General features: G+C 49.1%; 79 protein-coding genes and 1 tRNA gene. 36 read left to right on the top strand and 44 right to left on the bottom strand.

The genetic code is table 11. The features are described 5' to 3' along the window. Positions 1-163: 163 nt before the first annotated feature. Positions 164-1,834, bottom strand: coding sequence for an FAD-dependent oxidoreductase (locus tag AAC022_RS19380; protein ID WP_339733660.1), 1,671 nt, complete (start codon positions 1,832-1,834; stop codon positions 164-166). Positions 1,835-2,090: 256 nt separating this feature from the next. Between AAC022_RS19380 and AAC022_RS19385 the strand changes: the two genes are divergently transcribed. Beyond that, positions 2,091-3,959 (top strand): ATP-binding protein, encoded by a 1,869-nt coding sequence (locus AAC022_RS19385; protein ID WP_339733661.1) that lies wholly within the window; start codon positions 2,091-2,093, stop codon positions 3,957-3,959. A gap of 15 nt (positions 3,960-3,974) precedes the next feature. On the opposite strand, the gene AAC022_RS19390 is transcribed toward AAC022_RS19385, so the two are convergent. From AAC022_RS19390 to AAC022_RS19400, 3 genes are all read right to left on the bottom strand, one after another. Beyond that, positions 3,975-4,442, bottom strand: coding sequence for a DUF1569 domain-containing protein (locus AAC022_RS19390; protein WP_339733662.1), 468 nt, complete (start codon positions 4,440-4,442; stop codon positions 3,975-3,977). A 102-nt stretch (positions 4,443-4,544) separates the two neighbouring features. Further along, positions 4,545-4,925 (bottom strand): gamma-glutamylcyclotransferase family protein, encoded by a 381-nt coding sequence (locus AAC022_RS19395; RefSeq protein ID WP_339733663.1) that lies wholly within the window; start codon positions 4,923-4,925, stop codon positions 4,545-4,547. An 11-nt stretch (positions 4,926-4,936) separates the two neighbouring features. Further along, a complete protein-coding gene (locus AAC022_RS19400) occupies positions 4,937-5,260 on the bottom strand; it encodes a TfoX/Sxy family protein (protein WP_339733664.1) in 324 nt (107 codons plus the stop codon). A gap of 136 nt (positions 5,261-5,396) precedes the next feature. Here AAC022_RS19400 and AAC022_RS19405 point away from each other — a divergent pair, with 136 nt between their 5' ends. The 6 genes from AAC022_RS19405 (at position 5,397) to AAC022_RS19430 (ending at position 11,588) form a co-directional block, all read left to right on the top strand. Then, positions 5,397-5,855, top strand: coding sequence for a hypothetical protein (locus AAC022_RS19405; RefSeq protein WP_339733665.1), 459 nt, complete (start codon positions 5,397-5,399; stop codon positions 5,853-5,855). Further along, entirely contained in the window at positions 5,855-6,859 is a 1,005-nt protein-coding gene (locus tag AAC022_RS19410; RefSeq protein WP_339733666.1) for a hypothetical protein, read from the top strand. Before AAC022_RS19405 ends, AAC022_RS19410 begins: the two co-directional genes overlap by 1 nt. Before the next feature lie 33 nt (positions 6,860-6,892). Further along, complete coding sequence (locus tag AAC022_RS19415; protein ID WP_339733667.1) at positions 6,893-7,687, top strand: hypothetical protein; 795 nt, start codon at positions 6,893-6,895, stop codon at positions 7,685-7,687. A 2-nt stretch (positions 7,688-7,689) separates the two neighbouring features. After that, on the top strand, positions 7,690-8,022 hold the full coding sequence (locus tag AAC022_RS19420; protein WP_339733668.1) for an NADH-quinone oxidoreductase subunit K: 333 nt from the start codon (positions 7,690-7,692) through the stop codon (positions 8,020-8,022). Next, positions 8,015-9,901 carry a hypothetical protein gene (locus tag AAC022_RS19425; RefSeq protein WP_339733669.1) on the top strand — a complete coding sequence of 629 codons (1,887 nt, stop codon included), beginning with the start codon at positions 8,015-8,017 and terminating at the stop codon, positions 9,899-9,901. Before AAC022_RS19420 ends, AAC022_RS19425 begins: the two co-directional genes overlap by 8 nt. Before the next feature lie 61 nt (positions 9,902-9,962). Then, positions 9,963-11,588: a hypothetical protein gene (locus AAC022_RS19430; RefSeq protein WP_339733670.1), complete on the top strand. Its 1,626-nt coding sequence runs from the start codon at positions 9,963-9,965 to the stop codon at positions 11,586-11,588. Here AAC022_RS19430 and AAC022_RS19435 read toward each other — a convergent pair whose 3' ends face one another. After that, positions 11,589-14,183 carry an alpha/beta hydrolase-fold protein gene (locus AAC022_RS19435; RefSeq protein WP_339733671.1) on the bottom strand — a complete coding sequence of 865 codons (2,595 nt, stop codon included), beginning with the start codon at positions 14,181-14,183 and terminating at the stop codon, positions 11,589-11,591. It lies immediately after the preceding gene. A gap of 431 nt (positions 14,184-14,614) precedes the next feature. On the opposite strand from AAC022_RS19435, the gene AAC022_RS19440 reads away from it, so the two are divergent. Next, complete coding sequence (locus AAC022_RS19440) at positions 14,615-15,592, top strand: YHYH protein (protein ID WP_339733672.1); 978 nt, start codon at positions 14,615-14,617, stop codon at positions 15,590-15,592. Positions 15,593-15,709: 117 nt separating this feature from the next. Here AAC022_RS19440 and AAC022_RS19445 read toward each other — a convergent pair whose 3' ends face one another. Then, positions 15,710-16,294: a sigma-70 family RNA polymerase sigma factor gene (locus tag AAC022_RS19445; protein ID WP_339733673.1), complete on the bottom strand. Its 585-nt coding sequence runs from the start codon at positions 16,292-16,294 to the stop codon at positions 15,710-15,712. Between the two features lie 314 nt (positions 16,295-16,608). Next, a complete protein-coding gene (gene lgt / locus AAC022_RS19450; RefSeq protein ID WP_339733674.1) occupies positions 16,609-17,460 on the bottom strand; it encodes a prolipoprotein diacylglyceryl transferase in 852 nt (283 codons plus the stop codon). A gap of 201 nt (positions 17,461-17,661) precedes the next feature. Here lgt and AAC022_RS19455 point away from each other — a divergent pair, with 201 nt between their 5' ends. Together AAC022_RS19455 and AAC022_RS19460 are read left to right on the top strand one after the other, a co-directional pair. Further along, complete coding sequence (locus AAC022_RS19455) at positions 17,662-19,155, top strand: hypothetical protein (protein ID WP_339733675.1); 1,494 nt, start codon at positions 17,662-17,664, stop codon at positions 19,153-19,155. 248 nt (positions 19,156-19,403) lie between these two features. Next, positions 19,404-19,721, top strand: coding sequence for a hypothetical protein (locus tag AAC022_RS19460; RefSeq protein WP_339733676.1), 318 nt, complete (start codon positions 19,404-19,406; stop codon positions 19,719-19,721). A gap of 174 nt (positions 19,722-19,895) precedes the next feature. On the opposite strand, the gene AAC022_RS19465 is transcribed toward AAC022_RS19460, so the two are convergent. Further along, positions 19,896-21,434 carry a tripartite tricarboxylate transporter permease gene (locus tag AAC022_RS19465; protein ID WP_339733677.1) on the bottom strand — a complete coding sequence of 513 codons (1,539 nt, stop codon included), beginning with the start codon at positions 21,432-21,434 and terminating at the stop codon, positions 19,896-19,898. Between the two features lie 60 nt (positions 21,435-21,494). Continuing rightward, a complete protein-coding gene (locus AAC022_RS19470) occupies positions 21,495-22,871 on the bottom strand; it encodes a tripartite tricarboxylate transporter substrate-binding protein (RefSeq protein ID WP_339733678.1) in 1,377 nt (458 codons plus the stop codon). Between the two features lie 426 nt (positions 22,872-23,297). On the opposite strand from AAC022_RS19470, the gene AAC022_RS19475 reads away from it, so the two are divergent. The 3 genes from AAC022_RS19475 to AAC022_RS19485 all read left to right on the top strand — a co-directional run bounded on the left by AAC022_RS19475 (position 23,298) and on the right by AAC022_RS19485 (position 27,871). Then, positions 23,298-25,676, top strand: a complete 2,379-nt coding sequence (locus tag AAC022_RS19475; RefSeq protein WP_339733679.1) for a DUF1592 domain-containing protein — start codon at positions 23,298-23,300, stop codon at positions 25,674-25,676. Beyond that, positions 25,673-27,019 carry a DUF1552 domain-containing protein gene (locus AAC022_RS19480; RefSeq protein ID WP_339733680.1) on the top strand — a complete coding sequence of 449 codons (1,347 nt, stop codon included), beginning with the start codon at positions 25,673-25,675 and terminating at the stop codon, positions 27,017-27,019. The genes AAC022_RS19475 and AAC022_RS19480 overlap by 4 nt, the downstream gene beginning before the upstream one ends. A gap of 174 nt (positions 27,020-27,193) precedes the next feature. Next, on the top strand, positions 27,194-27,871 hold the full coding sequence (locus tag AAC022_RS19485) for a hypothetical protein (RefSeq protein ID WP_339733681.1): 678 nt from the start codon (positions 27,194-27,196) through the stop codon (positions 27,869-27,871). Positions 27,872-28,612: 741 nt separating this feature from the next. Here AAC022_RS19485 and hisB read toward each other — a convergent pair. The 3 genes from hisB to ychF all read right to left on the bottom strand — a co-directional run bounded on the left by hisB (position 28,613) and on the right by ychF (position 31,730). Next, positions 28,613-29,200 carry an imidazoleglycerol-phosphate dehydratase HisB gene (gene hisB, locus AAC022_RS19490; RefSeq protein WP_339733682.1) on the bottom strand — a complete coding sequence of 196 codons (588 nt, stop codon included), beginning with the start codon at positions 29,198-29,200 and terminating at the stop codon, positions 28,613-28,615. A 193-nt stretch (positions 29,201-29,393) separates the two neighbouring features. Next, on the bottom strand, positions 29,394-30,458 hold the full coding sequence (hisC, locus tag AAC022_RS19495) for a histidinol-phosphate transaminase (protein ID WP_339733683.1): 1,065 nt from the start codon (positions 30,456-30,458) through the stop codon (positions 29,394-29,396). Between the two features lie 180 nt (positions 30,459-30,638). Continuing rightward, complete coding sequence (gene ychF / locus AAC022_RS19500) at positions 30,639-31,730, bottom strand: redox-regulated ATPase YchF (RefSeq protein ID WP_339733684.1); 1,092 nt, start codon at positions 31,728-31,730, stop codon at positions 30,639-30,641. Between the two features lie 340 nt (positions 31,731-32,070). Between ychF and AAC022_RS19505 the strand changes: the two genes are divergently transcribed. Next, positions 32,071-33,864 carry an arylsulfatase gene (locus tag AAC022_RS19505; RefSeq protein ID WP_339733685.1) on the top strand — a complete coding sequence of 598 codons (1,794 nt, stop codon included), beginning with the start codon at positions 32,071-32,073 and terminating at the stop codon, positions 33,862-33,864. A 34-nt stretch (positions 33,865-33,898) separates the two neighbouring features. Here AAC022_RS19505 and AAC022_RS19510 read toward each other — a convergent pair whose 3' ends face one another. Then, entirely contained in the window at positions 33,899-34,720 is an 822-nt protein-coding gene (locus tag AAC022_RS19510) for a glycosyltransferase family 2 protein (RefSeq protein ID WP_339733686.1), read from the bottom strand. Between the two features lie 7 nt (positions 34,721-34,727). After that, a complete protein-coding gene (locus AAC022_RS19515; protein ID WP_339733687.1) occupies positions 34,728-35,486 on the bottom strand; it encodes a glycosyltransferase family 2 protein in 759 nt (252 codons plus the stop codon). Positions 35,487-35,703: 217 nt separating this feature from the next. Between AAC022_RS19515 and AAC022_RS19520 the strand changes: the two genes are divergently transcribed. Next, positions 35,704-36,456 (top strand): hypothetical protein, encoded by a 753-nt coding sequence (locus AAC022_RS19520; protein WP_339733688.1) that lies wholly within the window; start codon positions 35,704-35,706, stop codon positions 36,454-36,456. Positions 36,457-36,563: 107 nt separating this feature from the next. Beyond that, complete coding sequence (locus AAC022_RS19525) at positions 36,564-37,823, top strand: glycosyltransferase family 87 protein (RefSeq protein WP_339733689.1); 1,260 nt, start codon at positions 36,564-36,566, stop codon at positions 37,821-37,823. 7 nt (positions 37,824-37,830) lie between these two features. Here AAC022_RS19525 and waaF read toward each other — a convergent pair whose 3' ends face one another. The 3 genes from waaF to AAC022_RS19540 all read right to left on the bottom strand — a co-directional run bounded on the left by waaF (position 37,831) and on the right by AAC022_RS19540 (position 42,052). Beyond that, positions 37,831-38,895 carry a lipopolysaccharide heptosyltransferase II gene (gene waaF / locus AAC022_RS19530; RefSeq protein WP_339733690.1) on the bottom strand — a complete coding sequence of 355 codons (1,065 nt, stop codon included), beginning with the start codon at positions 38,893-38,895 and terminating at the stop codon, positions 37,831-37,833. Next, entirely contained in the window at positions 38,892-40,436 is a 1,545-nt protein-coding gene (locus AAC022_RS19535; RefSeq protein WP_339733691.1) for a bifunctional heptose 7-phosphate kinase/heptose 1-phosphate adenyltransferase, read from the bottom strand. Before AAC022_RS19535 ends, waaF begins: the two co-directional genes overlap by 4 nt. A 227-nt stretch (positions 40,437-40,663) precedes the next feature. Next, entirely contained in the window at positions 40,664-42,052 is a 1,389-nt protein-coding gene (locus AAC022_RS19540; RefSeq protein ID WP_339733692.1) for a nucleotide pyrophosphatase/phosphodiesterase family protein, read from the bottom strand. Between the two features lie 676 nt (positions 42,053-42,728). Here AAC022_RS19540 and AAC022_RS19545 point away from each other — a divergent pair. Then, entirely contained in the window at positions 42,729-58,013 is a 15,285-nt protein-coding gene (locus tag AAC022_RS19545) for a Calx-beta domain-containing protein (RefSeq protein WP_339733694.1), read from the top strand. Positions 58,014-58,081: 68 nt separating this feature from the next. Here AAC022_RS19545 and ald read toward each other — a convergent pair whose 3' ends face one another. Next, positions 58,082-59,191 (bottom strand): alanine dehydrogenase, encoded by a 1,110-nt coding sequence (gene ald, locus AAC022_RS19550; RefSeq protein WP_339733695.1) that lies wholly within the window; start codon positions 59,189-59,191, stop codon positions 58,082-58,084. Positions 59,192-59,359: 168 nt separating this feature from the next. Between ald and nadC the strand changes: the two genes are divergently transcribed. Both nadC and AAC022_RS19560 read left to right on the top strand, forming a co-directional pair. Then, positions 59,360-60,250, top strand: coding sequence for a carboxylating nicotinate-nucleotide diphosphorylase (nadC, locus tag AAC022_RS19555; protein WP_339733697.1), 891 nt, complete (start codon positions 59,360-59,362; stop codon positions 60,248-60,250). 57 nt (positions 60,251-60,307) lie between these two features. Further along, positions 60,308-62,635 carry a hypothetical protein gene (locus AAC022_RS19560; protein WP_339733698.1) on the top strand — a complete coding sequence of 776 codons (2,328 nt, stop codon included), beginning with the start codon at positions 60,308-60,310 and terminating at the stop codon, positions 62,633-62,635. Between the two features lie 22 nt (positions 62,636-62,657). Here AAC022_RS19560 and AAC022_RS19565 read toward each other — a convergent pair whose 3' ends face one another. Beyond that, entirely contained in the window at positions 62,658-62,861 is a 204-nt protein-coding gene (locus tag AAC022_RS19565) for a hypothetical protein (protein ID WP_339733699.1), read from the bottom strand. A gap of 313 nt (positions 62,862-63,174) precedes the next feature. Between AAC022_RS19565 and trpB the strand changes: the two genes are divergently transcribed. Both trpB and trpA read left to right on the top strand, forming a co-directional pair. After that, entirely contained in the window at positions 63,175-64,380 is a 1,206-nt protein-coding gene (gene trpB, locus AAC022_RS19570) for a tryptophan synthase subunit beta (RefSeq protein ID WP_339733700.1), read from the top strand. Positions 64,381-64,448: 68 nt separating this feature from the next. Beyond that, positions 64,449-65,270: a tryptophan synthase subunit alpha gene (gene trpA, locus AAC022_RS19575; RefSeq protein WP_339733701.1), complete on the top strand. Its 822-nt coding sequence runs from the start codon at positions 64,449-64,451 to the stop codon at positions 65,268-65,270. Positions 65,271-65,289: 19 nt separating this feature from the next. Here the strand turns inward: trpA and AAC022_RS19580 are convergent, their stop codons facing one another. From AAC022_RS19580 to AAC022_RS19605, 6 genes are all read right to left on the bottom strand, one after another. Further along, on the bottom strand, positions 65,290-65,736 hold the full coding sequence (locus AAC022_RS19580) for an ASCH domain-containing protein (RefSeq protein ID WP_339733703.1): 447 nt from the start codon (positions 65,734-65,736) through the stop codon (positions 65,290-65,292). A gap of 7 nt (positions 65,737-65,743) precedes the next feature. Beyond that, complete coding sequence (locus AAC022_RS19585; protein ID WP_339733704.1) at positions 65,744-67,138, bottom strand: MBL fold metallo-hydrolase; 1,395 nt, start codon at positions 67,136-67,138, stop codon at positions 65,744-65,746. Positions 67,139-67,236: 98 nt separating this feature from the next. After that, positions 67,237-68,214: a glycosyltransferase family 2 protein gene (locus tag AAC022_RS19590; RefSeq protein ID WP_339733705.1), complete on the bottom strand. Its 978-nt coding sequence runs from the start codon at positions 68,212-68,214 to the stop codon at positions 67,237-67,239. A gap of 39 nt (positions 68,215-68,253) precedes the next feature. Continuing rightward, a complete protein-coding gene (locus tag AAC022_RS19595) occupies positions 68,254-69,312 on the bottom strand; it encodes a lysylphosphatidylglycerol synthase transmembrane domain-containing protein (RefSeq protein WP_339733706.1) in 1,059 nt (352 codons plus the stop codon). 56 nt (positions 69,313-69,368) lie between these two features. After that, positions 69,369-69,782 (bottom strand): hypothetical protein, encoded by a 414-nt coding sequence (locus AAC022_RS19600; protein ID WP_339733707.1) that lies wholly within the window; start codon positions 69,780-69,782, stop codon positions 69,369-69,371. An 86-nt stretch (positions 69,783-69,868) separates the two neighbouring features. Beyond that, complete coding sequence (locus AAC022_RS19605; RefSeq protein WP_339733708.1) at positions 69,869-70,753, bottom strand: alpha/beta fold hydrolase; 885 nt, start codon at positions 70,751-70,753, stop codon at positions 69,869-69,871. Between the two features lie 432 nt (positions 70,754-71,185). On the opposite strand from AAC022_RS19605, the gene AAC022_RS19610 reads away from it, so the two are divergent. Together AAC022_RS19610 and AAC022_RS19615 are read left to right on the top strand one after the other, a co-directional pair. Next, positions 71,186-73,276 carry a M3 family metallopeptidase gene (locus tag AAC022_RS19610; RefSeq protein ID WP_339733709.1) on the top strand — a complete coding sequence of 697 codons (2,091 nt, stop codon included), beginning with the start codon at positions 71,186-71,188 and terminating at the stop codon, positions 73,274-73,276. A gap of 309 nt (positions 73,277-73,585) precedes the next feature. Next, on the top strand, positions 73,586-74,905 hold the full coding sequence (locus AAC022_RS19615) for a nucleotide sugar dehydrogenase (RefSeq protein ID WP_339733711.1): 1,320 nt from the start codon (positions 73,586-73,588) through the stop codon (positions 74,903-74,905). Between the two features lie 71 nt (positions 74,906-74,976). Here AAC022_RS19615 and AAC022_RS19620 read toward each other — a convergent pair whose 3' ends face one another. Together AAC022_RS19620 and AAC022_RS19625 are read right to left on the bottom strand one after the other, a co-directional pair. After that, on the bottom strand, positions 74,977-75,543 hold the full coding sequence (locus AAC022_RS19620; protein ID WP_339733713.1) for a DUF1802 family protein: 567 nt from the start codon (positions 75,541-75,543) through the stop codon (positions 74,977-74,979). 33 nt (positions 75,544-75,576) lie between these two features. Beyond that, positions 75,577-77,523 carry a VCBS repeat-containing protein gene (locus AAC022_RS19625; RefSeq protein ID WP_339733715.1) on the bottom strand — a complete coding sequence of 649 codons (1,947 nt, stop codon included), beginning with the start codon at positions 77,521-77,523 and terminating at the stop codon, positions 75,577-75,579. A 151-nt stretch (positions 77,524-77,674) separates the two neighbouring features. Between AAC022_RS19625 and AAC022_RS19630 the strand changes: the two genes are divergently transcribed. After that, positions 77,675-79,234 carry a TrkH family potassium uptake protein gene (locus AAC022_RS19630; protein WP_339733717.1) on the top strand — a complete coding sequence of 520 codons (1,560 nt, stop codon included), beginning with the start codon at positions 77,675-77,677 and terminating at the stop codon, positions 79,232-79,234. A gap of 68 nt (positions 79,235-79,302) precedes the next feature. Here AAC022_RS19630 and AAC022_RS19635 read toward each other — a convergent pair whose 3' ends face one another. Then, positions 79,303-80,280, bottom strand: a complete 978-nt coding sequence (locus AAC022_RS19635; protein WP_339733718.1) for a ThuA domain-containing protein — start codon at positions 80,278-80,280, stop codon at positions 79,303-79,305. Between the two features lie 218 nt (positions 80,281-80,498). Here AAC022_RS19635 and AAC022_RS19640 point away from each other — a divergent pair, with 218 nt between their 5' ends. After that, a complete protein-coding gene (locus AAC022_RS19640; protein ID WP_339733720.1) occupies positions 80,499-81,713 on the top strand; it encodes an SGNH/GDSL hydrolase family protein in 1,215 nt (404 codons plus the stop codon). Between the two features lie 17 nt (positions 81,714-81,730). On the opposite strand, the gene AAC022_RS19645 is transcribed toward AAC022_RS19640, so the two are convergent. The 3 genes from AAC022_RS19645 to AAC022_RS19655 all read right to left on the bottom strand — a co-directional run bounded on the left by AAC022_RS19645 (position 81,731) and on the right by AAC022_RS19655 (position 86,820). Further along, positions 81,731-84,139, bottom strand: a complete 2,409-nt coding sequence (locus tag AAC022_RS19645) for a hypothetical protein (protein WP_339733721.1) — start codon at positions 84,137-84,139, stop codon at positions 81,731-81,733. Between the two features lie 94 nt (positions 84,140-84,233). Then, positions 84,234-85,703: a serine/threonine-protein kinase gene (locus AAC022_RS19650; RefSeq protein WP_339733722.1), complete on the bottom strand. Its 1,470-nt coding sequence runs from the start codon at positions 85,701-85,703 to the stop codon at positions 84,234-84,236. Positions 85,704-85,926: 223 nt separating this feature from the next. Next, positions 85,927-86,820: a phosphoribosylaminoimidazolesuccinocarboxamide synthase gene (locus tag AAC022_RS19655; protein ID WP_339733723.1), complete on the bottom strand. Its 894-nt coding sequence runs from the start codon at positions 86,818-86,820 to the stop codon at positions 85,927-85,929. 274 nt (positions 86,821-87,094) lie between these two features. On the opposite strand from AAC022_RS19655, the gene AAC022_RS19660 reads away from it, so the two are divergent. Both AAC022_RS19660 and bcp read left to right on the top strand, forming a co-directional pair. Then, on the top strand, positions 87,095-88,600 hold the full coding sequence (locus tag AAC022_RS19660; RefSeq protein WP_339733725.1) for an endo-1,4-beta-xylanase: 1,506 nt from the start codon (positions 87,095-87,097) through the stop codon (positions 88,598-88,600). A gap of 181 nt (positions 88,601-88,781) precedes the next feature. Beyond that, positions 88,782-89,267 (top strand): thioredoxin-dependent thiol peroxidase, encoded by a 486-nt coding sequence (gene bcp / locus AAC022_RS19665; protein ID WP_339733727.1) that lies wholly within the window; start codon positions 88,782-88,784, stop codon positions 89,265-89,267. Positions 89,268-89,320: 53 nt separating this feature from the next. Here the strand turns inward: bcp and AAC022_RS19670 are convergent, their stop codons facing one another. From AAC022_RS19670 to AAC022_RS19685, 4 genes are all read right to left on the bottom strand, one after another. Continuing rightward, positions 89,321-90,397 carry a Gfo/Idh/MocA family oxidoreductase gene (locus AAC022_RS19670; RefSeq protein ID WP_339733728.1) on the bottom strand — a complete coding sequence of 359 codons (1,077 nt, stop codon included), beginning with the start codon at positions 90,395-90,397 and terminating at the stop codon, positions 89,321-89,323. Further along, positions 90,394-91,260 carry an acyl-ACP--UDP-N-acetylglucosamine O-acyltransferase gene (gene lpxA, locus AAC022_RS19675; protein ID WP_339733730.1) on the bottom strand — a complete coding sequence of 289 codons (867 nt, stop codon included), beginning with the start codon at positions 91,258-91,260 and terminating at the stop codon, positions 90,394-90,396. Before lpxA ends, AAC022_RS19670 begins: the two co-directional genes overlap by 4 nt. A gap of 84 nt (positions 91,261-91,344) precedes the next feature. Next, positions 91,345-92,226: a UDP-3-O-acyl-N-acetylglucosamine deacetylase gene (gene lpxC, locus AAC022_RS19680; RefSeq protein ID WP_339733731.1), complete on the bottom strand. Its 882-nt coding sequence runs from the start codon at positions 92,224-92,226 to the stop codon at positions 91,345-91,347. Positions 92,227-92,343: 117 nt separating this feature from the next. Further along, positions 92,344-93,021, bottom strand: coding sequence for an OmpH family outer membrane protein (locus AAC022_RS19685; RefSeq protein WP_339733732.1), 678 nt, complete (start codon positions 93,019-93,021; stop codon positions 92,344-92,346). 547 nt (positions 93,022-93,568) lie between these two features. Here AAC022_RS19685 and AAC022_RS19690 point away from each other — a divergent pair. Beyond that, positions 93,569-94,993, top strand: a complete 1,425-nt coding sequence (locus AAC022_RS19690) for a hypothetical protein (RefSeq protein ID WP_339733734.1) — start codon at positions 93,569-93,571, stop codon at positions 94,991-94,993. Positions 94,994-95,081: 88 nt separating this feature from the next. Here the strand turns inward: AAC022_RS19690 and AAC022_RS19695 are convergent, their stop codons facing one another. Next, a complete protein-coding gene (locus AAC022_RS19695) occupies positions 95,082-96,365 on the bottom strand; it encodes a nucleoside permease (RefSeq protein ID WP_339733735.1) in 1,284 nt (427 codons plus the stop codon). 616 nt (positions 96,366-96,981) lie between these two features. Here AAC022_RS19695 and AAC022_RS19700 point away from each other — a divergent pair. Next, positions 96,982-97,398, top strand: coding sequence for a hypothetical protein (locus AAC022_RS19700; protein WP_339733737.1), 417 nt, complete (start codon positions 96,982-96,984; stop codon positions 97,396-97,398). Positions 97,399-97,493: 95 nt separating this feature from the next. Here the strand turns inward: AAC022_RS19700 and AAC022_RS19705 are convergent, their stop codons facing one another. Next, positions 97,494-98,357, bottom strand: coding sequence for a hypothetical protein (locus AAC022_RS19705; RefSeq protein ID WP_339733738.1), 864 nt, complete (start codon positions 98,355-98,357; stop codon positions 97,494-97,496). A gap of 708 nt (positions 98,358-99,065) precedes the next feature. Here AAC022_RS19705 and AAC022_RS19710 point away from each other — a divergent pair. Both AAC022_RS19710 and AAC022_RS19715 read left to right on the top strand, forming a co-directional pair. Then, complete coding sequence (locus AAC022_RS19710) at positions 99,066-99,893, top strand: DUF1571 domain-containing protein (protein ID WP_339733739.1); 828 nt, start codon at positions 99,066-99,068, stop codon at positions 99,891-99,893. 334 nt (positions 99,894-100,227) lie between these two features. Beyond that, positions 100,228-101,601 carry a Gfo/Idh/MocA family oxidoreductase gene (locus tag AAC022_RS19715; protein ID WP_339733741.1) on the top strand — a complete coding sequence of 458 codons (1,374 nt, stop codon included), beginning with the start codon at positions 100,228-100,230 and terminating at the stop codon, positions 101,599-101,601. 176 nt (positions 101,602-101,777) lie between these two features. Here AAC022_RS19715 and AAC022_RS19720 read toward each other — a convergent pair whose 3' ends face one another. Next, on the bottom strand, positions 101,778-102,131 hold the full coding sequence (locus AAC022_RS19720; protein ID WP_339733742.1) for a hypothetical protein: 354 nt from the start codon (positions 102,129-102,131) through the stop codon (positions 101,778-101,780). Positions 102,132-102,528: 397 nt separating this feature from the next. On the opposite strand from AAC022_RS19720, the gene AAC022_RS19725 reads away from it, so the two are divergent. Continuing rightward, the gene (locus AAC022_RS19725; RefSeq protein WP_339733744.1) at positions 102,529-103,011 is read left to right on the top strand and encodes a division/cell wall cluster transcriptional repressor MraZ; all 483 of its coding nucleotides are present in this window, start codon (positions 102,529-102,531) and stop codon (positions 103,009-103,011) included. Positions 103,012-104,345: 1,334 nt separating this feature from the next. Here AAC022_RS19725 and mutY read toward each other — a convergent pair. Then, positions 104,346-105,626 (bottom strand): A/G-specific adenine glycosylase, encoded by a 1,281-nt coding sequence (gene mutY / locus AAC022_RS19730; protein WP_339733745.1) that lies wholly within the window; start codon positions 105,624-105,626, stop codon positions 104,346-104,348. A 53-nt stretch (positions 105,627-105,679) separates the two neighbouring features. Then, entirely contained in the window at positions 105,680-106,786 is a 1,107-nt protein-coding gene (locus tag AAC022_RS19735) for a GTP-binding protein (protein ID WP_339733746.1), read from the bottom strand. Between the two features lie 195 nt (positions 106,787-106,981). Between AAC022_RS19735 and AAC022_RS19740 the strand changes: the two genes are divergently transcribed. Then, on the top strand, positions 106,982-108,202 hold the full coding sequence (locus AAC022_RS19740) for an aminotransferase class V-fold PLP-dependent enzyme (RefSeq protein WP_339733748.1): 1,221 nt from the start codon (positions 106,982-106,984) through the stop codon (positions 108,200-108,202). Between the two features lie 14 nt (positions 108,203-108,216). Here the strand turns inward: AAC022_RS19740 and AAC022_RS19745 are convergent. The 3 genes from AAC022_RS19745 to AAC022_RS19755 all read right to left on the bottom strand — a co-directional run bounded on the left by AAC022_RS19745 (position 108,217) and on the right by AAC022_RS19755 (position 109,550). Further along, a tRNA-Glu gene (locus AAC022_RS19745) sits at positions 108,217-108,291 on the bottom strand. Positions 108,292-108,473: 182 nt separating this feature from the next. Next, the gene (gene csrA / locus AAC022_RS19750) at positions 108,474-108,686 is read right to left on the bottom strand and encodes a carbon storage regulator CsrA (protein WP_339733750.1); all 213 of its coding nucleotides are present in this window, start codon (positions 108,684-108,686) and stop codon (positions 108,474-108,476) included. Positions 108,687-109,220: 534 nt separating this feature from the next. Further along, entirely contained in the window at positions 109,221-109,550 is a 330-nt protein-coding gene (locus tag AAC022_RS19755; RefSeq protein WP_339733751.1) for an HU family DNA-binding protein, read from the bottom strand. A 406-nt stretch (positions 109,551-109,956) separates the two neighbouring features. On the opposite strand from AAC022_RS19755, the gene AAC022_RS19760 reads away from it, so the two are divergent. The 3 genes from AAC022_RS19760 to rsmD all read left to right on the top strand — a co-directional run bounded on the left by AAC022_RS19760 (position 109,957) and on the right by rsmD (position 111,970). Then, positions 109,957-110,520, top strand: coding sequence for a response regulator (locus AAC022_RS19760; protein ID WP_339733753.1), 564 nt, complete (start codon positions 109,957-109,959; stop codon positions 110,518-110,520). Between the two features lie 169 nt (positions 110,521-110,689). Further along, on the top strand, positions 110,690-111,259 hold the full coding sequence (locus AAC022_RS19765; RefSeq protein WP_339733755.1) for an FHA domain-containing protein: 570 nt from the start codon (positions 110,690-110,692) through the stop codon (positions 111,257-111,259). Between the two features lie 105 nt (positions 111,260-111,364). After that, entirely contained in the window at positions 111,365-111,970 is a 606-nt protein-coding gene (gene rsmD / locus AAC022_RS19770; RefSeq protein ID WP_339733756.1) for a 16S rRNA (guanine(966)-N(2))-methyltransferase RsmD, read from the top strand. Here the strand turns inward: rsmD and AAC022_RS19775 are convergent, their stop codons facing one another. Continuing rightward, positions 111,971-114,841, bottom strand: a complete 2,871-nt coding sequence (locus AAC022_RS19775; protein ID WP_339733757.1) for an MMPL family transporter — start codon at positions 114,839-114,841, stop codon at positions 111,971-111,973. Positions 114,842-115,343: the final 502 nt, after the last annotated feature.

Here is a 115,343-nt window from a genome sequence, read left to right on the forward strand (position 1 = left end):
CAGTCTGCCGTGGGTTACAATGATTTTCTAAAGTAAGTGCCATTAGGCTAGCGCCATTCCGCTCATTTTTTGGCAACGAGACTATAATTCGGAGGTTTCTCAAGCACTGTCGGGCCAGACGACAGTGACACACGGACGCTCTTTCTGGGTTATAAAAACTGGATTATGTGAAGAGTTCGGGGCGGGCGTGGCGTTGCATGAGCATGCCGCCGGTGAGGTTCTGGACGTTTTTGAAGCCGGACTGTTTCAGAATACGGGCGGCGATGTAAGCACGCAGTCCTGTGTGGCAGACGGTAATGATCGGCTGGGATGCATCCAGTTCGTGCAGGCGACTACGGAGTTCGTCGACGGGAATGTGTGTGATCTCCTGGAAGCGGAAGGTATCGACTTCTTTCTGTGAGCGGACATCGAGAATCTGATAGCCAGCAAAGTCGGCATCGACTTCAACAATCGAGGTCAGAGAATCCAGATCGTTACCCGCGACGAAAGCCGCCATATGGATTGGGTCTTTGGCGGAACCGAAGGGAGGCGCGTAAGCGAGATCGAGGCCGGCCAGATCGCGGATGGTGCCTTTGAATTTTAAGGTGGTCGCGATGACATCGATGCGTTTATCGACGCCTTCCCTGCCGACGGCTTGTGCACCTAAGATTCGTTCTGTTTCCGGATCATAAGTCAATTTAAAAAACAGTGATTCGGCGCCCGGAAAATAGCCGGCGTGATGTTTGGGAACAACAATCACCGAACGATTTTTGCGATGGGATTTCTCGGCGGATTTTTTACTGAGGCCCGTGACCGCTGCGGTGAGCCCGAAGACGCGAACGATGGCGGTTCCCATTGGTGCGATCATTGAATCGGCGTTTGCTGTGACCGCGTGCTGTCCGGCAATGCGGCCTGCACGATTCGCAGGACCGGCAAGAGGAACTCGCAGGGGATGTTCCAAAACGCCATGCATGTATTCAACAGCATCTCCGACGGCGTAGATATGAGGATGCGAAGTCTGCATGAATTCGTCAACGGCGATACCCCCAAAGTTACCGATCTCGATACCAGCGGCTTTCGCCAATTCGATGGCAGGGGCCACGCCGATGCCTAGAATCACGATGTCGGCTGCGAGGGAGGTTCCGTTATCGAGTTCGACGCCGACTGCTTTGGAATCTTCCACGTTCACGGCTTCGACGGCGGTGCCGAGGTGCACTTTGACGTCGTGCGCTGTCAGTTCATTCTGAATGAGTCGCGCCATTTCGGGGTCCAGCGGGGGAAGGACCTGCGGTTGCAGTTCAACCAGTTCGGTTTCGATCTTCAGGCGATGCAGTTGTTCGACCATTTCCAGGCCGATAAATCCCGCACCGACGACGACCGCGCGCTGGCAGTTGTGTTGTTTGATATATTCTTTGATCGCGTCGGCGTCATTCAGATTGCGGAGCGTGAAGACATTATCAGCATCAATGCCCGGCAGTGGGGGAACCAGCGGTGCGGCGCCCATCGAGAGGATCAGTCGATCCCAGGATTCTTCAGTCTGCGCGCCGGTTTCCTGATTGAGGACTGAGACGGTTTTCTGTTCCTGATCGATGGATTGCACCAGATGTCTGGTACGAACATCGATATTGAAGCGATTTTTAAAGAGTTCGGGAGTCGCGACGATCAGCTTGTTGCGTTCGGCAATTTCCTCGCCGATATAATAGGGCAAACCACAGTTGGCAAACGAGACGTATTCGTCTTTCTCGAACAGAATGATCTCAGCCGCTTCATGGCAGCGTCGGGCCCGCGCTGCGGCACTGGCGCCGCCGGCGACCCCGCCGACGATGATCACTTTGATTGCCTCTGTGTTTGACATTTCATACCTTTCCTGTTGATCACGAAACGATAAGCTCTAACATTTGCAGCGGCATTATAGGATGGATTGATTCCTTCGACCACTGACAGGCATTCATAATGGGAACAACCGTATCAAGCGAGTTGCTCTTCGTTGTTAAACAGGAGCTGTGTTCCCGATTGTGAGTCACTAAACTGATCTTGTCTGAATGGTGTAATTTTGTTAAGAGTCAAAAGGATATTACCCAGCAAGCGCTATCAATAGGGGATTGGTCGTCATGGAGCCTGAAGAGACGGGAGTTGCCAGCGAACTTGTAACAAGTAGTGCAAGCCCTGTAGATTTTGGATCAGAAGCTCAGTATAACCTGTCCGCGCTCACATTATCGGATGTGGTCCGTTGCGGTTATTTCATCCGTCAAACGGCGATTCACTCACACTCAATGGAAGAGGTGGTGAACGGCATTGTGAAGCATCTCTTCGATTCCTGCAGGAACCCTGAAACTGGTGAAAATGATATCGCGCTCGTGCGATTCTTCAAGACACATTCATTCGGTGACCTGAACCAGACGCTTCAAGAATCGGCGCGGGCGATGGCACCTGACAACCAACTGAAAGATAATACAAAATGCCTGATTCTGCTGGCGACGGCAGGTGAACGGCCGGAATGGAATGATCGTCATCAGTCACAAGGCCATCGTGTGATTCCCCTGCTTAGTGAATCTGCGGTATCGCAAATTCCGATGATTGCTCAGCTGGTATCGCAGTTTGGATTAGATTTGTCGGCTGTGATTAATCCGACGCCTGATTTGCTTGTAGAGCTTGATCAACGACACTACAACGTATTTCACGTGAAGCAAGCGGTTGGCAGCCCATTCATTCCTGCACAGGATGAGTTTGTCAAACCTTTTGGGGTGCGTTCCGTGCTTGGTTTTGGAGGCATGTTACCCACTGGGAATTTATTTTCGGTGATCATCTTCAGCAAGACCGATATTTCCCGGGCAATCGCGGAGGTATTTCGAACGATTGCGTTGAAGATCAAAACAACCATTCTTCCATTTGAAGAAATCGCGGTCTTTCAAGAAGATGATCTATCTAACCTGAATCAACTGGATTCTGACCACATGCTCTCTCTAATGCATTCCAAGGTTGCCGCTCTTGAAGAACTTGAGAGTGTTTATGATCGTATGGTGATTGAGCAATCAGGCCGACTCGAGCATGTTGTACGCGAGATAGAATCGACAAATCATGATTTACAACGCGAGATAGAGAATCGCAAGCTGGCTGAAACAGAACGCGAAGATTTACACAAACAGTTGCTGAAAGCATCGCGTCAGGCGGGCATGGCGGAAATGGCTGTCGGTGTACTGCATAATATTGGAAATGTATTGAATGGGATCAATGTGTCTGCCAAGCTGGTGCAGGAACGGACACGCTCCTCGAAGTTACCGCAACTACGGTCTGCTTCAGATCTGATTAATAAACACGCGGAAGATCTGGCTGAATTTATCACAGTCGATGAACGCGGCAAGCATGTTCCCAAATTTCTGTCGACACTGGCTGATGTGCTTGAAAACGAATCGATTCAGGTAGATGAAGAACTCAATTCTCTCTTAAGCCAAGTCGATCATGTGAATGCGATTGTCAGAGCACAACAATCTTTTGCCACATTATCTGGTGTCAGTGAAACGATCAGTATTGTGGATGCGATAGAAGATGCTCTGAAAATGGCAATGCCATCGCTGACGCGACATGGCATCAAAGTGGTACGCGAATTTGCGAAAATTCCTCAGGTAACCATTGATAAACAGAAACTGCTGCAAATTCTGGTCAACCTGATCAATAATGCCAAAGATGCCATCATGGAAACACAGGGAGGAGATCAATTCCTGACGTTAAGAACCTCACAGTCTGATCCCAACCACATTCTTGTGGATGTAGAGGATACGGGAATTGGCATAGCGCAGGAAAACCTGTCAAAAATATTTGCACATGGATTCACGACGAAGCAGGACCGTGGAGGACACGGGTTTGGGTTACACCACAGTGCCAATGCCGCCACAGAACTGGGGGGCCATCTGACCGCGTGTAGCAATGGAAAGAGACAGGGGGCGATTTTCCACCTGCAACTTCCATTGAGCCATGAATGAATAGATTTTGAGATTTCAGGGTTCGGCGATGAAACTCATGTGCAGTTCGGCGTGTCTGCGGTGCAGTAGGTTCCATTCGTCGCGGGTTAATTCGCCAAAAAAGGGGCTGGCGTGGCGTTGACTTTCCGTTTCGAGTCGGTGGATCGCGGTTTTCAAATGTTCTAGGCCTGCCTGATCCTCGACGGGATCGGGGGAAAGTGCTTTTTTAGGTGCCCCCGTTAATTGAAAACCGGCTTTCATGCCATGCTTAATGATACGGGGCTTGAAATAATAAATGCCGATCATGCGAATCGGCCAGGCCATCTTAAAGTCAAATCCATCGAGTGTTCGATCCATCAAGCGGGCCAGATGCTCGAAGATCTGCCCTTTGCTCCAATTGCCAGTTATGGGTGCCTCTGCCTCAGTCAGCCGCGTGGCGTCATCGACAATTTCCTGTAGCGACGCGTATGAAACGATTCTTCTGTCCGCAGTTTGAGTCGACATGTCTTGCTTTCTCATTCAATTCGAGTTTGCTTTGATTTTGTGAAAGAATGCTGGTCTATTTTTGGGACCCCCATCTCGATTAACAACCGCCTAAATTGGAATTTATGTTTCTTTAATCCAATTATCGCCGTAGACAGGCAAATGTGTGACATCGCCTTGAAAATAGTAAGCCTGAACCGTTTCTGAAACGGCGGGATGCTGCAGTTTGATCTGCTGGCGGATAAACCAGTTTTCGGAGACGCCTTCGACTTTATCAAGAATTTCGATACCTGGACCATCGACACTCCACAATTCCCCTTGAATGCTAACGCCTGCCTCAGCATCAATCACAAGGCCGGGATACGCGCCGCAATCGTACAGCGTATAGCCGGGAATCGTGCGTGCCGCTTCGAGAAAGATCTGGTCTGTTAGATAGTGAGAACGGCAGAAACCACGTTTTAAGGTTCCATAGACAAAAATCAGCGTGCGGTTTTCCGGATGCATCGTCTTTATTTCTACTCGCTACGGGTTTCTGCTCTGAGCTGTTGTCTGGTTTTCTCGGTCAGTTGATTCCAGTGAACGTCAGTTAGTACCCCGTGCATGGCCCCGTGCATGGCCCCGTGCATGGCCCCGGGCATGGCCCCGGGCATCGCATAGAGCAAATTCAGACTGCAGCGTGGCTGTTGCTGCTTCACCATCAGATAAGCGGCAACAGCACCTGTCTGCTTGAGATCACCGCGGGTTCGAATTCCAGCCTGTACCAACCAATGAGCACTCTTCGGCCCCAGATTTCGTAATTTTTCTATCGGAATGGAATCCTGTAAAGCATCAGCGGCCATTACTTTTCCTCATTTGAAAGATTTGCTGCAGCAAAGACACTTCGCAGCAGGAGCGAATTCACTTAAAATCCGCACTGATGCTGTTTGTCATCCCGTGAATAACGATTATACACAATGATTCCCTTGGAAGTCCGCCATGGAATGGTCTGCCTTTCTGATTTATCTTCTGACCGCTGCCTGCTGCTCGCTGGTGGTGTGGTTTGTGATCAAGGTCGGCTTTCGGACTGACACCGAACCGGAATCGGTGATCCCTGAGCCAGAGGAGACGCAAGCCGCTGATTCGGTTCCTGATGCAGAACGTCAAGTCTACTGGAATTTCACGGCGGCATTGATTGTGGTGCCGACGCTATTACTGGTTTTGGGAATCAGCATGCAAACGGCGTCCTTTCGCCATCCGGTCACTGGCACTCTGGCGGGAGCACTGGTTTTGATCTGGGGCATGGTAGTCTGCTCGGGGATGTTGTCGTTTTCCGGTCCGACTGTGGAAGCGGTCGATGTGCCGCTGACTGATTTTCCTATGTCTGATTTTCCTGGAGTTGATAGGACTAACCCCGGTTTGACGGAACGCGCCACAGAGACAGAGGAGCTGTCCTGATGATGATCCTGATGCCGTTGATTCTATTGGCTCTGCTGCTGTTCATTTCCCTGATCCTGTCAGAAGCAGCGTATCCGACCATTCAACGGAGTGTGAAAACACGTCTACTCGATTCCTTGCGGCGGATCGCATGGGGACAACGTCACATTCAAAAAACATCGCAGCGTGGACTGCTGTTTTTTTCGCTCGTCTGTTGTCTGCTGTCGATCGGCATCATTCCTCAGCTGGCAATCCTGCTTTCCCCCTTTCATTCCCGCTTGCCTGCAACGCCTCTGCTCGTGTCGGGGGCTTTTGCACCGTTGCTTATTCTGGGACTGATCACATTACTACAGATCGCCGGCGAGGTCAGCCTGGCGTTAACGGAGCGACGACCGAACTCTTCGGCGGCGTTGTTGCTCAACAGTTATTTCTGGCTGCCTCTGTTACTGGCGTGGGTTGCGGTTGCCGCGTATCTGCCCGTTGATTCCCCACAATCTGCCACTGGTGCAGTCACGCCGATGTGGCTCATTGTGCTGCAGCCGCTGGGTTGCCTGGCGTTTGCACTGGCTCTGTTCGGCCCTTACCTGTTGATCAATGCCTGCCCGGCTCATCGAGTGAGCCCCGTTCAGAACTGGATTCGTGAATTGAGAATGATGACCGGTTTGCTGACGCTCATCGTACTGATCAGTGGACGCAGTTGTTTTTCTTCAGCCGAGGCACCGAGTACGCCTGTGGAAATCGGATGGGTGGTGGCACAGGTGGTGCTGATCCCGGTTTTGATGGTGATGATATTCCGTCTGAAATCATTTTTGCGGCGACGCAGTGGATTCGATCCGATACGACTCTGGAAGATGATCCTGTGGCTGTCATTGATCGCAATGACGGCTGCGTTTGTTGCCTTTCATGTACTGGGAATGTCAGATCATTTAATGCATGTGTTGTTGAATTTCAGCCTGCTGGCGATCTGGGCTGGTTTTATTGTGCCGAAATATCCACTCAAATTGACGGCGACGGTTCGGGACTAATTCTTACAACTCTTTTCAGAAACCAAACGCGGAATGAATGACCTTTTATTTTATCTGCCGGGCACTGCTGACAACCTGCTGTTTCTGACGCTGGCGGTGCTGGTTCTGCTGATGATTACCGGCATCTATGGTTACTTAAATGTGGTCTCTCATGGGTCGATGGAGACTCCGCGCAAGTTTCGCTGGGGCTGGCCGACGTTATCACTGTTCGCGTTGGCGGTGATGTTTTTCTGGTTTGGGCGGCCGCTGTCTGAGGAAACCGACAGTCGTGCCCATGACTTGCTCGTTCTAATCAGTCCGTTTGTCACCGCATTCATTGTGCTCGGTGTTGGAGCGGCGGCGATTTTGTCTTCTGACTTAAAATGGGCTTTAACGTCGGCTTCTGTTTCGTTCCTCACCAGCGGGCTGTTATTGCTGCAGGCGGATTTACTACCGTTGATGCTGCTCTGCTGGATGATTCTGGGGGGGATGGTGCTGCTGTTTCTGTATCGCGGCATTTCCGCCCCGAACGCGCACGCTGATGACTCCGACAACGAAGGCCCGTTTCGTGAGCCGTTTCTGTCTTGCCTGGCTTGTGGTTTACTGCTCTGTGGCTGTCTGTGGGTGGTGCATCAACAGTGGGGAACAATAACGGGCGAGACGACATCGACGACCGAACCCGCAGCAAACGTCGAAGATCTGGTCCTGGTTCAACAGTTTTTAACAGCACATTGGACGACGTTTATATTACTCCTGATTTTTGTTGCTGTTGCCTATGTGGGCATCACACGTCTGGCGTCAGAACCGCGTGAAACGGAATTCACACATTCAGATGAATGGGGAGTGTGACGATGATTCTTTTGCAATCTCCCCCCCTGCTGCATAACTATTTGTTGATCGCGGTAACGCTGATCGTGCTCGGTTTTCTGGGCATGCTGCTGCAGCGCAATCGGCTGGCCACCGTGTTTTCCCTGTTGCTCTGGTTGCAGGGAGCCGGTCTGGTGTTTGCCGCCTATGGTCAGTATCAGGGTTCACGGGCGGGCAACTTCTATTTCCTGATCATTGCGTTAATTGTGATCACGCTACTGTGCACGCTGGCCGCTCTGATTTTTCATGCCCGTAAATATTTCCAGCGGGCGCAGGTCGAACCCGAACCGCGGGAAGGAACGAATCCGGGTGGATAAAACGATCACGCTGTTACTGCAACTGAGTCTAATCACTCCGTTCGTGATGGTGATTGTGGCTGCGCTGGTCGGCTTCCGAATTCTAAAAGGCAATCCACACTGGCCGGCACTGATTGGTGTATCGCTGACAACGATGATTGCTGTGACATCGGCGTTTTTTTTTCGTTCCACGATTCACAGTCAGTCTTATTCCCGAACATTGATTGACTGGCTCTCCCTGACAAGTGCCGCGGATGCTCGGCTGCAGATTGGCGTGCTGTTTGATCCGCTGAGTCTTTCATTTTTTCTGCTGATCTCACTGGCATCGCTGTTTTATCTGCTGTTGGACAATTCGTTCTCAACGCTGCCTGCTCCCGGTTCCCGCAGGCAGTTTTCCTCACTGCTGTATTTACTCTGCTTCTTCGCGACAGCGGGCATTGTACTGGCGACCAATTTCCTGCAGTTGTTCCTGTTCTGGTTGATGCTGTCGATGAGCATGAACCTGCTGCATGAAGTTAACAGGCCGGTCGATTCTTCGTCTGAATTAGAGAGCAGACATTGGTGGGGCTGGAATGCGTTCTCCGATGGAATGCTGCTGCTGGCGATTTTTTTAATCAGCGTCAACTTTAAATCATTGAATTTTCTGACCTGCCTGCAGCCAGAGGCCATTCAGGCGGCGTACGCTCAAAACCGGGTCGCTCTGCCCGGAATCGGGGCGGCGTTATTTCTGGCCGCCCTGCCTCGCTTGAATTTATTTCCGTCTTCCGCGCTGATCGTCTGTCGGCAAACGCCCTGGAATTCACAGTCTCTGGCGGCGGTCAGCCTGCTGTCGCTTCCCGCAGGACTGTTTTTGCTGCTCCGTACGGCTCCGTATTTTTTCGCGATTCAGGCAAATCAGCGTCTACTGCTGCAACTGGGAACCCTGTCTGCGATTCTTACGCTGTTTTCCGCGATCAGTCTCACGCGCGGTCAACAGGGAGACCGCGTTTTGTATTGGCTCTCTGCGACGATGGCGGGCATGGCGGTTGCCATTCTGGGCATGAGTGCCGGTCATTCTCTGCACCTGATTCTGGCACTGGTGCTGCTGCAGACTGGCCTGTTTGCTGTTTTGATTCCCATTCAGACTCGGCTGCAAGAGGGTAACCTACCGCCGCAATCGCTGGGTTCGATTAAAATCTGCGTGCTACTGTTACTGATTGCGGCAGTCGCCGGTCTGGGTACGATGTTGAATCCCCTGATCTCGGCCAGAGTCGCCGCTCAAAATTGGCGATCGGAGTTGATGGTCTGGTTGATGCTGCTTATTCTCGCCGGCTATGTTTTCGGCCTGGCCCGGTTTTATTTTTTCCTCAATGCCAGACCCATGTCAGCCGAAAGTCGAGATCCATTTTCTGTGCTCCCGCTGTGGGGAATCACGGTCTTGATTAGCTTAACGAGTGTTTCCGTATATGTTCCGCTGCCATTCTTTCCGCAACTCTGGACTGCATTGGTGACGGGCGACAGCGAAAACCCCTTTGATCGTGACTGGCTATTTTGCAGTCTGTTTTGTGTGATGCCGCTGGTGGCGCTGATCCTGGCCTGGATGGCTGCGTCGAAAACGGACCGCCGCAAATCAGCGGCAACGCCGGAGCCGACACTGATTCAATTAGGACAGTCACACTATTATGCATTCACCTTGTTGAATCGGGCGTTGATTCAGCCTCTGCAGTTTTTTGCGAAAACCGTCTCTCTATTTGATGAGTGGATTCTTGGATTTTGTAGTCGTTTTTCTCTGGAAACGATGCCTAAACACTGGGGACAGCTGTTAAAACAGATGCAGAACGGTCAGGTTGCCTTCCAGACGCTGGTGTTGCTGTTTACGCTTTCCATTTTAATTTTCGTGCTGATGGTGCTGCAGGTTTAAATACGGTTTCCTGTTTCCGATCTCTTGATTCTGTTCCCACAATGTCTGCTTCGAGCCACACATGAATTCATTCCTGAATGCCATCATTCCGCTGTCGCCTGTGTTACTGGTGATTATGCCAGTGATCGGTGCGTGCTTTGGCTGGGGCGCGTCGCGGCTGGGACTGGAGTTCAATCGCTGGACGGCATTTTCCAATTCGCTGGTTTCGTGTCTGATCCTGGGATCGGTGATGTTCGCCCCTTTCCTGCAGAATGACGAGGACGACCGACCGACCCGCGCGATTTCCGTGACATTGAAACTTCCTGCATCCGAAACTGCTTCAGCAGAGGAAACCTCCGCGCAGGTTTTCCGATGGGTCCTTGATTCGACGTCGGCCTGGTTCTTGCTGCTGCCCACCTGTATGTGGCCTGTGCTGACTCTGTTTATGAACCGGATCATTGCCGTCTCGCAAGGACATTATATATTGTTAATGCTGTTGCAGGCGCTGCTGGCGGGACTGTTTGTCGCTTCCGATTTGATCAGTTTCATCACGTTCCTGATGCTGACCACGTTTTGCCTGCTGTGCCTGATTCGACTGGCCAGTGGTCCCCGATCGCGGTCTGTTTTTGAGAGCACGATGTATCTGCAATTTCTGGGAGATGGTCTGATCATGGGAGGCCTGCTACTGGCGGCGACCGGCTATACCTGGATGCAGGGCGTGCTGCTGGAAGGGCCGCAACCTCTCACGCTTCAGTTTGAGCCGATACTGCAAGGCACTGCCAGCGATGTTGCGCTCTACCCTGTGGCAGAAATGTATTGGAGCACGATTTCGCCCTGGATATTCCTGCTGTTACTGACGGGTTTTGTAATCAAAGGGGCGCTGTTTCCGGCGCACTATCAATTGACCCAGTGGCTGAAATTACTGCCCGCGCATCCAGGCCCCACTCCCGAGGGGATCGGCTGGTATCTGGTGCTGCTGACATTGATTACCAAAGCCAGCATTTACGGGATGATCCGCTTCATGATTCCCTTAAACTTTACGGTGGGTGCCAGCCTGTTTTCTCTGCTGGCATTATGGGGAAGTTTCGGTTTTCTGATGGCGGCGCTGATTGCCTGTCTGAAAAAAGATCTGTTGCAGATAGTGGTCTGGTTTCTGATCGGGCAGTCTTCGTTAGCACTGACAATTTTATTTGCCACGGATTCAACAGCGGTTTCACAATATCTGTTATGGAACCTGGTTCAGGGACTGGCCTGCTGCCTGCTGTTTCTGGTGGTGCCATTAATCGCATTCGAAACACAGACACGCACTCACAAACTTTTCATGGGTATCGCCGGCTTGTCCATTTTGACTTTGATCGGTGTGCCGGGACTGGGAGGTTTTACGGCGGGATTCGCATTGCTGTGGAGTCTGGCCCATCAGAGTATCTGGCTCGCGTTAAGTTTTCTGCTGGGCAGTCTGCTATTCAACCTGGCGTTAATTCGCAGTTTCTGGCAATTAATGAAACGTGATCAACCAGCCGGACTTCCCGCTGCCAGTGAAACTCCGGTTCGCTCGCACGAACATATGAGTCTCGCCTGGCTCGCGTTCAGCCCTGTTGTGTTGCTGATTCTGGTCCTCGGCGTCTCGCCTGCGACTCTGTTGGAACAGACGTTACTTCCGCTGATCCCAATCAAGGCGAGTGCTACTGAAGCGCCCGCTGAAGATTGATCAATTATCGGCGGCTTCAAACAGGCTACCGCTCTGATCGCCGTTCTGTGGATCGAATTCGTAATGGGAACCGGCGGCTAAGGTGAAAACCTGCAGGCGGTTATTCACACTGCGTCGATAAGTCAACGGAGTCGCCGCATCGAAGGCGTGTGATTCACCTGGCTTCAACTTGTAAGGGCCGCCCCAATCGCTGTAGGGACTCTTGAGTTCGTATTCCATTTCGAGCTTCGTATTATTGGTCAGTTTCAGCTCGGGCACCGTAAACGTGGCCAGAAGCTGAGGCGTGGACCAGTTGACCTGATTAACGCGATAGAGGCCGAAGCCAAGTTCGATATCGGGAATTTCGGCGACGGATGCGGGGCCTTGTTTCGTCCAGCCATCCCAGGCCGCCTGCACCAGTTCCTGGAATTTTTTCTGGTTGATTTTGGCGTCCTGCCGTTTGTAGTCGGGGGCAAAACGGGCTGTGCCGCCAATGCGTGAGCCACCTTCCCAATTCAAACGCAAGGCTCGTTTGGAAAAGCTGCGATCGACAATTTGCGGCTCGACGTCTTGACTGACGGAGAGCGAATACTCGGCGTAAGGAATCCAATCTTTATCTGATGCCGATTTTTTGATCGCCATCGAGATCGCTGCCTGAGGCACGACAAACCGGAACGGATTGCCGTCTGATTTTTTCGGTTTACTGGCATCTTCGACCTGAATCGGTTTGGTCAAAACAAGTTCCGACCAGATTTTGACATTATCGCCGTACTGTTTCAGATCGGGAAAGACCTGCTGCAGCGTTTTCGAGTCCGCCAGTGGAGCGAAGGAATGGCCGGGGATATCCTGAACCGGGATGCGTGCGACGTCGGCTTCCACCAGCATCTCGGTTAATGGTTTGAGCATACTAGGGGCAACGCCCACCTGCAGATCGATGACTTTGGGAATGTCGTTGACCGATCTCCCGACCGATGACAGCCGTTTCACTTTACCGTTATGCTTGCCTGGCTCCAGGGCGGCGACGCTGAGGTCGAAGCTGATTGAGATCCCCTGCTTATCCGTGACGACTTCACTTGCGCCGAGCTTCATCCGCGGATGATACACGGGTAAAGGCCAGATCGCATTGACGACCTGACTGGCTTCATCGAAATTAAGCTGTTTTTCAAGTTCATCGACGAGCCCGGGCACGATGGCTTTGACTTCCTCTTCAATCCGTCCTTTGCTGCCATAGATTCCATCAATCAGGCCGCTGGAAACTTTTTCCGAAGTCATGCCGATGCCGCGTGTGGAAACACCGGCCGGGCCGGAGACGTACCAGTTATCCTGCGGAATGCTAAACCGCGTGCGTACGAGTTGCAGCTTGAGCTGGTTATTTTTGATATATGGTTTCACATCAAAACTGAGCCAGACCGGTTTCTGATGACCAACGCTGACGGAAATCGGTCCTGCGACGGCGGAATGCCGATTCCCGCTGACATAAGTGGTATTGATATAGAGATCGACATTCTTAATACCGAGTTGAATATTCAACGTATCCGCTGCATAAGCCTGGACTGCGGCACGAGCCAGTTCACCTCGATACGAGATTCCGGTAAATTGCACATCGAAGCCGCGACCTTGTGCGACGGTATAGTCATAGATGTCATTAATTCGGCCTTCCAGCATGTCTTTGGGAACCATGCTGGGAACCGCGTCGGCCAACGATTGCAGGAACCGATTTCCCAGGCGAACCGAAACAGCGTTATCGATGATCAAGGCAGGCACAAACGGAGATTCGGGGTCGAATTCAGCCGGCTGTTTCTGATCCGGTTTGACCAAGAGCTGCGCGGAGGAATCCATCGCGCGACCGGGATGCTGCATCCAATCGAACAGGGGCTCTGAATAAGCCACCTTCCAGACATCGTGACCGACGTCGGGGACTTCGGTATAACGGGGCGTGCCACCGGCCTGTTTGACGGCGTCTACCATCTTCTGTGATTCTACGGGGAGGATGGCACGATCCTTGGCACCATGAAAGGCCCAGAGTGGCACTTCTTTGAGCTTCGCCGCCCATTCGGTTTTTCCGCCACCCGCTACAGGAGCGACCGCCGACCAGCGGAGTGGATCTGCCGCCGCCAAACTCCACGCACCATAGCCCCCCATCGACCAGCCGGTTAAGATCTGCTGACCGGCATCGACGGAATAATCTTTCATCACGGTATCAAGAATTTTGAGTGCTCGTTTCGAGTCGTCGGTATTTGCCAGCCAACCGCCCAGCAGACTTTCTTTCATGTTTTCCGCCTGAGGGAAGACAACGAGAAATGGAAATGTCTCGGCCTGCTTTTTTACGATCGAACCTAAGCCGACTTGAGCCTGCTTGAGGCCGTCGTTACCCCGTTCCCCCGCGCCGTGCAGAAACAGGATCACCGGATACTTCTTTTCGGGTGAATAGTTTTTGGGGACAAAGACGACATAGCGATGTTCGCCGGCCGCGTCTTTATAAACGGCGTTCACAAATCCGGACTGGGTCGGCTTCGTTTGAGCCGGAAGGGTGGTCGCCGCTCCCAGAAACACCAGTGTGAGTAACAGCAAAGAAAACCGGTACGCAAACATCGATCGAATTCGTGTCGTTTGCATCAGTACAATCCGTTCCAGATTCCGTAGAATCGATTCAGGGGAGTGGTTCCATCCATAGAGTGAGAGAAACCTGTGTCGCTCATTTTGAGCTGACTGACTACTTCATTACGTTGATTTTTGTTCGACGAAGCCTGGCTGTCAACAGAACGCAGGTTTCCTGTGGCATTCACAGACGAACTCTGAACTCGACACCTGGGATCATTTTTTTGAAAAACGTCAAAAACCCAGTGGAATCACCGCTCTCGGGCTCGTTATGGATTTAGATGCATATGATTTGTGAATTTTTCCGACTAGTGCTTTGTCAAGCTAGGAATTGAGGGTTGGGGGTGTTGTTTACGTGCTCCGTTGTCGCACTCTCGTGATATCGATCAACCCAATATTTAAAAATGACGCTCCACTAGTTCAAATCAGAAACAGATTACGAGGTTGCTTTGAATATTCGACTGCTGATACTCAGTTCTCTCATTCTCTGGAGCGGCACGGCCCCGCTGTCGGCATTTCCGCCGCCGGGCTTTGGTCCTCCCTCTTCCGGTCCCCTGCCGAACAATCAGGTGCAGATTGTCGTGAAAAACGGTTATCGCTATATCACTTCGAATGGGATTCCCGATCATCAGCCGGGGCGGTTCCCGAATCGAAATAATCCGAATGTGATCAGGCCTCAGCAGCACCAGTTCCGCGTTCCCGCTGAACCGAAAGAAGCACGCAATATCACCGCCAATTCGCATTCACCATTTGGAATCGCGATTAACGGAGTCGTGTTCGATGCAGAGACGGCGGAGTTCTGGAATCGTGACCGTCGCTCCGGGTGGAACTACGAAGCCAAGTCCGGAAAGATCAATCTGGGACTCGATCAGAGTAACGCGCACGTACAGCCGACGGGCAGTTACCACTATCACGGCTTACCCAACGGTCTGGTTTCGAAACTGGGAAAATCCAATGAAGTAACGCTGATCGGTGTCGCCGCAGATGGGTTTCCGATCTATGGGCAATATGGTTACACGGATGCAAAAGAGGCTTCGAGTGAAGTGCGAAAAATGAAGTCCAGCTACCAGATCAAAACAGGAACTCGTCCGAATGGTCCTCGTGGAAAATACGATGGCACGTTTGTGGCGGACTACGAGTATGTTGCTGAGACAGGTGACCTGGATGAATGCAATGGCCGATTCGGCGTGACTCCCGACTATCCGGACGGCATTTATCATTATTACATCATCGAAGAATTTCCGTTTATTCCCCGCAGTTTTCGAGGAACCCCCGACAGCAGTTTCCAAAGACGTGGGCCGAGGCCGGGCGGTCGTGGTCCCGGTCGTGGTCCCGGTCGTGGTCCCGGACGTGGTTTTGGTCCACCAGGACAACCACCAGGACAACAACGGGGAGGTTCCGGGGGCGGTTTCGGCCGGGGTCAATAAAAAGGATGAGGATCTGACAGAACGGCGTATGTCATCCAAATCCCTCTCGGTCAGGAAGCGCCTGCGACTATTCTTCCTGGCCGAGATGAATTCAAATCGAAAGGAAACTGCAGATGTTTAGAGCGTGCGTGTTTTGGATTTGTTTTCACGCATGCGGTTTCGTGCCCGTGAGAGTGTCGGCCCGATCGAATTTTCAGGGATTTTCAAATCGCTGCTGATCTGCTGGTAAGACTTTCCCTGCAGATGGTATTGCTCGACAATCTGTGCATCTGCGGGAGGCAGCTGCTTGATCATATTCTGGATCTCTTCCTGAGCTTCAAGTGTCTGCTGATGCCGCGTTTCTTCAGAGATCGATTCCAGTTTGGATTTGGTGGAAACATGTCCCAAGGCTTCAGCCATCCGGCGTTCGACCATTTTTTTTACAACTACACGACGGGAGACCACAGTCAGATAGGTCGCCAGTGAACTATTACCCCGAAAGTTTCGCAGGACACGATAGTCATTGGCTAACAGAACCAGAAAGACTTCTGAGAGCAGATCCTCGACATCGTTGTCGGTGACACGAATACTGCGGGCATCGGCAGTGTGATGAATCACGTGCGTGAACAGGCCGATAAACCGGTCGACGAAATCCTTCCATGCGCCCGGCTCTTCCGCTAGACAGCGTTTGAGCAAATTTTTATCAATATCCGTGAGAGCCACAAATCGCCTCAATTCATTAAAACGGCTGCCATCTGGCAGCAAGCGAGTTAAGCCTGCATCTCATTATACACCTGAGTCAAAGATCCGTGTTGCAAAAAAACAACCGAATTCCAAAAGTGGAATTTGATCTGAGCACTAGTAGTAAAATCTGAGTATTTTGCTCGCGAACTTTACTAGGATCTACGATTTAAGGCAATACGACCCCAACAATAAACAAACGCACACATCATTGCCTGCTATTTGCCTATATACAAAGACGTCTGGAGCGGAGATTCCTAACCCGGAAAAGTGGACACAACCCCACTTAATGCCATTTATTTCTTTTTTTCGGGAGTCGCGACACCCTTTGTCGAAGCGACAGGTCTCCGATAAATCAGCAGGAAAATGCCGACGATGACCAGTGGAATGCTGAGCATCTGACCAACGCTGAGGGGTAGACTCTGTGCGAATTCGGCCTGACGGAGCTTGAAGAATTCGAGCACAAAGCGGGCGGTGAAGACCATGATAAAGAAGAGTCCTATCAGCAGGCCGCCGGGCGTTGCCGCTCGATACTTACGGTAGAGCAGAAACAAAATCAGAAATATGCAGCCATAGCAGAATGATTCATATAGCATGACCGGATGTCGGGGCGTCATCTGTTCCTCAACAGTCTTCAGCCCCTGACCATTCACAAAAATCACCGCCCAGGAGACATCTGAGGCGCGTCCCAGAATTTCGGAATTGAAAAAGTTGCCGATGCGGATAAAAAAGCCAGCGAGTGCCACGGGAATCGCTAAACGGTCCATGAGCCACAATAAGGACTGATCTTTGTGCTTACGTGAGTAGAGCCAGGCGGAAACCGTAATACCGATCGCGGCACCATGGCTGGCCAGACCCCCATTCCAGATCTGTAGAAACCGAATTGGGTTCTCAAAAAAGTAAGCTGGATTATAAAACAGGCAATGTCCCAGTCGGGCGCCCACAATCGTACCGATCACCATGTAGATCAGCAGCGAATCGACATCATCGACGTTTTTGTTTTCCGTGCGATACATCCAATGGAGCAGAAGATAGCCACAGATGAAACCGGCGGTGAAGAAGAGGCCGTAATAATGAATCCTAATCGGGCCAAGTTCAAACAGGACACGGTTAAGGTCCCACTGCAGATGGGCGATCACTGAATACACGTTACTCACTTCTCCCGTATTCAAAAATGGAGGATCTGATCATTTCTGTGATTTCAGAACGGCTCCAATATGCTATGCTTATCAAACCGAAAGATAGACCATTCCGCACTTTAAACCTAGTCCGAATTCGGTTTTATTGGTGTGTTATTAGAACGATCTCTGTTTTTTTCGCCTGTCAACTTCAGAAAGGTTGCTTGCCTGATGAACACCCTCTTTCCCAGACTGGTCTCAGGTGCCCTCGCCGGTCTTTCCGGGCTGGCGTTATGGGAGACCGTGCAACTCAAAGGGGTGGTGCTTGTTCAACGACCTTCACTGGCTTCGGCGGCGGCTGCCTGCTGTGTGGTAGCCGCGGCAATCGGAATCGCCGGTTGCCTGGTGCCAAACCGTTTCTGGGAAAAAATCCTGCACAAAGGGAAGAGCGTGTTCCGCGTTTTTTCTGAGTCGGCCAATCCAGCGGATCACTGGCTGGGAAGTCTGTTGCTCTCCTTTTCGATGATTGTTTATTTTGTGGTGATGATCAATCTGATCCCGCAGCAGCCGATGCCAGTGAACAATGATCAGGCCTCTTTTCTGTCACAAGCCAAAACGGTTCAGGAATCAGGGGGGGCTCTGGCATTGATGCCGCAGTTATTCGCCGGAGAATACCGGGAAGCGAATCAGCACCCGTTGTATGTCGCGCTGCTCTCGTTCTTTCCTGATTATGAAGCGGGCAAACGCCTGTCGGCAATGTTCGGATTATTGACCCTGTTGATTTTCTCTATCGGGATCGCGCGGCAGTATGGAAACCTGACAGGGGGACTGCTGGGATTCCTGATCAGCGTCAACGCCGCCTATTGTCAATTGACGGGGCGCGTGGTCTGTGAAGGACTGCTTTTATTTTTCATAGCCGCGCTGTGGCTGATTGTATTACGCCTGCCTGATCTTAGACAAACGCTTAAAATTCCTTACATGCTCCTGATCGGGTTGGGCCTGACGCTGGGGTTGGCGTGGCTGACGAAAGGGACCGCACTGCTGTTGCTGCTGGGGATCTTGCTCTGGTTCTGTTCGTATGCGGTGAACTGGAACGGACTCTTTTCCCGGTTCAAGCGTAGTACCACAAAGGATGCTGGTGCCGCGGAACCCATACAGACTGTCACGACAACGGCTTCTTTGAAAACGATTGTGATCAGTGTGTGTCTGGTACTGGCAAGCTTCGTGGTGAGCGCGTCGCCACTTCTTGTGCGGAATACCCGCGTGTATGGCAGCCCGACGTTTAATGCGAATTCGTATTTGATGTTTCAAGACGAATTCAGCGAACCGCATGCGCTGGCCAAGCAAGGTTCGCTCAGAGAAGCCGCCCAGAGTTATCTGCAGACGCACTCGGTTGTTGACATTGTCAAACGGGAAGTGAAAGGAATGCTGTGGCAGGTTTTCATTTTCCTGCGCAGTCTGGGGCCGCTTCCGTTTGAAGAAGGGCGACTGTTCTTCGGCTTGCTGGCCGTGCCATTTCTACTGGTGGGACTATTGTCGGAAACGGGACCGACACGCCGCTTGTATTTGATCTGGATGCTGCTGTTCTGGCTGGCGTTTGCCTGGTATCTACCAATCGCTGCCGGAGAACGATTCCTGATGCCGCTGCTGCTGCCGACGCTGGCGTTTGTGAGTCTGGGAATCGTGCGGGTCGGCCAGGTTGCATTCCAGCGTCGAACTGCCTGACAGTTATTTCATGCGGGTGCGTGATGTTCATCTCTGCGATCGCGCGTCTATTGAGTACGATTTCCCCTTCGCGTCTGGACAGAATGATCGCTGCAGGTTGGACCGGTCTGTGAGATCGACGTTGTTTGTGTATTAACACGCGACGTATATCTCTGGTTCCTTTCCAGGAGTGATTCAGGTTTGAACCTCGCCAGGCGGGCGGACACATGGGTCCGCACCCTATATTAAACTTACTTCATTGTGTTGTTATGAAAATGCTCTTGATCACGATTCACCGATTGCTGGCTATGTCAGTCCCGAAATACCTGCCTGTTTTCCGACTGCGAATGATCTTCGCGAATGGCGTGAGACAGTCAATCCGATTTGATGCCGAAATGTGGCAGATCATGGGCCATCCTGTGCGGGAATGTGTCCCCTGTGTGCGGAATGTGGTCCGATTTGTGACGATACGCATTAAAAATGGGGTGTTGATTCAGAACTACTTGTTCGCTGTGCAGTTAGCCCATTCCAAAAACGCCTTGTTTCTGATAGTGCGAAAACCGGCAGTAGAGCACAACGGGAACTGAACGAAGTGGTTCTCTCGCGCGCAACGCGCAAGAGCAGAGTTTCCAGAAGGGCGCCGCAGTGTCAAGATGGTTTCAACCGATGAAAATTGAGAAGTACAGCAAGATGGAACGCGCAGTACTTCACTGAAGAAATGGAAGAAGTAGAAAAAGGAACGGTGATCAGAATAAACTAACCTAGTTTGCAACCGGTTCTTTTTTCCTCAAGAGAGGCATCAGTAGTGGGTAGAGCCAGAGTACGATACAGAAAATGCCGAGGCCTGCGGAAATGGGACGATTGAAAAACGACAGGAAGCTGTCGTCCTTGGTCAGATTCTGTACGAAGGACTGCTCTAACTGACTGCCGAGGATGATGCCCAGTACCACGGGGCCGAGGGGGATCGCAAAGACTTCGAGGAAAAATCCTAAGATGCCCATACCGAGCATAACCCAGACATCGAAATAACTGCCATTAATGGAATAGGAGCCCACGACACAGAACATGAGAATCAAAGGCATCAAGATGCGGCGGGGAACGCGCACCAGTTGGGAACCACTGCGAATTGCCAGAAAGCCAAGCGGGATGAGCAAGAGATTCGCGACAATAAATGTGAGATAGATTCCATGAACGAGCACCAGTTGATCAGGGTTTTCAAAGATCGCGGGGCCGGGAGTAATGTTTTTCATGAGCAGCACACCAATCACAATCGCCGTAACCGAGTCGCCGGGAATCCCCAGCACGAGCGCCGGAATCCAGGCACCGGCGAGTGCGGAATTATTCGCGCTGGTGGCATCGCCGACGGCGTCGAGAGATCCTTTGCCGTATTCTTCCGGGGTCTTAGAGCATTTTTTCGAGACCGCGTATGAGATCCAGGCAGCGATATCGGCACCGGCACCGGGGATCATTCCAATGGTGGAGCCGATGCAGCTTGAGCGGAACCAGCTGAATTTGCGTTTCCAGAGTTGGGTCAGGACGCCACCAAAGACGGGTTTTAAATGTTTGAACAGGGAATGGTCGTCTTCCTTAATGACCGCTGATTCCAGTTTTTTGGCAACTTCGTCGGTTTTGGAGGTCAGGCAATTTCGAAAGACTTCGGAAAGGCCGAACAGACCAATCATCGCGGGAATGAAATTGATGCCGGTAAAGAGTTCGTCAAAGCCAAATGTGAAACGGGGAACGCTGTGGACTTCGCTCAAGCCGACCGTGGCGAACATCAACCCGATCATCAAAGCCAGCGCGCCTTTGAGTCGTGACCCGGTTGAAACGATGGCTGCACAGCTCAAGCCAAGCACATACAACCAGAAGTATTCGTAGGTCGTAAACTGAAATGCAATTTTAGCTAAGAGAGGCGCCGCCAGGATCAGCACGAGTGCACCGAACAAACCGCCCGCCACGCTGAAGACGAGCGAGACCCCCAGCGAGGTTTCATGCAGGCCTTGTCGGGTGAGGGAATACGCATCGTCGGTATACGCCGCCGAGGACGGGGTCCCCGGTATCCGAACCAGGGTTGTGGGGATATCGCCGGCAAAAATGCTGCAGGCTTCGAGCGTTACAATCGCAGCGATGGCAGAGAGATTATCCAGATAAAATGTTAACGGGATCAACAATGCGACCGCCATCGTCGCCGTCAATCCGGGAATGGAACCAACGAACAATCCGTAGACGGCTGACAGGAAAATCACCAGTAGTACTTCGGGTGATGCAAGATTCTGTAAGGCGGTAATGAATGATTCCATGTTGTTACTTCAATGCGCTTGACGACAGACGGAATAAGAAATGGAGACGTGTGTAGCAGCTTACCAACCCAAAATGCCTCGCGGCAGCGGGACGCGTAAGAGCTGGGCGAACAGAGTGTAAATTCCGGGAATGAAACAAAGCACGATCAACGCGCTCATCCACCAACGAGTTCCGAATTTCCACAATAGCACGAACAGAATGGTGCCGGCTGTCAGAATAAAACCGACTTTTTCTGCAAACAATAAGTAGGCCACAATTCCCAGGAGCACCAAAATGGTATTCACAATTCCTTGTGATGTGACGGTGTCACTGGAAACATCCGGCGCCAGAGCATGCACTTTTTTCTGGACCGCTAGACAGACTAAAATCAGACAAATGGCAGACGTGAGCATAGCTGGAAAGACCAGCGGCCCGGTGTCCTGGGAAGCCATCTGTGCGAAGGCGTCGCTCGTTAAGAGTTTCCCCAGCGTTTTGTCATTCGATTTCAGAAACCCGGCGAACTCGTCATCGGCGCGATATTTGGTACTCAACCCGGCTGCCTGCATGAATTCGGGAAACGTCTTCCCCTGCAGGACTGCCTCGCCGCTGGTGATCTTTTTCATTGCATTGGAAATTTTATCAACAATGGGTTGAGGTGTTCCCAGGGGAAGTGCCAAGCCATTCCAGCCGGAGATCGACCAGTCCATGCCTTGGGATTTGAAGGTAGGAACGTCTTTGAATTCGGGCAGTGGTTCTTCCGTCATCACGCCCAGGCACCGAACCTGTCCGGACTCATAGAGTGTTTTCGCTTCGGGTAGACTGCAGCAGACCAGATCGACGCCACCGCTGGCCAGTTCCTGCAAGGAAGGTCCCGCGCCATTCATGGGAATCCATTTGATGTCTTCTGCATTCAACCCGCTGAAATCGAGCCAGCCCGCCAGAGCCAGATGCCAGATGCCGCCGCTGGCAGTTCCGGTTGCCGTTAATTTTCCGGGGTTCTGTTTGACGTACTCCTGAAGTTCCTGCATGCTGTGAAAGGGAGAATCGTCTTTGACGAAAACGGCAGCGGCTCCATCAACGAGAGAAATAATCGGAATCGCATCTTGATATGTTAGTGAGGTCAGATCTTGCCAGTGCAGCATATTTAATTCGCCGGTGATCACCGCCAGCGTGTAGCCATCAGGGCGGGCATTCAAGCCGCGGCTGTGTCCGGTTACTCCACGTCCGCCTGTCGCATTGATGACATTGACGGGGACTCCGAGTTCCTGTTCGAGGAAGACGCCGACCTGCCTGGATGTCCGGTCGGTTGCCCCGCCGACAGACCAGGGACAGATGATGGTAATCGGACGATCTGGATAATCTTCCACCGATTCCGCGGCACAGCCGCTGAAGAACATCAGACAGAACAACAGTAGCCTGAATCGAACTGTCGTGTTTGCGAGCGAATTTTGATTCATCAGTTCAGTACCGAATATGCCTTCCTATGATTTTTTCTTAAAAAAACCGGCTATCACAGCTGGCTTCCGTATAAAGGATGCAGAGAGAGAAACAGCCTGTCAACGACCAGCCATGACACTGTAGAGGGATTCAGCAAGTTCAGTCTATTTAGTTAACAACCGAAAAAATCGAAACTCCCTACGTCAATATCGGGTAGAATTAAGGAGAGCGGATGCTTGCATCATAAATCTGCCTCTTCACAAGAGATCCGGTGAGGACTGATCTTGCAAAATGGTCAGAGAGGAGGTTAGGCTATATGTTAAAGAGTCCTGCCAAATAACTACCTGCCTCAGTTTGACCGTGTGCAATCGTCGCGCTCACTGCTTTCGAAATTAAAGACACTCGAAACAAATCAGCCTGAGTACCCACCCTAAGGTTTGACTAGAATGCGAATGATCAAAACCGTTTTCCATTTCTTGCCACTAAAGCATTCCGGGGGAATTTTCTATTCTCTCGGCTGTCTGCTGTTACTGACAAACTCTACTTTCGCGTTCGCAGAGCTGTCGAGTGTCGAAAAATCGGAAAAACAGTTTCAATCAAACGTCAAACAGTTTCTCACGAAATATTGCCTCGACTGCCATACCGGAGAAGAAGCGGAAGCGGGTCTGGGACTGGAGAAATACACCACCCGGTCCAGCATTCTGGAGCAGCGTGAAGCATGGGGTAAGATTGTTAAACGAATCCAGATTCAATCGATGCCTCCCAAAGATTCCGACCCTTTGCCAACGGACAAGGAACGAGAAGACGTCCTGGCGTGGTTTGACGATGCGTTATATGGAGTTGACTGTTCGGGTGATGTGAACCCCGGTCGTGTTACGATCAGGCGTTTGAATCGCAATGAATACAACAATACGATTCGCGATCTGGTTGGTATTGATTTTAAGCCTGCAGAAAACTTTCCTTCCGATGACGTCGGATATGGTTTCGATAACATTGGTGATGTACTGTCATTGCCACCACTGTTGATGGAAAAGTATCTAGATGCTGCGGAACAAATTTCCGAGAAAGCAATTTTCGCGAACACACCGGACAGCTACCCCTGGACTAAGATCCCCGAAAAAGACTTTAAGAAAGAGGGAGCCGTCAACCTGAGCAAGCGCAGCGCGAGTTTTCATTCGCGTGGCACGCTTCTGGGAACGATCAATCTGAAGCAGGCGGGCAAATATGAGTTCCAGATTGTCGCAGCGCAAACACCGGCTGGAAAAGATCCAGCGAAGATGGAAGTCAAGCTGGATGGAAAGTTACTGAAAAGCTTTGATGTCAAAGAAAACCGGAACGTTCCCAAAACCTTTACCTTCCCCAAGGCGATCTCGTTGCCAAAAGGGAAGCACGTGCTTTCGATTACTTTTTTGAACGACTTTTACGATCCCAAGGGACCGCCGAAAAAACGAGACCGCAACCTGTATGTGTTCGATGTGGCGTATAAAGGACCGTTAGGACAGCTTCCTTCGAATCTGCCTGAATCACACAATAAAATCATCACCTGTACTCCGGGCAGTGGACGGTCGGTTCGGTTTTGTGCAGAGAAAATTTTGCGACAATTTGGTACACAGGCATTTCGTCGACCGGTCAGTCGTGATGAAGTCAAGCCAGTGGTAGAGCTGGTTGAAGCCACCGTGAAATCGGGCAGAACATTCGAGGAGGGAATCCAGGTGGGTGTCCAGGCAATTCTGGTTTCCCCTCACTTCCTGTTCCGCATTGAAGGCATTCAGAATCCGGCTGGCAGGAGCAACGCGCAGAACGTCGCCCAGTACGAAATTGCGACGCGGCTGTCCTACTTTTTGTGGAGCAGTATGCCGGACGAAAAACTGTTCAGTCTGGCAGCACAAGGCCGGCTCAACGATCCGCGCACCTTGCAGGTTCAAGTTAAACGGATGCTGGAAGATCCCAAATCGGAAGCGTTCGTCAAAAACTTTGCCGGTCAATGGTTGAATCTGAGAAACCTGGAAGAGTTGACTCCGAATCCCCGTAAGTTCCGCGGTTTCAATACGCAGTTAAAAGAAGACATGCGACGTGAAACAGAAGAATTCTTTACCTACATCATGAAAGAAGATCGCAGCGTGATTGAATTTATCAACGCCGATTACACTTTTATGAATGAAAGTCTGGCAAAGTTCTACGGTAACAAGACTGTCAAAGGCGAAGCATTCCAGAAGGTCAAGCTTGATAAAACAAAACGGGCCGGCCTGATTACGCAGGCCAGTATCCTGACACTGACTTCGAACCCTGGGCGAACTTCTCCGGTAAAACGGGGAAAATGGATTATGGACAATATTCTGGGAACGCCTCCCCCTGCACCACCGCCGAACGTACCTGAGCTGGAAGCAGTAGCAGGTGCCAAGCCGAACGCGACACTACGAGAACAGCTAGCTTTACACCGTAACATTCCGGGTTGTGCGGCCTGTCACGATCAGATGGACCCACTCGGTTTGGGATTTGAAAATTTTGATGCTATCGGGCGCTGGAGAGATAAAGAGGGCCGGAACAAAATTGATTCTTCCGGCCTGTTACCCAGTGGCGAGTCTTTTAATGGCCCGATCGAATTAATTGCAATTCTGGAACAGCAGAAACAGGGTTTTAGCCGATCTTTAACAGAGAAGATGCTGACTTATGCCATTGGTCGTGGAGTTGAGTTCTACGACAAATGTGCCATAGATGAAATCACCGCGAACTTTACCACTAAGGGATATCGTTTTTCGGCGCTCGTCACCGAAATCGTACTTAGCGATCCCTTCCTAAAAACGTCAAAGAGGTCCTCAAAATGACACAGCTTCTGAAACGTCGTACATTCCTGCAAGGACTTGGAACCACAATGGCGCTGCCATTGCTGGAGATCATGCAGCCACATTCCAGCCTGGTCTCAGTTGCTGCTGCCGCCACGGGGAAACCTCCTGTGAGAACGGCTTTCATCTTTTTCCCCAATGGTGTCATCGGCCCCTCATGGATGCCGACCAGTGCGGGAAAAGGATATGAATTACCCAAATCTCTGAAGCCGCTTGAGAGTCTGAAATCGGACATCAACGTGATTTCCGGATTAGCTCAGATCAATGGACGTGCTCTAGGCGACGGTGCCGGCGATCATGCCCGCAGTGCCGGGGTGTATCTCACCAGTTCCCACCCAACCAAAACCAGTGGTGCCGACATCAAAGCCGGCATTTCGGTCGACCAGGTGGCTGCACAACAGGTCGGACATCAGACTCGACTTCCTTCTCTGGAGCTCGGACTGGTCCGCGGACGCAATGCAGGCCAATGCGACTCCGGTTACAGCTGTGCCTACTCATCCAATATTTCCTGGCGGACACCTTCGACTCCGACGGCGAAAGAAATTGTCCCCAAGCTGGCCTTCGAACGTCTGTTCGGCGGTGGTGCGGAACGAGAAAAGCAGCGTGCGCGGCATATGAAAGATCGCCAGAGTATTCTGGATCTGGTCAAGCATGACGCCGATCAGTTGAAAAAACAGCTTGGCAAAAGTGACAAACGAAAGATCGACGAATATTTTTCCAGTGTCCGTGAGATTGAGCAGCGAATCGAACGCAGTACGCAACACGAAATAATTAAGCCACCTGAAATGCAACTGCCCGCTGGTATTCCCAGCGATTTGCAGGAACACATCCATCTGATGTACGACCTGCTGGTTCTTGCATTCCAGACGGATACAACACGCATTGCAACATTCATGGTTGGCAATGCCGGCAGTAACCGCACCTACCCGATGGTGGGTGTGAATTCGGGACATCACGAATTGTCTCACCACCGCAACGATGAAAAGAAAATGGCCGATATTCAGAAGATTGATGAATATCTGACGAGCCAGTTTGCTTACTTCCTGAATCGCCTGCGATCAACGCCGGAAGGGAACAGTAATCTGCTGGACAATTCCATGATCTGTTACGGCAGTGCCCTCGGCGATGGAAATCGTCATACACACCATGATCTGCCGATCATACTGGCGGGTAAAGGTGGCGGTACGATTAAGACCGGCTACCACCATCAATTACCAACCGAAACACCACTGAGCAATCTGTTTGTCTCAATGCTCGATCGTGCGGGTGCTTCCGTGAATTCCTTTGGCGACAGTACCGGCCGCCTGACAGTCATCAACTCATAGTACGATTAACGCGATTCAACAGATTTATTTTGTTCAGGCTGCTTACCGGATCTGGTGAGCAGCCTGTTTGCGTTTTAGATTCATATAGACACATTTTTCGGTCTGTCTTAACATACAACTCAATTCGCACTTCCAACACAGACACCCCCACATTATCCAGAACTTGCACCTGGTATGGAAACCTCTCTGCATCGTCAATTGAAATCGTATTATGCACCGAATCCAGATTGTGAGGAAATCACGCTGGGTTCCTACCGCATTGATGCCGTCGACGGCGATCGCCTGATTGAAATTCAGCACGGCTCGTTGGGGGCGATTCGGGACAAGGTTAGATGTCTTCTCAAAAACCATGACGTGCATGTCGTCAAGCCGATTGCCATTCGCAAGTACCTGGTCAAGCGGAAGAAAAAAACCGGCGAACCAATATCGGCTCGATTCAGCCCTCGCCGCGGATCGGTGTTTGATCTGTTTGACGATCTGGTTCACTTCACGAATGTGTTTCCGCATCCACGCCTGACGCTGGAAGTAGCACTGACAATTCAGGAAGAGCATCGGGTCGTCCGTAAGCCACGTCGCTGGAAGGGAAAAGATTACCGCGTTCAGGATCGGGTACTGCGTTCGGTTGAAGAACAGATTGAACTCAACACCGCGGCGGACCTCTTGAACCTGATTCCGGGAAAACTTCCTTCTCCCTTTCATACACAGGATCTGGCCAAAGCAGCCGGAGTTCAACGCTGGCTGGCACAGAAGATCGCATACTGCCTGCGCAACACGGGTGCGATTACTTTGGTGGGAAAAGAAAAAAACGCACTGCTGTATGAGATCGCTGCCCAAGAGCAGGCAGCAGCGTAAAAAAAAGGAAACCCCCGAAATATTAATTGTGAGCTTCAATCACAATAGATTTGACTACCAACCAACTTTCTCAAAATCCGTATAGAGCCATCAAGTCCTAGGCTGCCGCTGACACTTATCGGCCATTATATTCGGCAGTCAAAACAACCCAAGTTGTCATCCGTATTGACACAAGCAGTTTTTTTCCGGGAGTTCCCTTATCTGACTTTATATAACCAGTCCGAAATGTAATCAGTCATCACCCATGACTTAGCAACTTAACCGCAAAAACAGATAGAAACTGATCGCAAATATATGACAAAATAGTCAAATACTAACAAGTCATTCAATCAAAGTGCGGTTCGAGGCTGAAGCATCTGTGTCTGCCTTAAAGTTGTTCTCGCAAGATCAATTTCGTCAGACTAAAAGATGCCGATTTAGGTTTTGACTGGAAACAGTCCGAGTCGGAAAGGTAGTGAAATAAGTTTACTCAGGTGGAATGTTTTTTGCGATCGAAATGTGTTTTCAATTAAAAACTGATTCGATCTCTGTGACAAACCAAACCTAATTCTCAGGTTAACTTTTCTTCCCAAAGAGTCAACATAGATGAGAGGAAAAAGCGCACGAAAATAAAATTCGTTTTTTTCGATCAGGACAGATTACCGAACGTTGACACTTGCGTTTATGAATGTGTTCTGAAAGTCGCGTGTAGCAGTGATTCCGTTTTTGATATTTATCAACAGCAAATCAGCGTGCAGTTGATTACAGAACACCTTTGGAAGAAGGGACTCCCTGTTGACGGGGATCAATCGAGACTGCTTGCCTGAGTGCACGCGCGGTGCCTTTGAATAAACCTTCTGCAATATGGTGACTGTTCGCTCCATGATGCAGTACTTGATGCAGGTTTAATAAGCCATTGGAAGCGAACGCCTGCCAGAATTCGCGAACCAGTTCTGTATCGAACTGCCCTACTTTTTCCGTCGGGAAATCGACCTTAAAAATGAACCAGGAACGACCGCTCAAATCGAGTGCAGTCGTCACGAGTGTTTCTTCCATGGGAATGGTCATCGAACCGTAGCGGGTAATTCCTTTTTTGTCTCCCAACGCCTCATGGAGGGTTTTCCCCAGGCAGATTCCAACATCTTCTACCGTGTGATGATAGTCAACATCCAGATCGCCGTTTGCTTTGATGGTCAAATCAAACAAGGCATGTCGCGCCAGCAACGTCAGCATATGATCGAAGAAACCAACGCCTGTTTGAATATCCGATTTGCCACTGCCATCCAGTTCCAACGTTAATTCGATCTGGGTTTCGGCGGTCTCACGTTTAATGGATGCTTTGCGACTCATCTCTGGGGACTCATATGTTAAAGGATCAAGATTTCAGTTCTCTAATCTTACAGCCCGGTTATTGATTCTCAAAAATGCATCAGCAGTGCCGAGGGACTTGGTTCGAATTCCTATGATGTTTGCCGGCCTGAATTGTATAACCGTCTTAACCGTACCTGAGCGGAAGGCAAGGTATTCCCGATTTAACAATGATTCAGCCGATCTCGCGTAAGGCATCGACGACCTGCTGGATCTCTTCGTCGGTCCCGACAGTGATTCTGAGTCCGTCCAAAGCTCCCTGTTCCAGAGAAAACTTCATATAACGCACCAGGATTTTACGACGTTTCAATTCCTGATAACGGCGTTCGTGCTCGCGGTCGGGATGTGTACACCAGACAAAATTAGTCTGGCTGTCGACAGCCTCAAAACCCAAACCTTTGAGTTGTGCGATGAGCTGATCGCGCGTCGTTCGAATTCGATTCGTGTTTGCCTGCATCCAGTCCTGATCTTTGAGCGCAGCAGTCGCAGCCGCCAGGGAAAGGGTGTTACAGTTATAACTGTCTTTTACCTTTCGCATGCCACGGATTAGCTCGGGATGGGCGACGGCAAAGCCGAATCGAATACCTGCCAGACTGTATGACTTACTCAGCGTTCGAGTGACCACAATCTTTTCGCCGAAGCCTGCTTTCAACAGTTCACACCGGTGAGGTCTGTCACAAAAATCGCCGTACGCTTCATCCAGCACCAGAATGCCCTCTGTGGGAATCAATGACAAAAGGTCTTCATCGGGCCAGCGGTTTCCGGAAGGTGCGTTTGGATTGGGGACAAACAGAATTTTACTCTTAGCTGCGACTTCCAGTGCATCGGCGACAGGCCAGTTCCAATCGGGTTGGAGTTGGATTTTTTGAAAACGGGCTCCCTGAATTTCTGCCAATGTTTCATACAATGTATAACTGGGATAAGGCGCAGAGACCATTTCATTTGGGTCCACAAACGCCCGCATCAGGATCGTCAAAATCTCATCACTGCCATTTCCGGGCAGAATCCAGTCCGGGTCGACCTGAAACAGTTCGGATGCGACTTTCCGAAATTCTGTCGCAAGCGGATCGGGATAAATATTCAAACGCCCTTCGAGAGCCCGCTGCACTGCTTCTTTGACATGGGGTGATGGAGGGTAGGCATTCTCATTGGTATTGAGTTTGACCCAGCCAGACTCCTGAGGCTGCTCGCCGGGAGTATAGCCTTCCATCTGTTGAATTTGAGTACGAAACAGACTCATAATGTTGATCTCTATAAAAGCGAAAAGGTTGGCCCGTCTGCTTATTCATCGGAATCCAAGGTAAGAACCTGAAATAAGACAAGGAAATCCAGACACGAGTTCTCAAAAAAATGAAGCTCGTTTACAAAATTACGAACTACAGAAAACCCACTATTATTGATCTGGAGATTCACCTTGCGCTTAGACATTAAACAGGAAGTGACAGATATCGCCATCCTGCATAATATATTCTTTGCCTTCGACTCGAAGTTTCCCGGCTTCTCGAATTACCTTTTCTGACTTAAATTCTTCCAGGTCAGCCACCGAATAAATTTCTGCGCGAATAAATCCGCGTTCAAAATCAGAATGAATGACTCCGGCAGCCTGGGGACCCGTCGCACCAATGGGAATTGTCCAGGCACGAATTTCGATTTTTCCGGCAGTAAAGTAACTCTGCAGTCCGAGTGTGTGGTAGGCTGCACGGGCGACAGCTGCCAGTGCCGGTTCTTCTAATCCGACGCTCTCAAGCATTTCATTGCGATCGGTTTCATCCAGTTCCGCGATCTCGGACTCCAGTCGACCACAGACGGCAACCACATCGCCGCCTTCTTCAGCAGCACGCTCGCGGACCCGTTGCACCAGTTCCCCTTCGCCAAGAACATCATCTTCATCCACATTCGCCAGATACAAGACCGGCTTGGCTGTAAGAAACTGATACCCTTTAAATATTTTCTGCTGGTCTGGATTTTCAAAAGAGAGTCCGCGGAGAGGTTCTTCCTGTGATAATTTTTCAGCACACGCATCCAGCACGACCAACCGCGCCTTGGCTTCTGCATTTCCTGACCGCGCTGTTTTGGCCGCTTTGACTTTCGCAGACTCAACGGACTGCATATCGGCCAGCATCAGTTCGATATCAATGGTTTCGATATCACTGATCGGATCGACCTTGCCTTCAACGTGGATCACATCGCCGTCCTCAAAACAACGGACCACATGCAGGATGGCATCAACGTTCCGAATATGGGAGAGAAACTTATTTCCCAGCCCTTCCCCTTCCGATGCGCCACGTACAATACCCGCAATATCCACCAGCCTTAAAATGGCCGGGATGACTTTGTCGGTTGGAATATAATCATGAATAATATCCAGCCGCGGATCTGGCACGTTGACAATTCCCACATTGGGTTCAATCGTACAGAAGGGATAGTTTTCACTAGCAATTCCTGCCGCTGTTAAGGCATTAAATAACGTCGATTTACCTACATTTGGCAGGCCAACAATACCAGCTTCCATAGCTCTTTTCAGTAATTAAATAATGGTGATGTAAATAGAACCTCGCCATATTTTTTGTTTCCGGGGAGGCTCGACCCTGATTCCGGTTTATCATAGCGTAGTCAGGAATCAAAAGGAATTGATCGAAACTCCTGTTCTCCCCTCTTTTCTTTCAGATTCTGTGGAAAAGCAGGCATGTACAACCAACCCAAGCCGTGGAACAGGGGTATAAATCTAAGACAAATTAAAATATTGCTACCTTTCCCTGAGGTGGCCAGTTAAACTGGAATTTGGATATTTATGCAAAAATCGATTTATATCTGAATCACTCCAAAGACCTATACACTACGACGAGCGGGCTATGCGATCCATTTTTCACCTTATGACTTTCAGCTTGATTTTTCTGGTTACCTTACCAGAATGTGATGCAGACACTTCGGCTACTGCGAAACCGAATATTATCCTGGTGATCACTGACGACCAGGGGTATGGAGATATTGCCGCACATGGCAACGCAATGATCAAAACACCGAACCTGGATCGGCTCTATCAACAGAGTGTGCGGTTAACGAATTTTCATGTGGATCCAACCTGTGCCCCCACTCGGTCTGCGTTAATGACAGGCCGATACTCATCTCGAACCGGCGTCTGGCATACCATCATGGGGCGTTCGTTGATGGATACCAATGAAGTCACATTGGCAGAAGTCTTTAAAAGCAACGGCTACCGGACCGGTCTATTTGGAAAATGGCATCTGGGCGATAATTACCCACTGCGTCCCCAAGACCAGGGCTTTGAGACAGTCGTGCAACATGGTGGCGGTGGCGTAGGTCAAACTCCAGACGACTGGCAAAATGATTATTTCGACGATACTTATCTCCGCCTGGGGAAACCGGAAAAGTTCACTGGATATTGCACGGATATCTGGTTCGATGAAGCGTGGAAGTTTATTGACTCAGACAAGTCGAAACCCTTCTTTGCTTACATCTCAACCAATGCCCCACACGGCCCTTATCTTGTCGATAAAAAATACAGCGATCCTTATGCCGCTCAAAACGTGACCGGCAATATGGCTCCCTTTTATGGGATGATTACCAATATCGACGAAAACATGGGACGGTTACTGAAGCATCTAAAGGAATCGGGACTCGAAGAGAATACGATCCTGATCTTCATGACTGATAATGGCACCGCCGCCGGAGTGCAACGTCCTAAGAAAACAGACCTCTCCAAAAAACAGCAACGACGAATCTCCAAAGGTAAGCCGGTCAAAATCGATATCTGGCAGGGATATAACGCCGGGATGCGGGGAACGAAGGGTTCAGAGTACGATGGTGGCCATCGAGTCCCCTGTTATATTCACTGGCCCGCAGGGAAGCTCACCGGGGGACGAGACATCAATCAGTTAACGGCTCACATTGATCTGCTTCCGACACTGGCAGAGCTCTGCAACCTGACTGTTTCCAGTGAGCTGAAACTGGACGGCACCAGTCTGGTTCCGATCCTGAAAGGGAAAAAAGAAGTACTACGTAAACGCACCCTGATTGTACATTCACAGCGAATCGAAACACCCGAAAAATGGCGGAAATCAGCTGTTATGACCGATCGCTGGAGGCTGGTTAATGAGAAGGAACTTTATGATATGCTGGCGGATCCGGGGCAAATTAAAAATGTCGCCGCCGAATATCCGGGCGTTGTCAAATACCTCACTGCCGAATATGAAAAATGGTGGGACAGCCTCACCCCCCCGTTTAGTCGCTACGTGGCGATCGGTCTTGGCGCGCGGGCTGAAAACCCTTCGCGACTGACCTGCCACGACTGGCACGCTCCTATCGAACAAGTTCCGTGGAACCACAAGTTGATCGCCAAAAATCCGATCGCCAATGGTTTCTGGATTGTTGATGTGACCCAGCCAGGGACCTATGAAATTACACTTCGCTCTCGCTCGGAATCAGCACACCACCCGCTGAAAAAAGGGCTCGCCCGTATTCAAATTGGCAATCAGAAGCAGGAACAAAAAGTGGCTGAAGGGGATCTGTCGACGACCTTCACGGTTGAGCTGACAAAAGGCCAGAAAAAACTGCAGACCTGGCTCGATGAAGGTAACGGCGTTTCACGCGGCGCGTTCTTTGTTGAGATTCTCCACAAAGAATAGTTTTGAGAAGGAATCGATCACTTCTTCGCAGGCTTCACTCTGATGAAGCCTGTTTGATCCCGACCCTGGCTTGAATGCGGTCGGTCTCTATCAACTGCTGTAGACGGCGTTGATTTTCTTCCAATTGGTCACGCGAATTTTCCGAATGCCATAAGTGAAATACGGGCGCAGCAAACCGGGCATCCTGATGATAAACGCCGTTTCTGATCAACCGCAGGACTAGATCAGAATCTTCCATGCCCCAACCGGTATAATCTTCATCAAAACCATTGACGGCCAGAAGGTCTTCTTTCCAGACAGACAGGTTACAGGTTTTGGCCCCTTCCCATGCTTTCGCCAGACGTCGCCGATACCAGCGTCCCAGAGGAATCCTGAATAACGGCAGCAGTCGGTTAATCTGTTTGCGTCGGCGGGCTTGAAACCACTGCCGCCGGGTCCAGGTATGAATGGGAATCTTTTCCTGAAGCACTTCCTGCGAGAAATTCTGTGAGAGTAAAACGCGATTGCCCGACAGAAACCAGCCTTGATCGGCCAGTCGCTGATGCTGCTGCAAGAACCAGGGGGCGGGAATACAATCACCATCGGTGAAGATAATATAATCTGCTTCCGAATTCTGGATGGCCCGATTTCGAATGGCGCCTGCACGAAATCCTTCGTCTGCATGCCAGACATGCTTCACGGGAAACGGTGCCTGATCTCGAAACTTGTCAATGACGGCTCGGGTTTCCTCTGTTGATCCATCGTCGGCAACAATCAATTCATCGGGAGGACGCTGTTGCGAGAGATAGCCTGCCAGCACGGCTTCTAATGCAGCCGGCCAGTTGTAAGTCGTAATAATGACAGCGAGTCCAGCCATGAAACGATCAGACTTCTTTCTGGTTCTCGCGATTGATTACCATGAGTTTCAGATAACGATAATACGTTCCCTCTGCATTCGAAATCGCCAGCATAAATCCTTCCTTGCCATCGAGAAAGCCGGCACGGAAGAAATAGGTCCGGAGAAACGTCCATAAACCATGTAGGATCGCTTTGCTCAAACCTGCTGTCTGGTGTTCCTCAGCCATCATTTTCGCGCCAGCCGTTGAGTACGAATTCATGGTGTTTAAAACCTGTTCGATGGTCAGTAACGATTCATGTATGATCGGCTCTTTCAATTTTCCGGCTTTGCCTTCCACAACGATGCGTTCGTGAACCAGATCATCACTGAAATTCGCCTTCCCTCTTCGGAAGAGACGCACCACACGGTCCGGCCACCAACCGCTGTGCTTCATGTAGCGCCCACAGTAATTAGAGCGTCGTGGCATGGAATAGGCATCATACCGCTTCGGCATCTGGATCACGCGTTTGATTTCCGTTTGCAGATCGTATGAAATTCGCTCGTCTGCATCGATCGAAAGCACCCACTCTTTAGTAGCGTATTGTAGTGCCCTGTTTTTCTGCGGTCCGAAGCCCGGCCAGTCCGTTTCATAGACTTTGTCTGTATATTCTTTACAAATTTCAACTGTCTGATCGGTGCTGCCGGAATCTAACACAATTATTTCATCCGCCCAGGCAACCGACGTCAGGCAATCCCGGATGGATGATTCTTCGTTTTTAACGATGACAATAATCGATAACGACATAAAGTTGACTTTTATACTACAAGACGAATTCACTGCACTTAACAGGAAAGTCAAACAACATTCAAGATTGTCAACCGTGCGCGATCCTGTTAAAAGAGGGTACCTGTTTGATGCATACTATTATGATCAACTGCTCTTTTTCCATAAAGATTGCCAAGAGTTTGGCAGGAATCTGCCATTCCGAAAAGGGTAATCGACAAAATCATGAAAAGCCCCGGTGAAATTGTCTGATTTTCATTGCGAAGAATATACCCGCTTCAAATTGTTCGATGACAGTGCCACTTATACGACAATTCGCTGTCTTAAAGAAGAAGACTTACGTTCCGTATGGCTGATCGATCTTCCCGGACGTGGCCTGACAACTCTCAAACGCTGGCCGATCTCCTGGAAACTCCGCTGGAAATCGCTTTTCAAACAGTCACAGCCTCAACGTCAGCTTACGGGTGCCTGGAAATTATTGACCGCTGGCATCAATACGCCACAACCAGTGACCCCCGTTTATCGTTCGGGTGAGTTTTTCCAACTGGAAATGCCGTTTATCGAAGGATCTACCGCATTTGACCTGCTAAAATCTGGCTCCGATTACACTCATGCCGAACAATGCCTGATTGCCAGAGAGCTGGGAACGATTGTTCAAAAACTTGCGTTGTCGCACTTACGGCATCGTGATTTGAAACTAGAAAACGTGGTCGTCAAACCCGCCAATCAAGTTCAACCAAAACCAACACTCTGGCTCATTGACCCTGTCGGAATCCGTGCCTGCTGGTCGCCACTCACTGCTATCGTTTATATGCTCGACCGACTGGCAATTCAGCCGATTCACGAACAAGTCCCCCTACCGATCTCTCTGCAAATCATCTGTATACGCTCCGCGGTTAATTCAATCTCTCGCAGTCAGCGTACGTTGTTTTTTCAGAAACTGAGAACACAGCTACGAAGATCCACCCGAACAATGAGAGTCTCTGAGTGATTGATCTTGCTCCTATCGGCTAAAAGAAATAAAAACACTTTTTGTAAGGTTCCTTTTCCAAGCCTCTTTTGTCTTTCCATGTAAGACACTCTTTCGTCAGGTCTGACATGAGCCCATTCGCACAAAACCCGCTGTTTTCTAAATCACCCCAGGTCGAAGAAGCATCCGGCGCTCTCTGGCTCAAACGTGCTTTGATTCTATGGGCAGTCCTCTGGATCGCTGTGAGCGTGAAATTTGTTGTGCAGCCAGAGAGAAAATCGGTATATCCCTGCTTTGCCGATTCATCGATTAACTGGTGGGCCGACCGCAGTTTGTATGATAATGAAACCCAGGATACGGGATTTCGATATAGCCCGACATTTGCTTTGGCTTTTTCTCCCTTTGCGATTCTGCCGGCCCCCGTGGGTGGCATCCTCTGGTCGGCACTGAATATCGCGTTGCTGGTTTTTGCGTTGCGATTATTAATCAAAGAAATTTTCCCGGGAGATTGGACGAAGTTTCAGGAAGCCTGCTTCCTGATGCTTAGTCTGGCAGGCTGCACGCGCGCGATCTGGTCGGCTCAAAGTAACTCACTCGTCTTCGCGTTAGCCGTTTTCGCGATGGTCTCTCTGAAAAAAGAACGCTGGTGGTCAGCCGGATTCCTGTTGGCAGCTGCCGTTCATATTAAGCTTTGGCCTGCCGCCCTGGCATTACTGTTAATGGCTCGCTTTCCCAAACAGCTTGCATTTCGATTTGCTGCTGCTGGCGCTATTTTGATAATCCCCCCCTTCTTAACACGACCATTGCCTGTCGTCCTTCAACAATACCAGGACTGGTATGCTTTGCTGACGGGACCTTACCGAACGCTCAGACAAGCCGGATTACGCGATGCCTACACGATAGCCGAGCACTTTGGGACGTACGTGGATGACCGCGTTTATACACTCCTGCAACTGGTATTGGCTGGACTGGCTTTACTATGGTGTCTCAGACTCGCCAAAATCACGCGTTCTACCGAAACCTATTTCACAGGCGTGCTCACAACCTGGGTTTGCTGGCAATTGCTAGCGGGCCCCGGAACAGAAAGGCTGACATTTCTACTCGCCGCTCCCATTGCGAGCTGGGCACTCATTGTCAGCTTTAAGGAACACTGCTATCCATTGTTAGCGACCATCGCCTGGCTGATGCTGATCCCTTTGGGTATGGGAGGCGTCGAACGTCTGCTCTTGCCGATCGCATCCTGGTCTCCTGCTATTCTGCCGCTGGGAATTATCCCGCTCATGGCCTGGCAGATAGTCTATGTCGAGAGTCGCGCTGATCTGAGTCAGTCTGCTCAGGTAATCGGACGTAGCAAGCTGCAGAACCAAGATCCATCATGGGCCGCCTGAATTAGATTCAAGCCGCTTTATGATTCTGCTGTTCCAAGAGAGAAACAACTGCTCGAAAGACTTGGTCCGGACCGAGATCTTTCATACAACGATGGTGACCTAAAGGGCACACCCGTTGCTGGCAAGGTCCGCAATCCATTTTTAACTGTAAATGCAAACCACGATCATAAAAGGTCTCGCTCCATAAAATATGAGTGGGACCAAACAGTGTCACAACGGGGACTTGAAAAGGAGCCGCGAAATGCCGGGGCCCTGAATCGGTTGTGACGAGCAACTCGGCTTGTTGAATCGCTGCTTTGGTCAAACCTAAATGAAGTGGTTCAGCCGCCAGAGATGTTACCAGAGGATGGTTGGCCTGTTCGACAATCTGTAAGGCTTCTGCTTTTTCGGCTGGCCCACAAACGACTAACACGGACCGATTCATTTCTTTCGCAACTCGCTGGGCCAGTTCCCCAAAATGCGTGGTAGGCCAATGTTTGGCGGCTCCGAATGCCCCACCTGGATTCAAACAGACCAGAGGGCGGCTTTTGAATTCGGCCGACTGTTTATCCAGAAATGATTTCCAGCGTCTCCGGTCTGCATCGGTAACTGCTAGTTCCATCGTTCGGGATAACGGCAGCGAGACCTCTGCCCCAGCCTGATCTTCTTCAATCAAAAAGGTAGCGATACGCAGATATTCATCGATCGCAGGATGAGGCTTCTTTTTATCTCCCGCTGGAAGTGCATCAGTTAACAACCAGCGACGCCCGTCGCGATTAATCCCGACCCGCCGCGGAATCCCTGCTAAAAATGAAAGCCAGGCACTGCGAAACGAATTCGGAAACAGAATCGACAAATCAAATCGCTCGCGTCTGAGCTGCTGCAAAAGTTGAAAACGGGATCCCAGTTTCTGACCGCTCTGCAAGGAGATTGTACGATCTATCAGGTCTAAACCGTCTAAGGTATCAGCGACATAAGGCCTCTGAATCGTCACAATTTCCGCATCAGGAAACTGATGACGAATCGCCCGCAGAGCCGGTGTTGCCATCACAGCATCACCTATCCAGTTTGGCAAAAAGACTGCAATTTTCATCCGGCTTTTCGTTTCGGAGGCTCGATGGGAGAATTGGACGAAGGCACAGCAGATTCCGTTTCCTGACTGCTGCGAATGATTCCGAGAACTTGTGTTGTGGAAATACCAGGAGTTATTCCAAGTGCTTTGACTTCGCCGCCATAAGACTCAATGATCTCCCAGCCAACGATTTCCTCTTTCTTGTAAGTTCCCCCTTTGACCAGTAAATCCGGCTTGAGTTGCTTCAGCAACTCACAAGGCGTTGTTTCATCGAAAATGACAACGTAATCAATGCCTTCTAAAGCAGCCAACATCGAAGCCCGATGAGTCTGGCCAAAGATCGGTCGATCGGAGCCTTTATTTAAAGTTCGCACACTAGCATCACTGTTGACGGCAACGATCAGGCAATCACCTTCAGCGGCTGCTTGCTCCAGATAGGAAACATGCCCCACATGCATGACATCGAAGCATCCGTTGGTGAGCACGACCTTCTGCCCCAGCTTTTGACGGGCTTTTACATGCCGCTGCAATTCTTCCAGTGGCAGAATTTTTTCACTTGTGACCCTTGATCCCATCAGGAGGTCAGCCAGCATTTCCTCACGACTGAGTGTGACCACACCAATCTGCTCCACTTCCAGACCGCCGGCGACATTTGCCAGACGAGCCAGATCAGCAGGGGGAATTCCAGCAGCACTCCCGACACCAATCGTCGCCAGTACCATGTCACCTGCGCCAGTAATGTCGTACACTTCCCGCTTGCGTGTCGGCAAAAGTTCTGTAGTACCATTCGCCTGTGTTAATGCGATTCCATCGCTGTCAAGTGTGACAAACACATACTGCAGATTCAGATCATCACATAATTTTTTACCAGCTTGAAATGCATCGTCTGCCGATCTCACTTCAAAGCCAACGGCCTGAGATGTTTCCAGTCGATTAGGTGTGATTGCTGTCGCACCGGAATAAATGTGGTAATCACGACCGGGACAAGGATCAACGATTACAGGAACTCCGACCCGTCTCGCTTCATCCAACACAGTGGCTAAGATTTGGGGAGTGCAGACTCCTTTTGCATAATCACTAACCAAAATGGCCTGATGCTCTGGGATCATTGGCATAATGATATTGAGTAAGGCATCCGTTGTCGCTTGATCAAGGGGCGTATTCACTTCGCGATCTACACGAAGAATCTGATGTGGATGTCTCTGTTGGGCACGCCCCATAAATCGTTGTTTGACAGTTGTCGGGCGACTGGCATCAGCAACAATTGCCGTGCAATCAATGCCTTTCTCGATGAGCGCATCTCTGATGACAGCACCATCCAAATCCGTGCCGGTCACTCCTGCCATTGTTACTTCCGATTCAAGACCGATCAGCATATTGGCAACATTTGCTGCCCCTCCCAGCCGAACTTCTTGAGTATCTTCTCGCAACAGGATTACAGGCGCTTCCTGGCTGATCCGTTCTGCGTTTCCCCAGGTATATCGATCCAGAATTAAATCACCCAGTACCAGAATCTTGGGATGACCTAATTTTTGAATAGTGTTGATTAAATGATAGGACATAAATCAGGCGTTTCAGATGTTGTTATAAACCCAGTTCAGTTAATGTGATCTGTAGACATCACAGGCTGCGGAATCATCATCAGAACACGAGATTGAGTCAATGCCGATTTTGCCAGCCTGGGAAACATGGGGTCATTGGGGGCAAAAATTTTAGTATTGAGTATCGATGTTTGGATCTCGATGAAAGATTCATCTCAAACACAATTGAATCGCTGAAACACAGGCTCTTATTTGCCAAACTGCAATTCCAACAGCAGCTCTTTGACGGCTGTCATCGGAATCTCATCCCGTTCGATCGTTTTGGAAGAACTGATGAAGACAGGCGCTTCTGACTCTTCTTTCCCTGGCGTGGGTAATCGACCATGACTGCCTTTAACAAGGCCCGCGTCCAGACTGGTCAGATCCATGTAATAACGAAAACCTAATATTTTCTGGGCCAATCTGCGTGCGATTCGTAATTTAGGGAACCGAATCTGTGGATCAACAAAGAGTTCAACCGGGTCATAGCCCGGTTTGCGATGAATGTCCACGGTCCGTGCATAATCGGGGGCTACGCGATCATCCAGCCAGAAATAATAAGTAAACCAGGCTCCCGGGGCTGCTACAACAACAAGTTCCCCAGACCGATGATGGTCGATTCCAAATTCAGCTTGCTGAGTCCGATCTAGAACCATTTCGATCCCATCGACTTTTTCAAGCAAAGATTTGACGTCAGATATTTGAGTAGGATTCTCGACATACACATGGGCCAATTGGTGATCGGCAACCGCAAAAGCAGCTGAGGCACCACAATCCAATGTCTCCCACCCTAAAACTTCATTCCTGACCTGCAACCATCCGTGTTCCCGCAAAATACGATTAATATGAATCGGCTTTGAAACATCGGTAATCGCATACTCTGAGAGTACAACTACTTCTGCCCCGCTATTTTGAGCCACATCAATCAAACGTCCGGCTTCGCGATCTATATCTCTAATGTCCTGATTAATAGCAGGATCACTCACTCCCAGCCGCTGCAGGTTATAGTCGAGGTGCGGTAAATAAACTAAACTCAGGTCTGGTTTCTTATCCTGAAATACTTTGATTGAAGCATCAACGATCCAGCGGGAACTGGAAATATCCGCACCGGGGCCCCAGAATCGTAATAGAGGAAAGACCCCCAATTCTGACTGCAGTTCGTCTTTCAGACTTTCTGGCTGACTGTATGAATCAAAGACTTTTCGTCCATCGGCCGGATAACTGGGCCGTGGAGTGACAGACCAGTCAACAGGTGCGTACATGTTGTACCACCAGAACATTTTCGCGGTGGTGTAGTCCGGTTTTCTACGTTTTGCCGCCTCATAAATTCGCTCACCTTGAACCAGTTTATTTGACTGCTTCCAGAACATCACTTCAGAAAGCTCACGGAAATACCAACCATTGGCAACGACCCCATGATCACGAGGCATGAGCCCCGTCAGTAAAGTCGATTGTGTAGAGCATGTTACAGCCGGCAAGATTGTTCCCATGGGCTTGGAAAACCCCTGATTTGCCAGACGCATCAGATTCGGAGTTTGATTTCCCAGCATCTCATGGGTAAGTCCCACAATATTGATGACAACTAACGGCTTGACCATATAGCCCACAACCTCATAACTATTTCACAATAAATAACTTACATCTAATTTGGATGGATAAGTTTAACCTGCTGCAAACAAAAAGGGAAGTTGGGCTTTAAAACGATTCGCATGTGAAAAACATGTCCTTATTTATGAAGGATCACCGAATTAGACAGTTAGATTTTGAAAAATGATACGTCCATCCAGAGCTAAGAGAAATCTCAAAAGGACAGTATACAAATACTTCGAATACTATTAGGTAGAATCTCTTAAAGACGAAACTTGTGTAACTTATCGCCAGGACAACATTGTATTTTTTGACTCATCCTATTTACTGTTAAAACCTTAGGATCACAATAGTTCATCCGAGCAGTGCCAATGTTTCTGAAAAGCATCATAACTTAACAAATGTTTTTAAAGAGATAACCCTTTATCTGAGTAGATTCATATTGACTACTCACATTCACTATTTTAGCTTATTTAACATTCATGAAATAATTGGGACAATCCATATTATCAAAAAGATGTGATTCTGCATTTGTAATAATTTGCAATAACTCGGATAATATTTTTGGCCAATCTAAACGTCTAGAATCCCGATCTACGATTCTCGTACTAATTTGCTAGAGAGACTGAAACCATGGTAGTGGGCCGTCAATCCTTTGTGTCGTCATTTCGTCAACAGATTTCTTTGTTGAACTGTCTTCGTCAAGGCCAGAGAAAACGTCAAGACCGACAAAAGTCGCGTCGTTTAGCAAGTACTTATTCCACGGTCGAGCAGCTTGAAGATCGAACACTTCTAGCCGGTGCTTCGTTAGTAAATATCGAACCCAATATAGATCTCTCCCTGACTGAAGGAGAAATTTATAACGAAGCTCCCAACGAACTCACATTTAAATTTACACCAGGCCAGCAAATTGATGCCGCCTCACTTGGGGGAATTCAATTCGTACGCAGCGGTTTAGATGGTACCTTTGATGATGGCAATGAAGTTGTAATCCAACCTGGTTATATTGGTCTCGGCGATGCTGCAAATGAAGTCATTGTTCGCTTTGCCGAATCGCTGCCTGATGACAACTATCAGATCACAATCTTCGGCACGGGTGCGACACCATTACTCAATCAGAATGGCGAAGCATTTCAGGATGGAGTTGATCAAGTCATCAACTTCGAACTTGACCTCGGCGCTAAAGTCGTTGCCGTTGTCCCTCAACCGGTTTCAGGTGGTGGCACAGGAAGCCTGACTCAAGCTCTCAACCAGATTGACGTCTATTTTAATGATGATCCCCTTGACCAGACCTCAGCAGAAAATACTCTGTTTTACCAGTTGATTGATACTACAACGAATGTGATCGTCAATCCCGCCTCTGTTACGTATGACGCCTCTGAGAATAAAGCCGTCCTCACATTTGCATCAGACATTTCTACTGGTACGTATCACTTGAGAATTGGTGAGGAAGCAACTCCCAACTTTGCAGCATCGAATGTTGTTGGTGTTGCCGATGATGATAATTCCAGCTTTGGCACAGCCTTTGATCTTGGTACGTTGACTACTCAGACGATTCAAATCAACGAGCAAATCGAACCACAGGCAATTGCCCAGCCACAACTCCCCGGCGGCAATGACGAACCTGGCCACCGTGAGATTACAATTGAACAACATATTGGCGCGACCGGTACTACCCCATCTGTGCCTGGTGCAATTGGTACGGTCACTTTCTCCTTTCCTGAAACTTATGGATCGGATCTGTTTGGAAATATTCTCTACAACGAAATCACGGAAAACCAGAAGCAACGTACTCGTGAGATTTATGAAATCTACAGCTATCTGACAGGGATTGAAGTTCAGGAAGTCGCCAGTGGCGGCACTGGAATTGTCACGGGGGATATTCGTGTTCTGGCCCCCGGCACTCCCCCATTAGCTGCTGGTGGTATCGCCGGTGGTGGATTAGCCATAATGAATGGTGCCCTGGATTGGGATGATAGCCCCTATGGTGGTGGGTGGTTTGCAACCGCATTTCATGAAATTGGCCACACGCTCGGTTTAGGTCACTCTTACGATTTACCATCCGTCATGGGCTCCAGTGGCGGCGATGTCGGTGGAACCACTCCGGGAGAGCCGATTTTTCCTTCAAACTTCGATATCGTACACATCAACCGCATCCATCCGGCGCTCAGCAACGATATCGACCTGCACAAATTCGAACTATCAGCATCAGGCCGATTTACAGCGGAAATTACGGCGGACCGTCTACCGACCAAAAGCTTCCTCGATAGTGTGCTGACTCTGTACCGCGAATCTCCAGGTGGTGTGCGTGAAATTATCGCGAGGAATGATGATTACTACGGCGAAGACGCCTTTCTGGACTTGGACCTGGAAGCAGGTACTTACTATCTGGCCATCACCAGCGTGGGCAACACTGAATTTGATCCCACAGTTTCTGACTCGGGTTATGGTGGCCGAACAGACGGCGAGTATACTCTTGATATCAACTTCACACCGGACCCACTCATCAACACATTCATGGTTGATGCAACGGGTGTCGCTTTGGACGGAGACGCGGATGGAACACCGGGGGGTGTTTTTGATTTCTGGTTCCAGACTGGTGAGACCATTTTTGTTGATAAAGCGACTCAATCAGGCGGCCCTGCAGATGGTAGCCTGACGAACCCTTATTCAAATATTGATGACGCGCTTGCAGACGCAGCTACTAGCGGAACTACCAAAATTGTCCGAATTGTTGGCAATGGCGGAACCGACAACGACATCAGCACAGTCGGTGATAATGAGGCGTATCTGATTGGTCTGACCGACAGCTTCCAGCCGTTAGAAGACGGGGCAACCTTTAATATTCCGCAAAATGTGACAGTAATGGTAGATCAAGGTGCCATCATTAAGCTTCAAAGAGCGAATATTGATGTTGGTTCGAATGACCCACTTCTGCTGAATAACCGAAGCCAGGGTGCCTTACAGATTCTGGGGACCCCCGATAATCAAGTCTACTTAACCGCCTACGGAAATGACGCGATTGGTGGAGATGATGATGGCCTGAGTGATGGTGCTAACCGAGGAGACTGGGGAGGTCTTGTCTTCCGTTCCGATTCTGATCTTGAGGATTTAGGAGTCTTTTTAAATTCGGTCAATAACGCCAACATCAGCTATGGCGGTGGAAGTGTCTTTGTGAATTCGGTTCTACAAACCTTCTCTCCTATTCATGCCGAATCGGCACGCCCCACCATCTGGCAAAATACGATCCACACCAATGCCGATTCTGCGATCTCAGCAGATCCACGCAGTTTCGAAGACAGCCGCTTTGAAAATGGTTCATTCATTAAGGATCGCTACGGCCTTGAGATCTTCGATAATCACATTTACAACAATAGTATTAATGGTTTATTCGTTCGGGTGAACACCGAATTTGGAAGCACCATTAACAAACTGGATGTCCCCGGTATCTTCAACGATGACATCACCCATGTGATTACCGAAAACCTACAAATCTATGGTGCACCTGGGGGACAACTGGATGCAGATGATAACGAGACGATCAATGGTCGATTGAAAATTGATCCGGGAATTGTTGTCAAACTTTCCGGAGCGCGGATTGAAGCAGAGCGTGGGAGTGCTCAACTCATTGCGGAAGGCACAGAAGAAAATCCCATCATCTTCACATCGTTAAGTGATGATCGCTATGGCATGGGAACAACGTTTGACACATCCAATGATGGAGTGACTACATTTGGCCCGGGCAACTGGGGGGGGATCATCTTTAACGCTGCCTCTTCCGGTAGCATTGATCACGCACTGATAACCAACGCCGGCGGCTTAGTCCCCATCGAAGGAGGATTCGCTAACTTTAATGCGATCGAGGTACATCAGGCTGAGTTTCGTATTGCGAACAGCATCTTGGAAGACAATGCCAGCGGACAGGCAGGGTCCAACCGAAATGGCCGTGGAAACAATGACAACGCCACCATTTTCGTCCGTGGTGCGCAGCCCATTATTGTTGATAATATATTCCGGGATAATGCCGGAACAGTCGTCAGCATTGACGCCAACTCGCTGAATTACAAGTTCAAATCGGACTACGGTCGCTCAACAGGATTCACCGACGCCTACCAGCAGTACACCGACAATCATGGTGCACTGGTCCGTCTCAACCGCATGGAAAACAACGGCCTCAACGGAATGGAAGTCCGAGCCGCACTGCTCGATACAGAAACAGTCTGGGACGATACCGATATCGTACACATCCTGCGTGGAGAGATTCAGGTCAATCAACACCACACATTTAGTGGCATCCGGTTACAGAGTAATATCGAAGAAGGCCTTGTTGTCAAATTGGCCGGTCCTACTGCAGGCTTTACCGCAGATGGCGTTCCACTGGACATCAATGATCGCATTGGTGGTACCGTTCAAATTATCGGGCAACCTGGCTTCCCGGTCGTTCTCACTTCGCTAGCAGATGATTCTGTAGGAGCCAGCTTTACTCCTGCAGGGACTCCACAAACCGATACGAATAATGACGGCGGGGCATCTACGCCTTCTGCTGGTGACTGGCGCAGTATTCGACTGGACCGCTACAGTAATGATCGAAATGTCGTCGTACGTTTTGAAACCGAAGGTAATAACACGAGCGGCGTTGATACTAACAGTAATCCCGGCTTTGCACAAAATCTGGGAGAACTGGCACCGGATGAAATCAGCGGAGACGAAAACAGAGCCCTTGGATTTGAAGTGCATGGAAATATCAGCGCCGATGCTCCCGATGATGTTGATGTCTACAGTTTTAATGCGACGGCAGGCACCCGTGTCTGGATCGACATTGATCGCACCTCATCGTCTCTTGATACTGTGGTTGAATTAGTTGACATCTTCGGTAATGTCATTGCTTCATCTCTGGATTCATTTGCAGGTACCTTTACTGGCTCAGCAGATCCACTCCAGCAGACGGACCATCTACTGGGTGATTTTTATTCGCAAAACATAGGTGATGCTGGATTCAGTGTCATACTTCCTGGTGTAGCAGAAGCGGTTGGTACCTATTTCGTTCGCGTGCGCAGCCAACCGATAGCCGGCAATGAAGCCGACGTGACCGGCGGTCAAACGTCCGGCCAATACCAATTACAGGTTCGCCTCAGACAGGTGGATGAAAAACCGGGTTCAACCGTCCGCTATGCCGATATTCGGTTCGCGACTAATGGAGTGGAAGTCCTGGGACAACCCGCACATTCACCTCTGCTTGGTGAATCATCAGAAAAAACAGGCACGAATGAAACCATCGACAATGCCCAAGGTCTTGGAAACCTGCTGACCAGCGATCTCAACACACTGGCTGTGTCTGGTACACTTTCGAATGGCTCAGACGTTGACTGGTACACCTTTGAAATGGGTTACGACCTGATCCAGGTGATCGCCGGTCGTAGCGATGGTGGCAAGACATTCTCGACCATATTTGACATCGATTATGCCGATGGTTTGACCCGCGCAGATACGACTCTTTCTATCTTTGACGATCAAGGCCGATTGATCTTAGTCAGCCGCGACTCAGATATTGAAGATGACCAGGCAGACGGTAACACCCAAGACCTGACCAGCGGCAGCTTTGGTAAACTGGACCCCTACATTGGAACCACACAACTCCCCGCAGCGACGCCGGGCAGTACGTTCCGTTACCATATCGCAGTTTCTTCAAATCAACGACTGCCACAGGCCCTCAATGCCACCTTCAATTCCAGTGCATTAAACGCACAAATCCGCTTGGAACCGGTCAGTTCAGTTCAGAGAATCGTTGAAGATCATATTGGCTTCAGCGGTTATACCTCAGGTAACTCTTTGGCAGGTACTGTCCAACTGGTCGTACCTACGACTTCCCAGATTTTTGATATCTCAAGTACTACAACCTTAGCGGCTAACGTTTCCGCCTTCACACTGGAAGACGTTAATTTGTATGTCTCGCAAAATAACCGGTTGCGAATTGTTGATGCTTATGATGGTTATATCGTGGATTCCGTCGATGGAGTCGATCTCTCGACAGTACCATCAGCAATCTTAGCCAGCTTGTTACCCCCTGGTGTGAGTGTGAGTGACCTGAGATCGATTGATATCGGCGCACTTTCAACGGGCTCCAATGATAATACATCCGATATCACGATTCGTTCCGACGGGCAGCTTTATAGCTATGAAAGCATTTCTGGAAACCGAAATGGAACTGCTGGTCGCTTTAGAGAACTTGATCCGGGAAATGCATCTACCATCTCATCAACGAATGACGGTATTCCTGACATCCCCACAACCGGCACCCCTGACCCTGTAGACGTGACGACCAGCAGCGTGGGTGCCCTCGCATTCCAGCGAACAAACGTGGCGACCTACAACCTGTTCTATGCTGTCCATGACCCTGGTGGATTCACCACACTTTATCAGGCAAATTCGACGACGGGAGCTTCTGGTCAAGACCGATTAAATAGCACTGGTGGTGATACGGGGAACACCTTTACTGTGCTTGGGGACATTACCGGTGTTGGTCAAATCACAGGTATGTCGTTTCGAGGAATCAATTCCAGTGCCAGTCAATCGCAACTCTACGCCGTTACTGATACTGGAGCATTTTTAGCCATCAACTTGGGAAATGGAACCAGACGTGATGTTAACAACACAACTCCGTTACTCTTAAATGAAGATTTATCAGGAGTCCTCAATCCAGGCGAGTCCTTTACAGGGTTAACAGCGGCTCCACAGAACCTGAACAATGGCGCCTTTCAGGATTACCTCTTTGCGATCACTAACCAAGGTAACTTGTTCGCGATTGACCCTGCGACGGGAACAATCCTGACCACAGTCGATGACCCGGTTTTAGGCACGATCGATATCTTCAAGGGGGGGGGAAACTCCATCAACGTTGGTATCGATAATATTTCTGGTCTGGCTTTCTCGCCACTGGACTTCAACCTCTGGCATCCCACGTTCCGACAGAATACGGCTGAAGGTCACGGAATCAATAATACGTTTGATCAAACCCGAACCGACGTCGGCGGAAATACACGAGATACTTTTCCAAATGGCTTGCAGCAAAGCGAGCAACAAGGGGGAGCCAGCTTCTACTTTGGCTTTGAAGAATGGCTGCAGAATAACTCTTCAACCAACGACTACATCGACTATGTCGGTAATGCACAATATGGCGTCCTCTCATCGAACTTCCAAAGAGACCTCGCATCTAATCCCGACATCGGTGACAACTACAATATCGCCGGCGGTGCGAGTGGTTCATTGGAATCAGGCGAATTCAGTCTGGCTGGCTATAGCTCCACCGATCTGCCCACACTCTACTTCAATTACTTTTTGGAATCAGAGGGCGCCAACTCAATTACAGGAGGCATGCGAGATGCCGCTCGGGTCTTTATCTTTGATAGTACTTCCGGACCGAATGGAGATTGGATTGAATTAGCAACAAATAATTCCACCTTAGCACCTGCCACGAATCCTGACGCAGGAGAATTATCTTCTTATATCACCACTTCCGAGAGAGAGGGAGTCGGTAACGCGAATCAGCAAGTCCAGGAATTATTTGATAATTCCGGAGTCTGGCGTCAGGCGCGTGTCGATCTAGGAGAATTTGTAGGCCGCTCCGATCTCCGATTACGATTTGATTTCAGTACATCAGGTACCATCAGTTCGCATCTCTCCTCTGACAACACACCAAATGGCCCAACTGGTGGTATACTCCAAATGCCCGGTGATCTTACGGGTAACATTTTCAGCAATCAGCAAGCTCAAAATAACGATTTCGAAGGCTTCTATATCGATGACATTATCATCGGTTTCTCAGAACGTGGCGAACTGGTTACCGGTTCCCAGACAGACCAAACCGATTTCTTTAATGTGCCACAAAACCCGACATTTGGGGCCCCCACTCAATTGCTCTCAGGTGCGTATCAATTAGAAATCCGACGCGGAACCGATTATGCCGCGCCCCCCAATGGCCAATTACCGGATCTGGTAATTAGCACTCAATTCGATACGAATGATCGCCTGGTGCGGGAAATAATTGAAGCCAGTGATTCCTTAAATGGTCAACTGGGTGACCGCAATTTAACACGGCAACAAGGTCATATTTCGATTGAGTCGAATACCATTACCAGTGCTTCTGAGTACGGTATCAATATCGATGCCGGTCAGCGTGAATCAGTCGCTGCCGGTCCAAATGGTGGCGTCAGCGCTCGCTCTCAAGCGGGTGGTGTAATTAACGGCCCTGAATTGAATGATTTCTTCAACGGTGGGCTTGGCTTTGCTCCTGGGGTCACTGTCCAGAATAACGTCGTTACTGAATTCTCAAATGGACTCGGTGGTATTCGAATTAGCGGTGATGCAAACAGCAGTACTTCAAATAATCCCGCGGCCGTTTCTTATACCAAAGTCGTTAATAACACTTTGGCAGGTGCCAATGTCGAAATCACACAATCTTCAGCTCAAATTGACGTTGTCTTTCTGATTGATGTTTCTGCAAGTATGGGCACTGCGATTGCCAATATTCAAACGCAACTGCTGAACTTTGAAGCACAGATGCAGGCGGCTGGCATTGATGCACAATATGGTCTGGTTCTCTTTCCAGCAGAAACAGGCGGCTTCTTCGATACTGACCCGGCTCAGGTACAGGACATCGTTGACTTTGCCACATTTACCGCCCCGGGTAGTCCTTTCCAAAACATCCCAATTCAAGGGGGAACTGAGAGAGGTAGTGAGGCAATTCTGGAAGCTTTGAACCAGTTTGACCCTCTATCTGGAGCAACAACCTTTAACTTCCGCCCAGGCTCCCGAATTGTCCCCATCATTCTAACGAACGAAGACGATGATAGTGATCCTCAATTCGCGTTAGACGCACAAGCGGCTCTGCTATCAACAAACTCACTGTTTTATGCAATTGCAGACCCAGATGGTTTTGGAAATACCAACAGTACCTACGGTGTCTTCGCATCCTCAACCGGCGGCGAAATATTTGACATCGATGATTTTCTGTTCGATCCCACAAACTTCTTTGCCACGATGACTGCAGACCTGATTGGACAGATTGCAGTGGGAGCGTCGGGGCAAGGTATTCTGGTTGAGAACTTTGCAACAACCACCATTATCAATAACGTGATCGCCAATACGGCAACTGGTATTGATTTACAATCTGCAGCCGGTATCCCCAATGTCGTTGGAGCCAACTTATTCAAAGGTAATGGCAATAACGGAACTGTAGGCAGCAACGCCATTTTACTTGGTGCAGATGATCCCCTGTTTGTGAATCCAGAGCAAGGAAACTTCTATCTTGCCAATGATAGTCAGGCAATCGACAGTTCCTTGAACAGCCTTTCTGATCGTCCCGCATTTATCGATGTCAAAGATGCTATCGGAATGCCTAACTCTGATATCTTTGCCCCAGGCTATGATGCGTTCGGACAACTGCGTGTTGATGACCCGACTCAAACTCCTCCTCCCGGACTGGGATCAAATATCTTTAAAGATCGTGGCGCCATTGAGCGGGCGGACTTTGTCGGCCCCACCGCCAGAATTACTTTACCACTTGATAATGATGCTAACGGTGTCGACCTCAACAACAATCCAACAGATGTTTATATCGCCAATCCCGAGTTGTTCACAACAATGATTGTGAAACTCAGCGACACCGGCATCGGCATTGATGACAGATTGGTCAATTCGCTGCAATTCACACTGACGGCAGAAACCAGCACGACCCAAAGGACTCTGGTTCAAGGTGTTGATTATCTCTTCAGCTATAATTCCAATACGAATCAAGCCATTTTCACTTCAATCACTGGGGTATTCAGCCTGGACACACTTTATACCATCGATGTCGATAACTCAGTAATCACTGGTGTTAAAGATCTGGCTGGTAACTCCCTGCAACCGAACCAGACAGACCTGACGACATCGTTTACAATTGTCGTTACCGATGGAGTGAATGATCCCCCAGTCCAAAACTTTAATGGTACTCCCATTCCTGATTCGCCTAATACAAGTGTGTCGACTGACGCCGAAGTCCCCATTGTCTTCTCAGCCGCGAATGGAAATGCACTGACTGTCACAGACATTGATGCCTTTCTGGGGAACAGCGAAGTGGAAGTGACTCTATCAACAGTCAATGGAACCTTAACACTTGGTTCAACCAGCAATGTAGTCGTCAGCGCCGGAACGGGTCTTGGTGGCGAAACCTTGATTATCTTCACGGGTCTCTTGGACGATGTGAATGCTGCTTTGGAAGGAACTACCTGGACACCAGATGGTGGTTATTATTCGTCCGCTCCGCTGGCAACCCCGGCGACCATTACCATGACAACTGATGATCTGGAGAATTTTGATGGCTCATCGGGAACTGGCGATGGTGCGGGTGCTCAAACAGATGTTGATATTATTGACATCACAGTCGTCGATCCACCGACTGTTGAATTCAGTTCCGCCGCCTATTCTGTCAGTGAAGATGGTACCAGCCTGAATGTGACTCTAACAAGAAATGCCACAGCGACAGCTTCGACTGTCCTGGTCACGTTAGCTGATAACACAGCCACATCACCGGCTGATTATAATAATGCACCATTTTCAGTAACGTTTGCTGCCAACGAGTCAACAGCCGTTGTGAATATCCTGATTACTGATGACAATCTCGTTGAAGCAGATGAAATAATCGATCTCACAATTACAGCGGTAGACAATGCTTTACTTGGAGCACAGAGCACAGCACAGGTCACGATTATCGATAATGACCAAGCTGTCCTCACCGTTCAAAGCGTTACAGACGATGAAGCAAATGGACCGTTTACATTTACAGTGACTATGTCAAACCCCGTAGATGAAGATGTCAGCTTCAGCTTTAGCACCGCCGATGGCACCGCGACCGTCGCTGATTTTGATTACGATCAGGTAACTCTCGGAGCCCAGACACTCACATTCTTGGCTAACACGACAGCGCTCACCCAAACATTCGACATCACCGTCAATGGCGATTCGAAAGTCGAATTGGATGAATTTTTCTCGGTGATCCTCGGGAGCCTTGTCGTTAATAATGTGAATGGTCACGATGTTGTCCTGGGGCCGCTTGGTTCAAATAACGAACATGCAACGGGCACAATCGTCAATGACGACCAAGCTGTCCTCTCAATCAGCAATGTTTCTGCACTTGAGCAAACAGGGCAACTGACCTTTACCGTCTCACTCTCAACAGATGTCGCCGGTGATATCAGTGTCCGTGCCTCAACTCAAGATGGGACTGCCACTACGGGCAATAGTGATTATATTGCAAACAGTGAACTCCTCACCTTTACCGCTGGAACAACGACACAGTCATTTACGGTTACTGTAAATGATGACCAGACAGTTGAATTAGACGAGACACTTTCTGCCATCTTGAGTGGCCTGAATGCGAACGGATTAGACGTAGTCATTGCCCCTCCCCTGAGTGGTGGCGAGGGCATTGGCACGATTCAAAATGACGATTCAGCGACATTTACCATCAGCGATGTCACTACAAATGAAGCCAACGGCCCCTTTGTGTTTGTTGTCTCCATGTCCAATGCAGTTGACGTTGATGTCACTGTTGATGTGGAAACCGTTGATGGAACCGCTCTTGTTTCAGATAATGATTACACTCAAATCATTGCGGGTAATCAAACATTGACCTTCACCAGTGGTGGATCTCAATCACAAGTCTTTACCGTCAACATTACTAATGATAATAAAGTCGAACTCGATGAAATCTTTACGACGCTCCTCAGCAATTTGAATGCTGGTGGACGTGACGTGAGCATCGCCGGAGCACTTGGGACAGGAACCATTCTGAATGATGATCAGGCCGTCCTCAGTATCGGCAATGTTTCTCAATTCGAAGATGCGAATACCGGCTCAGGGGCTGGAGTATTTACCTTCACTGTCGCGATGTCAAACCCGGTCGATGTCGATATTGAAGTCGATGTTGCTACTCTGGATGGGACAGCGACGGTTGCCGGGAATGATTACACCCCCATCACTCTCGGTGACCAGACGATTACATTTACTTCAAGTGGTTCTCTACTTCAGGCGTTTGATGTCCAAGTCACTGTTGACAATCTCGTTGAATTAGATGAAACCTTTGAAGCAATTTTAGATAACCTAATGAACAGCGGCCGTAATGTCATTCTCGGCACGAATGGAACCGGCGTCATTCGCAATGATGATTCAGCTCAAATTACCATTGCTGATGTTACGGGACTTGAAAGTGGCGGCCCCCTTACATTCACAGCCACCATTTCCAATCCAGTTGACACCAACATCAGCTTTGGAGTTTCGACACAAGATGGCAGTCTGGTAGACACCACATTGATTGAAAATGCTACTGCCGCTGATAGTGATTTCACTGCAATCATGAATCAAATCATCAATTTCACAGCCGGTGGTCCAACCACACAGACTTTTACTGTTGATGTCGTTGATGATAGCAAAGTCGAACTCGACGAGGTCTTCAATGTGCTGATGCAGAACCTTGTGAATAACGGCCGAAATGTCTCGCTGGGCACACCAGCGCAAGGTACGATTGAAAATGAAGATTCAGCTACATTAACAATCAACAACATCTCCGATCTGGAATCGAATGGCCCATTCACATTTACAGTCACTCTTTCGAATGAAGTTGATGCCGACATTACAGTCGATGCATTAACCATGGATGGCACAGCTATCGCCGCCAATGGTGATTACACCGCATTAGAAGCTGGCGATCGAGTTTTGACATTCCTGGCAGGAGACCAATTAACTCAAACATTTACCGTTGATGTCTCAAATGAGAATCTTGTTGAAGCGGATGAATTTCTCTCAACCCTCCTGGACAATCTCCAACATAATGGGCGAATGGTTTCGACTGCAATGGGAGGCGGTCAGGCAACAATTCTGAATGACGACTCTGCAACTCTTTCGATTACACCTGTGACTGATACAGAAAACAATAGCCCATTCCAGTTTCTGGTCGAACTCTCCAACCCCGTAGATGTTGCCATTACAGTCGATGCATCGACTGTTGATGGATCTGCCATTTCTCCAGCCGACTACCTGGAAATTGTCGGCCAAATGCTGACATTTGCCCCAGGTGTCACCCAGCTACCGGTCAATGTTACTGTCGTCAACGATGTTACCACAGAAGCACCAGAAACATTTGAAGTCATTCTGGAAAATCTTAATCCAAACGGCCGTGCCGTCTTCTTGACCAGCATTGCAGCCCGCAGTAGCACTGCCACTTCTGATGCTGCTGTTGCCGTTGATGTCGTAGGCGATTTCTCCTACATCGCTGACCGCGATGGTGGTTTGCAGATCTTTAACATCGCGGACCCCTCAAACCCGATTCATGTGGGATCGTACGATTTCAACCAACAAGGGATTGCCCAGGGAATTGATGTTGTCGGAAACCTGGCATTCATGGCCGTTGGTGAAGCAGGTCTGCAAATTCTGGATATTTCAGACCCCACTAATCCAACATTCGTTGGTAGTATTGCTACACCAGCCCGCGCTCGAGGCGTAGAGGTTGTCGGTAATCTGGCCTACGTCGCGGACGATAGCGGAAACGGCGGTGGTCTCCAGATCATCGACGTCACAGATCCAACCAACCCAGTCATCCTGGGAAGCTTTGGCGTAGCCACTGCTGGTGGCTTGGCTGGAGGTGTGAAAGTGGTCGGAAACATCGCGTATGTCACAGACGGTAATAATGGCCTGCAAATTATCGATGTCAGCGACCCAACGCTTCCCAATGGAGATATGACATTACACAGAACAGTCGCAACACCGGGTGGTGCCGCCATTGGCCTGGATGTCGTAGGCAACTTCGCTTATGTCGCAAATCGTGAAGGTGGTTTGCAGATCATCGATATCAGTGATCCATTCACGGCTTCCATCGTGGGCACCCTGAATACTCCAGGTGTCGCAACTGGTGTGCGAGTCGCAGGAAACTTTGCCTACGTTGCTGATGGGACTGTTGGCTTGCAAGTCGTCGACATTACGAACCCCACGACTCCCACCATTGCCAGAACACACAATACACCAGGAGGTGCCCGGAGCTTGTCTGTCCAGGGCACACTGGCCTATGTTGCTGATACATTCAATGGTTTAGAAATCCTGGAATTCTTCCCCTCAACATCTGCGACCGGAACCATTCTCGATCCAGCGGGCCCGCCGTTAACGGGTACGGAATCTGCGAATGCCATAATCAGTACTTCACTTGTTTTGAGTTCCACGACAACAAACGCCAACGGAGAAACAGCGGCTGTACCTGAAAGCGAGCAATGGATTGATGAATGGGATAGTTTCTGGATTGAAGTCTGGGGAAATACGAATGATGGTTCAGGAATCAGTGGTGGTTCTTTTGACCTGGAATACAATACCAACTACTTTTCTGCGACCGCAGTCGAGTATGGAACGGCCTTTGGAAATTCCACTTCATCTACAATAAACGATCTGACAGGTACGGTCTCAGGAATCAGCGGCCAGAATAATCTTGGTACGCTTGGTTCTGGAAATCAGGTCCTGTTGGCACGGATCAAATTTGAATCGACAGATCAAGATGGAGTCGCCATTGATCAGCAAACTGGTTTCTTAGGCCCACACAGTTTAGGAATCAGTGTGAGCAACGCCCAGCTTGATATTACGGATCATGGTGGTGTCACCGCTTCCGTCGCTGATTCACCGGCAACGGACTTATGGGCCGTCCCATTTGACCTGGATGATAATGGAGCCATCAACTTCACAGATTTGGCTACTTTCGTCTCATTCTATGGAACGACAGTGGTAGATTCATCATCCGGTCTGGCTTGGTCCTTAGACTTTGATAAGAATGGCCAAATCAACTTCCAAGACCTGACTAAACTGATCAATAACTACGGTGTGACGAAAGCAAGTGGCCAGCAGGTCTCCTTCCCATCTAACTTCCCGCAAGAGTGGTATGGCTCTTCCATTACAACTGAAGGCGAAGATTCTTTAAATGATCTGATTAACGCCGCTGTTGATGAATGGAAAACGGCAACCGGCAATGACCAGTTAGCGGTCCAGGTTGTCGTAACTGATCTTGGTGGTCAACAACTTGGTGAAGGCCATATTCTGGAACTCGACGAAAATGGCGTTCCAGTTAAGGGCCGCGTCTACATTGATGATGATGCAGCCGGTCTGGGCTGGTACTCTTCTGTCGAAGGGCTCTCCTTCGACAGCAATGGCCAGGCTATCGCGGACTCAGCAGCTGAAGGACACTACGATCTTTACACGGTACTGTTGCATGAAATTGGTCATGCGGCCGGGTTTACTACAAGTTACTCAGCCTTCACTGACCATGTCGTCAACAACGGGTCGGGGCAGGTCCAATTTATCGGCTGGGATTTTGTTGCTCCTCTTACCAGTGATGGACTACACGTCGACGAAAGCTACTCCCCGAATGATATCATGGGAGCCACCCTTGATCCATCCACGCGTAAAATGATCTCGACGCTGGACGTTCAGATCCTACAAGCTACTTATGAAAACGCGACCGGAGCAAGCATCACACCGCTCTCAGCTCCACTGATGGCAGCTGATCACAGCCCAGCTAATATTTCATCTGCTGAAGCACCATTTACTTCAGTGGCAATTTCACAACCGCAACAAGCGGGAACAGCGTCTGTTGCCATACAGGAACAGTCTGCTGAATCAGTACTGCAACCTGAATGGAATTACGCTCCATCGCGACTGGTCCAAAACTCCATCATGAGTCTTGGACAATCAACGGACCTAGACCAATTAGTCGGTTCTTTGCTTGATAATTCTTATGAAACAGAACAGATTCCTTTTGATGAGTTTGGGAATATCAGAATGGAAGATACATCATCCCGATTTGACTTTGCCCATGATTTCGAACTGGAAGAGATTGTCGAAAACGAAGTGATTGATGAAGAACTTGACAGTCTGTTTACTGAATGGGCCGGACCTTTGGTTTAATCAGCCAATTTAATTTAGATCCAATTTTGATTCAGAAAGGTGAGAATTTCGTTCTCACCTTTCTTTTTTTATGACGCGAGAAATTCGTTCCACTCAAGACCGAAGGTCTCTGCGACGGCATGATTGGTGATCTGCCCTTGATGGATATTAACTGCTGTGAGTAATCCCCGATCTTGAGCGCAAGCTGCTTCCAGCCCCAGATTGGCCAGTTTTAATGCATAAGGCAGTGTCACATTGCAGAGTGCATAAGTACTGGTGCGTCCCACAGCACCGGGCATGTTGGCAACGCAGTAATGCACAACGCCATCTACAACAAAGGTCGGGTCTGAGTGCGTTGTTGGGCGTGATGTTTCCACACAGCCTCCCTGATCGACGGCAACATCAATCAACACGGCTCCCGGCTTCATCATTTTCAGAGCTGACTCAGGAACCAGGACGGGCGCTCTCGCTCCAGGAATGAGTACTGCACCAATCACCAGATCGGCCAATTCCAGTTCCGCTCGAATATTATGTCGATCGCTGTATAAGGTATTCACGTTCGCAGGCATGATATCTTCCAGATAACGCAGCCGATCCACGCTGATATCCAAAATCACGACATCTGCCTGAAAGCCAGCCGCAATCTGAGCTGCATTTTTTCCAACAACCCCTCCCCCGAGAATGACAATATGGGCAGGAGCGACGCCCGGCACTCCTCCTAATAAAATCCCGCGTCCCAATTGAGGTCGCTCCAGGTATTTGGCTCCTTCCTGAATGCTCATTCGGCCGGCGACTTCACTCATGGGTGTCAATAACGGTAATTGTCCGTTCCGCCCCTCCAGTGTTTCATAGGCAACCGCTGTTGCTCCCGTTTCCATAAAACCACGCGTTAATGCTTCGTCGGCTGCGAAGTGAAAGTAAGTAAACAGCAGTTGCCCTGGCTTCAACAACCCCCATTCTACCGGCTGGGGCTCTTTGACTTTGATTACCATATCGGAGCGCGCAAACACTTCCTCAGCAGAAGCTACGATTTCAGCCCCATTCTCTTCATAGAGCTCATCAGAAATCCCGCTTCCCAGACCGGCCCCCTGTTCCACCAGCACGGTATGTCCTGCAGCAGTCAGTTCCTCTGCTCCCACCGGTATCAGAGCAACACGATATTCATCCTGCTTGATTTCACGAGGCACCCCAATAATCATGATCTTCTCCCGATTACATGTAATATCGCCGACAGCTATGATACGATAATGCTATTATACGTTACCCTTACAATAGTATTCGTCTGTTTTCACCAGCAGGCTTGAATCATAACCTGTAGGACCATTTGTCGGCAAACCGACTCCAGAAATAACAACAGAGACAGAACAGTGACCGCACAATTCACCGAAGCTCAAAAAACCGCAGCAAAACATTTGATCAAATTGAGTCTGGAAGAAGACCTGCTACAAACGGGAGATCTGACCTGTCAGGCACTGATCGATAAAACAGACCAAGCAGAGATCCAGATTGTTGCCCGACAAACGGGGGTCCTGGCTGGCTCTCCGATGACATCTCTCATCTTTTCTGAGCTGGATCCGGAAGTGGTCTGCACAGATCACTTGTCTGATGGAGATCCTCTGGAGCCTGGCTCGATCATCACCACATGTGCCGGCCCCCTTGCCTCAATCCTGATTGGCGAACGAACGGTGCTCAACTTCCTGACGCATTTGTGTGGAGTTGCTTCTCTGACCTCCAAATACGTGCAGGCCGTTCAAGGAACCAAAGCTGTGATTCTGGACACGCGAAAAACGCTTCCTGGCTGGCGTGTCCTCGAAAAGTATGCGGTGGCAGCTGGCGGAGGAACCAATCATCGGATGGGCCTGTATGACGGCATTTTGATCAAAGACAATCATCTGGCAGCCTGGGCCTCTCGAAATTCACACCCCTCGATCGCCGCCGCCATCAGACAGGCACGGGAATCTGTCAACGGAGAAAAAGGCATTGAGGTCGAAGTCGACACTCTTGACCAGTTGGCAGACGCATTGCAAGCGGAACCTGAAATTGTTCTCTTGGATAATATGTCCCCGGAAACGATGAAACAGGCTATCCAAATCCGAAATGTACAATCGCCGAAAACACTGCTCGAAGCCTCAGGAGGTATCAACCTGGAGACCGTTCGTGGTGTCGCAGAAACGGGGGTGGAACGAATCAGCGTGGGAGCACTCACACATTCCGCGATCGCTCTCGATTTAGGGTTCGATTGGAAACGTCGCACCTGATGTTGTCTCTGCTATTGAATTACATACTTTCACAAGTTTCAGTTTAGATTTCTGCTCATGAAAAAATCGGCTGCACAGGCCCCTGCCAGTTCTCTTTTCGAGGATCGCCCGATCGTCATGCGCGGCGCACTCGTCTGGTTGTTGCTATTCTTCATCACTTTCATCAGTTTCACACTTCCCAACAGTAATCCTGCCACAAGCCGCTGGGATGTGTTAACACATCTACCCTTTCTGTTACTGGATCTGGTTGATCCACTCCCCGTAGAAAATCCGCATCCGTCAGGCTGGGCTTATTTCCCACAACGTTTTCCGTTGATCGGGATTGCGCTGGTCATTCTCGCAGGAGCCTGGGGATTGGGTCAGATCATCACCAGGTTGATTAAAATCCCACTAGCGCCATTTTCAGCAGAGCGAACCGTATTCGCTTATGGAGTGGGACTATCCGCTGTCTCACTGCTCACATTGGGAGGGGGACTGCTCGGCATCTTATCCCAATGGCTCTGTTATTTGGTACTGATTTTGTGCGCAGTCACTGGAGCCCTTTCCGCATGTAGTGAGTCGAAATCGAAAACGGGTACTGCGCTGCCCTTGAAAATGACTCTGCCAGACACCATCACGCATGAAATGTTATTTCGTACCGGTTGCTGTCTACTGATTACCCCGTTTGTACTCAGCATGTTTCTGGGATCCATGTTACCCTCAACGGATTTCGATGTATTGGAATACCACTTTGGTGGACCGAAAGAATACTACCAACAAGGCCACATCGGCTTTCTGTCACATAATGTTTATACTAGTTTCCCTTTTCTGACAGAGATGTTGATCCTACTGGGGATGACGCTCAAAGCCGACTGGCACGTAGGCGCTCAAGCAGGAAAGCTGGTCCTGATGAGTTTTGCTCTGTTTACGGCGCTCGGCGTATTTACTACAGCGCGTCGCTGGTTTGGTTCAAATGCGGGCTGGTTGGCAGTAACGGTCTTCCTGACAACTCCCTGGACCTATCGGATGTCGATTATCGCTTATACCGAGGGAGGACTTTCTTTTTACCTGATAGCCAGCCTGCTCAGTTTGATCCTTACGATACAGGTACTCAGAACCTGGTCCGCGCCAGTAGACGAATCGATAGAAGCGAAAGAGTCACGCTCAACATTATGGAGCTATGCCTGTCTGACCGGTTTGTTATCTGGATCTGCGATGGCCTGTAAATACCCGGGCGTCCTGTCGGTCGTGATTCCTCTCGGCCTCACATTGCTGGGCTTCAGTTGGTGGCTGCTGAAAGAAGAGAAGCAATTACGAATATCTATCACTCTCAAGCTGGCAGCCATCTTCTCTATCGGAACGCTACTCGCCATTGGTCCGTGGCTGTTGAAAAATATCGTGGAGACAGGCAATCCCGTCTACCCGTTGCTCTATTCTGTTTTTGGCGGTGTTGATTTGAACGAACAACTCAACATCAAATGGAAAGGCGGCCATAGCCCCCACTCGCATGAATTGACTGATCTGGGAAAAAAACTGATCGATGTGACATTGAAAAGCGACTGGTTGAGCCCCCTGCTATTCTGCTTGGCGCCACTGGCATTCCTGAAACGGCAGCAGCATCGCCGCTTGATCTATTGGCTGTGGATTTACGTTGGATTCCTGTTTCTCTCCTGGTGGGTGTTTACACATCGCATCGACCGGTTCTGGGTTCCCATGATTCCCGTGGTTGCAGTTCTGGCCGGTATCGGCGCGACCTGGAGTTCTAAACGAATCTGGAATATCAGCCTGTCAATCGCCATTCTGTTCGCCTCACTTTTCAATCTCGGCATCGCTACCAGTGGCCTCAGTGGTTACAACGCGTATCTGGACGATTTGAATTATGCCCGGAAGTTTGCGCTCTCAATAACCGGTCCCGAAATCATGCAGTTGAACCAGATGCAGCTCGGGCCAAAGCAGGTCGTTCTTTCCGTAGGTGACGCAGAATTGTTTTATGCTGAGTTCCCTGTAATCTACAGTACGGTTTTTGATCACGAGGTTTTCAAGCAATGGACGGCAAAAGCGGAACTAGACGTTCCTGACAGATTACTCTCGATGAAGACTGCTAGTGAAATCAGAGAAAAATTGAAAGCAGAGCATATCGCCTACGTCTATGTCAACTGGGCGGAAATGCTTCGCTACCGGCTTTCCTATGGTTTCACCGATTACGTCACACCGGTACGCTTTGGACAACTTGTAAAAGAAGGCGTGCTGAATCCACCACTGCCAAACCGGTTCAGTTATCGAAAATTCGATTCATTCCGGGAAGACGAACAAAAAGAAATATTGGCATGGGCTCCGGAACTGCTTGTTGAGCGAGAAGGCGAGCGCTACTTCGTCACAGCGCAAATCTTTCCGGTGGCTCCTTGAGCAGATGATTCCCTGAAGCCAATTAACCTACGGGGGACTCAAAATCATAGAGTTCCCGACGGGCGGAGCGGAGTGCACTTCCAAAATCAGGAATGATAATGTCGCTGTCATCCAGATTCTGATAACCGCGGGGTTTACTCTCCAGCAGACAAAAACGCTCTAATTCATCGATATGAATGGTCTCTTGATTGATGGCTTCTGCCAATTTTAGATCTGACGTGTTCATATTCTACTCCCTTCTGATTCCTCGTGTGAAACTGATCGCCTCACAATTCGCATCTCGCATTTTATCGATCTTTTCCACAAATTCCTACAAAATTCTGACTAGTCACTTCATTTTTTGTGGCTAAAACGCCTCAAAAGCATGATATCAAAGAACATATGACAAGGTACCCGCCGGCCTGAACACCCAAATTTGAATCGAACCTTTCCTGATTCTCAACGGTCCAAGGGGCGGGCATTGACCATCGGCACCGGGAATTCAATAATGGTCAAAGCAAACCCTATTTTGATTTACAGTTACTATATTTGAGCCAACTATGACAACCAGCTTATCGAACGTACCTGATTCTGCAGGTCGATTTGGAGAATTCGGGCGCCGCTTTGTCCCTGAAACATTGATGCACGCCTTGGAAGAACTCACCCAGGAATATGAGAAAGCGAAGCAGGACCCCAGCTTCCAGGCCAAATTGGACGACCTGTTAAAAAACTATGTCGGTCGGCCCAATCCGTTATATTTTGCCGAGCGTCTGACTGAACACTGTGGTGGTGCCAAAATTTACCTGAAACGGGAAGACCTCAATCACACCGGCGCCCACAAGATCAATAACACCATCGGACAAGCCTTGTTAGCGATGAGGATGGGTAAAAAACGAGTGATCGCAGAAACAGGGGCCGGCCAGCACGGCGTCGCCTCCGCGGTCGCATGTGCCCGCTTTGGACTCGAATGCATTGTCTATATGGGCGAAGAAGATATTCGCCGTCAAAAGCTCAATGTGTTTAATATGAAAATGATGGGCGCAGAAGTTCGCGGCGTGACCAGCGGTTCACAGACTCTACGCGACGCCGTCAACGAAGCGATGCGTGACTGGATGTCGAGCGTCGAAACGACTCATTACATTATCGGCTCAGTCATCGGCCCTCACCCTTTCCCAATGATGGTTCGCGATTTTCAATCTGTCATCGGTAAAGAGACCCGTGTCCAATGTCTCGAACAAACGGGAAAACTTCCAGATCAAATCATCGCCTGTGTGGGAGGCGGCTCCAACTCCGCGGGAATGTTCTATCCCTTTATTGACGATGAATCTGTAAAACTGACCGGCGTGGAAGCAGGCGGAAGAGGCCCTGAGCCAGGTGAGCATGCCAGTACACTCAGCTACGGTGCGAAAGGAGTCCTGCACGGCAGCTTTGGATATGTTCTGCAGGATGACGATGGGCAAACGCTAGACGTGCATTCGATTTCGGCAGGTCTCGATTATCCAGGAGTCGGCCCCGAACACAGCTACTGGAAAGATTCAGGCCGCGTCAATTACACGGCGATCACCGACGACGAAGCATTGGAAGCCTTCCAGAGTATGGCAAAGCTGGAAGGAATCATCCCTGCGATTGAATCATCACACGCCATCGCCCAGGCATTGAAAATCGCCGGTGATGCCAGCCCCGATGAAATCATTGTCGTCTGTTTGTCAGGCCGAGGTGATAAAGACGTGAATGAAGTCGCCCGCCTGATTGGGCGGGATATTTAGTTTTTGGCGTCCCAGACATCGTTAACAGAACCGCATCCTCTCTTCTCATAACAGTATTGCAGTGAATCGTGACAACATTAATTTCTGAGAAATTTGCGCAGTTAAAATCGGAAAGCCGCATGGCATTCATGCCTTTTATCACAGCCGGTGATCCTGATCTCGAAACCACAGTCGCCGTGATCAAAGAACTGGCCCAGCGGGGCGTCGATCTGATTGAGATTGGTTTCCCTTACAGTGACCCCATTGCAGATGGTCCGGTGATCCAAGAGTCTTACACCCGCGCATTAAATAATGGCTTTCATGTGCACGACCTGTTCGAAGCGTTAAAAGCCCTGTCGGCAGATTCTTCTGTTACCTTGCCGCCTCTGGTGGGCATGGTGTCTTACGCGATTATCTTTCGCTATGGCGCTGACAAATTTCTTCAGGAAGCAGGAACAGCCGGTTTTTCCGGATTGATTGTCCCTGACTTGCCCGGCGATGAAGCCCCGGAATTCGCCGAGAAAACAAAAGCTGCTAATGTTGACCTGATCCAACTCATTTCACCGTTGACGCCGGAAGATCGCGCGAAACGTATTGTCCAAGTCGCCAGTGGATTTCTCTATTGCATCTCGGTTGCCGGGACAACCGGTGTTCGCGATGAGCTTCCCCAGGAATTAACAGCACATCTGGAATCGTTACGAAACCTGACAGATCTGCCGCTGGCCGTTGGCTTTGGTATCAGTAAGCCTAAACACGTCAACACCCTGCGCGGCAAAGCAGACGGTTTTATCATTGGTTCCGCCATCGTAAAGCAATTCGCAGCGTTTTCTGATCCCAGTCAAACTGCTGACGCTGTGATTGCTGCGATCGGAGATTACGCCAGTGAAATGGTAGCAGCGACGAAGGGTTGATCCCGACTCTCTCAATGACTCAGGATTTCTTTCGCGTGCCTGTCTGCTTGCGTACAAAGGGATAAAACCAGACCCCATAAGGCAGATAATCAGGCACGATAAGTTTCTGCAGTCGCTTTGCCTTCGCCAGTTCCCAGCCAAATTTGCCTTCCAGTAACTCCGCGGGCACTCCTGCAGCTGCCGCATGTTTTTTGCTAACGGGAAACGAGTCGATGATCTCCACCGTCCCGATCAAAACACCGGTGGGAAGTTCGTCTACATCGATTCCGGCCTGCTCAGCAGCTTGCTCCGCATGGGCTGTTTTAGCCAGCTTCTTCGATGCATAAACATAAATCGGCCCGCGAATTTTTGTCTGGCTGGAACGAATTTCGATCGTTTTGACACCACGCAGAATCAGTTCCGCCCAGGGTTGCCTGATTCCCAATGCAGGCAGACCTATGTCAGGATGTTTGATTGCTTTAGTCATCGCAGGCTTAGACTTCAAAAGATTGTTGATAGTGGGGGATAATCGGCTCCAGATCACACTCATCACGAATTAGAGCCGCCAGTGCTGCTGCCGATTCCGGCTCGCCATGCACGAGAAAAACCTGTCCAATATTCCCCTGTTTTGCCGATTGCTCATACCACCATTTAAAATCCACAACGTCAGCATGACCAGACAGCCCACTCAGTTGAACCACCTTGGCTTTGACATTGTAATACCGATCAAAGATTTTCACTTTGGGATCCCGCTGCTGTAAACGTCGCCCTAAGGTATTCGCAGCCTGGTATCCCATCAATACAATGGTATTTTCCGCATGTTCAATACCATTTTTCAGATGATGCCGCACACGACCGTTTTCGCACATTCCACTCCCGGCAATAACGACAAAGGCCCCTTCCCGCTTATTGAGGGCAATACTCTGTTCGCGCGTGGAAACATAGTCGAGTAATGCAAACCCGAAGGGATCTCTGTCGGCTTCCATCATCTCCTGAATCTCATCATCCATTTCTTGTAGATGATGCCGAAATACAGAAACTAATCTTGTGGAAAGAGGACTGTCAACAAAAATGGGAATGTGAGGCAGGCGTTTCTCGTTATACAGTTCATTCAGAAAATAAATGATCTGTTGTGTCCGCCCCAAACTGAAAGCAGGAATAATCACGCGTCCTTCAACACGGTAGGCTTCATCAAGAATCTGGTACAGTTCCTCTTTGATATCCGATGCCTTTTCATGTACGCGGTTTCCGTAGGTGCTTTCTGAGATTAAGATTTCGCAACCTTCAATCGTCTCCGGATCTCTGAGCAATGGCAAATTCCGTCGCCCCAGATCACCTGTGAAAACAAGGTGCCGCCATTCCCGTTGATCTTTGATTTTCATCTCAATGATGGCGGAACCCAGAATGTGCCCGGCATCCAGAAAACGTACTTTGACATCGTCTCCTAATTCATGCCATTCATGATATTCCAGTCGCTCAAATAATTTCGCGACCCCATTCACATCATCTTCTGAATAGAGGGGCTCAATCGGCGGATGCTTCTCTTTTAGTTTTTTCGCAAGATATTTCGCGTCTTCTGCCTGAATTCGTGCACTGTCTTTCAACATGACCTCAGCGATATCTGCTGTCGCAGAAGTACAAAAAATCGGCCCGCGAAAGCCTTTGCTGTAAAGCCGTGGCAGGTTGCCACAATGATCCATGTGCCCATGCGATAAGAAGACAGCATCTACCGAATCCGGCGGATAAGCAAACCTGCTGTTTTTTAAATACGATTCTTCACGATGCCCCTGAAACAAACCACAGTCCAGTAAAATTCGTCGTGAGTCGGTCTCAATCAAGTGCTGGCTACCGGTCACTTCGCCGGCTGCTCCAAGAAAAGATATTTTCATCTAACGTTTTATTTCCAGACATAAAAAGAAACAGGAGAACTCTTAAAGAAATGGGAATAGATCTCAGCCAGTGCAGGCATCAGGTTGAAGAAGACCGATTAGACGATAATTTCCTGCTCGTTCTGAGAGGTGGTGGCTGTCCGTTCGGAGATACTGTAGGAATCCTGATGTCGGCCGGTATAGGCGACAATGAGCTCAGCCAGTAAACCGAGACTGATTGCCTGGCCTCCCAGAATCGTTGCCGCTATTGAATAGGCCAGCAAGGGGCGATTCCCTATCGGTCCCAGTTCCAGTCCAAAGGCATTGGTCAGAATCCAAATAAATCCGAGATAGCTCAAGCCTAAGAAACCTAATAAGAGACAGCTCAGACCAATCGCACCCAGCATGTGTTGAGGACGCTGTCCGTAACCGGTTAAAAACCGAACCGTTAACAGGTCCAGAAACCCTCTCAAAAATCGACGGACGCCATATTTGGAGTACCCGTGCTGGCGTTCCCGGTGATGAATGGGAATTTCTGTGACCTTAAAGCCACGCGCGTCCGCGAGGACCGGGATAAAGCGATGCAATTCGCCATAGATGCGAATCTCGGCAGCGACATCCTTACGGAATAGTTTCAAGCCGCAGTTATGATCATGCAGCTTAAGGCCGGTCAGCTTGGCGATCATCCAGTTGAATACCTTACTCGGATAAACTTTATGCCAGGGATCTAGTCGTCGTTCTTTCCAGCCGTTAACAACGTCATAACCTTCATTCAGTTTTTCCAGAAACCGGGGAATTTCTTTGGGATCATCCTGCAGGTCTGCATCCATCATCATAATCACAGACCCTCTTGCCGCCCGCATACCTGCCGTCAGTGCCGCTGCCTTGGCAAAGTTTCTGCGAAAACGAATCCCCGAAACTCGCTCATCCTTTGCCGACAATCCGGAAATAATCTCCCAGGACCTGTCGGTCGAACCATCGTCGATAAAGATCACTTCCAGATCGATATTATGGGTCTGACTTGTGTCACAGATTTCCTGATATAGTTGTGGCAAACTTTCGGATTCATTCAATACAGGAATCATAATAGAGAGCACGGCGAAGACCTTTCTCGCAGCGGGAAAACAATAGCTGAGTTAGTTTGTATCAGGAGACGTTTCTTTTTGCGACGAAGCTGGATCATCGCCTGAACGACTTCTGATAACATAGTATAAAACAAAAGCAGCCAGAATTTCACTAGCAAACGAAACGATTCGGATCAATAACGCAGCAACAAAGGCATTCACTGGTCCAATTGCCGGTGAGCCGGCAAGAATTGCCGCAATCAACGCTTCTCGCACCCCCAACCCAGCGGGTGCAAACAACGCGGCAAAACCTAGCGAGAAGGCAGCCGAAATCGCAGCCGTCCAGAGAGGCCACTCCTGCCAATTCAATCCTGAATTACCCAGAGAAGCAATGACGAACCCTAAACTTAATCCATGTAACATCCAGCTGAGTAAAAACACAAACACGCCTACGTAAAGTAAACGGATCGATATAGTAGGTCTTGGTTCTGCAGCAGATGCTTCCACCTCGGATTTCGTAATTTTTTGTGAAAACAGATTCAGCAGTCGCGACACCAAGGGTAAAGAGACGAACAGGGCAAACAAAAACAGAATCGGGACCAGCAGTGGCCGGGCTTGAATCGCCTGAATCCAGGCAGGCCATTCGGCGATTTGTTCGGCATTGAACACATAAGGTACTAACGCCAGAAAGACGACCAACCCCACGCCCATTACCGCCAAGGTCTCGTAGGCGGCCGTCAAGGCGGACACGGAAACTCGCACGCCAAACTCTTTTAATAATGTCGCTCGAATCAATAGCACGGACACTTTACCGGGAATGTACTTTCCCAAGTGACCACAGTAGTAGGCTCGGGCGGTGGGCCAGAAACCTACTTGTTCTCCTGAAGTGATCATCAATCGCTGCCAGAACCAGACAGACGGCAACCAGGCCACGAAATTGCAGCACCCCGCCAGAATCAGCCACATGGGTTTAATCTGGATTTCGGTAAGCGACTCACTCTGCTCCTGGTAGAGCTGATACCCCTGTCTCCCAACAAAATAGAGAACCAGTGCCAGCAACCCCCATTTGATCCATTTCCAGACTCGAGCCGAGACCGATTTCGAAGCAGGAATGGCTTGTACGTCAGACATAAACAGAATGTGTTTCGTAAGAAAGTATGAGACTGAAAAACGGTTGAGTTGCGTGACTAGCTGATACCGCTTTTCGCTTTTTCCTCTTGGGCTTCAGAGAATAATTCTTTAACCGATGGGCGTCGCAAAACCAGAATCGTATAAATTCCAAGAATCGTTCCGATGGGAAATATCAGACATTCGAGTACCGCGATGATGAGACAATACTGATAATTCTCGTATCGCGCCAATGACTGTCCTGTCAAAATAATACAGAATAAAACCACGACTCCGATTAAGAACAGGACAAAACCGAAGCCCAGTAGTAAACCGACTTGAACTTCCGGATTGGATTCCTCGAGCACTTTTTGATAATCACGTACCATCTCGGAGGTGACTTTATAAAAGTAGAACGAAACAAATACATTCACAATCCCATAAACGATTTGCAGTTTTGACAGTAACTGCAGCTGTCGTTTGTCGCGTTCCATAACCTCAGGCCCATTCAATGCGGTTCTGTTGGAAAATTTTAATTCTATCAAACTGATTGAGTATTCTGAATTGATCGTGATCGCGTTCAGGGAACCGTTTCTGTTTCTACGATCGGAATCGGCTGTGCTTTACCAGATTCGCGGAATGTACCAGTCTCCAGAAAACGCATCGTACAAGCAATGGTGTCGGAATCACTCATCATAAAAGAATGTAACACCGGCAGTAAAACATAGTCGGCAGCACCTGGTAAACGCGTGCTGCTGACGCCTACTGTCCCGTCGTTATCTCCACGAATCAGCGGATTATACCCCTTCAAGGCATTCCGTCCGCCCGCCACAATTCCGAAAGAAAAAGGAGGCGTCGGTAGACTGGCGATAAAATCACTGTTGGCTTCGGTTACCAGTTGCTGACCTGCCGGGCCAAAGATGACTTTAAATAACAGATTCGAGCGAAACCGGTCTGCCATGTTCGCCCCCCGGTTCGGCACGCCCAGCATAACCATCCGCTTGATTCTGGGATCGACGTCCGTTTGCTGCGCCAACCAGGATCGAACCACCAGCCCTCCCATGCTGTGTACCACCAGGTCGATCTCATCGACGCCTTCCAAGGAGTTAATCACCTGTTCCAGATATTTTGCATTCTCCGGAATTGTGCGTTGTGTACTGGGATAATCAAAGGGTACCACCATTCGACCGGATTGCCGACAGGCGGCCTTTAATTTCTCAAATGATTTGGACGAGCGAATGATACCGTGAATCAATACGACGGCTTTCCCCTGCATCGGTTTAAGCTGATTTGCTGCCTTAATTTCTTCCAACCGAGCCCGACATACTTCCAGTGTCCCACTCGCATGACGCTGATCTTCTGCATTCAGCAGCCGATAATGCTTGCTGATCACATTTTGCTGAATTTTCCAGCCTTGATAAAACTGCACATCACCCCAAAACTGACGACCGCCCAATGTTTTCATAGCTAGTATTTCCCTTTGAATCTCCTCGATTTTCCTCTTTGTAGCCGAATCTTCAGCCTCTTCTGCCCCACATAAGACAGGGAAAAACCCCGACAAAACGAGTCCCGTCCAGATAGTCAGCAGGCGTTCTACCTTAGCAAAACGATCATACATCAAAAAATGCTCGATCCAAGAGGTCTTAGAAACACGAGAAAAAACGATTCCGAGCGAAAACGCGACTCATTTCACGCCTTCCGAGGTATCAGTCTGGGACACTTATCAAGTAAAATCCTACAGGGCATTGTATCGATTCATCGAATATATAAAATGCCTTTTAATGAAGTCTTCTATTTTTTTAAGATGGCCCCGCCGATCAATTTTGGACTATGATCCGGCAGAGGAATGCCAATTACTTTGAATATCAGAGATTCCCCCAAAAGGATAGTTTTTAGTATGGATCAGCAAAAAACGTTAGCAGACAACCCCTTACTGGTTTTAGAGGGCCTTCCCCGTTTTGATCAGATCGAACCGCAACACATCGAGCCTGCCGTACAGGCGTTGTTGGAACAATCAAATGCCGGAGTGAAAAAGATCGAAGAACAGGCAGAACCATCCTGGGAAGGTCTGATGCAGCCGCTAGAAGAGTTAGACTACCCCTGGGAACGATCGTGGGGAGCGATCGGACATTTGCTGGGCGTAAATAATACACCCGAACTGCGCGAAGCCTATGAAGGTGTGCTTCCGGAAGTGGTTGCTTTTTCACTGCGTATCAAACAAAGCAAGCCAATCTATGAAGCTCTGAAAAGCCTGCGCGATAACAGTGAATGGAATGAGCTCAATGACGCGCAACGCAGGATTATCGAAAAACGCATTCTGTCAGCGGAACTTGCCGGAATTGGTCTCTCAGGAGAACAACTCACCCGGTTTAATGAAATCGCAACAGAACTGTCTCGCCTGGCAACCAAGTTTTCGAACAACGTTCTGGACGCGACAAAAGCCTTTTCGTTGATTATCACTGATGCCAATGATGCAGCAGGATTTCCAGACAGTCTCAAACAACTGACGGCACAATCCTATAACAGCTGGGAAGACAAAGAGGCCGACACCGAAGCCACTCCTGAACAGGGCCCCTGGAGGATCAGTCTGGATTTCCCCTGCTTCGGCCCGTTCATGCAACATTGTAAAAATCGGAATCTGCGCGAAACAGTGTATCGTGCTTTTATCACACGTGCCTCTGAAGGAGACGTTGATAATACGCCATTGATCCCACAAATCCTGAAGCTGCGCAAAGAAAAAGCACAACTCCTCGGCTATCAGAATTTCGCAGAAGTGAGTCTGGCAGAGAAAATGGCTCCCAGCATTGATGCAGTCCTGGAAATGGAAGAACGACTCCGCACTGCTTCATGGGACGCAGGTCAGCAGGATTTAAAAGAACTGCAAGAATTTGCTGCAGAGCAGGGAGAAACGGAGCCGATCATCCAATGGGATTTTGCATTTTGGTCCGAACGACTGCGAGAAAAACGTTTCAGCTACACCGATGAAGAACTACGCCCCTATTTCTCTCTGGAAAAAGTCCTGGATGGCCTGTTCCAGCTGGTGAATCGAATCTTTGGCATTACCGTCACCTCTGTGTCAGAAGAAATCCCTGTGTGGAATCAAGATGTCCGCTATTTCAATATTGCAAATGAAGCAGGTGAACCCATTGCCGGATTTTACCTCGACCCTTATGCACGCCCCGCAGATAAACGCGGAGGTGCCTGGATGGACGATTGCCTCGGCCGTAAAATTGTTGCAGGGAATGTGCAAATTCCGGTCGCACATCTGGTCTGCAATTCGACACCGCCTGTGGGAGACAAGCCGTCCTTGATGACGTTCCGCGAAGTCGAAACGCTCTTCCATGAATTTGGACATGGCTTACAGCACATGTTGACCACGATCAACGAAGCAGATGCTGCCGGTATTAATGGTGTGGAGTGGGATGCCGTCGAACTGGCGAGCCAGTTCATGGAAAACTGGTGCTACCATAAACCGACGCTACTGGGCATGGCCAAACATTACGAAACCAGCGAAACGTTACCGGATGATTTATTTGAAAAAATTAAATCAGCACGTAATTTTCAGGCAGGAACACAAATGTTGCGTCAAATCCAATTTGGTGTTATCGATCTGAAACTGCACAGTGAATTTGATCCGGATGGCTCGCAAACCGTCTTCGATGTCCAGCGCGAAGTCAGCCAGACAGCATCGATACTGCCAATGCTCCCGGATGATCGTTTTCTGTGCTCCTTCCAACACATCTTTGCTGGAGGATATTCAGCCGGTTACTTCAGCTATAAATGGGCGGAAGTTCTTAGCGCCGATGCCTTCAGTGCCTTTGAGGAAGCAGGCCTTGATAACGAACAGGCTGTAGCGGAAACGGGAAGACGTTTCCGTGATACGATTCTCGCTATGGGCGGCAGCTGCCATCCAATGGACCTCTTTAAAGAGTTCCGCGGCCGTGAACCCAGCCCTGAACCACTGTTACGCCATACAGGACTGCTATAAAACAGTCTGATTCTGATGTCGCAGCACAGGCTCATTGCGTCTGTTTCCCCACTCTGGAAATGACGCATTGAGGCACTGTGCGTTGCGTTTTCAGATTCCCAACCCCCGAATGTGTCTCCAGATGTTCGTGCTGGATGCACAGTGACAGTCGCTGAAAGCTGAATAATTTCAGGCGATCCATTGAGCGAAATCCCCTATTGAAGGGCCTCCACCAAAATGCTTGCAGGAAATAAGTTCGACTGATATGATCCTGCCGACTCAGCAGCAGTATTTACCTGCATTATTGACTTAAACAAGGACGGCACTTAGATGGCACATCAGCTTGAGCAGGCGATTAAGGATAAAACTGCAATCATTGGTATTATCGGCTTGGGATATGTAGGACTTCCCCTGATTGATGCCTTTGTGAACAGTGGTTTCAAAGCAATGGGTTTCGACGTTGATCAAAACAAGGTCGACCAACTGCAGGCCGGTAAAAGCTATATTCAACACATCCCTTCAAAAACAGTTTCCGGCTGGCTGGAAAAAAAACAGTTTGAATCAACCACCGATTTATCACGGATGAAAGAAGCAGATGCACTGTTGATCTGCGTTCCGACCCCGCTGACCACCAGTCGCGATCCTGACTTGAGTTATGTTGAAAACACAGCAAAAGCCATCGCCGAATCATTACGCCCCGGTCAACTGATCGTATTAGAGAGCACAACCTACCCCACAACAACGCGGGATATTCTGCTGCCGATTCTAGATTCCAAAGGCCTCAAGATCGGCGAAGACTATTATCTCGCCTATAGCCCGGAACGCGAAGATCCCGGCAACCCGGATTTTTCTGCGGCCGGAATCCCCAAAGTGGTTGGCGGTATGGAAGAAAACAGTTTACGGATCGCGGCTGCCTTGTATGAACATGCAGTGGTAAATGTGGTTTCCGTTTCCTCACCGGAAGTCGCTGAAGCCTGTAAAATTCTGGAGAACACCTACCGCGCAGTAAATATCGCGATGGTCAACGAACTCAAAACATTATTTGACAGAATGGGCATTGATGTCTGGGAAGTCATCGATGCAGCGAAAACTAAGCCTTTCGGGTTCCAGGCCTTTTATCCCGGCCCGGGATTGGGAGGACACTGTATTCCCATCGATCCGTTCTATCTAAGCTGGCTGGCACGCAAGGAAGGCCTCACCACACGTTTCATTGAGTTAGCGGGGGAAGTCAATACTCGTATGCCACGCTACGTGATTGATCGATTGGCCGAATTTCTCAACGAGCAGAGTAAGCCGCTCAAGGGAAGTAAAATCTGCATGCTGGGCGTTGCCTACAAAAAAGACGTAGACGATCCCCGTGAGAGTCCTTCGTTTCATCTGTTAGACCTGCTGCTCGAACGAGGCGTGGATTTCACTTATAATGATCCACACATTCCAAGTCTTCCCAAGATGCGTCATCACAATGTTCCCGCAATGGAAAGCCAGGAATTAACGCCCGAGTATTTGGCAGCACAAGATTGCGTGCTGATCGCCACCGATCACAGTGCCTATGACTACGACTTTATCGTCAAACATTCAGGCATGATTCTGGATACGCGAAATGCGACAAAGAATGTCACACAGGGGCGAGAGAAAATCTATAAAGCATAGACAGAAACGAAATCACAACAGCCCGGTTGATCACTAACCGGGCTGTTTTTGTTTGCATGATGCTCTTTAAATCAGGCAATAATCTCTCCCAATGCCTGTTGCTGCTGCTCAAACTGCTCAGCGGTCAAGATGGGCGTCAGACTGCTGGTTGAATATTCCTGAGTCAATTCAACCCAACTTCGGCAACCACCGTAGTGCGTTTCATTTTCCATCTCAAACGGTTGAGGCAGTTGATAAGCGCGAACCAGTAATACAAACAAGCCGGTTTTTTTATATTCAAACCGCTGCTGAATCGTTTCCTGATTTAATACCTGGATCGCATTCAACAGGGGAAGCACTGACGGTTCTTTGATTTCTAAAACTTTGTCAACCACGGCATATAACGCCAGCATGATTTTCCCTGAAGCGGGCTCAATTGCAATCGGTGCCTGGAGCAAATCGCTGGATTCCGGCTGCAGCTGCTCTGCCCCCTGATGAAAACGCGTCGGAAAGAGCCAGAACTCGCGATGGTCAACGCGGAAGCCCTGTTCCCCTTCGTGAATGCCCCCTTTGCGAACAATCACTGTCTGCCTGCCCTGCCCTAACGCAGCGCAGCCAGCGCCCCATTCTTTAAATGCAATTCGATTCTGCGCCAGCATATTTCTACCAGTCAATTGAAAACTGTATTTTCATTATTTCTTCGAACGTGGATTTTGCATCCAATACAGATAACCGTCTTCGGCACCGACGATCAAATCACGAATCCCGTCCTTGTCCCAATCGACCGTGCAAGGGCTACTGGTATGTCCGGCCAGCTTTCGTGAACTGAGGGGCCCTTGGTTTTTCAAGACGACTTTTCCATCAACGGTTTTTTCATTGTGAAAAAGGTTGGCATTCATACTGTTGACGAGTAGATCCAATCGTCCGTCGCCATCCCAGTCGACCACATGCAGTTTATAACGCCCACTGCCGCCGGCCCGTTTGGGATTCAGTTGAATCGGTTTGAGAGACTCATCCACAAAAATTCGCTGGCCGGGCAACAGCTTAAGTTCTTTCCCATCTCGAACGCGCTCAAAGAAGGCAATATAACCTTCATGATCCAACATCACCAAATCGGTAAGACCATCCTGATTGAAATCGACGGCAACCGGAGTCGTTCTCCACTGTGTCGCCAATTGATTCCCACGCGGATTCCACCAGTTCCAGGCTGGCTTGGGGGCAGTGCCCTTCCATTCCACATCCACTGTCTGCGCGGGAGCGAGCTTCGGTTCTTTCCGCGTTCCAATATTTTCGTACCAGAGAATTTCTCCCCAGATCGAATTCACCAGTAAATCAGGCAGACCATCTTCATTCCAGTCTGCAACAGTCTGGGTCGTGTAGCCCCACTTCGCTTCACAGGGACCTTGAATCGAACCATTGGGTCCTGCCTGAATCCGAATTGGTCGGCCGCCTGCCTCCAGATAACGAGGTGCAGCCAGTTTCGGTGACTTTGAGTTTCCATCCAAGTTCTCAATCAAACCAATATAACCAGCGGTATTACCACAGATCAGATCTTCATCCCCGTCACCATCCCAGTCATAGGCGTAAGGTGTTGCCAATGCACCAAACTTAACTCCGGCTGCTTTTTGCCGGAAATAACGAGGTGGAAGAAACTGAGGCAGCCCTCCCAGCAGTTCGCCAGTATTCTCCATGAACGCAACGCGTCCATCCTCATCACCAATCACCAGATCCGTATCGCCATCCTGATCCCAGTCAATCGTAGCCGGCACAATCATCTGAAGATCCATCTGAAAAGGCTGCCCATTATTAGCCAGACGACGACCGGCCACGTAGCGAGGTGCAGTTCGCGTTCCTGTATTTTCAAAATAAGTTAATTGATCTAGAAATTCGCCACAAAGCAGATCCAGATCACCATCATGATCAAAGTCGGCAAAATTGGGAGAAGGCCAGCCAAACACTTCCAGAGGCTGATCTCCGACCTTGATCTTGACGGGCTTTTCATAATTGGGCTTTTCATCCGTACCAGAATTCTTCAGCACATAAACTAAGCCATGCAGCGGGCCGTTGGTCCACTGCCCCTGTTCGTTGTAGGCGTCGTCCCACCCGTAGTCGCTCCAGTCGCCGACCCCCACAATCAGGTCGTGACCCTGATCGCCATCGTAATCAACATAGTACCATTGGTTCGCACGCACTTTTTTCCCATGCACGTTTCGGTCGACGGGCAACGAAGTCAGTTTATCAAAACCCTTCTTTTTGAAATCGACCACTTCCCGCCCTGAAACTAAAACACGAGGAGCTCCATTAACCGATGAGAGGCAAGTATTATGATAGCCTTTCCCCAGACGAACCCCCGGCTCAAAGACAGGCATTTTCTGTTTACCATCTGATCGATTTTCGAAGAAATAAGTCCCATTGGATGGTTTGTCTGGACAGGAAACCAGCAGATCCATATCACCATCGCCATCAAAATCCATCGGAAGTGGCCAAGCCCATAGCCCTACGCCCAAATCGACTTCAAGCTCCGGATTATGGTAGGTTAATTGCTCTAGCTCTTCCGCAGGCAAATACGATGCACTTGATAAAACCAGGATAGTGAAACAGAGAGTTGAAAGGGTTCGAAACAGACGTTGAGCGACCATAATAGAATTTCCTAAAACGGAATGAGTAGTATCGTTCAAAAAGCAGGGACGTGCTATAATCTCAAAAATTTATGACTTCCTCTATTTAACTCGAATACTTGGGAAGAGTCCAGTCGTTCAATTCCGTACAGATTCAATAAGTTGAAATATAATGAATTGGTTGCTTCTCTGTCGTTTATTGGGTCTTGTGGGAATGCTTGTTGGAGCCTCGATGGTCTTCAGTCTCCCCTGGGCATTTCCTATTTTTGGTGAAACCACCGAATTCGAATTCGCGGGTTTCTGGGGCATCTGCGGCGCCATCGCCTGCAGTCTCGTATCTGGCTCCATTTTATATCTCGTGGGACGAAATGAACATGGCACGATCCTGAGAAAAGAAGCGCTCGCGATTGTCGGACTGAGCTGGATCTATTCGGGAATCCTTGGCTGCCTGCCTTTTCTTTTTTCCGGGACCATGGTCACATCCGAAGTCCCGATGACGATTCCCGACGCTCTGTTTGAATCGATTTCGGGATTCACAACGACAGGTGCTTCCGTGCTGCGTGAACTGGAAGACCCGGCACTGGTTCCCCGCTCAGTTCTCTTCTGGCGCAGCTTCACTCATTGCCTGGGTGGTATGGGAATCATCGTGTTGTTCGTCGCGATTCTGAGCCATCTGGGTGCGGGAGGAAAAGCGTTGATGAAACGTGAAGTCCCCGGTCCGACGAGTGAAGCCGTGCGACCGCGCGTGCGCGAGTCAGCGATTGTCATGTGGACTATCTACGTTTCTTTTACGCTCGTTCTAGCGTTGATTCTCTGGCTGGAAGGTATGAGTGTGTTTGACGCGTTTTGCCATAGTTTCGGGTCGATGGCAACCGGTGGTTTCAGTACGCACAATGCCAGTGTCGGCTACTTCAATAGTTCACTCATTGAATTTACAATCGCCGTCTTTATGGTTGCTGCCGGCACCAACTTCTCACTCTACTTTCTTTCATTAAGAAATATTCGCTCGCAGGATCGTTCCTGGAAACACTTTTTCGCCCCGCTTAGAAACGATATTGAGTTTCGCACTTACCTGATTATTTTGGGCTCCGCGATTCTTTTTCTGACCTACAACCTGATGAGAAATCAGATTTACGATAACCTGCCTGATGCGTTGCGCTATGCCGGATTTCAGGCCGTCTCCATCATGACCACAACCGGTTATGGAACCGGCGACTTCGACACTTGGAATGAATCTTCCAAGATGTTATTGCTGCTGTTGATGTTTGTCGGCGGCTGTGCCGGTTCGACGGCGGGCGGTATCAAAGTCATTCGTTTCGTGCTGTTTGGGAAAATCATCTGGCTCGAAATCGAAAAATCATTCCGCCCGAATGTGGTTCGCCCCGTACGGCTCGGCGAGGCCAATATCGAACAAAGCGTTCGAAACGATGTCACCGTTTATTTCAGTCTGGTCCTGGTGATCTTCATTTTCAGCAGCCTGTTGCTGACGGCCATCGAACCGAATACCGAATGGCAAAAGAATAAGCCAGAGAAACTGATTGACTGTACCAGCGCCGTCGTCGCGACCCTAAATAATATCGGACCGGGGGTTGGAGAGTTAGGGCCAACAGAAAACTATGCTGACTTTACTCTAGGGGGGAAAGTTCTTTTAACGGTTCTGATGCTGCTGGGCAGACTGGAACTGTTTGCCATTCTCGTTTTGTTTGTTCCGTCTTTCTGGAAAAACTACTGATACAAAAAAAGCACGAACCTGTTTCGGACTCGTGCTCTCTGCATCAACTTCGAATGCAATCCGTCTGATTATAGTTTTTCGGGCTTTTGACCTGTTTTATATTTCTTAGGTCCCGTCCCGGAATTATTCGGTTCATAGTCTCCTACGAAGTCTGTTTTGGCTCCCTGAGCAGGAATTTTGTCTTCCATTCCCAGCGCCCACAAAATGCCATTCAGAGACAGTTTCCGCACGTTGGGGTCTTTGAAATCAAAGGGATGTGCGGTCGTAGTAAAAAAAACACGCCCTTTCGTTCCGTTTTCCCCTGCATAGGTCTTCGTCCAGGCAACAGGATTGGTCATCGGAAACTTCTTCAAATTTCCTTTCATCTGATGATTTGACTTGAGCGAATGCCCCGTCAGAAGAGGCTGACTGTCACCAGCCAGCTTATGACCATCACTGCCACCATGTACGTGGTACAACCAGGAGTAAGTTTTGTATGGTTTCACGCCTCGCAAAACAGGATGATCTTTGGCAGCGTCATCAATGGTGACTTCGGTTAAATGCTCGTGACCGTCACCAAAGTGACCATGATGCGTGATCCACCTTTGACCGACGAGCTCGGCGATTTTTTTATTATTCCAGTCCTTGTAAGGGCTTTTCGGATCACGGAACAGGAACGCATGTGTTGCCGTCCGAAAACCAACAACGGGCTTTCCTGATTTGACATACTTCAAAATGTGCTTGAATTGCTCGGGCGGTAAATCGCGAAAACGGGTAAATAACACCATCAAGTCCGCATCATCGAGGGCTTCCAGGCCACTGATTGACTTTTGGTTCCCTGGAGCAATATTGCCAGCTTCATCAAGTGAATAACAGATGGTTACATCGAACCCATAATCCCGCTTCAGAATTTTCGCCAGCATCGGCATTGATTCTTCAGAACGGTATTCATCATCGCCAGTTACGAACACCACATGCGGTTTTTCACCAGCCTGCGTTTCTGTCACAAATGCAAATCCTAATAACAAGGAGGAAAAACAGATCAAAAAATAAGACAACGGTTTCATGAAGACTCCTGCCAACGCTGAGGGCTTTTTATGTATGAAGCATGACGGTTCACTTCGATTCAACCTCTATCGTATCGGAACAGGGGACCCGAAATCAATTGTTGAACGTGAGAACTCTTGACCTTGCCCTTCAGATTATGCATGCTGGAACAATCCGAAATCTTTCAAATTTCAAAACACCTTCCATTTTGACTTCTTTTATCGAGTTTCGCAGCAACATGAAAAATGACACATTAAAAATATGCCTGATTGCCAGTTTCCTGCTATTGGTCATGCTGTCTTTCAAGACAAACCTGTATGCCGACCCTGCACTGAAAACCCCCGCTGTTTCGGATCAGAATATCCATCAGCGAGGCAGTTACCAGAACAGCAGGCAGAAATTTGAAACAGAAAAAACCGGACATGTTGCCTTTCTAGGTGGCTCGATTACCGAAATGAACGGCTACCGACCGATGGTCAGCCAATTCCTGGAGAAAGCATTCCCGGAAACCAAATTCCAGTTTACGAATGCCGGCATCTCTTCCACCTGTTCCAATACGGGTGCGTTCCGAACGAATCGCGATGTCTTAAGCCAAGGGCCCGTGGATCTGTTTTTCGTCGAGTTTGCTGTCAACGATGACCAGGACGCCGGCCACTCAGAAACAGCCGCTATTCGAGGTATGGAAGGCGTGATTGCACAAATTCGCCGACACAACCCCGATGCTGATATTGTAATGGTTCACTTCGTGAATCCTTCCATGCTGGAAACCATTCAGCAAAACAAGAAACCACTCTCCAGCTCCAGCCACGAGCGCGTCGCCAAACACTATCAGATTTCGACCGTCGATCTAGCCAGTGAAGTCGCACGACTCATTCAGGAAAATCAACTGACCTGGAAACAATTCGGGGGCACACACCCTGCTCCGTTCGGAAACGCGATCTGTGCCGCAATGGTTGAGAAACTGCTCACCAATGCCTGGCAAGAAAAAGGGGCACGTTCCAAACACGAGACTCCCGAGAAACCCCTTGATCCCTTCAGCTTCCGTAACGGGCGACTGATTGACGTCAAACATGCGAAGCTGAATTCGGGCTGGACGATCGAAGTCCCCGATTGGAAGTCCATTCCCGGAAGTAAACGCAGTCGCTTCACCAGTATTCCCATGTTGTGTGCTACGAAAGCGGGAGCGGAACTGGAACTCGATTTCGAAGGGACCGCCCTAGGCGTCTTCACCGTCGCTGGACCTGATGCCGGAACCCTGGACGTGAGCATTGATGGCGGGCCGTTTCAATCCTTCGATCTGTATCACAAATACAGTAAAGGTCTGCACTACCCGCGTTCAGTCGTCTTTAACAGCCAGCTCAAGCCGGGCAAGCACCATGCGAAAATTCGCTTGAGTGATAAAGAATCAGGAAAAGGACATGCCGCGCGGATCATGTCTTTCGTGGGCAATTGATCATAATCACATTTGGACTAAAAGAAATCCAGGCGGACATCAAACAGTTTTTGTCGATCACCCCGATTGCGAACATCATCCAGCATCGCTTTCATATCCGGACGTAGAAAATCATTAAACTTCTGTTTGCCGCCAATCCGCACAACCAGTCGTTTTTCATAGTCCACGATTTCAGGAGAAAGCCAGAGCGTGTTGATCTTGCCTGCGGATTTGACATAGATCACATTCCCCTCTTTCACACTGACAAAGAGTGTTACGGGCTTGCGATTAATGCGTTGATTTTTGACGACAACGGGCCGCATCATCTGCGGCGGAAAATCTTCGGCACGCACCCAGTAAAAACGATTATCAGTCGAACGCAGAATATTTTCTTCAATCTCTTTCGGATACTTTACTCGCTGCTGCAGCTCCATCCAGTTAAACAGGTTATGAATCTCTTCATAATAAGATTCATACCCGCGGCCTTTATACTCTGCATAAATCACGTCATGACCGTTGCGCATCATCCGGTTGATGACCAAGGAATTATGATCCAGCGTATCGCGGTCGAGTTCGCCTCCCACAATATACCATGGTAAATCTTTTGCATTCTGCCAGTAGTGCAGATTAAACGCGCTGGTCTTTCCTGCAATGGGAATCACTCCGGCAAACAGCCCCGGATGCGACATGCCGATATCAAAAGCGGCATCAGCGCCCGTACCATGCCCGGCAAGAAACACGCGGTCGGAATCGACATTGAAACGTTTTCGGGCATCACGAATTGATTTGATGACCGCATAATGCGCCGCAACATTATCCTCATAATTCTTTTGATCTTTCTGCAGATACTCCGGAGAGATCACGATATAACCACGACGCTGTGATTGACCAGGACCGTTTTTGTACTTGCCCCACCAGTTCAATTCAAATTGAGCCGTCTTGCGTGACGGGCGCAGTGCGACAATCATCGGATAGGTATGGTGAGGATTATATTCGATCGGCAACAAAACGGAGTACGATACAGGAACCTGGGCATTCGGATCGGTTACCTGAATCGTAAAGGCATCTTCATTCTTACGTACGGGAGCATCCAAAATCGGTGGCAACAGGGGAATCATCTGCTTGACCACCTCAGTCGAAACACCTTCAAGCTTCTGGAGAGTCCCAATCATGAATTCCCGTTCATGCTCGTCTTCGTTGCGTAAGTACTCCAGCACTTGTGCCCGTGCGGTCCACAAGTTTAACGCCGTATCCAGGTCGGTCACCACATGGGCGGACCCGACTATCCAGCCAGAATAGGCAATCGCCAGCTTTTCCTGAACAGATAACGAATCATCGCTTTCCAGATTTAGAAAGGCAGCCAAGCGATCGATCGAATCAAAATTAAGCTGCGTGATGACCTCGCGGCGGTACGCCTGTAACAGATTCCTGGTTTTCTCATCCTTAATCTCAGCTTCAAGTTCTCCCAGACGGAACTGTGCTTTTTCGATCTGTTCTTGACGTTTGTGATAATCTTCTTCGACTTCACGAATCTGTCTGAGGATGGACTGGCTGATATTATTTGTTGGAAATTTAGCAATCGCTTCCTGTGCCAGTCGATGCTGCCCGGCTTTTCGCCGTTGTTGAAGTTCATTCAGCAGTTGCTGACTATGCAGTGTGCGTAATTCTTTCACGAACGCAGCGATTTTGTCTTTGTACTCGGGAAAATCGTCTTCGATGTCAGCAAATGCCTGAGCTGCAGGAAGATACAGGCCCGCTTGAATATAAAACCGAGCGACGGCGATCCGATCGATAGGCTCCAGCGGATCAATGGCCTGTTTTAACATCGCAGCCAGCAATTCTTCCTTCACAGAAGTCGTTCGAATTCCCAATTCCCATTGATGCTTTAGCCCAATCACTTTTAGATACTTTGGAGTAATCTGGGTCACTCCCTGTAGTAATGCCAGATTGCCTTTATTCGTACTGAGCGTCACAGTACGCCGACCGAACTCGTCAAAGTCGGTGACATCAATGAAAGAACCCACTGTTTTTAACATCTGCCCGCGACCAGTGACTTGCTGTTTGAGTGGAAATATCTCCTGCTCAGATAAAAATGCCTGGTCTTGGTTGAAGCGTTCAACATTCCGGCGCGAGACGAAATAGCGAATCATCCCATTATCGACCATGATAATAGGATACCCTGCGATCTTGCGTGCCGGCACATTCGGATCAAAATCTCCCTCGATTTTGGCAGCCAAAGCATCCGTCAGTCCCAGAATCGGCACCAGGTCACCATGAATAATAGTGCCGTGTTTCAGCTCGACTTCTCCCGCACGAACGCCCCCTGTAGGAGCGAACCCTTGTCCGATCAAGAGCAGAAAAACCAGCGCGGCGATACTTGCTCTTTTCAAACGAAAAGTGGCACAACAAAAGCGGAAAACGGATTCAGGAAATAATCGTACAGTCATACAGAATTCATCGACATACAGACTGTCAGAGTTTGAGAAATAGTAAGCCCCTCTGATTTATCTACGCCTTCGGAATCCGTTCATTGGTAAAAAATCAGGATAAATTCAATTTTACGGCAATCCAGCGCCATAATTCCGGAATAAACAGATAACCGAGGTAACATATTCCGGCTATGACCCCCAGATAAATGATCAGGGTAATCCAGCCCCAGGTCCCTTCTGCCAGATTCTTGAAAAACCGACGACGATTCCTACGGTCGTAATCATGGCTGATTTCTTTGATTTTATCTTCCATATTCGTCGCACGCGCATCAGCTTTGTCTTTGATCGAGCGAACCTGCATTACCGAATCGAATTCCGGACATTGTGCCAGCGAGATAAACTGACCCTCAGCAGTTCTTTTGACCTTTGCAGTCGTGTTGATCACCCCGGCTTTCACTCCCTGTTTGATCTGCGCAACCGTCATCTTGCTGACCATCGTTTTACCAGCCGCGTTCTGATGCTGAATGAACCAGACCCGTTGCTCCACGACCTCTTTCTTGTTTTTACTGGCTGATCGCTCTGCATCTTTGGCAGAGGAAATTTCATGCCCGCCACTCCGTTTCGGAGCGGCCGCCGAAGAGATCTTACTTTTGCCTTTGCGGCGGGCGCGTGACACACCGGATGCCGCTTCACCATCAATAAAGCTAAGCGATGGTGACTCAAGTTCCATGTCTTCCAGCAAAGCCATGATCTCAGCGCAATTCTTGAATCGATGATCCGGATTTTTTGCCATCATCTTTTCAATCAACAGATCCAGTTTTTCGGGAACGTCCGGATTGAGTTTTCGTACAGACTCAAACTTCCCGGACTCCTTGGCCATTATCAGTTCCAGGGTCGAATCCCCGGTGAAAGGAAACTTGCCAGTCAGAAAGTTATAAAAGGTTCCCCCTAATGCATAAATGTCCGTCCGGTGATCGACGTGCTTGGCATTCCGTGCCTGCTCGGGTGGCATATAAAGTGGCGTTCCCAGTCCCGTACCACTCTGTGTCATCGAATTATCTTCATCAACGGCTTTGGCGAGCCCCAGGTCGGCTACCTTCACGACTCCCTTGCTGGTTACCAGAATATTATCGGGTTTGATATCTCGATGAATCAGCTTTGACTCATGCGCGTGAGAGAGTGCATCCAGACAGGCCAGAATAATGAATGTCGCATCGCCGATAGAAAGTCGTTTGAGTTCATTCATCCAGTCCTGCATACTCTTGCCATCAATATATTCAATGGCAACATAATGAAATCCACGATCTTCGCCGACAGCGTAACAGCGGACCACATTCGGATGGTCAAGCTTGGCCATCGCTTTGGCTTCACGATAAAATCGCTCTACAAATTTAGGATCGTTGGCAAATTTTTTCTTCAATGTTTTGATCGCAACTTTACGATCCAGACTCTCCTGCTCGGCCAGATAGACATCGCCCATGCCGCCGGCGCCCAGCTTGCGTTTCAGCCGAAACTCACCTAGATGAGTGATTTTATTCGTGGATGATGCCCCTTTTTGAGGCGAGGCTTCTGATGAAGACATTGTTCCATTCTCCTGTTAAGCCCGCAGAGAAAAACCATGTGTAAATAAAGAATATAAGTGCAAAGCTCACTACATGTTGCAGGTGATAATAGAGATGAAGAATTGAACCGGGAACAAATGGAAACTGCGCCCCTGATTCAGAAAAACCTGCACCGCCCAGTATAAGCAGATGCATGTTGAATAGCCATAATTTCCTGCAAAAGCAGCGAAGAAATTGACTTGTCTACCAGGTACATTCTTTCCCTGTCAGCATCCGGAATGCTTCAAAGTATTTTTCACGTGTTTTCAACACGATTTCTTCCGGAAGTGTAGGCGGTGGGCTGTTTTTATCCCAGGTTGTCGACTCCAGCCAGTCACGCACAAACTGTTTGTCCAGTGAAGGCTGAGGGCCACCGGGTTGATACAGGTCGGCAGGCCAGAAACGGGAACTGTCGGGAGTGAGAACCTCATCGATCAGAATCGGTTCTCCGTCCAGAATACCAAATTCAAATTTCGTATCTGCGAGAATCATGCCTCTCTGCTGTGCGTATTCAGATCCCTGCTGATAAATCTGAATGCTCAAATCCCGCAATTTGTCTGCCAACTCCTGTCCGATAGCGTCACTCATGATCTGAAAAGAAACGTTTTCATCGTGTCCTGTATCCGCTTTCGTTGCCGGCGTAAAGAGTGGCTGAGGAAGCTGATCACTTTGCTGTAATCCCTCTGGTAATTCGATGCCACATACGGCCCCCGTCGCCAGATAATCCTTCCAGCCAGAGCCCGAAAGATACCCTCGAACGACACATTCAAACGGGACCACTTCCGTTTTTTTGACAACCATACATCGGCCGCTCAGAGCATCGAGGTCAGCATCGTCGGGAAGCGGTAAATCAGCAGGATTCATACTCAGCAAATGGTTGGGAATCGCCTCAAATCGTTCTTCAAACCAGAACCGGCTAATCTGAGTTAATACCCGGCCCTTATCCGGTATCCCGGGAGACAAAATCCAGTCAAACGCACTAATGCGGTCTGTGGCGACAAACAGCAATCGGTCCCCAAAGTCGTATACGTCGCGAACTTTACCCCGTTTGACAGGGATTCCGGAAAGCGAACTTTCAATAAGCGCTGCAGAAGCCATAAACTGAAACCACCATGATTAAAATCCAATGAATTTGAACACTGGAAGTTTAGCGAGAAGCAGCCTGCTAAACAATTGACGATAATTCATAACCGCTAAATCCCGCACAAAATGAGTGACCGTCAGGTTCCTGCCTACTCGAGCATGTATCTCGTTTCAATGTACATACATACGAGTCTACACTTGCCTGCGGCCCCTTAAAGGCGATAATGGATGATAAGGCCTGAAGTTAACAACTTACTCAAAAAATCAGATAACGATTGCGACCCGTTTTATGGGCAACTTGCGTTTTTTAATTGCACCTTCTCAGGTTCCTGAAGACTGGTCTGATCTTCACCGTGCTTACCTGAACGCAGTTGACGGTCGCGTTTTTCCTACGCGCGTGGAAGTTGATGGGAACCTGCTGACGTTTCGCCGTCAGACTTCACAAAGTTGCAAGCTGAACATCGTCTGGAAAATCACCGATTTTGGTCGCCCTGTCATCAGAACCGCTTCTCTGTCAGAACGGGAAGAACCTTATGTTCTCTTACTGGAATTAGCCCGCGGAAAAATTTCGACACTGAAAGACCAACTCAGTGCCTGGCAAATCGCCGGATTGAATATTCCTGATGAACTCTGGAAACTGCACAATGAAGCCTTCTCAGCGTTCGCGAAGGCAGCAGTCAACCAGGACAAACTGGAAGAATGCTCCGATCTTGCCGGAGTCGCTATACAGAAAGCACATGCAGCCGCAGAAATGCTGGTTCAAATATATGCACGCCAGCGTTTAACAATTCTGCATCAGCGGGCACAGTCAATGAAACTGCCTGTTTCACTTGGCTGCAACCTGGGTGAGTTGATTCCCAATGCACCAGAAACCCAGCAGATCTGCCAGGCTTTCGATGCTGCTAACATGGATCTGATCAACTGGAAAATGATCGAGCCTTATGAAGGAGATCAGAACTGGGATTTATGCGACCAGCAGGTTGACTGGTGTGAAAAGAACCATCTCCTGATTCGCGGCGGGTGCCTGCTCGACTTTGCCCCACAAGGTCTGCCCGACTGGCTTGAGTCCTGGAAGCTGGATATGGTCAACTTCCAAAGCATCATTTCACATTTCATTGAAACCGCCATCACGCGATATACGGGCAGTATCAGAACCTGGACTCTGGTTTCCTCCATGAATACCGGTGGCGTTTTCGGGCTCAACGAAGAAACACGATTAACCTTAACAGCACGGGCAATTGAAGTAGCCAAACAGACCGACGATTCCATTCAATGCTTCATCCGAGTGGAACAACCCTGGGGTGATTATCTGTCTAAAGGGCAGCATCAGTTATCTCCCATGCAGTTTGTTGATGCCATTGATCGGCTGGGAGTTGGCCTTTCTGGAATCGATCTTGAGTTCAGTATTGGCTACCATCCGAATGGTTCCCATCACCACGATTTACTGGATATTTCCAAACTGATTGATAAATGGAGTACTCTCAATCTGCCGTTACACATCACACTGGCATTCCCCAGCGATGACAGCGTTATCGATGAGAAAAATCCTGGCATCTCGAAAGTTCAAGCAAACCAGTGGAAAACAAACTGGAGTGAAGCAGCACAGGCAGAATGGATTGATTTATACCTTCCCCTGCTCCTGGCCAAACCCGCTGTGACGGGCGTGTATTGGTCCCGATTTCGAGATCAAGACGCAAGGCGTTTCCCGCATTCCGGCTTGATCAACCTCGAAGGCCAGCCCAAACCCGCCTTGAACGTGATTGCCAAATATCACCAGCAATACTGGCGATCTTGAATTCGATATTTCCCGATCCTGTCGAAGCCACCCACAGTCGAAAATTGACAGGCTGCCTGCTAGTATGTAGCTGCGTGAGGCATTGTTTAAACGAAACACTGAACCGTCTTCAGGATGTTTTCACCACGCAAATTCCAACGGCTTCTGTTCCGTCTTACCCCACTACTTGAAGGATTCTAAAATGGCTGCTGAAAGCAAAGTGCCTGAAGTTGGCAAACGTGCTCCTGCTTTTTTTCTTCCCGCTTACCCTGAAGGAAAAATTCGCCTGAGCGAGTTCAAGGATGAAAAAAATGTGCTGCTGTATTTTTATCCCAAAGACAACACACCAGGTTGCACTACCGAATCCTGCGATTTTCGGGATCGGGTCGCTACCTTCAAACAAAACGACACCGTGATTCTGGGAATCAGCCCCGATTCCGTCGCATCACACGAAAAATTCGCAACCAAATTTGAACTGCCGTTCATTCTGCTGTCCGATGAAAATCACGAGATCGCGGAAAAGTACGGCGTGTGGGTTGAGAAAATGAATTACGGCAAGAAATATATGGGCATTCAACGTTCCACCTTCCTGATTAACAAGGAGGGAAAAATTGCTGCTGCCTGGCCGAAAGTCAAAGTCAATGGACATGCCGAAGAAGTCGCGGAAGCCCTGAAAGAGCTAGGCTGAATTCACTTTTGACACGAACACGAAACTAAGATCGCTCACACCGATTGGCTGGATTAACCAGCCAGTCGGCGTTGTTCTGCAGGAACCTGGATAAACGGACCCACTGCTCCCTGTTGGCTTCCATCCCACTCGTGACAGTTCATCGATTCAAGCACTCGGTCTGCAACCTGCATCGCACGCAGCGCCTGCTGGCCTCCGACCAATGGGTCAGACTGGGTCCGAATTGCTTCAACGAAACTGCTCAATTCGGCTGTTAACGCATCTGCCGAGGAAACATCCGGCGAATCGACTTTCAGAAATGTGCCAAACACATCCTGCTTCAACGCTTCAATGTTCGCGCCTGCTTTTCTGGCACGCTCCAGTGGAGGCGTTCCATACAGCAGCGTTTCCGATGGTTGATATGAAGTAACTTCCCGACTGGTAAAATCGACCGTCACACAACCCGAGGCACCCCAGATCTGCATTTCCCGCTTGGCTGTGGGACAAATCCGACTCGCTGCCAGATCGGCGATACAACCATTTTGAAAGCGTAAGCGAGCCTGAACAACATCTTCATGCTCTCCCATCACAGAAACACCAAAGGCTTCCACACTTTTCACTTCTGAGTCTACAAGAGACAGCACAAGATCAATATCATGAATGAGCAAGTCGTGAATCACGCCGATGTCAGTCGAGCGAAATGTGTAAGGACTGACGCGTTCGCTCCGAATGAACCGCGGGTTCGAACAACGTTCAAAAGCTGCTTGTGTCGCAGGATTAAACCGCTCCACGTGCCCAACCTGAAGTAACGTGTCATGTGCTTCGGCTATCCGCACCAGCTCTTCTGCTTCCGCAAGATTACAGGCAATCGGTTTTTCCACCAGAACCGGAATCTTGCGGGATAAAAATTCACTGGCGATCGCCAGATGAACGTGTGTGGGAACAGCCAGCGAAACGGCATCAATTTCGTCAAACAAATCACGATAATCGGCAACCCAGCGACTGCCATGCTGTTCTGCAACCGCCTGACCTTGCTCCGGGTTTGTATCTGCCACGGCAACGAGATTCACGCCTTCCAGTCCGGCTAAAATCCTGGCGTGATGACGCCCTAATGCCCCTACCCCGACTACCGCCACATTCATTAAACTCATGCTGCTCTCCGTGTTGAATTTTGATCGTTCTCTTCAGGAATGAATTTCGCATTCCGAGCTGCTTCTTCGCGACCTCTACCTGCTTTACTCCCCTTGATTCCTTCAAAATGATTGAACAGGGTCTGCAAAGCCATTGGAACCACACCTTCCAGTTCCTCACTGAAAATGTCTCGCACTTCATCCAGCTTTTTATTTTTCCGATACATCAATCGATGTGCTCTGCGGATGACTGCAACGGAGTCTTCAGAAATCCCGGCTCGTTGCATTCCCACAATATTGACGGTACGAATTCGGAAGTCGTCCGCGCCGGTACAAATCATAAAGGGAGGCACATCTACAGTCGCCCGTGATGCCCCAGTGATGAAAGAGAGCGTCCCGACAGTACAAAACTGATGTATGACGGTATTCCCCGAAATAATCGCCCGATCATGCACATGCACGTGGCCGCCGAGTAACACTCCATTGACCAGCGTCACATCATCAAACACACGACAATTATGTGCTACATGGGAATTACAGAGAAAGGTATTCCGGTTTCCAATACGAGTTAGATGATCCTCTTTTTCTGCGGCACGATGCACGGTGCTACCTTCCCGAAAAAGATTATCATTGCCGATTTCTACTCGTGTAGGAGCACCCGAATATCCTGCATCCTGCGGCTCAGTACCAATCACCGACGTAGGAAAAAAACGATTTCGTTCTCCGATGGTTGTATGCCCGGTAATGGTAACATGGCTATCCAGTACAGAACCATTTCCAATGGTTACATCCGGCCCAATGTTGCAAAAGGGACCGATTGTCACATCTTCCCCGATCTCTGCCTTAGGATCGACGTAAGAAAGATTTGAAATATTTGTCGGCATGTTCGACATCCTAATAAATTTGCAGTCAATGACGTACCAGTGTATGAATAAATGACTGCTGAACAGCAGCCGAAAAGTGCATTTTCAAGCAACGTTCAAAACAGTTTCAGACAAAGTAGAACGATGCGTCGATTTAATTTTTTTGATTAACTCTCGATTTAAAGCATGCCCCGATTGATGCGCACTGAAATAGCCGTGCAGATCACAACCAATCAAAGCAAAATCACCCAGGCAATCTAATATTTTGTGACGAACACACTCATCAAGTGTTCTTAATTCATTCCCAATCGGCCCTTGTTGTCCCAGGACCAGTAAATCTTCTGTTGAAAGACGTTGCCCGTAACCCAAGGCACGCATCGCTTCTACTTCTTCTTCAAGAACAAAAGTTCGTGAAAATGCCAGTTGATTCATCCAGGTTTCAGGATTGATCTCCAGCGTTAAACACTGTGGTGTCACGGGTGAATCTTCCCCGTAATTCAGATAAAAGCCAATCGCCAACACCGAACGGTTCATCGGCTTGGCCTGAATGAAGCTTCCCGATTCGTCTTCGACGGTCAGAGGCTCTTCGATGCAAATTACCTCTCGCTTGAACGGTTGCTCTACAATACCTGCATCCAGCAATGCCAGAGACAATTCCTGTGCAGAACCGTCAAAACAGGGAGACTCGGGCGCATTGATCTCGATGCGGCAATTATCAATTTGCAATCCCGCTAAGGCGGCCATGACATGCTCGATCATTTCGACCGACGCGTCCTGGAATTCAATTGCCGTCCGTCTCTGCTTGAATACAGCATATTCAATCAAAGCAGGAATCGGTTTAGAACCTTTAAGATCCGTTCGGACAAACTGAATCCCATGATTTTCCGGAGCCGGACAGAAACGAATTTTGACATCCGAGTTGGTAAAAATCCCAACTCCGCTACATTCTAATGATCTGGCCAGCGTTCTCTGATGCCGAGTTCGCATTGCCTACTCCTTCGAGGGCGGGAGATTATCTACTACGCTGAAACAACCGCAAAAAGGATGCAGGCAGGTCAGAACACCTGCACTACATCCATTGAGAGTGGTAACCAAGCATTCGGTTTAGCGAGTTTTCGTACCTGGCGTCGGACGAGTTGTCGAACGAGTTGGAGCGATAGAAGAACCACCTGAACTTGGCTTGTAGCTTCGGTTCAGATAATCCAGAACTGACAGTGTGATGTCATCATCGGCACGATGGAACACAACCTGACGATTCATGCCTTGAATCAATTTCTTTGGATCATCGGTATCGAGATTTTCTCGATTAAACCGCATGATCAAAGTGTAATTGTAGATCTTGGCATACTTCTTGACGGTTTCTGTCACTTCCATATAAATGGTGTGATAGATGCGTGACTCTTTTCGCAGAAAGTCACGTTGTGCCACTTTTCGGAATGCTTCAAAATCAGAAGCAGCCTGTGCCAGCTGTTTTTCGCGAGCCAGATACTCAGGGCTCCCCTGCTTGAAATCCTGCATTTCTTTTTGCACAGCCTGAATCTGCTCAGCCATTGCTTTGGCTTTGCCATCACTTTGCTGGATCTCTGTTTTCAACTCTTCACGCAACGCTGAAAATTTCGTGTAGTTCTTGAACACATGCGCCATGTCAATCAGACCGACTTTGTGTTCCACTGATGATTTGGCATTAGCCGGCGCGGGGGTTTGTGCAGACACTGTTTCAGTGAAACAGGTAACACAACCGGCGATGGCAATAACCGTAGCTGATGTAATTAATTTTTTCACGACCGAAGCACTCCTTTGCAGAATGAACCACTCTCCGTAGTGGCAATCAAACGAAATTAACTTTTTTCTTGATTTGGTGACGAATTTGATCCCAGCCTCTGATAAACAAACTCTTGATCAAAATCTTTTGGAAATGTTGCTTTACCTTGTATAGCGCTGAAGAAATCATGTCATATGAAACCTACTGACCATACTGAGAGAACGATAATTTTGCATAGTTTGGATTTTACGTCAATACGAAAAACCAAGCTTTGACATTCTATTTTCCCAAGAATTGGTTCATTTAGAATTAATTCACACGCTTTCGGATCAATTTGACAAGACACAAACGGGACTTTCGGATTCAAAACGATTTTTTGGGCTTGCCATAAATTTTCAATTCGATTATTAAACGCCCCTCTTTCATAAACTCTACCGCTACCTGTCCCCTCATTCGAATTCATTTCGACTCGTGATTTAAAAACAATTCTGTTTACTCAATCACCTTCGACTCCTCAAATAATACCTTTCAAATGGGCTGTTTAAAGTCAGCACGGAGGCTTATTCCATGTGTTCGCTAGACCGCTGGATCCTGACACCTATATTAATAACAGGGCTGCTACTCTGCCTGACCGATGACGTTAACGCCAAAAAACGTAATTTCCCCTACGAAGCTGTCATCAATGCGGAAGAAGCTCTGGTCAGAAGCGGCAATGGACGCCGCTATTATCCCACGCTCAAACTCAAACGAGGCAACCGCGTCACCGTTCATCGACATGATCCGGGTGGCTGGTTCATGATTACCCCACCACAGGGAAGCTTCAGCTGGATTCGGGCGGAATACGTTCAAAAAACAGCCGGTAATCGTGGCCGTGTTACCGATAATGGAGTGGTCGTTCGAGTCGGCAGTGCTTTTGGTGAATCGCGTGATGTAGAACAAATTCGTCTTTCAAAAAACGATGAAGTCACCGTCTTAGGCAGCAAAAAAGTCCAGACCGAATTTGGCAATGTCCTGATGTATCAGATTAAACCACCGACAGGTGAATGGCGCTGGGTGGAAGGACATTTACTGGTTCCCACCAATCAATATCAACCCGGACAAACTCCCCCGACGGCCGTCGATTCACCGATCGCGGTCAACGAAAATGATCCCTTTACGCAAAGCATCACGAAAAATAATTCTGCTGCCCCTCAGCAGGAAATGATTAAAACCCCCACCGATGGCTCCGCACGTCGCAGCGTTCCCGAAGAAGAACAGATTGCCGGCGCGAAACAAGCCATTGTCACTATCGACACACAATTTCGAGCCATGATCGAGGCCGAACCAACGGCCTGGGATTTGAATGCCTTAGAGCAGGACTATAAAACTCTGCAACAGGAAATCAAACACCCTGCCATCGCCAGTAAAATTGACTTGAGACTGGATGCGGTACAGCGCTATCGAAAAGTGCAGGCAGAATATCAGGACTTTCTGAATCTGGCGAAAGAGACCAGTATACGCGACGCCGAGCTCGTCTCGATGGCTCCCGATCAAAATAAAACCGGCCGCTACCCGACTCCAGAATCAACAACAACCCCCGGTTCAGAGTCCTTGATACCACCGACTCCCGAACCATCTACACAGCCAGTGACTCCGAGCCAACCACTCAGTCCACTGCCTCAACCCAGCGCTCCAACACCGACCATTCCCCAACCACAGACAACGCCACAACCAACACAGCCGACTCAACCACAGTTTTCGGGAGCAGGTATCGTCCGAAGATTAAGAGCCGGTCAACAGGGAATGCCCACCCACGCGTTGGTCGCCCCCAATGGTCAATTCCTCGCTTATCTACAGCCGGTCTCACCTCAAATCAATCTGGATGCCGCTCAGGGACGACCGGTTGGCGTCACCGGCAAACGCTGGTTTCGCTCTGATTTACGCGGTGACTACATTCTTGTCGAATCCATGATGCCGGTCCGGCTGCAAGCAGCCCCCGTCCCTGGTCGATAAGCAAACATTTAAAATCGAAACACATTAAAAAAGCCCTCTGCTCGCAATGAACAGAGGGCTTTTATTATTGTGGGAGCGAAAGAGCGGCTTAAACCATCTCTTCAGTACCAGCGGCTTTCGCGACGTCTTCTTCGCTGACTCCCTCGGCTTTCTTGGGATCATCTTTAAACAGAATAAAAAAGATGACCATAATTACAAAGGCCGCCACGGCAGGAATGATCCAAAACTCTTTCCAAGTCTGGAGTTTCGCGGCTCCCTCACCGGTCACGATTTTATTGAATAATAAACCACTGACTTGAGCCCCAATCAGCATCCCAAAACCTTGTGTCGCTAACACCAGAAACCCTTGTGCCTGGGCACGAATCGCGGGGCCCGCTTTCTGTTCGACATAAATCTGCCCCGTGACGAAGAAGAAATCATAGCAAATACCATGTAGCACAATGCCGAAAATGATCATCCAGTAAACCGCTTCAGAGGCGCCCGCTGCGAAGAATGCATATCGGAGAACCCAGGCAAACATGCCGAACAGCAACATCCGCTTGACGCCCAGAAACTTAAAGAAGAATGGCATTAACACCATAAACAAAATTTCTGACATCTGACCAAAGGTCATCTGAAATGCCGGGTGTTCAATATGAGCGTCTCCGACGAAGATCGGTGCGAAATTATAATAGGAGGCTAACGGAATACAGATTAAAAGTGAACTTGCCATAAAGACAAGGAAAGAACGATCTTTCAACAGAGCCAGTGAATCTAGCCCCAGAATATCGCGAACAGAAATGGCCTTGCCTTTCGAAGGAGGCGGCGTATGGGGAAGTGTTAAACTATAAATCCCCAAAAGAACGGCAGCACCTCCTGCAACATAAAACTGTTGCGGGAGCTTATCCGCGTCCATGACTTTACTGACAATAATCCCGGCTACAATCCAGCCAATTGTGCCAAAGACACGAATCAACGGAAACCAGACCTGCTGATTCTTTAGATGTGAAAATGCAATCGTATTTGTCAGCCCCAAAGTCGGCATATAACATAGCATGTGTAACAACAGCAGCAATATGAAAGCGGTACTCCCTTCTCCGCTCTCAGTCACAACTCCAGGAGCAAAAGCTAAGGCGATACCGCCAGCGATCATCAACAAAGCCATCACCCGCTCTGAAGAAAAGAATCGGTCTGCCACCATGCCCAGCGCGAATGGTGACAGAATGGCGGCAATCGGGCCCACGGTATAGGCCCAGTGAGTGATACTTTCCATACCGTGAGCTTTCATGTAGTTTCCCACGGTAACATACCAGGCTCCCCACACGAAGAACTCCAGGAACATCATGATTGAAAGTCGAATACCAATAGATAATGGCGATTGCTGTGATGACATATTGGGCGGGCCCTTCTCCTGATCTGTTGTTTTATCACGTTATCTGTTGTTTTATCACGTTCAATGAAACCGTAGCGACTCTGAAAATGAAACCGGCCTCATCGGCCGTGGAGACGCTACAAGGAACCCGAAATCGAGCTGAGTACGGAGCCTTTCGGATTTTTGCTCGTTACGATCATGTCCCGAATTCACAAATCAGACAAGTATAAAGGGATCCACTCCCACGAATTTCTCCTGAATGATCGGGAACAACAGTCCCAACTTCAGTCACTTTCCACCAGAATGGACTTCGATCACTTCGTGCCTGGCGATGAAATGACCTCTTTCCGGAAACTCAGCAACCCATTCAGGCTCACATAAAACCACCACCCAAAGGGTGTCTTGTTTATCAGCATCTTAATATCAATATCCTGTATCTCATTACAGTAAATACACTTATAAACATTGACCCACAAAACATGCTGTTTTTCCATTCTTTTCATACTACCCATATTTACAACCAAGAAACATGCAGTACAATCCACTTAACCCGAATAATCGATACAATCGGTACAGGCGGAACTCACTCTCATCCCACTCTCAATAAACTTGTCACCGCATTCTGAGAGGTCTGATCATGAATCTGTTAAAAACATTCTGGAGTGATGAAGCTGGTTTTGTCATGTCTGCTGAACTGGTCCTGCTGGGAACCGTAGGCGTCCTTGGTGCCACCGTTGGGCTAAGTGCTGCTTCAACCGCGATCAATGATGAAATGGTTGAATTCAGCCACGCAATTCGTAGCCTGGATCAAAGTTATCACGTGGAAGGTCACAAAAACTGCCGTGCCTGGACAGCTTCTTCATCCTATCGTCAACAGGATGTGGCTGTTTCCCTCGCCGATCTCTGTGGCCAAATCGAGAAGCAAGAACAGGCTGCCGAAAAAGAAACCGTCATCAAACGTAAAGCACCTCCTAAGTCAAAAGAGTTGCGAAAGAAGCTGAAAGCCAAAAAACAAAAGGCCAAACAAAAACAGAATAAGAAAAATGAAGCGTAATTCATTTGACTGGTAAGCAATTCCAGGCGACAAATAAAAAAGCCCTCTTCGAAGTTTCATTCAAAGAGGGCTTCCTTCATTTTGATCCGGTTAGCTTACTTCGTTTGATTCCACTCGTCGACCTGTTGTAAGACTTTAATTACGGCTTTCAACGGGTCAAGAGCTACTGCCTCAAACCGTCTGGAAATCCGTGGACTCTGCGGGAGTGAATACGTGCAACTGAATAAAAATTCGTTTGGCCGCACTCCCGGTCCGAGACGGTAGTCTCTAATTCCCAGCTCATTCAACTTTTGGACGGCGGCACTCCACGTTGCCGGATCTCGCCGCAACATCGTCTCTGCTCGTAAGCGAAACTGTGGATCGACTTCTTTTACAGCTGCCTGTCTGACGGGAGCTGTTTTTTCAAAAGGATTTGTTTCATTCCCGATTTGCTGGATTTCCTGGCCGAATGAATCACCGTTATTCGGTGAGAATTGTCCGCCATCGAACTCCGCCTGTTGAATCGTATTATTCTCAAAACCCCCTTCGAACGATTGTTCTGACGAAGAGAGTCCGCTCATTTTCTGGTCCGGTCCCAGTTGAGAAGGAATAGAATCCAGCTCCCACCCATCCATCGCATCTGCAGGTGGCAACCATTCTTCGCCATTAATCGAACTATTTCGAGAGGACGGCGTTTTCGCGAAAGAACTCCCCTGGTCAGACCGATTCCGATCTCCCCGAGCCGGCTTGCCAAGATTTTCTTCACCCCCCAGCGCAATTTCATGTGATGAAGCATCAAATGAAATGTCTTCAAATTGAGAGTGGGATGATTCTTCGCCGCTGAAGAGATCATTTTCACTAAGAGACGACTTTTTGACGGGAGCGATTTCTGGAATACCAAATATGGCCAGCATCGGAACTGCAACCAAAGGTATCAGCACTAGCAAGGTTGAAAAAAAGTCATTTGATTTGGAGCGCATTTGCGTTTCCCCTCCATGTTCGCAATCACGCTATCGGAGAATATCCGATTTGAACAATGGGAACACTCCTTGTTCTCAATGTCTGGTTACCAGAAACCATCGTGGTCAACCACATACTTACGAGATCAGAAACTGCCTGATATGATTCATCAGGCATGACATATCACTGACCAATTAGCTCTTGAGAAACATTCATTCGAAGCTCAGATTGCTTCCAACGCCTGACTCAAGGGGGCGGATCATACAGAATCGCCTCTAAATGGACAATTGAAGTTTTGGAAAATCTCCTGATTTAGAGAAATCTCGACCATTTCTCTTTTTTCACTCAAGAGCACTCCTGTTAAAATAGAGCAGCAGGCGGCCATAGAAAACTTAAACAGTACGCAGCCCAAACACCCAAACAGATAAACTGAAGAATCTGTCTTGACAATTTACGAAAAAACAAGGAGAACACGGGATCTAAGTAATTACGGTTGATCAAATAGTTCGATTAATAATATAGATTCGAGCCAAAAACAGATTGGATCTGTTCTCGACAATACTTGATCGGAACCTATCATTTCAATAAGCGGAAATTCAGTCAGCAGTTTCCATACAGCAGTATGGTCTACATTTCTTACTGGTTTTGAAATTGTTTCTCGGGCAAAAGTGCTCGCTCGGGAATCATTCGAAGCGAGTGGATTTCGACAAAGGGAGTCACGGAATTCAATGGTAAAACAAAATCATTACCAACCAAGCATCGTACTGGTCAGCCAGACAAAAAAGATGGCTACCATCGCGGGAGTATTAACCCTCACAGCGACTGCCTACCTGTCACAAGTCGGCACCCTGATGGCAGCAGCCCCCAACGAACATAAACTCGATCCCGCGATTCGGCTCGCTATGCAGAGCTATGAAACAACGGCGCAAATTAAAGATTTTCAGTCGACCTTTATTAAGCGGGAAAAAGTGGGCCGAAAAATGCAGGCCACACAGACCATGCAAATCAAGTTTCGCGAAAAACCATTGTGCGTTTATCTCAATTTTCAAAAACCACATACTGGCAGAGAAGTCATTTACTTCCACGGCCGGAACGGAAACCAGATCCTGGCACATGAAACCGGAATCAAAGGTCTGGTCGGAACCGTCTCTCTTCAACCAAACAGCCCTCAGGCAATGGACGAAAGTCGTTACCCGATCACAACCATCGGCATCCGAAAAATGCTGTATCAGATTCTGAAACAGTGGAAAGAGGAACGTCAAGTTGATGCCGGCGTCTCTGTCAAATACTTCCCGGATGCCAAACTGGGGAACCTGCAGTGTAAAGTTCTGCAGACCAGCTACCCACAACAAAAACAGGGACTCCGCTTTCATATGACAAGATTGTACATCGATAAAGCAACCAATCTTCCTGTCAGAGTCGAACAGTACGACTGGCCGACAAAAAGAAATAGCACGCCGGAGTTAGTCGAAGAATACACCTACACTAACATCCGCACCAATGTGGGATTAAGCGACGCTGACTTTAATCCAAAGAATCCTGCTTATAACTTCTAAGCACTGCCATATAAATTAACATCTCTTACAAATAAACAGCCGCAGGTTAGTATCTGACCTGCGGCTGTTTTTCCTTCATCTGAGACCTGCCTCCCCCCACAACTGTCTGCCCTTTCCCGTCAGTCACGCACACTATCAAGTTGCAAGTGGCTCTTTCGCATTGATATAATCAGATATTATCATATGACTTTTGTCTTTATCTGATTTATTTCCGTACTCTATACATAGGACAGAAAAAACAACCTTGATGCAGTACGCCTGTTTCAATCAGCTGATCAGATAAAATTACAACCTGCTTTGATCTACTTTTTATCAACTACCAAGGAGCCCCAACATGAGTGAAGCGCCCAAGAAAGTCTCATCCCGTCGCGATTTCTTAAAGAATTCAAGTCGACTCGCAGCTGGGGCTTCTGTTTTAGCGGGAACGGCAATTCCACACGTTTATGCCGCCGATGAAAGCACGATCAAAATCGCACTCGTCGGATGTGGCGGACGGGGAACCGGAGCAGCAGCCAACGCGCTCTCCACCACTAGCGGCCCCATCAAACTGGTCGCCATGGCAGACGTCTTCGACCATCGCCTTAAGACCAGCTACAACAGCCTCGAAAAACAATTCGGCGATAAAATTGATGTCCCCGAAGATCAGAAATTCATCGGCTTTGACGGGTACGAAAAAGCAATCAGCTGCCTCGGCCCCGGCGATATCGTCCTGCTGGTCACACCACCCGCATTTCGCTGGGTCCAGTTCGGTTATGCCATCGAAAAAGGCATCAACGTCTTCATGGAAAAACCACTTACCGTGGATGGCCCCAGTACCCGGAAGATGCTCGAACTGGCGAAAAAATCGGAAGAGAAAAATCTCAAGGTCGGCGTCGGCCTGATGTGCCGTCACTGCAAAGCACGACAGGAACTGCACGATCGCATTCAGGATGGCCAGATCGGCGATATCCTCGAACTTAGAGCCTACCGCATGGCCGGCCCAACGGGCTCTGCAGCGACTGGACCTAAGCCTGAAAAGATGAGCGAACTGCTCTATCAGATTTCTCGATTCCACGGGTTCCTCTGGGCCAGTGGTGGCGGTTTCAGTGACTTCCTGATTCATAACATCGACGAAAGCTGCTGGATGAAAAATGCCTGGCCCGTTAAAGCCGATGGTTCTGGCGGACGCCACTACCGAGGCGATAATGTCGACCAGAACTTCGACAGCTACAGCGTCGAATACACGTTCGCCGATGGAACCAAAATGTTCCTCCGCGGCCGTACGATTCCTGGCTGCCGTCAGAAATTTGCCAGTTTTGCCCATGGCACAAAGGGACTCGCCGTGATTTCCACGTCGGCTCACCATCCTGCCAAGTCGCGAATCTACAAAGGCCATAACGAAGATAAAGCCAACCTCCAGTGGGCTTATCCACAACCGGAACCAAATCCATATCAGGTCGAATGGGATGACCTGATCACTGCGATCAGGCAGGATCAACCCTATAACGAAGTCAGGCGTGGTGCTGAAGCCAGCCTGGTCACTTCCATGGGACGCATGGCTGCCCACACAGGTCAGGTCGTCACCTACGACGAAATGCTCAACTGCGAACAAGAATTCGCTCCCGATGTCGATAAACTGACAATGGACTCACCAGCGCCTGTCCTCGCTCGCGCCGATGGCTCCTACCCTGTCCCACTGCCGGGGATCCTGAAACGACGTGAGTATTAAGATTAACTGACGACTCCGTTCGTCTCTGAAAAAATGCATCAACAAGCGAACTCCGAAACCATTTCGGGGTTCGCTTTTTTTATATCCTTCTGAAACACAACAACTCTCATCCGACTTCACCACATTGATCATTTCACGACTCTCCCTATTTCCCTTCAACCTGAAACAGAATCCTCTTAACTCACTGGTAATTTCCAACACTTTCCCAGCCGTGTGTCGCGCGCGAGAACAAACACTTTCATCACCTGAACCAGGCTCACCAACTGATCATCCCGCACCAGATTCAGTGGTGATGTTTCGCTGATCATCACCTGAAGAAAATGATCCACTGCCGTCTGCACACCATTTTTTGCGACACTATCGATTCGTATCGGAGCGCCATCAACACGACATGGTACTCGTTCGGAACCTGATGAACGGACTTCAACACACCTTCGGAAGTGGCCACCTTCGTGCCCTCCAGCCTGATTCATACTCCCCCCGATACAACAGAAAAAAATTGCCGCGACTAATTGCAGGAAGTACCACATGACTCTTCTCCTTTTCTGAAAAAGCACCTGTCTGCGAACAGCCCAGGCACGTCCGCTAGCTCACGGGTTCATCGTCTCGCAAACTGAATCCAAGCCGAGCATTCTATTGGATAGCAACCAATATGCTGTAGCTGAAAAAGGGAAAGGACTGCTAAGCCGGAGCCTGCTACAGATTTCCACCTAAACAAAAGCCAGGCAGAAAAATTGACAAAATCAGCAGAATTGGACAATCAATGATTGCCTTTTAGATCGACGAACTGTAAATTCAGGTCATGTGGGTTTCTTACCCAATTGATCTTTGATAACTAGTTGATTGTGGGTTATCCGCCCAGTACAATACTGAGATCTCTCAATATTTTGGAGAGTTACTACACGCGTCCCCTTTCTCAGGCTGGCTATGAACGGCGAAACATTTATTTCGGGAGAAACAAAACGAACGGTCGATGACCGGTTTCGAATTTCTCTTCCCGTAGAAATGGCTCAGGCAATTACTGACGAAGCCGGGGAAACAATGCTGACCAAGGAACGAGCCGGATGTCTGAGTCTCTGGAAAGCCGCAGACTGGCAAACCAGACACCAGCAGGGCGTTGATCTGATTAAACAGAAGATCCAGGCACATCGCCTGGAAAATCGCTGGGATGAAGTACAACGCCTGGGTCGATTACTGTCGACCAGAAACCGGACCATCCAGTTGGCAAATCGCTCTCGCTGCACAATACCTGAAGGATTTCGAGAATTTCTGGGAGTTCAACCAAACCAGGAAGTCATGATTGTCGGCGCAGTAATTTGCGTTGAAATCTGGAACCTGGAAGCTTGGCAAAATCTGCTGGAACAGGACATGCCCGAATTCGGGACACTTTTCAAAGACCTGTCCGGCTAAACCCACAATCAAAGAAACAATACACATTGTTCTTTAGCGTCTTTGACGACAGGAGAAGTGGGCGACTCATTCAGTATCCCCATCACATCCGATTCACCCTAAAGGCTTAAATTCCATGGAAGGTCTTTTTGGCACGGATGCCGCTTTCTTCTCTTGAGTCAAATTCGTTTCCCCATTCTCAATCTCAGGCAATTTTGAGAATGGGGATTTTTCATGCGCTGAGCAATACAGTTCAACAAAGCAAACACAATGCATCTGACTTCGTTATAGAAAATTAGCCGCAAGGCATTAGCCCCGGTTCGAAAATCGTACGACTGGTTTCCTGCCCACCCGTTCGTGATACCTGAAACAGTTTTCTACCACGAAAATCACGAAACCACACGAAAAGTGAACACCCATCGTCAGAAACAGCACACCTGCCGTGAGCGGATTGGCGCCAGCCACCGTTTGTGAGACACGACACCGACCTCAAAAACGCATTGGTTCTGTTATTGTCAGTCCAACTTCAACGTAGCTAGTGTTGTTGGCACCGCTCAGGCGACTGTACGGGTTAAGGCATGAAGAAGCGAGTGGCGATCAAGCTACGAATCGGTCTTTAGGACCAGGGGCGGTACCTGTGTGCTCGCCCGCCTTCTGACATTGAAAATTGATGTCGCGTTGAGGGAACCCAACAAGAAGTTCCGGCATGATAAATGGAAACTGACCTGGTCTCCAACACCGAACTCTTTTGAACCCACCAGTCGCTATACCTGAAACAGTTTTCTACCACGAAAATCACGAAACCACACGAAAAGTGAACACCCATCGTCAGAAACAGCACACCTGCCGTGAGCGAAATGGCGCCAACCACCGTTTGTGATACAAGAATCCGACTTCAAAAAGGGAGCTCGCGATCTACCACTCACAACAGGTCTCTACTCGTGTTTCAACTCGCTGCACATTCACCGTTGGACAAGCCAACGGTGCCACACCACGATGAACTATTTCTACTGCGAAATAGATGAAACGGGTCGCCCCGAATGCAATTCGGGGTTGTCACAGACAACAGGAAACTGTCGATAAACCGGTCCGGTTCTGAATCAGGGTTCCAATGTTGACGAAGTCGGCCCAAAAAGAAACTTAGCCGAAGGGCATTAGCTCCGGTTCCTACCTGGTTCGTTTTTAACTTTACATCACATCTTGATGTTTTTTCTTTTGCAAAGACGAATTCGAATTAAGAAACACAACCTAATGCTTTGTCAAGCTAGAAATTGAGGGTTGGGGGTGTTGTTTACGTGCTCCGTTGTCGCACTCTCGTGATATCTATCAACCCCAAAATTAAAAACGACACTCCACTAGTCCTTCTGTGTGGAACCCTCGGCCGGTGAAACCATCTCCGCTAGCAGTTTCGCAAACTTCCTCCCCGTCACCGACAACGGGTACGCTTCCAGATCGCTTACTTTGACCCATTGATATCCGGCCGTTGCTTCCTCTGAGACAGCAGATCTCGCCCCCGCTTCAGCAAACGCCACAAAACAGAGCAGGCGAATCTTATACCGGGTCACACTGTGCCGAATCTCGGAAGCGAAGTGTTGGATCGAAGCCGCAACCCCGGACTGTGCCAACACATATTCTTCCAGGCGGGGAATCACGGCCTCCGGCAAACCGTCGGGAACCTCGATTCCCTGTTTCCGCCGCCGATCCTGATCAACAAACAGCTGTTTTTGCCCATTTGTTTTTTTCCCAGCTGCTTTTTTCCCGGTAGTTTTTTTCCGCGACACAACCGGATGCGAACAACCATTCAATTCTTCTAACGTGAACCGGGGAAAATCCCATAACCCTGCCCAGCGTTCTCCGGGCATTCGCTGGCGAATCATCAGCTTCTCTCCCGCGAAGACAGCAATACTGGCATCCGTCAGGGGCGTAATCTCGGGACGCGGTTTGGGCTTGGGAATCAAATGCTGGCGCTGACTTAAAAACGCTTCACACTCCGAACTCACCGGGCAGGCCGCACAATCGGGTTTTTGAGGCGTACAGACCAGACTCCCCAAATCCATCAGCGCCTGATTAAAATCACCCGGCGACTTGCGCGGCAGAATCAGCTCCGCAAACTCCCACAATTGATTTTGGCCAGCCTTTGATCGAGGATCTTCCTCAAGCCCAATCAACCGCGAATACAGCCGCAACGTATTCGCCTCAACAATCGGTGCCCGTCGGTCATAAGCAAACGAACAAATGGCCCCTGCGGTATACCGACCGATGCCCGGTAATTCTTGCAACCCTGCCACGCTCTGGGGAAATTCCCCCTGCAGCTCCTCAGAAACAATTTTGGCCGCCTTATGAATATTCCGTGCCCGGCTGTAATACCCGAGCCCTTCCCAATACTGCAGCACTTCACTTTCTTCAGCAGCCGCCAGAGCATGCACGTCGGGAAAGCGACCTCGAAACTTTTCAAAGTAAGGAATCACGGCCGCCACGACCGTTTGCTGCAGCATGATCTCGCTGATCCAGACTGCGTAAGGATCCGCCAGTCGCCGCCAGGGTAAATCACGCTGGTGCGCAACATACCACGCAATTAACTGCCGACGAAATCGCTGTCGCCGCTGGGCCTCAAATAAAGAATTTAGATCAGACATGGATTTCCGTAATGTACCAGACACTCCGCAAGAGACAAGCCTGAGACCAAACTTTACTGAGGAGTCGCGTAGCGGTGCGTGGGAACAGGACGGCCGGGCCGAAAACTCTGCGTCTGGCGAATTTCCAGTTTCGCATTCAACCCCTTCGCACAACGCTCCAAGACTTGAGTCACCTGCTCTGTTAATGATTCCGGATCACAGGCGACACGGGCATTCACAATCAAATCCACTTCGTTCACCGTGCAGTCTGAAGCCAGAGACAATTTGGGCTCGCTGTCGTTACTCACCAGATTAGCGACGCCGAAAAAGCCTTCCCACAATCCGATTGTTTTGAGATGCGCCGTCTCAACCCCCTGCTCTTTAAAAGAGGTCTGCAACTGAGTAATCACATCCAGCAACAACTGATCCAGCGAGAAAGACGTTTCGGATGTAAGACGCACACTGCTGTTTAACCAGCCCAACTCCGCTTCACCCTCGGCATAAATATCATAATCGATATCGAGAATCTTACTCCCGAAATCCCCCTCCTGCTCCAGAAACTTAACCAGCCCTTCAAAACCTTCGCCTGTCAGCGCGGAGGTTCTCAGCACGGGAGTTCCCGGAAAGTTCTCGTCAATCAGACTGGTAAGCTCGTCGACTTCTGCGGTCGACAATTCGTCAATCCGATTAATCAGAATCAGATCTGCTTCTTCCATCTGCTTCTTTAAGATGTAAGCGGCCTTCGGGGAAAACCCGGAACCGGTCTCATTTTTCAAAATCTTCCGACCATGACTGGGCTTCATCAAAACAGTATAAGGGTGAATCGTAAACTCGGCATCAAACAATCGCTTGATCGGCTGAATCACCGTTGCCACCAGATCAGTACAACTTCCCACAGGCTCTGCCAGAATCACATCCGGCTTTGACTTTGCTCCCAGCTCCTCGATCGTTTCCATTAGCGCGTTAAAATGACAACAGAAACAGGCACCGGCCACTTCGCCGACATGCAGCCCCTGTGATCGCAGCGCATTCGTATCCACCAGGTCTGCCGCCTGATCGTTGGTCACCACCCCAACATTCAATCCTTGATCAGAATAATATTTTGCCAGCCGGCCCAGCGTTGTCGTTTTACCGGCTCCTAAAAATCCGCCGACCATAATAAATTTAATCTGATGTGACATGCCGCACCCATTCACGATAAAATTGATTTTCGAATACTTAATATTAACACCGGCCGGCCTCGTAGACGGCTGTTAGTATCAAAATTTTCCCTATTTAGTCTGCATTTAGTTTAATCAAACATTCTTAAGTACAATAGGATGTTATTTAATAATTTCCATTTGGCATCCAAAAACCGGAACTGACGACCGAATCTTATGAACAGTGAATCATCAGAAATACCTGCCATCCTGGGGGGAGCCCCCTGTTTTCCGAAAGGCCCTCCCGAGTGGCCATTTATCGATCCAGCGATCAACGAGGTCTTACAGCAGGCACAACAAACAGGCTTGTGGGGAAAATATCATGGTCCTTGCTCTCAGCAGTTACAACAGGAACTGGCCGCTTTTCACGGAACAGAAGAAGTGATTCTGTGTTCGAGTGGTACCGTTGCGATCGAGCTTGCCCTGCGCGGCCTGGGCATCGGAACGGGAGATGAAGTCATCCTCGCCGCGTATGACTTCGAAGGGAACTTCAAAAATATCTTGACCGTTGGTGCCACACCGGTCCTTGTCGATGTCGACATTCGAAACTGTAACCTGGACTTCAATCTACTCGAACAAGCCATCACCAACTCGACAAAATGTATTCTGGTCTCTCACCTACATGGAGGCTTAGTCCCCATGTCGGCTGTGATGAACATTGCCAAAAAGTGGGGAATACCCGTAGTAGAAGATGCCTGTCAGATACCAGGCGCCAAAATAGAGGGACAAATCGCCGGTAGTTCCGGAGATATTGGGATCCTTAGTTTTGGTGGTAGCAAACTGTTAACAGCAGGACGCGGCGGGGCAGTCATGACATCCTCACCCCAGATCGCACAACGCATTCGACTCTACTCATTCCGGGGCAATGATGCCTACCCCCTCACAGAGTTACAGGCAGCATTGCTGATTCCGCAACTGAAAATACTGCAACAGCAGAATCAAACACGCCAGGAGAATGTCACACGCCTGCTGCAACAACTCGAAGACCACGCCGGATTAACCAGCCTCTATCAGGAGAACGAAACGGACTCCTGCCCTGGTTTTTATAAACTGGGCTTCCAGTACACCCCAGATCGCTTTGCAGGCCTCTCCAGGGAGTTATTCTGCCTGTCCATGCAATCGGAAGGGATTGCCCTGTATCCGGGCTTCAGAGCGTTACACGCCATTCACAGCAAACGGCGTTTCAAACAATTCGATGAACTCCCCGTCGCAACCGCCTGTGATCAGAATCTCGTAGTCCTGCATCATCCGGTTTTACTGACCGACCAAAACAACATGGATTTGATTGCCTGTGCTATCAGGCGCATTTACCAGCACGCTGGTGAAATCATTCAGATGTCCACCAGCGATGAATTTGGCTCCAGACATAAAAAAAGCGAGGATCACTCATTTGAATGATCCTCGCTGACAACTGACCCCAAGGGGATTTGAACCCCTGTTTTCGGGATGAAAACCCGATGTCCTGGGCCTAACTAGACGATGGGGCCGAAGCGAAATAGTAATCTAAGGTTTCCATCGGATAAGTCAAGCGGACGGCGTTAATAGAATTCATCTTCTCTGAAAATACTTTGAATTCCGTCGTTTGACCGGCAAGAAACCTGAAAATCAATCAATAAAAAAAGCCACCCCGTGGCGGCTTTTTTAGTATTCATAATTGCACAATTCAAAATTACTGTATCAGCTCAGGGGCATCGTTTTCTGTCTCTGAAACCGAATTTTGCTCTTTTTGAATTGCTTCATATACTTCACTACGATGAATGGGAACTTCACGTGGTGCTTCAATTCCCAGGCGAACTTTGTCGCCACGGATCTCGACAATCGTAATGACGATATTCTCGTCGATTATAATTTTCTCATTCTTCTTACGAGATAATACTAACATGCCACTTCTCTTTCAGGACACCTGATGCATCCTACATAAATCCTGATCTAGCGCTCTCTAGTAGGCTCTTAGCGCTACAGTCATTAATCAGTGATAATACCAATCAATCAATTAACGCAGGAATTTTACATGCCCACATTTATACCGTCAAGAGGCTAGCGCAATGCAGGCGCGCAGAGAGACTGCAAAGTGGCATCAAGAGAAGAAACACACCTGGAGCTGAGGCTTTACACTGCAGTCGTAAGATGTAGTCAAAACTACACTTACGAAAACATTTACCTGAAAGGACTATTTGGCATCTGGCTTCACAAAAAACACCTAAATTTCAAAGAAATTTTGGCTTTTAAGCGTTTTTGACCTGAAAGTTCCCTTAAACATGAGAAAACTTCAGTAAAGTCAAGAGAAGCGCGACAAAAGAGAGTAGAACCCTCATGCCTTCTTGAAACCGCGAAACCGACTCATGCAAGATGCAGTTCCCATCTACGGAAACTGCACCTTCATGATCGTGTATTCAGATTCAAGCAGACTGAATGATTAAACCATCTCTTTCAGTGCTTTGAGAGGTCGAACCTTGACGACGTTGCGGGCTGGCTTCGCAGCAACCTGCATCATTTCGCCGGGCTTGAATGGATTGGGGCGGGTGGTGGCTTTGGTAGCTGGTTTCCGCTGAACTTGAATTTTCAGGAGTCCAGGAATGTTAAAGACGCCAGGACCACGTTTTCCAAGATTCTTAGAAATCAGTCCGCTGAGTTCATCAAGAACAGTCGTCACTTCTTTCTTAGTGAGTCCAGAACTTTCAGCCAGTGCATTGAGGATCTCTGTTTTGGTAAGTGGCTTATCTTTAGTCGTAGCCTTTGCTGCCATCGTGAACTCCTGATACTGGAATTGAAAATGAAAGAAGTGGATCACCACCTCGTCATAATGAGTTGTGAAATCAGTTTGTGGCTGGAATCAAGACCGAAGTCTCCCTAAGCCAAGCGTAAGTAAAGTAATCTTAATTCCAAAAGTCAATGTGTTTGCCCCTATTTTTCAGGACTTTCTGGCATTTCCGCTGAAAAAAAACTTTTGTCGTGTCATTCATTTGTCCCTTTGAGATAATAAACCTCATGCTTTATTTTAAGAACTCACAATTTGACTGCGAACTTCTATTGACGAATCGCCGTTTTCCATACCAAACCTTTTTGCAAACAATTCAAATTGAACTGCAAATTAGCTTAAAAACGAATGCAGCCCGACCGAATCGGGGACACTGAAACAGGGGGCCTCCACAATGGCTACAAATGAAATTCGCCAGGACATGACAGGGTCGATTGTTAATCACATACTCGTCGTTGAAGACGAACAAGACACTGCACTATTCCTGAAAACACTACTCGAAGAACACGCTTACCATGTGACGATCGCAAAAGATGGCGGTCAGGCCCATTCATCCTTCACAATGCATAAACCTGATTTTGTCATTCTTGATTTGATTCTGCCTCATGAAAGCGGATTTGAAATCTGCGAACACATGAAACAAAAAGAAAGTCATGTTCCCATACTGATTCTCACGGCAATCGATTCTCCGGAATCACGCCAACTGGCCACACGCGTCGGTGCAGACGGTTATCTGCTAAAGCCCTGTGATCCAGAGGAATTGCTCGAACTGATCAAAGAAATTTCCGATGAGCTCTGGGAGAAGGAACACCTTCCTGCTGCGAAAGTGAGTACCGAAAAACGAATTCACTTCTTCTGCCCCTGTGGTAAAAAATTAAAAGTTCGCAGCAAGCACCGCGGACGCGCGATGACCTGCCCCACGTGCAATGAGCCGCTGATGGTTCCCCTGCATGATTAATAGAAAACCAACCTGCATCCCGATTTGGATTTCCGGTACTCTCACTCACCCAGTTGAGTTCTGATACAAACAAACCTGTATACTCCACTGTTATAAATAAAACCAAAACGGACTGCCTGTAAACATCTGATTCCACAAGACAAAATTCATATTAAAATTTGAGGACTCCATGCCAAAATTCATCATCAAGACAGGCAAATATCAGGGGAAAAAATTAAAGCTCCCCGAAAGAGATATTACGGTCGGACGAGACCTGGAGTGTGATATACGCGTTTCTGATTCTGACGTTAGCCGCACGCACTGCCAAATATTGATCCGCGACGGGAAACTACTCGTGGACGACCTGGAAAGCCGCAATGGAACTTTTATCAACGACATCGCCATACAGACAAAAACGCCTCTTCATCCAGGTGATCAACTGAGAATCGGGCCGATGGTTTTCGAATTAGCTGGCGCGAAAACGACTATCAAAAAGCCCACTAATCTGAAACCAGACCAAGCGGCTCCTCTCTCAGACGACGACATTAGCAGCTGGCTCTCGGAAGAAGTGCCTGAGACAGAAACAACGACAGCCGGAGACACCACGATGATTCCCACTTCAAACATTCCGCCCGCAGAGTCCGCTCCCGCACCAAAACCCCTGGAAAAAAGGGAATTTCACTCTGTCGCCGAGGAAGCTGCTGATATTATCAAAAAACATTGGGAACGCGTGGCACAAAAGAAGCAGGAAAGTAACTGATGCTTCTCATTGCCAACAAGTCTCTATACAATCTCGATTTAAAGAAGATTTACTACCCGTGAGAGCCATTGAGTTCACACCTGTTTTTATTGAAATGACAAAGCTGTGCGTATTATTGCAGGAAAATACCGTCGTCGAAAACTTCATGTAAATCCCGGACAGACAACCCGCCCGATCACCGACTTTGTAAAAGAAGTCCTCTTTGAATGGCTGGGAGATTCCGTCAAGGAAAAACGTGTAGCCGATATCTATGCCGGTACGGGCTCACTCGGACTGGAAGCACTCAGCCGCGGTGCCAGCAGTGCTGTGTTTATTGAACAGGATCACAAAGCATACGAACTCCTCAAACGCAACGTGGAAATGGTCGGTGCGGACGACGAGACACTCTGCTGGAGAAACAATGCGCTGCTCTCCTCATTCCGCCCCAAAAACGTCCCGGATTTTGTCCCCTTTGATCTGATCTTTTTCGATCCTCCTTATAAAATGCTCGATAATCTCAAGCCCGGCTCAAAACTCTACGAATCGTTGGACCGGTTGGCGCGGGACAACGTTTCTTCCGAAGAATGCCGCCTGATTTTAAGAGCCCCCCGGGATGCAGAATTCGAATGTCCGCCTGAGTGGGAAGAATATGACCTGCTGCAGAAATCGAGTATGGACTTGCACTTCATGAAAAAAGGAGAACCGGCCACCCCGCCTGAAACATCGCTCTGATCAGGTCTCCAGCGTCTTTTCAGACTGAGTCCGTTTAATTGCCTGCGGGAGATGTGGCTTACTTGCTTTGCCATCCTGCAGCCGCGGTGTAGTGGCAGCCGCCTCTTGCTCTTTTTTATGGGAAGCCACGATCAGAGAACCCAGCGGCCCCGCTAACAGAGCCGGCAGAAAGATAATGTCAGCCAGTAATGCTGCCACGACCAGGGCACACATCAAAATCCCGAAACGGCTCACCAGCAGCAATTCTGCCGGGTACAACATCGCCAGACTGATCCCCACTGCAGCACTGGTCTGCCACATCGCCGGGCCACAATGCCCCAATGCAGCAGCGACCGCTTCGCTCTTGGTCTTGCCCTCTTCGATGCCGATCTTGAACCAGGTCAGCAAATGCAGGGTCCCATCAACGGCAATCCCCAACGCCACCGAAGCGGTAATCATCGTCCCGATATCAATGGGGACTCTCATCCAGGAAATCAGACCGAAGACGACGCCAATCGGCATCAGGTTCGGTAACATGGTGATCAAGCCGGCTGTTGGGCTGCGGAGCAGAATCATCATCACAACCGCAATCACCGCAAATGCCAGCCCGAAGCTCTTTATCAGGCTTTCAAGAACTGCCTGCTGAGTCCGCAGGAACAGAGGAATCGTGCCTGTCACCAGATGGGTCGTGCCGGCATGATCACGCAACACCGACTGTGTGACCTGGTTCAGATCTCGCGTCAGGTGCCCGTAATTCAGGTCGGTCATAATCGCCACTTGAGAGGTAATCCGCCACATCTCGTCCCCTTTATTCACAGCCACAGATCTGGCACCGTTGGCTGTCTCCTGCTCCATCTCAACCGCTTCATCGGCAATATACAGAAACGATTTGGCGCTGCCGGTTTTTAAACTTTCCCGCACGCGTCGTTCGGTTTCATTGACTCGTTTCGCATTGCGCAATTTTTGAAACGTGCTGGCATTTTCTGGTAATGGTTCCGAAACAGGACGAAAATCAGCCAAAGAAATGGAACCACTGATTTCCGGGTGTTCTGCAATTTTCTGTTGAATCTTGCGTACGAGCTCAACCCGCTCGACAAAATTCGTGTTTTTCTGTGCTGCTTCATCGAAGCAGATCACCGTGTCGACGGGGGTAATTCCCGAAAGATTTTCTTCCAGGAATAAATAATCCTGGATCACACGGGAGGAATCCGGAAAATACTTGATGACCTTCGTTTCCGTCCGAAACCATTTAAAGCCGTAGCATGAGACAGCGAAAATCACCAGACAACTCATCGACACCAGAACCTGATGCCGGGACAAAACACGCCCGAACTTCTGCCAGTTTCTAGTATCAATCTCAGACGCTTTGGGTGGTTTGGCTGGCCACAATTGCAATAGCGACGGTAAGCCAAACAACACCATTAACAGTGAAATCAGGCAGCCTATCGAGGAATACAGACCGAAATCACGCACCGGTGAGAGCGGGCTGGTCATTAAGGAAGCTAAACCAATGGCGGTTGTCAGACTGGCCATCATGCAGGGAGCGCGTGCCATTTCAACAGCCTTAGTCACCGCGGTTTTCATATCCACATGCGCGGCATGTTTCCAGTAGTTGGCTACGTGAATCGAACCGGAAAGCGTCAGCACGGTCAACAAGGTCGGCATCACCACCAGAACCATATTCATGGTTCCCCCTGTCAAAGGTACTACTGACACAGCGACAAACGTCGTATAATAAGAAACCAGCAGTACCAGACACGAAAGCCGCAGGCTCCGTAACATCAGAAACGCGAGGGCAATTCCAATCAATCCGGAAAACAGTGTCACAGACCGCTTATGAAACTGCCAGACGGGATAGGCTGTGTTCCAGGAAGACTGTTTGACCATCTGATTCAGAGCGGCTCCCGCCACAGGTCGGCCTCCCATGTGCAGTCCCTCTGCCGGGATGCCTGACTTAGACGCAGCAGCATTGATGGCGGCAACCGCGGCTGCATGGTCGGCGTCTCCTGTATCCGACAACTCGATCGCAACGGCAATCGGCGTCCCGACGGCGAAGAAACATTCTTCAACCAGAGCAGGTTGCGTTGTCGCAGCAGCATCACCCTGCTCAGAATTCGTCGTCGTAGATTCAGGCATGATCGTAGGCCGCTTCAGAGAAAGCGCCAGTTGCCTGATCTGGTCAGTCAGTTTGGAATCAGGCTGCATGCGCGGCCAGGTTATTTGCAAATCATGCGATGGAATCGCAGCCACCAGCGCTTTGAAATCGATCTGATCTTCGGCATTGCTGGCAGGTGTTTCAATGATTGCCGCTTCTTCCGATTCATCGACGATATCCACCCACTCTTTAAAAGCGGGCTTCACGGTCAATACGACGCCTAACGTATTCTTTGCTTGATCGATCAGTTCCTGAGTCGTCTGCTGCTGCCTTTTCCGGCCAGCTTCGGTGAGCTGGATTTTCAATGCGCCGGTACCGAGCAAAACTCCTTTTAAACGCTGCTGAGCTTCTACCGGGTCCACCCGGTACTCGACCATCTTCTGAATAGCATCCTGAGGAGTTAACACATTCTGAATGTAAGGCGAACCGCCACGGCGAACTCCGCCTTCATCGGGTGTTCCTAACAACAGGGTTTTCAGACGCTCTGCCCGCAAATCGGTCAGAGAACTCCCTTCCCAGGAAAGGAGCACACGATCTTCAATACCAAAACTTTTGCGGTGCCAGGAGAGAACTTTTGACTGGGGATCGTCGGGGGGCAACCAGTTCTCTACATTATTTTCCTGCCGGATCTCACGCAAAACCCCAAACAGCACGGGAGTAATGAAGATCATGAAAACCACAACCCATAACGAGAGACTGTGTCCCCAGGGATCGCGTTTTTGAAAAAACGAAGCCATTAACTATTCCAATTGCCCCAAGAGGCTTTATCAAATCAATGAATCTCAGCCCTGCCACAACAAAGGTGAAATTCAAATTGAAAATTGTTTGATTCAGAAATGCTCATCAAGTACATCCAACTTGAGTTTTATCCCGGAGAATTCGAGACCTTTTTCAAATCAGATCTCCTGAATTGTCACTCTTTCTCAATTTGAATCAATCTCGAATGTACAAAAAAACGGAAAAGCTCTCTTCTGATTCCGTTCTGATATCACTTTTTACGATCGCCCCGCATCGGTATTTTTCGTCGCCGTATCGGGTTGAACTTGTCGCAACACAAACAACATTTTTGTTTGTGATGAAGATTTTGATAATGATATCAATTTTGCGGATTATAGCAGCAGGAATACCCACTCAGAGGTGCCGCTTACCAGCAAAAAACAGAAAAAACAGGACTTTCACCTCGTTTAAGACTTCCTGTTCAGCGCAGCAATGAGAAAACGAGCCTTAAAATGGCTTGAA

The sequence above is a fragment of the uncultured Gimesia sp. genome (assembly GCF_963976445.1).
Lineage (GTDB): Bacteria > Planctomycetota > Planctomycetia > Planctomycetales > Planctomycetaceae > Gimesia.

Bases quoted from the DNA above. Each gene is read 5' to 3' on its own strand.
- AAC022_RS19380 (WP_339733660.1), bottom strand. From the start codon at position 1,834: ATGTCAAACACAGAGGCAATCAAAGTGATCATCGTCGGCGGGGTCGCC.
- AAC022_RS19385 (WP_339733661.1), top strand. From the start codon at position 2,091: ATGGAGCCTGAAGAGACGGGAGTTGCCAGCGAACTTGTAACAAGTAGT.
- AAC022_RS19390 (WP_339733662.1), bottom strand. From the start codon at position 4,442: ATGTCGACTCAAACTGCGGACAGAAGAATCGTTTCATACGCGTCGCTA.
- AAC022_RS19395 (WP_339733663.1), bottom strand. From the start codon at position 4,925: ATGCATCCGGAAAACCGCACGCTGATTTTTGTCTATGGAACCTTAAAA.
- AAC022_RS19400 (WP_339733664.1), bottom strand. From the start codon at position 5,260: ATGGCCGCTGATGCTTTACAGGATTCCATTCCGATAGAAAAATTACGA.
- AAC022_RS19405 (WP_339733665.1), top strand. From the start codon at position 5,397: ATGGAATGGTCTGCCTTTCTGATTTATCTTCTGACCGCTGCCTGCTGC.
- AAC022_RS19410 (WP_339733666.1), top strand. From the start codon at position 5,855: ATGATGATCCTGATGCCGTTGATTCTATTGGCTCTGCTGCTGTTCATT.
- AAC022_RS19415 (WP_339733667.1), top strand. From the start codon at position 6,893: ATGAATGACCTTTTATTTTATCTGCCGGGCACTGCTGACAACCTGCTG.
- AAC022_RS19420 (WP_339733668.1), top strand. From the start codon at position 7,690: ATGATTCTTTTGCAATCTCCCCCCCTGCTGCATAACTATTTGTTGATC.
- AAC022_RS19430 (WP_339733670.1), top strand. From the start codon at position 9,963: ATGAATTCATTCCTGAATGCCATCATTCCGCTGTCGCCTGTGTTACTG.
- AAC022_RS19435 (WP_339733671.1), bottom strand. From the start codon at position 14,183: ATGCAAACGACACGAATTCGATCGATGTTTGCGTACCGGTTTTCTTTG.
- AAC022_RS19455 (WP_339733675.1), top strand. From the start codon at position 17,662: ATGAACACCCTCTTTCCCAGACTGGTCTCAGGTGCCCTCGCCGGTCTT.
- AAC022_RS19460 (WP_339733676.1), top strand. From the start codon at position 19,404: ATGAAAATGCTCTTGATCACGATTCACCGATTGCTGGCTATGTCAGTC.
- AAC022_RS19465 (WP_339733677.1), bottom strand. From the start codon at position 21,434: ATGGAATCATTCATTACCGCCTTACAGAATCTTGCATCACCCGAAGTA.
- AAC022_RS19470 (WP_339733678.1), bottom strand. From the start codon at position 22,871: ATGAATCAAAATTCGCTCGCAAACACGACAGTTCGATTCAGGCTACTG.
- AAC022_RS19475 (WP_339733679.1), top strand. From the start codon at position 23,298: ATGCGAATGATCAAAACCGTTTTCCATTTCTTGCCACTAAAGCATTCC.
- AAC022_RS19480 (WP_339733680.1), top strand. From the start codon at position 25,673: ATGACACAGCTTCTGAAACGTCGTACATTCCTGCAAGGACTTGGAACC.
- AAC022_RS19485 (WP_339733681.1), top strand. From the start codon at position 27,194: ATGGAAACCTCTCTGCATCGTCAATTGAAATCGTATTATGCACCGAAT.
- hisB (WP_339733682.1), bottom strand. From the start codon at position 29,200: ATGAGTCGCAAAGCATCCATTAAACGTGAGACCGCCGAAACCCAGATC.
- hisC (WP_339733683.1), bottom strand. From the start codon at position 30,458: ATGAGTCTGTTTCGTACTCAAATTCAACAGATGGAAGGCTATACTCCC.
- ychF (WP_339733684.1), bottom strand. From the start codon at position 31,730: ATGGAAGCTGGTATTGTTGGCCTGCCAAATGTAGGTAAATCGACGTTA.
- AAC022_RS19505 (WP_339733685.1), top strand. From the start codon at position 32,071: ATGCGATCCATTTTTCACCTTATGACTTTCAGCTTGATTTTTCTGGTT.
- AAC022_RS19510 (WP_339733686.1), bottom strand. From the start codon at position 34,720: ATGGCTGGACTCGCTGTCATTATTACGACTTACAACTGGCCGGCTGCA.
- AAC022_RS19515 (WP_339733687.1), bottom strand. From the start codon at position 35,486: ATGTCGTTATCGATTATTGTCATCGTTAAAAACGAAGAATCATCCATC.
- AAC022_RS19525 (WP_339733689.1), top strand. From the start codon at position 36,564: ATGAGCCCATTCGCACAAAACCCGCTGTTTTCTAAATCACCCCAGGTC.
- waaF (WP_339733690.1), bottom strand. From the start codon at position 38,895: ATGAAAATTGCAGTCTTTTTGCCAAACTGGATAGGTGATGCTGTGATG.
- AAC022_RS19535 (WP_339733691.1), bottom strand. From the start codon at position 40,436: ATGTCCTATCATTTAATCAACACTATTCAAAAATTAGGTCATCCCAAG.
- AAC022_RS19540 (WP_339733692.1), bottom strand. From the start codon at position 42,052: ATGGTCAAGCCGTTAGTTGTCATCAATATTGTGGGACTTACCCATGAG.
- ald (WP_339733695.1), bottom strand. From the start codon at position 59,191: ATGATTATTGGGGTGCCTCGTGAAATCAAGCAGGATGAATATCGTGTT.
- AAC022_RS19560 (WP_339733698.1), top strand. From the start codon at position 60,308: ATGAAAAAATCGGCTGCACAGGCCCCTGCCAGTTCTCTTTTCGAGGAT.
- AAC022_RS19565 (WP_339733699.1), bottom strand. From the start codon at position 62,861: ATGAACACGTCAGATCTAAAATTGGCAGAAGCCATCAATCAAGAGACC.
- trpB (WP_339733700.1), top strand. From the start codon at position 63,175: ATGACAACCAGCTTATCGAACGTACCTGATTCTGCAGGTCGATTTGGA.
- AAC022_RS19580 (WP_339733703.1), bottom strand. From the start codon at position 65,736: ATGACTAAAGCAATCAAACATCCTGACATAGGTCTGCCTGCATTGGGA.
- AAC022_RS19585 (WP_339733704.1), bottom strand. From the start codon at position 67,138: ATGAAAATATCTTTTCTTGGAGCAGCCGGCGAAGTGACCGGTAGCCAG.
- AAC022_RS19595 (WP_339733706.1), bottom strand. From the start codon at position 69,312: ATGTCTGACGTACAAGCCATTCCTGCTTCGAAATCGGTCTCGGCTCGA.
- AAC022_RS19600 (WP_339733707.1), bottom strand. From the start codon at position 69,782: ATGGAACGCGACAAACGACAGCTGCAGTTACTGTCAAAACTGCAAATC.
- AAC022_RS19605 (WP_339733708.1), bottom strand. From the start codon at position 70,753: ATGAAAACATTGGGCGGTCGTCAGTTTTGGGGTGATGTGCAGTTTTAT.
- AAC022_RS19610 (WP_339733709.1), top strand. From the start codon at position 71,186: ATGGATCAGCAAAAAACGTTAGCAGACAACCCCTTACTGGTTTTAGAG.
- AAC022_RS19615 (WP_339733711.1), top strand. From the start codon at position 73,586: ATGGCACATCAGCTTGAGCAGGCGATTAAGGATAAAACTGCAATCATT.
- AAC022_RS19620 (WP_339733713.1), bottom strand. From the start codon at position 75,543: ATGCTGGCGCAGAATCGAATTGCATTTAAAGAATGGGGCGCTGGCTGC.
- AAC022_RS19625 (WP_339733715.1), bottom strand. From the start codon at position 77,523: ATGGTCGCTCAACGTCTGTTTCGAACCCTTTCAACTCTCTGTTTCACT.
- AAC022_RS19630 (WP_339733717.1), top strand. From the start codon at position 77,675: ATGAATTGGTTGCTTCTCTGTCGTTTATTGGGTCTTGTGGGAATGCTT.
- AAC022_RS19635 (WP_339733718.1), bottom strand. From the start codon at position 80,280: ATGAAACCGTTGTCTTATTTTTTGATCTGTTTTTCCTCCTTGTTATTA.
- AAC022_RS19640 (WP_339733720.1), top strand. From the start codon at position 80,499: ATGAAAAATGACACATTAAAAATATGCCTGATTGCCAGTTTCCTGCTA.
- AAC022_RS19645 (WP_339733721.1), bottom strand. From the start codon at position 84,139: ATGACTGTACGATTATTTCCTGAATCCGTTTTCCGCTTTTGTTGTGCC.
- AAC022_RS19650 (WP_339733722.1), bottom strand. From the start codon at position 85,703: ATGTCTTCATCAGAAGCCTCGCCTCAAAAAGGGGCATCATCCACGAAT.
- AAC022_RS19655 (WP_339733723.1), bottom strand. From the start codon at position 86,820: ATGGCTTCTGCAGCGCTTATTGAAAGTTCGCTTTCCGGAATCCCTGTC.
- AAC022_RS19660 (WP_339733725.1), top strand. From the start codon at position 87,095: ATGGGCAACTTGCGTTTTTTAATTGCACCTTCTCAGGTTCCTGAAGAC.
- bcp (WP_339733727.1), top strand. From the start codon at position 88,782: ATGGCTGCTGAAAGCAAAGTGCCTGAAGTTGGCAAACGTGCTCCTGCT.
- AAC022_RS19670 (WP_339733728.1), bottom strand. From the start codon at position 90,397: ATGAGTTTAATGAATGTGGCGGTAGTCGGGGTAGGGGCATTAGGGCGT.
- lpxA (WP_339733730.1), bottom strand. From the start codon at position 91,260: ATGCCGACAAATATTTCAAATCTTTCTTACGTCGATCCTAAGGCAGAG.
- lpxC (WP_339733731.1), bottom strand. From the start codon at position 92,226: ATGCGAACTCGGCATCAGAGAACGCTGGCCAGATCATTAGAATGTAGC.
- AAC022_RS19690 (WP_339733734.1), top strand. From the start codon at position 93,569: ATGTGTTCGCTAGACCGCTGGATCCTGACACCTATATTAATAACAGGG.
- AAC022_RS19695 (WP_339733735.1), bottom strand. From the start codon at position 96,365: ATGTCATCACAGCAATCGCCATTATCTATTGGTATTCGACTTTCAATC.
- AAC022_RS19700 (WP_339733737.1), top strand. From the start codon at position 96,982: ATGAATCTGTTAAAAACATTCTGGAGTGATGAAGCTGGTTTTGTCATG.
- AAC022_RS19705 (WP_339733738.1), bottom strand. From the start codon at position 98,357: ATGCGCTCCAAATCAAATGACTTTTTTTCAACCTTGCTAGTGCTGATA.
- AAC022_RS19710 (WP_339733739.1), top strand. From the start codon at position 99,066: ATGGTAAAACAAAATCATTACCAACCAAGCATCGTACTGGTCAGCCAG.
- AAC022_RS19715 (WP_339733741.1), top strand. From the start codon at position 100,228: ATGAGTGAAGCGCCCAAGAAAGTCTCATCCCGTCGCGATTTCTTAAAG.
- AAC022_RS19720 (WP_339733742.1), bottom strand. From the start codon at position 102,131: ATGTGGTACTTCCTGCAATTAGTCGCGGCAATTTTTTTCTGTTGTATC.
- AAC022_RS19725 (WP_339733744.1), top strand. From the start codon at position 102,529: ATGAACGGCGAAACATTTATTTCGGGAGAAACAAAACGAACGGTCGAT.
- mutY (WP_339733745.1), bottom strand. From the start codon at position 105,626: ATGTCTGATCTAAATTCTTTATTTGAGGCCCAGCGGCGACAGCGATTT.
- AAC022_RS19735 (WP_339733746.1), bottom strand. From the start codon at position 106,786: ATGTCACATCAGATTAAATTTATTATGGTCGGCGGATTTTTAGGAGCC.
- AAC022_RS19740 (WP_339733748.1), top strand. From the start codon at position 106,982: ATGAACAGTGAATCATCAGAAATACCTGCCATCCTGGGGGGAGCCCCC.
- csrA (WP_339733750.1), bottom strand. From the start codon at position 108,686: ATGTTAGTATTATCTCGTAAGAAGAATGAGAAAATTATAATCGACGAG.
- AAC022_RS19755 (WP_339733751.1), bottom strand. From the start codon at position 109,550: ATGGCAGCAAAGGCTACGACTAAAGATAAGCCACTTACCAAAACAGAG.
- AAC022_RS19760 (WP_339733753.1), top strand. From the start codon at position 109,957: ATGGCTACAAATGAAATTCGCCAGGACATGACAGGGTCGATTGTTAAT.
- AAC022_RS19765 (WP_339733755.1), top strand. From the start codon at position 110,690: ATGCCAAAATTCATCATCAAGACAGGCAAATATCAGGGGAAAAAATTA.
- AAC022_RS19775 (WP_339733757.1), bottom strand. From the start codon at position 114,841: ATGGCTTCGTTTTTTCAAAAACGCGATCCCTGGGGACACAGTCTCTCG.